Origin of the sequence: Pectobacterium cacticida (genome assembly GCF_036885195.1) — a bacterium.
Classification (GTDB): domain Bacteria; phylum Pseudomonadota; class Gammaproteobacteria; order Enterobacterales; family Enterobacteriaceae; genus Pectobacterium; species Pectobacterium cacticida.
In genome coordinates this window covers 2,883,575-2,998,917 of record NZ_CP133656.1, presented here as the reverse complement: position 1 = coordinate 2,998,917, position 115,343 = coordinate 2,883,575, and the positions used below count along the sequence as shown (strand labels likewise).

The following is a 115,343-nucleotide window of genomic DNA, read 5'->3' as shown; positions in this document are numbered from 1 at the left end:
AAGCACACCTATGTGATGTCTATCTATGCTAAGGATATGCTATATGCCTTGAACGCAGATGTTATGGAACTGGATATTGAAAAGAATCGCATTGTATTGGCGGTAGAATATCCAGGATCGAATATTGAAAGGTATCTTGCCGATGGCGGGTTAAATGTTGATCTGGAAGTGCTCAAGGGTACTGAGGACATTGAACGTGAAACTTACAGCCTTTGTCATATTCCTACTCAATTATTTAAGACGGACAGCATGTTTTACCGCCTTGAATGCCATTTACCAGAGTCCATTTTTGTTACTGAAAATAAAGGGGCGATCCGTATTCCTTTCATACAGGGTATGCAAGCCCGAGCCCGTATAGATATCTACATGCACACGTTGAGTGTACCGGGAAGAGTGCGCAACCTTTCAACCGGTGGGTGTATGGTCGAAATCGATCTGGTAGAGAGTATTGCCATTGAAATGGATCAGGACATCCCCGGAATCAAGCTTGAATTCCCTAATGGAGAAAGTTTTTATGCTGAAGGGAAGATTCGCCATATACGGCCTTTCGGGAATCATGGTTATGCGGCGGTAGGTATTCAATTTATCAATTTATCGTCATCCCAGACGGAGGCCCTGCTTCGTTTTACGAATGAGTCAGAAAGAGAGGCGGCATATCGAACCGGCGCGACAGGTACGATGGTGTACCCCTCGCCACTCTTCATACCGGGTACTAAGGAGAAAAACCTATTGCTGCGAGAAAGTCAGGAACGTGAAAAACGCACTCGCCAATCGCCCATGGAACGAGGCGTGATGGAAATTGCTCATCGGCTCCAGATTGGCCTGATGTACGTAAAAATACGTCACCAGCTGCCCGTTGAGATTTTTTATGATTGCGCCGATACCCTGATCTATATGGTTAAAAAGGAGAGGAAAGCGTTCCTCTACGCACTGTCGTTCTTGCGAGAAGAGGCGGACTGGGTCAGGCATGCCGTGCAAGTAGCGGGTAAATTGGCTGACATGTTGCTCATTGCCGATCCCCACAATCCTCAGTTGCGCGAAGCGGTGCTAGGCGCATTGCTTCATACAATGGGTAAGCCGCTCTTGGTCAATGCCAGCCTGCCATCACTGAAAGTCAATATGAATCCGGCACAGAAAGCGATACTCAGCGGTCATGTGGCGACGCTGTGCGCAAAATTCCGAGAGTTAGGCTGGTCGATGAGTCCGACTTGCCGCGATGTGATTGAGAATGCTAACGAGCGTTTGGACGGCAGTGGTTATCCGCAAGGTAAAAGCGCCGAGCAGCTATCTTCATTGGTCCGCTTGGTTTCTGTGATTAAGGCCATTAATAAGCTCAGGTATGCACGTAATGGTGTTTCTCCCCGTACGCCTTTGGCGGCGTATCGTAAGATTTATGAGGCGAATACCGCCTATGATAAAACGGTGTTGATTAAATACGTCCAAACTTATGGCCTTTATCCAATTGGCAGCCTGGCAAAATATTCAGGTGGTTTTCTGGGGTGGGTGATGGATATTGATAAAAAAGGCATTCCTGTTACCGTGCGCCTGGTTAAGAATCTTCGTTTCCCGGATACCAACATTAGCAGTGTCGTTTCTAAAGGCGATTTGCAGCAAGTTGGGCAACTTGAAGGTATCGTTAATCCTGACGACTTTGGCATACATGTCCTGAAAATTTAGCCGAAATCGATGTGTGGCAGGGCCGCGTAGCGGCCCACCTTCCAGATTGAGCATTCCAGATGCGGCATTCGTCCCCGAACATGCGCTATAACACTTTAAGCAATAAGGTTAATCAGAAAAACCATTTAGTCATTTTGGTTATTTAATATTTCCATCATTTCTTTAATTGTTAAGATGCAGGCCGTTACCCTTATCCTCTAATTATCTTTTTACTCTCTATTTTGGCATTAGCGTCGTTGGCTAACAGCACAGAGACAAGGAAACAGAACGCATAATGACTACTCCGGTTTCCCCCATTTCGCCGCTCCCGCTGAGTGCGGAGCAATTAACACGCTTACAGGCGGCAACGGGTGATTTTTCACCAACGCAGCTTGCCTGGCTATCCGGCTATTTCTGGGGGCTGGTTCAGCAGCCTGATAGCGTAGCGGGCGCCATCGCCGCCACGACGACAGCAGCGTCAGCGGTAACGGCGCCTGTCCCCACGATTACGTTACTCTCCGCCTCGCAGACCGGTAATGCGCGCCGGGTAGCAGAACAGTTACGCGACGATTTGCTGGCTGCGAAGCTGCCCGTCAATCTGGTCAATGCAGGGGATTACAAGTTCAAGCAAATCGCGCAGGAAAAACTACTGCTGGTTGTGACATCGACGCAGGGGGAAGGCGAGCCGCCGGAAGAGGCCGTGGCGCTGCATAAATTCCTGATGTCTAAAAAAGCCCCGCAGCTAAAAGACACCGCGTTTGCCGTATTTGGCCTGGGTGATACCTCTTATGAATTTTTCAGTAAGGCGGGTAAAGATTTCGATAACCGCCTCGCGGAGTTAGGCGCAGAGCGTTTGCTGGAGCGTGTGGATGCCGATGTGGATTATCAGGCGCTTGCTGAGCAGTGGCGACGCCAACTGGTTGATATCCTACAAGCACGAGTGCCAGTTCAGGGGAATGCGGCGGTACAGATTGCCGCTCAGGGCGCAAGGGATGAATTATCCAGTAGCCCATATAGCAAATCCTCGCCGTTGCATGCCACGTTAGCGGTAAACCAGAAAATTACCGGGCGCAACTCCGAAAAAGATGTACGCCATATCGAGATCGATCTAGGGGATTCCGGTTTACGTTACCAACCGGGAGATGCGCTGGGTGTGTGGTTTGAGAACGATCCCGCGCTCGTGCAGGAACTGTTAGAACTTCTGTGGCTGAAAGGCGATGAGTCCGTCAGTATTGGCGGCAAGACATTATCACTATCGCAGGCGCTGACAAGTCAGTTTGAGTTAACGCAGAACACGGCACTCATCGTCGAAAAGTATGCGACGCTATCGCGCAATGAATCGTTGTTGTCGCTGTTGGCCGATAAGCCTGCGCTCCAGCAATTTGCACAACGGACGCCGTTGGTGGATATGGTGCGTCAAGCGCCCGCTGAGCTAACGGCTGATCAACTATTGGGCCTGCTGCGCCCATTGACGCCGCGGCTTTATTCTATCGCTTCTTCACAAGCGGAAGTGGACAATGAAGTGCATATCACCGTTGGTGTAGTGCGCTATGAATATGAAGGCCGTGCACGGGCTGGTGGCGCATCCAGCTATCTGGCCGACAGGCTGAGTGAAGACGATCAGGTCCGTATCTTTATCGAACACAACGATAATTTTCGCCTGCCTGCGGATCCAAGCACCCCGATCATCATGATTGGGCCAGGCACCGGGGTTGCGCCGTTCCGCGCGTTTATGCAGCAGCGCGATGCCGAAGGCGCCGCAGGGAAAAACTGGCTGTTCTTTGGCAACCCCCATTTTACCGAAGATTTTCTGTATCAGGTCGAGTGGCAGCGCTATGTCAAAGAAGGGTTATTAACCCATATCGATCTGGCCTGGTCGCGCGATCAGGCACATAAAATCTATGTACAAGATAAATTGCGCGAAAAGGGCGCGGAAGTTTGGCGCTGGATTCAGGACGGCGCGCACCTTTATGTGTGTGGTGACGCAAACCGTATGGCGAAAGACGTCGAGCAGGCGTTACTGGATGTGATAGTTGAACATGGCGGCATGGATCGTGAGCAGGCCGATGAATATTTAAGCGATCTGCGCCTCGATCGCCGTTATCAGCGAGATGTGTACTAATGAGCGAAAAATACGTTTTCAGTGAAAAGCACCCCGGCCCCCTGGTTGTAGAAGGGAAACTCGCTGATGCTGAGCGCATGAAACGAGAGAGCAACTTTTTGCGCGGCACGATTGCCGAGGATTTGAACGATGGTCTGACCGGCGGCTTCAAAGGCGATAATTTTCTCTTAATCCGCTTTCACGGCATGTATCAGCAGGATGACCGCGATATTCGTGCCGAACGCGCCGAGCAAAAGCTGGAACCGCGTCATGCGATGATGCTGCGTTGTCGTTTACCCGGTGGCGTGATGACGCCGCAACAGTGGCTGGGAATCGATAAATTTGCCAGTGAAAGTACGATTTACGGCAGCATTCGTCTCACGAACCGTCAGACTTTTCAATTTCATGGCATCCTCAAGCCAAACGTGAAACCGGTGCATCAGTTGCTGAATCGCCTGGGTTTGGATGGGTTAGCGACGGCAAACGATGTAAACCGTAACGTACTTTGTACCTCCAACCCGGTAGAATCGGAGTTGCATCAACAGGCGTATGCATGGGCAAAAAAGATTTCTGAACATCTGCTACCACGCACGCGTGCTTATGCTGAGATCTGGTTGGATCAAGAAAAGGTCGCGACGACGGATGAAGAACCGATTCTAGGCCCGAGTTATCTGCCGCGTAAATTCAAAACCACAATCGTCATCCCACCGCAAAATGATGTCGATCTGCATGCCAACGATCTCAATTTTGTTGCGATTGCTGATAACGGTCGTCTGGTCGGTTTTAACGTGCTGGTAGGCGGGGGATTATCTATCGCGCATGGCGATAAGGCGACCTATCCGCGTACCGCCAGTGAACTGGGGTACATCGCCGTTGAACATACGCTGGCTATCGCGGAAGCGGTGGTGACCACGCAACGTGATTGGGGTAACCGCACTAACCGGAAAAACGCCAAAACCAAATATACGCTGGAACGCGTAGGTATCGATAACTTCAAGCGGGAAGTGGAAACGCGCGCGGGGGTGAAATTTGAAGCCGTGCGGCCGTATGAATTTACCCGTCGTGGCGATCGTATTGGTTGGGTAAAAGGTATTGATAATAAATGGCACCTGACGCTGTTTATCGAAAATGGTCGTATCCTCGATTATCCAGGGCGTCCGTTAAAAACCGGTTTGGCGGAAATTGCTAAAATACATAAAGGCGACTTCCGCTTAACGGCAAATCAGAATTTGATTGTCGCGGGCGTTCCTGCGCGAAGTAAAGCGAAGATTGAGGCGCTAGCGCGTGAACACGGCCTGATTGACGACAGCATTACCGAGCAGCGCAAAAATTCAATGGCCTGCGTGTCGTTCCCTACTTGTCCCTTGGCGATGGCGGAAGCGGAACGTTTCCTGCCTACGTTCGTGACGAAAGTGGAAGCCATCATGCAGCGGCACGGCGTGGGTGATGAATACATTGTGCTACGCGTTACGGGCTGCCCGAATGGTTGCGGACGCTCACTGCTGGCGGAAATCGGTCTGGTCGGTAAAGCAGTAGGGCGTTATAACCTGCATCTGGGAGGGAATCGAGAAGGAACCCGCATTCCCCGAATGTATCGCGAAAATATTACGGACACTGAGATTCTGGCGGAAATCGACAGGCTAATTGAGCTATGGGCGCGAGATCGTTTACCCAATGAAGGCTTCGGTGATTTTGCCATTCGTACCAACATCATTAAGCCAGTGTTGGATCCTGCCCACGATTTTTATGATTAACAGGAGAGCCTAATGGCTGAATTTACCCTTGAAGCGCTCAATGCATTATCGAAAACGGAGCAAGTGGCGATATTGGCTGACGCTAATGCTCAGCTTGAGGCATTGTCTGCGCAGGAAAGAGTGGGCTGGGCGCTGGAGAACCTGCCGGGTAATTTTGTCTTGTCATCCAGTTTTGGCATTCAGGCGGCGGTCTCCCTGCATCTGGTGACGCAACAGCGGCCCGATATTCCGGTTATCCTCACGGATACCGGCTATCTGTTCCCCGAAACGTATCAGTTTATTGATGCCTTAACGAAGCAGTTGCAACTGAACCTGAAAGTATACCGCGCCATCGAATCCCCGGCCTGGCAGGAGGCGCGCTACGGTAAGCTATGGGAGCAGGGCATCGAAGGTATTGAACGTTACAATCAGATAAATAAAGTAGAACCAATGAATCGGGCGCTAGGCGAACTACAGGCTGGAACCTGGTTTGCAGGCTTGCGCCGCGAACAATCCGGTAGCCGGGGTGAATTGCCGGTCTTGGCGATTCAACGTGGCGTTTTCAAATTCTTACCGATTATCGACTGGGATAACCGCGCGGTATATCAATATTTGAAGGAAAACGGCCTGAGTTACCATCCGCTGTGGGAGCAGGGCTATCTGTCAGTCGGCGATACGCACACCACTCGAAAATGGGAACCGGGCATGAGTGAAGAGGAAACCCGCTTCTTCGGCCTGAAACGCGAGTGCGGGCTGCACGAAGGGTAAAAGCGTCTGACGACATTGCCGTTTGCCTGCCATGTTGCTCTTAGCCCTATTTTTATGCAGATGAGGAGACGGTTTCGTGCGCTACAGTATTGTCATTCCATGCTAATTCGCAGCACACGCCCGACACGGGGCGGCTCAATCGCCGCTCGCCCCGTGACCCCTAGGCTTTCAGCGTAAATTATGTCGCTGACGCGCTGCCTTCGGCGATAGCGAGCTTTGTCGCCCGCTATCGCCGCGTCCCATCCCATCCCATCCTAAGCCCGCTACTCCTTAGCATAATTTTTACGCCGGAGAATAACAAAACCTGCCAAGCCTGTAGATTTGTATAAGCAACAACCGTTGTTAGAAGGAGAACCCACCCAATCTCAGTGGTAAACGTGGTGTTATTCCATTACGGAACTTGTCATTCCAATTCGGCATTTCATAAGTGTTCTGTCCTCACCGTATAGTCGCATTATCTAATTTTTTGCTTAGTTAAGGCGATTGTGAACTATCTCCCTATATTTGCCGATCTACGTCAACGCCCCGTCTTGGTTGTCGGTGGCGGCGAGGTGGCTACACGCAAAATTCACCTGCTGCAACGTGCGGGGGCGGAGGTGAAAATTGTCGCACAGGTGCTGGCTGCTCCGTTGGCTGAGCAGCATCAGGCCGGGCAACTTGAATGGCTGGCACAGTCTTTTACGCCGGAACTACTATCCGGCGTTTTTCTGGTGATTGCCGCCACGGATGACGCTGAGTTGAACGCAGCAGTATATGAGGCGGCAAATCAGCGTCATTTGCTGGTGAATGTGGTGGACGATCAGCCAAAGTGCTCGTTTATTTTCCCCTCGATTGTCGATCGCTCTCCGTTGGTGGTGGCGATTTCTTCTGGTGGTCAAGCCCCGGTGCTGGCGCGACTATTGCGTGAAAAACTGGAATCGTTGCTACCCACCAGTTTGGGGACGATGGCGGATATCGCTGGAAGCTGGCGCGACAGGATTAAAACCCGGCTGCATTCGATGTCGGCACGTCGGCGCTTTTGGGAACGGCTGTTTGTCGGGCGTTTTGCTTCACTGGTTTCGACAGGGCAGCTCGCGCAGGCCGAAGACGAGCTACAACAGCAATTAGTGAAGGAGCATGCCGAGCAGCACCTGCCCGCGTCAGCCCGCGGTGAAGTGGCGCTGGTTGGCGCAGGCCCCGGCGATGCCGGGTTGCTCACTCTGCGTGGATTGCAGGTGATGCAGCAGGCGGATGTGGTGCTGTATGACCATCTGGTGAGCGCTGATGTACTGGATCTGGTGCGCCGTGATGCCGAACGTATCTGCGTCGGTAAACGCGCCAGTGCACATTCCTTACCGCAGAGTGAGATTAATCAGTTACTGGTAAAACTTGCTCGGGAAGGTAAACGGGTGGTACGCCTGAAAGGCGGCGATCCCTTTATTTTTGGTCGCGGAGGGGAAGAGTTGCAGGCGGTGGCGCAGGCAGGCATCACGTTTCAGGTTGTGCCGGGCGTGACGGCCGCGGCAGGTGTAACGGCCTATGCCGGGATTCCGCTAACTCACCGTGATTACGCACAGAGCGTGCTTTTTATTACCGGCCATTGTCGCTCGGATGGCGATGCGTTGGACTGGTCAACGCTGGCGCGTGGACGTCAGACGCTGGCGATTTACATGGGAACCATACAGGCAGCGGAGATTTCACAACAGCTTATCGCGCATGGTCGTTCCGCACAGACGCCAGTCGCGGTAATTAGTCGTGGAACCCGCCACGATCAGCAGGTGCAAATCGGCACGCTGCAAACGTTAGCACATTTGGCACGGCAGGCACCGACACCGGCGCTGCTGGTGATTGGCGAGGTGGTGCATTTGCATCACCAGATTGCCTGGTTTGGTCAGACAACGCCGACGGCACCGCAAAAAAGCCGCTCAGCGGTAGTAAACTTGGCTTAAGGAAAGGGTATGGACGAGAAACGACTCACGCATTTACGGCAGCTTGAAGCCGAAAGCATTTACATTATCCGCGAAGTAGCCGCCGAATTCAGTAACCCGGTGATGATGTATTCCATCGGCAAAGACTCTTCGGTGATGTTGCATTTGGCACGCAAGGCATTCTTTCCAGGATCGCTGCCCTTCCCACTGTTACATGTCGACACCGGTTGGAAATTTCGCGAAATGTACGAATTCCGCGATCGCACGGCGAAGGCCTACGGATGCGAACTGCTGGTGCATCGTAACCCGCAGGGCGAAGCGCTGGGGATTAACCCCTTCGTGCACGGCAGCGCCAAACACACCGACATCATGAAAACGGAAGGGTTAAAGCAGGCGCTGGATAAATACGGTTTTGATGCTGCATTTGGTGGGGCGCGCCGCGATGAAGAGAAATCGCGTGCTAAAGAGCGAATTTACTCCTTCCGTGACCGTTTCCACCGTTGGGATCCGAAGAACCAGCGACCAGAATTGTGGCACAACTACAACGGTCAGATTAACAAAGGCGAGAGTATCCGCGTTTTCCCACTTTCCAACTGGACCGAGTTGGATATCTGGCAATATATCTATCTGGAAAATATCGAGATTGTCCCACTTTATCTGGCCGCGATGCGACCGGTGCTGGAACGCGACGGCATGTTGTTGATGGTGGATGACGATCGCATCGATCTACAACCCGGTGAGAAGATCGAGCAGCGCATGGTGCGCTTCCGCACGCTGGGTTGCTGGCCGCTGACGGGCGCCGTGGCATCGCATGCGCAAACATTACCGGAAATCATTGAAGAAATGCTGGTTTCTACGACCAGTGAGCGTCAGGGAAGGGTAATTGACCGCGATCAGGCCGGTTCAATGGAGCTGAAAAAGCGTCAAGGGTATTTCTGAGGAATCGTCTAATGAGCCAAATTTCGTTAAAAGACACCGTTGCAGAAAATGCGACGGAGCAAGATGCCGTGGTTATCAATAACGCGATAGCGCAGCAGATCGCGGCACAGGGCGGTGTGGAAGCCTATTTACACGCGCAACAGAATAAAACGCTGCTACGTTTCCTGACCTGCGGCAGCGTTGATGATGGGAAAAGTACACTGATTGGTCGGTTGCTGCATGATACGCGCCAGATTTATGAAGATCAGCTCAATACGCTGCATAACGATAGTAAACGATTAGGGACGCAGGGCGAAAAATTGGATCTGGCGCTACTGGTCGATGGACTTCAGGCCGAGCGCGAACAGGGCATCACGATTGATGTCGCCTATCGCTATTTTTCGACGGAAAAACGTAAATTCATCATCGCTGATACACCGGGGCACGAGCAGTACACGCGTAACATGGCGACGGGCGCATCAACCTGTGAGTTGGCGATCCTGCTGATCGATGCCCGTAAAGGCGTGCTGGATCAAACTCGCCGTCACAGCTTTATTGCCACCTTGCTGGGAATTCGCCATCTGGTGGTGGCGGTGAACAAAATGGATCTGGTGAATTATCAGCAAACGATATTTGAACAATTTAAGCAGGATTATCTGGATTTTGCTCAACAGTTGCCTGCCGATCTGAATATCACCTTTGTGCCAATTTCCGCGCTGGATGGTGACAATGTTGCGACCGCAAGCACGGCGATGAATTGGTATACCGGGCCGACGCTACTAGACGTACTGGAAACGGTTAATGTGGCGCAACACACGCTGGAACAGCCAATGCGCTTCCCGGTGCAATATGTCAACCGCCCGAATCTGGATTTCCGCGGCTATGCGGGCACGTTGGCTTCCGGCATTATCCGCGTCGGACAGCGGATTAAAGTGTTACCCTCAGGCGTAGAGTCCACTGTCAGCCGCATTGTGACTTTTGACGGCGATTTACCGCAGGCGCAGGCGGGCGAAGCGATTACGCTGGTACTGGCGGATGAGGTTGATATCAGCCGTGGCGACCTGTTGGTCGATAGCGGCGAATCGCTGAAAGCGGTGCAACATGCGCTGGTGGATGTCGTCTGGATGGCGGAACAGCCGCTGGTGCCAGGCCAGAGCTATGACATCAAGATCGGCGGTAAGAAAACGCGTGCTAGAGTCGAAAATATCCAGTATCAGGTTGAGATCAATACGTTAACACAGCGCGTTACGGAAAATTTGCCGCTGAATGGCATTGGATCGGTTGAGCTGGCTTTCGATGAGCCGCTGGTACTGGAAAGCTATCAGCGTAACGCGGTGACGGGGGGGATGATCTTTATCGATCGTCTAAGTAACGTCACGGTGGGAGCCGGGCTGGTACGAGAACCGATTGAGCCGGTATACCAGGAGGCTGGAGCTTATAGCGCCTTTGAACTGGAACTGAATGCGTTGGTACGTCGTCACTTCCCGCATTGGGGTGCGCGCGATCTGCTGGGAGGCAAATAACATGTCTTTACGCGATGAACCGACTGACGAAAATGTCGTCTGGCATGCGCATACTGTCACCCGTGAGTCACGTGAGAAGTTGCATGGTCATCAGGGCGTAGTTATTTGGTTTACCGGGCTGTCTGGGTCCGGTAAGTCCACGTTGGCGGGGGCGCTGGAACAGGCGCTACACCAGCGTGGCGTTAGCACCTACCTGCTAGACGGTGACAATGTCCGGCACGGTTTGTGTCGCGATTTGGGGTTCAGCGACGACGATCGGCGTGAGAATATCCGCCGCGTGGGGGAAGTGGCCAAACTGATGGTTGATGCCGGCCTGGTAGTATTGACTGCCTTTATCTCGCCGCACCGCGCCGAGCGTAAAATGGTGCAGGATTTGCTGGGCGAAGGGCAGTTTATCGAAGTCTTCGTCGATACGCCGTTAGCCACCTGTGAAGCGCGCGATCCTAAAGGGCTGTATAAAAAAGCGCGTGAAGGGAAGTTGCCTAACTTTACAGGAATTGACGCGATTTATGAGGCACCGGAGGCGCCGGATTGTCATCTGAATGGTGAACAATTAGTAACACATTTAACCGGGCAATTGTTAGATCTGCTTGGCGAGCGAGCTATTATCACACTCTGATATCCTCGCTTTTGTCACCGTACGATTGGGTGATGCAGGCAAGAGTGGGAAAGATTATGCAAAATGCCACGCAGTTAACGATGAATAAGACTCGGTCAGTGCAAGATGAAGACGATGGCGTTTCCTACCTGTTTATGGGGGCGGTGACGGGGTTCTCCTTTTATTGGCTGGCTTTTAGCCTCCCATTCTGGGTATACGGCTCCAATACCACCTTTTTCTTCATGCTTTACACCTGGCCGTTCTTTTTGGCGTTGATGCCGTTTTCGGTGCTTGTTGGCGTCGGGGTTAGCTTTTTGTTGAGAGGCTATCTTTTTTATACGCTTTTTATGACTGGTTTAGCCGTAATCTGTCTGTTCTGGCTGCTATTTTCCTGTCTTACGGGATGGTGATATCGCGCAAATTTTGCGCCTGTTCGCCCTATTTGCTGGCTTTTCCTCTTCATCATCGGTGAATCTTCCCTCTCTCCTGCCAGACACAGTGGAGTCAAAACAAAAGTTATGGGATGATTAGGCGGTTTTCAGGGGGCGGGATGGGAAAGCTTACGCTGTTATTATTGATATTGCTTGGCTGGCTTCAGTATTCACTGTGGCTTGGCAAGAATGGCATCCATGATTATTTGCGGGTGAGAGATGATGTTGTTGCCCAGCAGGGGAACAATGCCAAATTAAAAGCCCGTAATGAACAACTGTTTGCCGAAATTGACGATCTCAATGGCGGACAGGAAGCGATTGAAGAACGTGCACGCAACGAACTGGGGATGATTAAACCCGGCGAAAGCTTCTATCGTTTGGTGCCTGAATCGAGTCATCGTAACACCAATACACCGTCATCTACTCATATTTCACCCGACACCGCACCACGTTAACGTATGCAGACTACTCACCCCACCTCGCCGGAAATTGTTGCCGTGTTGCCAGCCGCAGGTAACGGTAGCCGGATGCAGAATGTACGCCCTAAGCAATATCTGACGATTGGCAATGACGCCATCGGACATAAGACGATTCTCGAACATACGATTGATGCGCTTTTTCGCCATTCGCGAGTACAGCGCATAGTTGTCGTTATTAGCCCGCATGATACCTTTTTTCATACCTTGAACGTTGCCAACGACCCGCGTATTTGCACGGTGACAGGGGGCGCTCAGCGAGCCGATTCCGTGTTAGCCGGGCTGGCCGTTGTTGCTGATAACGCATGGGCGCTGGTGCATGATGCGGCGCGACCGTGCCTGCATCAGGACGATCTGTCCCACTTGCTAGCGATCGCGGGGCAGAGCGAAGTTGGGGGCATTCTGGCCGCGCCCGTTCGTGATACCATGAAACGTAGCGTGGACGGCGTTATCGATCGCACGATAGAGCGTAACGATTTGTGGCATGCGCTGACGCCACAGCTTTTTCCGGCGGCGTTGTTGAAGCAGTGCCTGCGGCATGCGCTTCAGGATGGCGTTGTCGTTACCGATGAGGCCTCTGCGTTGGAATATTGCGGTTATCGCCCACATATTATTAGCGGACGTTCAGATAATATAAAAATTACACGTCCAGAGGATTTGGCATTAGCCGAGTTCTATTTAACACATTTGTAATCACCTCATTATATTCGCTAAATAGCTAAGGAGAATGCGCAATGCGTATTGGTCACGGTTTTGATGTCCATAAGTTTGGTGGCGAAGGCCCGCTCGTGATCGGTGGCGTGCGCATCCCTTATACTCAGGGGTTGTTGGCGCATTCTGATGGCGATGTGGTGCTACATGCGGTAACCGATGCATTATTAGGCGCCGCCGCGTTGGGTGATATCGGCAAATTATTCCCTGATACCGATCCGGCTTTCAAAGGCGCCGATAGCCGTGGTTTGTTAAGCGAGGCCTGGCGCCGTATCAATGAAAAGGGGTATCGATTAGGTAATCTGGATGTCACGATTATTGCGCAGGCACCGAAAATGGCACCGCATATTCCACAAATGCGTGTGAATCTAGCGGAAGATTTGCAATGCCATATGGACGACATCAATGTAAAAGCGACGACGACAGAGCAACTCGGGTTTACCGGGCGTGGAGAAGGTATTGCCTGCGAAGCCGTTGCCTTGTTGGTGAAAAAAGATGCGAGTGAGATTGTTGCATGGTAAGTGAAGGCTTCATATTCGCTATGTCATTGCGAATGGAAGACTGACAGTATGAAAATCAATCACATTATCGTGCGTCATTCGGTCATGTATCTATAGGTTAACCATGGAAAATAGCGAACAGCTCGTCTGGTTACACGGCGAACCACAGGCTAAAGGGACAGTGAAGTCTACGCCAGACGATTTTGAGGTGATAGAAGATTTGGGGTTCCAGCCAGATGGTGACGGCGAACAGGTCTTGGTGCGCGTGCGCAAATGCGGCTGTAACACGCAGTTTGTGGCTGAGATGTTGGCGAAATTTGTTCGCCTACCTCTACGATCCGTTAGCTATGCGGGCCTGAAAGATCGCCATGCTGTCACCGAGCAGTGGTTCTGCCTGCACATGCCGGGAAAAGCCACACCGGATTTCTCCTCGTTGGAACTGGAAGGTTGTGATGTGCTTGAGGTCACCCGCCATCGCCGTAAGCTGCGAATCGGTACGTTGCGGGGCAACTATTTTTCTCTGGTATTACGCCAGATCAGCGATCGAAGCGAGGTGGATGCGCGTTTGTCGTTGATTGCAGCGCGTGGCGTTCCTAATTATTTTGGTAGCCAGCGTTTTGGTCGCAACGGCAATAATCTTGAGCAGGCACGTCTGTGGGCTAATAACGAGATTCGGGTAAAAGAGCGCAATAAGCGGAGTTTTTATCTTTCCGCCAGCCGCAGTGCGATGTTTAACCAAGTTGCCAGCGCGCGTCTGGCGAGGCAATTGGCAACGACTATCCTGAATGGTGATGCATTGCAGCTAACAGGGCGCGGCAGTTGGTTTATTGCTCAACCGGATGAATGGGAAACCTTGCAGGCTCGTCTGGATGCTGGCGAACTTCAGATTACTGCGCCATTGCCTGGTGACGGTGAACTCGGTACGCAGGGTGAAGCCCGGTTATTTGAAGAACAGGCGCTATCCCAACAAGAGACACTATGGTCTTTGGTCAAACGCGAGCGGGTAGAACCCGCTCGGCGCGCGGTATTGCTGTATCCGCAACAGATGCAATGGCAATGGCAAGATAATATGACGGTGAATGTGAGATTTTGGTTACCGGCTGGAAGTTTCGCAACCAGCGTGGTGCGTGAAGTGTTGCAGTCACAGTTGGAGCTGGAGGTCAGCGCTTGATGGGCAATTGCGCTTTTCGGGTAATATCGAGGCTGGCAACCGTGCGATATAAAGGCTGTCGCTTTTTGTACAGGGAATTCCTATTGGTGACGAGGTTAACCTGAGCTGGGGTCGGGGGGAATGGTAAATAAGCGTATAGAAACGTTGCTGGCGCAGCTGCGCCAGCAGGGCATTCAGGACGAGCGCCTCCTGAAGGCAATAGAGTCCGTACCCAGAGAACGCTTTGTTGACGAGGCTTTCGAACATAAAGCATATGAAAACATTGCTCTGCCTATTGGTTCCGGTCAGACTATTTCGCAGCCTTATATGGTGGCAAAGATGACGGAATTGCTCTGCTTAACGCCGATATCTCGTGTGCTGGAAATAGGCACTGGGTCGGGTTACCAAACGGCAATTTTAGCGCATTTGGTGCAGCATGTTTGCTCGGTTGAGCGCATCAAGGGGCTGCAATGGCAAGCGAAGCGTCGCTTAAAACAGCTTGATCTACACAATATTTCTACCCGCCACGGTGACGGATGGCAGGGGTGGGCGTCACGTGGGCCGTTTGATGCCATTATTGTTACCGCAGCACCGCCGGAAATTCCTCGAGCGTTACTGGAACAGCTTGATGAAGGGGGCGTGATGGTGCTGCCTGTGGGAGAGTTATCGCAATATTTACAAGTTGTTAAACGTCATGCTGGTGAATTCATTATTCAAACGGTTGAGGCGGTCCGGTTTGTTCCTCTGGTCAGAGGAGAATTGGCCTGATACTGTGGCCGCCGAGTTGTAATTATTGTCATTCTTTAAAATTTCGACATTACGATAGTGTCATGCGAACTTATTGATATTGTTAGCTTCTAACCACAGTGGTCTCTCTCGTACTGCTCATGCACTTGCGATAGTTAAAATGCGATCTCGCTCGTTCCAATTAACGAATAAACCACCGGGTTTCTTTATGCTATGGCATGTTGAGCGGTCGCGCAGAGGTGAGATTGATATCTGGTTTGTGTTCCTAGTATTACTTTTTTTGAACGTGCTATACCCTAAACAATGTAAGTTGCTCGTCGTCGGCAATGGAAGACGTTTCTGGACATTGACATCAGTGACAGCCGGGCGGGGTTGAATGGCGTGTCTTGGCCTTCATAGGGGCTTGCGATGGGCCGCGTATTTTAAGATGTCAGCGGATATGTGGCTTGATGAATGACGGGTATCGTTACTTTTTTGAATGTTATTGTGATTAGGGGAGTAAGGCGCATGGGAAGCCGAATGATTAATTTGCGTCACATCGCTGCTTGTACGGTGATTGTCTTCGGTGTGGCTGGATGTACCAACAATAATTCCAAATCGGCGCCGATCAGCAGCGTTGACGGAAATACGGGCAATCGAGGGGGAATGCTATCTGCGTCACCATCACGTATTTCAACTACGGGCGATAGCGTGGCAACGACGCCGGATGGTCGAATCGTTTATAACCGTAGCTACGGTAATATTCCGAAAGGCAGCTATAACGGCGGCGATACTTATACCGTAAAACGGGGAGATACCCTGTTTTATATTGCCTGGATTACCGGCAATGATTACCGTGATCTGGCACAGCGTAATAACATTCCTGAGCCATATAGCCTGAATGTTGGGCAGTCATTGAATTTGGGCAATGGCTCAAGCAGCAGTGCCTCGCGCAGCGGCGGTATGTTGGCAACGACCGATGCTACCCGAGGTGGCGTCCCCACACCGCCATCTAGCGCTCAAATACAAACTACATCGGTTGATTCTCGGTCAACTAATGCGTATTCTGGTAACCAGGGTAAACAGAATGTAGGTGGAATGTTACCTACGACAGGGGCTGCAACTACTGCTCCTGTTTCCGCACCAGCGGCTGTTGCCAGCAGCAATACTGCTGCTGTCGGCAGTTGGCGTTGGCCTACCGATGGGAAAGTCATAGATAGTTTCTCCGCTTCCGAAGGGGGAAATAAAGGGATTGATATCGCCGGCTCACGTGGGCAGCCGATCATCGCAACCGCCAGTGGGCGTGTGGTGTATGCCGGCAACGCGCTACGTGGTTACGGAAATCTGATAATCATCAAGCATAATGATGACTACCTCAGTGCCTATGCTCATAACGATACGATGCTGGTCCGTGAACAACAGGATGTCACGGCTGGTCAAAAAATCGCTACGATGGGCAGTACGGGCACAAGCTCAGTTCGCTTGCACTTTGAAATTCGTTACAAGGGGAAATCCGTAAACCCGCTGCGTTTTTTACCGCAGCGATAAATCGGGCAGAGTATTTCGGTATTCTGCCATGGGATCACGGGTAGGAGCCACTTATGAGCCAAAGTACGCTGAAAGTTAACGAGTTACATGAAGATTCCGATTTCGACGAAAATGGGCTTGATGTTTTCGATGATAAAGCGCTGGCAGATGAGGATACCAATGATAATGACTTGGCGGAAGACGAGCTATTATCGCAAGGTGTTCCACAGCGCGTTATGGATGCGACGCAACTTTATTTAGGAGAAATTGGCTATTCGCCGCTTTTAACCGCAGAAGAAGAAGTTTATTTTGCCCGGCGCGCGTTACGTGGTGATATTCCATCGCGCCGTCGGATGATCGAAAGTAATCTTCGATTGGTAGTAAAAATTGCCCGCCGTTACAACAATCGTGGTCTGGCATTGCTAGATCTGATTGAAGAAGGAAATTTGGGGTTGATTCGTGCGGTTGAAAAATTCGATCCTGAAAAAGGGTTTCGTTTTTCAACCTATGCAACCTGGTGGATTCGACAGACGATTGAGCGAGCCATCATGAATCAAACCCGTACCATTCGTTTACCCATCCATATTGTTAAAGAACTCAACGTCTATTTGCGCACTGCCCGCGAATTGTCTCATAAACTGGATCATGAGCCGAGCGCGGAAGAAATCGCCGAACAACTCGATAGGCCTGTTGATGACGTTAACCGTATGTTGCGCCTGAATGAACGTATAACCTCCGTGGATACTCCGCTGGGTGGTGATTCGGAGAAAGCGTTGCTGGATATTTTGGCAGACGAAAAAGACAATGGGCCAGAAGACACCACTCAGAATAACGATATGAAACAGAATATCGTTAAATGGTTGTTTGAGCTTAATGCTAAACAGCGGGAGGTGCTGGCGCGTCGTTTTGGACTGCTAGGGTATGAAGCGGCTACGTTGGAGGATGTGGGGCGCGAAATTGGTTTAACGCGTGAACGTGTTCGTCAGATTCAGGTTGAAGGCTTACGCCGTCTGCGGGAAATCTTGCAGGTACAGGGGCTGAGCATTGAAGAGCTGTTCCGCGAATAACCCGCATCAACACTGATATTTTGATGAAAAAGTGGTGGGGTAGCCCACCATTTTTTATGGGGTTATTGCCCTTTCGTACGAAAGGGCGTCTGACGGAAATTAGCGTACAATATTTGCCAGTAGGAAATCGACGATTTCACCGGTTTTAATCATGCGTTTTTCACCAATCCTACGATGTTTATACTCAATTTCTTCACTGTCCAGATTACGATCGCCAATAACGATGGTATGAGGTACGCCAATTAATTCCATATCAGCGAACATTACGCCCGGGCGCTCTTTACGGTCATCTAGTAGAACGTCGATGCCCTTGGCACGCAGTTGCTGGTAAATATCCTCAGCGACTTCCTTCACGCGGAAAGATTTGTGCATATTCATGGGCAAAATAGCAACCTGAAAAGGTGCAATCGCGTCTGGCCAGATAATGCCGCGTTCGTCATGGTTTTGCTCAATTGCCGCCGCGACAACGCGCGTTACCCCAATACCGTAACAACCCATCGTTAGCGTCTGGTTGCGGCCATCCTCACCCTGTACGGTTGCTTTTAATGCTTCGGAATATTTACTACCCAATTGAAAAATATGGCCCACTTCAATACCGCGTTTGATTTGCAGTGTACCTTTGCCATCAGGACTGATGTCACCTTCAACGACATTACGGATATCGGCAACCTCGGGTAGGGGAACATCGCGCTCCCAGTTAATGCCAAAATAGTGTTTGCCATCAATGTTCGCGCCCGCGCTAAAATCGCTCATCGCGGCAACGGTACGATCGACGACGACAGGGATGGTGAGGTTGACTGGGCCGAGTGAGCCAGGGCCGGCACCGATAGTGGCGCGAATTTCTTCTTCAGTTGCGAAAGTGAGCGGGCTGGCTACCTGCGCAATTTTTTCTGCTTTGATTTCGTTTAATTCATGGTCGCCGCGAACCAATAGTGCAACCAGCTTGTAGCCGCTTTCTTCCGTTGCTTTGACCAAAAGCGTTTTTACCGTTTTTTCTATCGGCAGTGCAAACTGCTCAACTAATTCGGCAATGGTTTTCGCATTCGGTGTATCCACCAGGCGCAGTTCTTCCGTCGCTTCCGCGCGGCCTAATTGAGGCGCAACGGCTTCTGCCAACTCTATATTCGCGGCGTAGTCGGATTCCGTTGAAAAAACGATATCGTCTTCGCCACTGGCCGCCAGTACCTGGAACTCGTGAGATGCATTCCCTCCGATAGAGCCAGTGTCCGCTTGAACGGCCCTGAAATCCAGATCCATACGGCTGAAGATTTTGCTATAAGCAGCGTACATCGCGTCGTAGGTGATCTGTAAAGATTCCTGAGAAGTATGGAACGAGTAGGCGTCTTTCATCAGGAACTCGCGTGAGCGCATTACGCCAAAACGTGGGCGTACCTCATCACGGAATTTAGTTTGAATCTGGAAGAAATTCAGCGGCAATTGCTTATAAGAGCTAATCTCATTACGGATCAAGTCGGTAATGACCTCTTCGTGCGTTGGGCCAAGCACAAATGGGCGTTCACCACGATCGACAAAACGCAGTAATTCGGGGCCATATTGTTCCCAACGACCACTTTCTACCCATAAATCAGCGGGCTGAACGACCGGCATCGAAATTTCAATTGCGCCAGCGTTGTTCATTTCTTCGCGCACGATGGTTTCAACTTTTCGCAAAACACGTAAACCGGTCGGTAACCAGGTGTAAAGGCCCGAGGCCAGTTTACGAATCATTCCTGCCCGGAGCATCAACTGATGGCTGATGACTTCGGCATCGGCTGGTGTCTCCTTGAGAGTGGAGAGCATGTATTGGCTGGTACGCATGGGGTTTTAGTTCCGTTAGAACGAGAATTAGCATAGGGCTGCCACGCAGCCGAAAGCACATAAAAAGTGGCTTAGTTTACCAGTGTGCGCGGCGCGTCAAAAGAGAGTCAGGACAATTTTGGCAGATATTGCCATAGCCCATACCTTAAGGATTGTGAGTATGGTCGAGGCTCAACACTTCAGTTTTTTCTTCGCAGACGCGCCATCGGACATTGAATTCAAGTAGTGATACGGCATATTCCCGTAAGATATCTTCCCCTTTACGGTAGGCTGGGCGCGGATCCTGAGCCAAAACCTGTGAGATAAAGCGTTTTAAATGGGGATACTTCTTTTGATGTTCCGCGATTTGCTTTTCCGCAAATGAGGAAAAAAATACTGGCATAGTGGCATCGGGTGCCATTTGGGCAAATCCCGCTCGCGCCTGAGGATAACTTTCAGCAAAAGGTAGATAGGGCTTGATATCGACGACCGGCGTGCCATCAACGAGATCGAGGCTACCTAATTCGAGTGTAATGGTATCACCTATTGTGTGGATCCCTTTTAATTCGACCAATGACATCCCAATAGGATTGGGGCGGAAAGGAGAACGTGTAGCAAAAACGCCCGTGCGTGCGTTTCCTCCTAGACGCGGCGGCCGAACCGTCGGATGCCATCCGTTTTCCATTGTTTGGTGGAAAATGAACAATATCCAGATATGACTGAAATTCTCTAGCCCGCGCACACACTCGGCCTGAGTGTACGGTGGCAAGAGCTGAAGTGCTCCTCCACCGTCTTCAACCAGACCGGGTTGACGCGGAATAGCAAATTTTTCTTTATATGGTGAGCGGATCACTCCGATCTGATTAAAAATAAATTGACTCATTGTGCAGAGACTTTCAACGCAGTGCCTTGACAAACGATCTGACTATAGCAACCAGCTACGCCACTGACGGTTTGGCATTCATGTAGTAAAACCGCATTAGCTTTCAATGCGGTCGCACGGTTCTGCATTCTTCTGCGTGCACTTGCCGCGCTGGGGGGGGAATCCTGAGCACTGGACTGGCATGAGGAACCAGAAACTTCACCCATATCACGGAAAGGTTTACCAACTAATTGTTCTGCACTTTGATACAACACCGCAGGAGCTGGGCGAGCCGCTGGTTTTGGTTTCGGTGCAGGTTTTTTGGTTTGGGTTTCGATAACAGGTTGAGGAACAGGTGCCAAAGGTTTCTGAAATAAGGAACAACCTGTCAGCGACATCGCCAACAATATATAGGGAACAGCACGCATTAAGGATTCCTCTACTTTTTTTCAAAGAGCGAGTATTGAAGCAAGCAATTGCACAAATAACAAGACGGGCCGTAGCCCGTCTTAGCGATTAGTTAAGTGAAATACTATAGCGGTGGATCACCAACCTTTCACTGCTCCACCATTAAAGATTTTATTTGCGGCATCGCTCACTTCATCAGATTGATAAGCCTGAACAAATTTCTTCACATTTTCAGCATCTTTGTTGTCTTCGCGTGCAACAAGCAAGTTCACATACGGAGAGTCTTTCTCTTCAACAAACAGGCCATCTTTAGTTGGCGTCAGGTTAATCTGGCTGGCATAAGTGGTATTGATGATAGCCAACGCGATTTGAGCGTCATCTAAAGAACGAGGTAACTGTGGCGCCTCAAGTTCAACCAGTTTGATATTTTTCGGATTTTCGGTCACATCCAGTACGGTTGGTAACAGTCCAACATTGTCTTTCAGTTTAATTAAACCAACTTTCTGTAGCAGCAGTAGAGAACGACCCAAATTAGTTGGATCGTTTGGCAGCGCAATTTGTGCGCCATCTTGCAGCTCACTTAGCGATTTGATTTTCTTCGAATAACCGGCGATGGGGTAAACAAAGCTATTGCCGACAGATACCAATTTATAGCCACGATCTTTAATTTGTTGGTCCAGATAGGGCTTGTGCTGGAAAGCATTCAGATCGATATCGCCTTTGCTCAGTGCCTCATTAGGCAAAACGTAGTCATTGAACGTCACCAATTCAACGTCTAATCCGTATTTGTCTTTAGCGACTTTTTGCGCAACTTCCGCAACCTGCTGCTCCGCGCCAACAATAACACCGACTTTAATGTGATTAGGATCCTTTTCTTCCTGGCCGCATCCCGCCAACGCCAATACACCTAGGAGTGCGCCAATAGTCGCAATCGATTTGAATTTAATTGTCATATTCTTACCCCGTAATTAACGCGTAATTTGCCAAATGCTGCAGGCAAATGCGCATTGTGATGATTACTTATGTGTGACAGATTTTACAACTCTTTCGCCGCAGAATTGAATTAGATAAACCAAAACAACCAATAGTATTAATACCGTATTCATGACCATCGCGTTATAACCAATATAACCGTACTGATAACCAATTTGACCTAAGCCACCTGCACCTACGGCCCCCCCCATGGCAGAATAGCCCACCAGCGTAATCAACGTGATGGTTGCAGCATTAATAAGCCCGGGTAAGGCCTCAGGCAGCAATATCTTTCTGATTATTTGCATCGGCGTTGCCCCCATTGCTCGGGCTGCTTCAATGAGCCCCGTCGGAATTTCGAGCAGTGCGTTTTCTACCATTCGAGCGATAAATGGCGCGGCGCCAACGGTGAGCGGAACGATCGCTGCCTGCAAACCAATTGAGGTGCCGACAATGATACGGGTAAAGGGAATCATCCATACCAGTAAAATAATGAATGGAATCGAACGGAAAATATTGACCAGTGCAGAAACGGTACGATAGATTTTTGGATTAGCAATAATCTGCCCTGGACGCGTAATATATAATAAAACGCCTACGGGTAAACCGAGCACAAAACCAAAGAAACCAGAAACAAACGTCATTGCGACGGTTTCCCATACTCCCTTTGCCATTAGCCATATCATTGCTTCAGACATAACCCAAAACCTCAATAGTAACGTAACTTTCCTGTAAAAATTGGATTGCGGCTTTAACATCCGCCTCTTTGCCGTGCATTTCTGTCAGCATAATGCCGAATTTAACACCTCCGGCGTAATCCATCTGGGCGCTGATGATATTGTTATTAATGTTAAAGCGTCGAGCGACCTCTGATAACAAAGGGGCATCAACCGACTGACCGGTAAATTCCATCCGTAATAACGGCGTGGCATTTAGGCGAAAATCCGAGGATAAGCGGGTAAGGTAATCCTCTGGAATATCCAAATGTAGCGTAGACTGAATGAATTTCTGGGCCAGCGGCGTTTTAGGGTGTGAAAAAACCTCGCTAACCGTGTCCTGCTCAATGAGCCTTCCCCCGCTGATGACCGCCACCCGATCGCAAATTCGTTTCACCACATCCATTTCGTGCGTAATAAGAAGAATAGTAAGGCCGAGGCGACGGTTGATGTCCTTTAATAATTTGAGGATTGAACGCGTCGTTGCAGGGTCTAACGCGCTAGTCGCTTCGTCACACAGCAAAACTTTGGGATTGCTCGCTAGGGCTCGCGCAATAGCAACTCGCTGTTTTTGCCCGCCGGATAAGTTGGCTGGATATACGTCGTGTTTGTCTGCCAAACCTACCAAATCCAACAGTTCATTGACTCGTTTAACGATGTCAGCCTTTGGCATGTTATCTAATTCCAACGGCAGTGCAATATTGCCAAAAACAGTACGTGACGCTAGCAGGTTAAAGTGTTGAAAAATCATGCCTATTTGACGGCGTGCGCGGGTCAATTCTCTGTCAGAAAGTTGAGTGAGTTCTTGCCCATCTACCAGCACTTTTCCTTCTGTCGGCCGTTCTAATAAATTGACGCAGCGAATTAATGTGCTTTTACCTGCGCCTGAGGCGCCGATGACACCATAGATCTGCCCGGCAGGAACATGGAGGCTGACGTCATCAAGCGCGGTGACGGCTCGTCCATTTTGCTGGAAAACCTTAGTAATATTAGAAAGTTTGATCATATATATTTATCTTGGTGCCTATGACGGGATAAATCAGTGACTGAATGACACAAAATATGGAATGGATGTTAGGGCGTCTAGACGTCTAAGTCAACGGGATTGTTATTAGCATACCTTCTCTCCATAAGAGAAAACATGCGATACTAGCATGCAATTTACACCATTTAGGAGCAAAGTCAGTGGCTCAATGCGTTCCAGCAATTTTCCTCGATCGTGATGGTACGATTAATGTCGATCACGGTTATGTTCATGATATTGACCATTTCCAATTTATTGATGGTGTGATTGACGCTATGCGAGAATTAAAGGACATGGGATTCGTTTTAGTCATGGTAACTAATCAGTCCGGCATCGCTCGCGGTAAGTTTACAGAAGATCAGTTCCTGCAACTGACGGAGTGGATGGATTGGTCGTTAGCAGACCGTGGTGTAGATCTGGATGGTATCTACTTTTGTCCGCATCATCCTGAGGCCAGTGAAGATCGATATCGGCAGGTTTGTGACTGTCGCAAGCCTGAGCCAGGTATGTTGCTTTCTGCGCAGAGCGATCTCCACATCGATATGGCGGCATCTTATATGGTGGGTGACAAACTAGAGGATATGCAGGCTGCAAATGGTGCAGGGGTAGGAACCAAACTGTTAGTGCGCACGGGTAAGCCTGTTACCGAGCAAGGAGAAATGCTGGCTGATGGTGTTTTGGAAAGCCTCGCAGACCTCCCTAATTGGATAAAAACGCGCACTTAACCAGCATAATGAATGAAAGATATGCAAACGAAAAAAAGTTCATTATATTTGCTTGCGCTTCTGAATCAGTTCCCTATAATGCGCCACCACTGACACGGCAACAGCGACACGCGGTTGTGGTGGAAAGGGAAAAGATTCAACGAAGGCAGTCAGTCATGACTTGACTTCACAGCGGAAACGCATAACATATGCGCCCGCGCCGCAGTACGCTGCGGTACTGCTCTTTAACAATTCAATCAGACAATCTGTGTGGGCACTCACAAGACCGTATCTTAACGATATAAAAAGTCTTGAAGAGTGAACAACGGTAAATTCATTACGAATAAACAGTTTTAATTCTTTGAGCATCGCTGACGAGTTCAGCAAATCAAACAAATCTTAAATTGAAGAGTTTGATCATGGCTCAGATTGAACGCTGGCGGCAGGCCTAACACATGCAAGTCGAGCGGTAACACAGAGAGCTTGCTCTCGGGTGACGAGCGGCGGACGGGTGAGTAATGTCTGGGAAACTGCCTGATGGAGGGGGATAACTACTGGAAACGGTAGCTAATACCGCATAATGTCGCAAGACCAAAGAGGGGGACCTTCGGGCCTCTTGCCATCGGATGTGCCCAGATGGGATTAGCTAGTAGGTGAGGTAAAGGCTCACCTAGGCGACGATCCCTAGCTGGTCTGAGAGGATGACCAGCCACACTGGAACTGAGACACGGTCCAGACTCCTACGGGAGGCAGCAGTGGGGAATATTGCACAATGGGCGCAAGCCTGATGCAGCCATGCCGCGTGTGTGAAGAAGGCCTTCGGGTTGTAAAGCACTTTCAGCGGGGAGGAAGGCGTGAGAGCGAATACCTTTCATGATTGACGTTACCCGCAGAAGAAGCACCGGCTAACTCCGTGCCAGCAGCCGCGGTAATACGGAGGGTGCAAGCGTTAATCGGAATGACTGGGCGTAAAGCGCACGCAGGCGGTTTGTTAAGTTGGATGTGAAATCCCCGGGCTTAACCTGGGAACTGCATTCAAAACTGACAGGCTAGAGTCTTGTAGAGGGGGGTAGAATTCCAGGTGTAGCGGTGAAATGCGTAGAGATCTGGAGGAATACCGGTGGCGAAGGCGGCCCCCTGGACAAAGACTGACGCTCAGGTGCGAAAGCGTGGGGAGCAAACAGGATTAGATACCCTGGTAGTCCACGCTGTAAACGATGTCGACTTGGAGGTTGTGCCCTAGAGGCGTGGCTTCCGGAGCTAACGCGTTAAGTCGACCGCCTGGGGAGTACGGCCGCAAGGTTAAAACTCAAATGAATTGACGGGGGCCCGCACAAGCGGTGGAGCATGTGGTTTAATTCGATGCAACGCGAAGAACCTTACCTACTCTTGACATCCACAGAATTTGGTAGAGATACCTTAGTGCCTTCGGGAACTGTGAGACAGGTGCTGCATGGCTGTCGTCAGCTCGTGTTGTGAAATGTTGGGTTAAGTCCCGCAACGAGCGCAACCCTTATCCTTTGTTGCCAGCGATTAGGTCGGGAACTCAAAGGAGACTGCCGGTGATAAACCGGAGGAAGGTGGGGATGACGTCAAGTCATCATGGCCCTTACGAGTAGGGCTACACACGTGCTACAATGGCGTATACAAAGAGAAGCGAGCCTGCGAGGGTGAGCGGACCTCATAAAGTACGTCGTAGTCCGGATTGGAGTCTGCAACTCGACTCCATGAAGTCGGAATCGCTAGTAATCGTAGATCAGAATGCTACGGTGAATACGTTCCCGGGCCTTGTACACACCGCCCGTCACACCATGGGAGTGGGTTGCAAAAGAAGTAGGTAGCTTAACCTTCGGGGGGGCGCTTACCACTTTGTGATTCATGACTGGGGTGAAGTCGTAACAAGGTAACCGTAGGGGAACCTGCGGTTGGATCACCTCCTTACCAAGAAAGATGTGCGTTGAGTGAAGTGCTCACACAGATTGTCTGATGAAAAAAATGAGCAAGCGCACCTGTTGATGTAATGAGTGTTAACTCATGCTGATGCGAGCGTGCCGGATGTCTGATTCGGTACGGAGTTTTCGTGTCCCCATCGTCTAGAGGCCTAGGACACCGCCCTTTCACGGCGGTAACAGGGGTTCGAATCCCCTTGGGGACGCCAATCCGATAATGAGTGAAAGACATTATCCTGAATATCGTAAAGATGACTTTGATAAGTCGTGTTTACGATATTGCTCTTTAACAATCTGGAACAAGCTGAAAATTGAAACATGACAGCGGAATAATCGTGAATACCTTGGCTATTTATGGGTAAACACGGTGAATTTGTCTGTCAATGAGTCTCTCAAATAATCACAGCGCGATGATGACTTTGGTTTATCAAAGACACCTTCGGGTTGTGAGGTTAAGCGACTAAGCGTACACGGTGGATGCCTAGGCAGTCAGAGGCGATGAAGGGCGTGCTAATCTGCGAAAAGCGTCGGTAAGCTGATATGAAGCGTTATACCCGACGATACCCGAATGGGGAAACCCAGTGTGTTTAGACACACTATCATGACATGAATCCATAGTGTCATGAGGCGAACCGGGGGAACTGAAACATCTCAGTACCCCGAGGAAAAGAAATCAACCGAGATTCCCCCAGTAGCGGCGAGCGAACGGGGAAGAGCCCAGAACCTGAATCAGTGTGTGTATTAGTGGAAGCGTCTGGAAAGTCGCACAGTAAAGGGTGATAGTCCCGTACACAAAAATGCACAGGCTGTGAGTTCGATGAGTAGGGCGGGACACGTGATATCCTGTCTGAAGATGGGGGGACCATCCTCCAAGGCTAAATACTCCTGACTGACCGATAGTGAACCAGTACCGTGAGGGAAAGGCGAAAAGAACCCCGGCGAGGGGAGTGAAATAGAACCTGAAACCGTGTACGTACAAGCAGTGGAAGCCCACTAGTTGGGTGACTGCGTACCTTTTGTATAATGGGTCAGCGACTTATATTCTGTAGCAAGGTTAACCGAATAGGGGAGCCGGAGGGAAACCGAGTCTTAACTGGGCGTTAAGTTGCAGGGTATAGACCCGAAACCCGGTGATCTAGCCATGGGCAGGTTGAAGGTTGGGTAACACTAACTGGAGGACCGAACCGACTAATGTTGAAAAATTAGCGGATGACTTGTGGCTGGGGGTGAAAGGCCAATCAAACCGGGAGATAGCTGGTTCTCCCCGAAAGCTATTTAGGTAGCGCCTCGTGAATTCATCTTGGGGGGTAGAGCACTGTTTCGGCTAGGGGGTCATCCCGACTTACCAACCCGATGCAAACTACGAATACCGAAGAATGTTATCACGGGAGACACACGGCGGGTGCTAACGTTCGTCGTGAAGAGGGAAACAACCCAGACCGCCAGCTAAGGTCCCAAAGTCATGGTTAAGTGGGAAACGATGTGGGAAGGCCTAGACAGCCAGGATGTTGGCTTAGAAGCAGCCATCATTTAAAGAAAGCGTAATAGCTCACTGGTCGAGTCGGCCTGCGCGGAAGATGTAACGGGGCTAAACCATGCACCGAAGCTGCGGCAGCGACACTAAGGTGTTGTTGGGTAGGGGAGCGTTCTGTAAGCCTGCGAAGGTGGCCTGTGAGGGCTGCTGGAGGTATCAGAAGTGCGAATGCTGACATAAGTAACGATAATGCGGGTGAAAAACCCGCACGCCGGAAGACCAAGGGTTCCTGTCCAACGTTAATCGGGGCAGGGTGAGTCGACCCCTAAGGCGAGGCCGAAAGGCGTAGTCGATGGGAAACAGGTTAATATTCCTGTACTGGGTGTGACTGCGAAGGGGGGACGGAGAAAGCTAGGTTATCCGGGCGACGGTTGTCCCGGTTTAAGCGTGAAGGTGGATGACTTAGGAAAATCCGGGTCATTGTTAACACTGAGGCGTGATGACGAGTCACTACGGTGATGAAGTAACCGATGCTACGCTTCCAGGAAAAGCCTCTAAGCACCAGGTCACATCGAATCGTACCCCAAACCGACACAGGTGGTCAGGTAGAGAATACTCAGGCGCTTGAGAGAACTCGGGTGAAGGAACTAGGCAAAATGGTGCCGTAACTTCGGGAGAAGGCACGCTGGAGTTGGTGAAGTCCCTGGCGGATGGAGCTAAGACCAGTCGAAGATACCAGCTGGCTGCAACTGTTTATTAAAAACACAGCACTGTGCAAACACGAAAGTGGACGTATACGGTGTGACGCCTGCCCGGTGCCGGAAGGTTAATTGATGGGGTAAGCTGTAAGGCGAAGCTCTTGATCGAAGCCCCGGTAAACGGCGGCCGTAACTATAACGGTCCTAAGGTAGCGAAATTCCTTGTCGGGTAAGTTCCGACCTGCACGAATGGCGTAATGATGGCCAGGCTGTCTCCACCCGAGACTCAGTGAAATTGAACTCGCTGTGAAGATGCAGTGTACCCGCGGCAAGACGGAAAGACCCCGTGAACCTTTACTATAGCTTGACACTGAACCTTGAGCCTTGATGTGTAGGATAGGTGGGAGGCTTTGAAGCGTGGACGCCAGTCTGCGTGGAGCCAACCTTGAAATACCACCCTTTAATGTTTGATGTTCTAACGTGGGCCCCTGAGCGGGGTTGCGGACAGTGTCTGGTGGGTAGTTTGACTGGGGCGGTCTCCTCCCAAAGCGTAACGGAGGAGCACGAAGGTTAGCTAATCCTGGTCGGACATCAGGAGGTTAGTGCAAAGGCATAAGCTAGCTTGACTGCGAGAGTGACAGCTCGAGCAGGTGCGAAAGCAGGTCTTAGTGATCCGGTGGTTCTGAATGGAAGGGCCATCGCTCAACGGATAAAAGGTACTCCGGGGATAACAGGCTGATACCGCCCAAGAGTTCATATCGACGGCGGTGTTTGGCACCTCGATGTCGGCTCATCACATCCTGGGGCTGAAGTAGGTCCCAAGGGTATGGCTGTTCGCCATTTAAAGTGGTACGCGAGCTGGGTTTAGAACGTCGTGAGACAGTTCGGTCCCTATCTGCCGTGGGCGTAGGAAGATTGAGAGGGGTTGCTCCTAGTACGAGAGGACCGGAGTGAACGCACCGCTGGTGTACGGGTTGTGATGCCAATTGCATTGCCCGGTAGCTACGTGCGGAAGAGATAACCGCTGAAAGCATCTAAGCGGGAAACTTGCCTCGAGATGAGTCTTCCCTGGGCACAAGATGCCCCTGAAGGGCCGTTGAAGACGACGACGTAGATAGGCTGGGTGTGTAAGCGTAGCGATACGTTGAGCTGACCAGTACTAATGACCCGAGAGGCTTAACCTTACAACACCGAAGGTGTTTTGAGAGATGAAAGACGCATAGAGAACGATATTCAGCTTGTTCGAAGATTGAAGATTAAATGTTTACGCGATGGCGTGGACATAAAACAGCGCGGAGCGCTGGCCTGAGAAGGGAGGAGACAAAATCGTCGGGAACGATTTTGTACGTTGCAGAGCGACGACCCGAAGGGCGAGTCTCAGGAAGAGACGAGAAATTTGCCTGGCGGCGATAGCGCGGTGGTCCCACCTGACCCCATGCCGAACTCAGAAGTGAAACGCCGTAGCGCCGATGGTAGTGTGGGGTCTCCCCATGTGAGAGTAGGGAACTGCCAGGCATCAAATTAAGCAGTGAGCCGGAGCAATCTGGTGATTGTAGAGAAATTCGGTGGAGCGGTAGTTCAGTTGGTTAGAATACCTGCCTGTCACGCAGGGGGTCGCGGGTTCGAGCCCCGTCCGTTCCGCCACTTATTATGCAAAAAGCCCTAAGTTGACGCTTAGGGCTTTTTTCGCATGCAAATATTAAATTTTTAAATGAATTGATCTCTTTTTCTTTGCTCACCACTGCATTTTTCCCTTCCCGATCTTCAAGCGTACATTGCAAGTCTGCGATAAAATTCTTATAACAGAAGGTCGACCTTTTTTGATAGGGTATTAAGTGTATTAAAACTGATAGTGGATAAGGCGTGCGGAAAAAAACCTATGCAATGAGGTATGTTGCTGGCCAACCAGCTGAGCGTATCTTTCCTCCCGGGGAAATGAATTATCCGGGGCAATCGCTACCGACAGGCTCATTGTTGCTTGAGGGAGATGTTTTACGTGTAATGGTGTGGAACATTTTTAAGCAACAACGAATGAACTGGCTTTCTGTTTTACAGAATTTCGGCAAAGATACTCAGCTAGTCCTGTTGCAGGAGGCGCAAAGTACGCCAGATCTTATCCATTTTGCAACCAGTAACTACCTCTCTGCCGATCAGGTACCCGCCATTATTCTTCCACAACATCCATCTGGTGTGATGACGCTATCAGCCGCTCAGCCAGTGTATTGCTGTCCTTTGCGCGAGAGGGAGCCTTTGCTGCGTTTAGCCAAATCATCTTTGGTGACGGTCTATGCGCTTCAGAATGGGCAGAGATTGATGGTCATCAATATCCATGCAGTTAACTTTAGTTTTGGTGTTGAAGTGTATACGAAGCAGTTGTCTGCCATTGGGGAACAGCTTCTACATCATCAGGGGCCGGCGATTATGGCGGGAGATTTTAATGCATGGAGTCAGCAACGTATTAATGCACTTAATCATTTTGCGACAAAAATGGGGTTGAAAGAGGTATATTTCGTTGATGATCAGCGACGCAAGGCGTTTGGTCGGCCGCTAGATTTTGTTTTTTATCGTGAACTGACCGTAAATCAGTCCTCTGTATTGGTGACCCAAGCTTCAGATCATAACCCACTACTCGTCGAATTTAGCCTGATTTAATCGCCATAAAAAAACAGCCCTCTACATCTACAGGAGGGCTGTTTCTTATTACTGATTCCGATGTGACGTTAAGAATCTGGCTTTAAATTACTACTAACATAGAGCGTAATACGATCGCCTGGCTGCAAGTTCGCGTTCTTATTGATAACCGTATTCCAGCGCATAACATCGTCAATGTTTACGCCGTGGCGTTTAGCAATACTTGCCAGAGAATCGCCTTTCTGCACTCTATAGGTGATTGAACCCTTGTTACTTGGAACTTTGGCTACGAGTAATGTCTGACCCACTTTGAGTGCATTGGCGTTTCGTAGATTGTTCCAACGCTGTAACTCTTTAGTGCTGACATTGAGGCGTGCTGCAATTGCTGATAAAGAATCACCTGGTCGCACCCGATATTGCTGTTGCGTCGGCTTAGATTGTGCGAGTCGTGTTGGCTGGATTGCCACGATATCGCCATCAGCTAATGAGTCTTTCAACTGCTCAACATGAGCTTTAGGAACCATAATATAATGAGGCCCATTAGGAGCCGTTACATTACGCTTATAGCCCGAGTTGTAGATCTTTAGCTTATCCAATGACAAGCCAGCCATCTCTGCCGCTTGTGTCAGTTCTACTTGTTGCCCCAGATCAACTTTTGCTAACGCTCGGTTCTCATTGGGGCGTGGCAAACTTACGCCGTATTTCTTGCTGTTTTTGAGAATGTCGCTCAGAGCCAGCATCTTAGGAACATAAATTGACGTCTCACGTGGCAATGATAGCGCCCAAAAGTTAGTCGGTTTCCCTTTTGCCTTATTGGCTTTCATTGCCTGCATGACGCGACCTTCGCCACTATTATATGCTGCAACGGTTAATAACCAATCGCCATTAAACATAGTGTTGAGACGCTGCATCATATCCAGAGCCGCCGTCGTAGATGCAATTACGTCACGGCGCCCGTCGTACCACTGATTTTGTTTTAACCCATAATTACGCCCTGTCCCAGGGATGATCTGCCATAGCCCAGCGGCATTAGCAGATGATGTAGCTGTTGGATCAAAAGCGCTCTCCACTATGGGTAGCAGTACTAGTTCCATCGGCATCTTACGTTGCTCAATTTGCTCGACTATCCAGTACATGTACGGCTCTGCCCGTAATGTTACATCGTGGAGATAGCTCTTATTTTTCAAATAACGCATTTTTTGCTCGCGGATCCGGGCGTTATCCGGAACCTCCATCTTCAGCTCGTCGCTAATGAAGTCCCACAGGTTTGACTGCGCGAGGCTACTGTTATCCAGCCATCGCGCAGTGGTCTCTCGACCATCTGCGTACTTTCTTGCTTCACCTTGACTTGCGGAAGACAAACTCTGTACATGCGGCATCGATTGCGACGTATCGTGTGGAGATACATGACAACCTGCCAGCAAGACCGAGGCGATGATCATCGCTCTAGCCTTCATATGTTGGTCAATAGTTGCTTAAAAGACGAGCAAGGATACTTTGATTAAAGGAATTGCACAACCTAAACCTTTAGAAGTGGTCTTTCTTGCTGCGTAGTCGCTCAAAAGCTTGCCAGTCCTCTATATTCTCAGGTCCAATTGATAATTTTCTTTTTAAATCATATTCATGACAGCGAAGGAATAGATTGATTTTTCTCTCCAGTCCTAGTGTTGTAGGTAAGCTAGGCTGTGATTTTTCTCTTATCTGACTGATTTTATGGAGGTAAGCTGAGATAGATGGATCTTCAGGCCATATTGCATTAGAAAATTTTAAGTTTGATAGCGTATATTCATGAGCGCAGCATATGACGGTATCATCTGGCAATTTCGCTATTTTTTGAATAGAATCAAATAATTGTTTTGCAGTGCCTTCAAATGTTCTGCCGCATCCTGCTGAGAATAATGTATCGCCACAGAATAAAAATGGTGCATTGTAGTAAGCAACATGTCCCAATGTGTGACCTGGCACCGCGATTACAGAAAATTCCGAATTTAACAATGGAACGATATCTCCTTCCCCAATCAGTTCTGTCGCACCGCATTTAGCGGTTTCTTTTGGACCAAATATGGGTAAGTAAGGGTAATGCTTAAGTATTTTACCTATTCCCCCAACATGGTCGCTATGGTGGTGAGTGAGCAAAATGGCTTCAGGCGTCAATGAGTGTTGTTCGAGTGCATTAAGCACCGGAACGCCTTCCCCAGGGTCGACGATGACACAGCGATTATCTTTATTACAAAGCAGCCAAATGTAGTTGTCCTGGAGTGCGGGGATACTGATAAGATTCATTCATCACCTCTTTTATTCATAGCCTGAGGACGAGAACAGAAAATGAAATCGGCACGCATCCCTCAGACCAATATTGCACCTGATTCATGGAATGATATCACTGGTGGGCAGTTTTATCGCGAGTCGCTTGAGTTAATGCTGTTACCATGGTGGCCGAAAATCTTTGGTTTTCATCTCATCAAGGTTGGCGCGTTGAGTGCGGAAATTCGCGTGACAGAATGTACGATCGCGCATCAGGTAAATGTTGCGCCACGTGGGGAAAATCTACAGGTAATCGCCGATGCGCATCAACTACCGTTTTCTGAAAAGTCCATTGATGCTTGTCTTCTTGCGCAAACGCTATCTTATGCCTCTGATCCACACCGGGTTTTACGTGAAGTAGACCGTGTATTGATCGATGATGGCTGGTTAATTTTGAGTTCATTTAACCCGATCAGCTTGGTTGGGCTAGGCAAACTGCTTCCCTGGCTAAATAAAAAGCATCCTTATTGTAGCCGTATGTTTACACAAATGCGTATCATGGATTGGTTAGGGCTTCTAAACTACGAAGTTGTTCATCACACTCATTTTCATGTTACGCCATGGCGAAGAAATAAGGGGAAGCTAAATAAGCATATTCCGATGTTGGGATGCCTGACGTTGATTATCGCGCGTAAGCGCACCATCCCACTGACATTTACCCCGATGAGAGCGCGTTTGCGTAATGCCTCAGTACGCCGTCCAGTCGGTGCAACAAAGATATTTCGGCAGAGGTGATTTACTCTGCTTGTGTTTGATAACCGATATCATCGAGTGTGGGGGAATTCGCAGCGGCGCGAGCGAGTTCATCACAGCGTTCATTTTCCGGATGGCCAGCGTGCCCTTTCACCCATTCCCAGCGTACGGAATGGCGTTGAATCGCAGTATCTAGCCTTTTCCAGAGATCGACATTTTTAACGGTTTTTTTATCTGTGGTTTTCCAGCCACGCTTTTTCCAGTTATGGATCCAACTTGTGATTCCCTGGCGAACATATTGGCTATCTGTGCTAAGTATGACATCGCAGTCACTGGTAAGAGATTCAAGTGCTACGATAGCGGCCATGAGTTCCATCCTGTTATTGGTCGTAAGACGATAGCCTGCACTTAGTGTTTTTTCATGCTGCCTATAACGTAGCAGGACGCCGTAGCCGCCGGGGCCGGGGTTCCCGAGGCAGGATCCATCGGTGAAAATTTCTACCTGTTTGCGCATCTCTGGTAGACTCTCCCTTATGATAAAACGATAAGTCTGACATAAACGAAAACGATGAGCACTGAAATTACACGACAAATCGTCCTGGATACAGAAACCACCGGTATGAATAAACTGGGGGTTCACTACGAAGGGCATAAAATTATCGAAATCGGTGCGGTTGAAGTGATTAACCGCCGTCTGACAGGTCGTCATTTTCATGTTTATATCAAACCCGATCGTTTGGTCGATCCTGAAGCCTATAACGTGCACGGTATCAGCGATGAATTTCTCGCCGATAAGCCGACTTACGCGGAGATTGCGGATGATTTTCTCGACTTCATCCGTGGTGCCGAGCTTGTCATTCATAATGCGATGTTTGATATCGGCTTTATGGATTATGAATTTCGCTTGTTGAATCGGGATATCCCCAAGACCGAGACATTCTGTAAAATTACCGACAGCCTGCTGATGGCGAGAAGGCTCTTTCCCGGCAAACGAAACAGTTTGGATGCGCTCTGCGATCGTTATCAGATAGACAACAGTAAGCGTACGCTGCATGGCGCATTGCTCGATGCTGAGATACTGGCGGAAGTTTATCTGGCAATGACGGGCGGTCAAACGTCCCTGGCTTTTTCGATGGAAGGTGAACCACAACAGAAGAATGAGAATATCGAAACGATCCAGAGAGTTGCTCGTCCGCAATCGGCGTTAAAGGTGATTTACGCAAATCAGGAGGAGCTACTCGCACATGAACAACGTCTGGATTTGATTGCTAAAAAAGGCGGTAGTTGCCTATGGCGTGCTGATTAGTTTACATTTCGCGTATTATTTGACGACACGTCGAATCCGAGTAGGCATCGGGTAATAAAAAAACAGTCAGTCGAAATTGTAAGCAAACAGAAACGGTTAGTTATAAAAAGCATTGACCTAATAGTAACATCATCTTAGTATTCATCCGCCCGTTAGGGATGAGTGGAGCGGTAGTTCAGTTGGTTAGAATACCTGCCTGTCACGCAGGGGGTCGCGGGTTCGAGTCCCGTCCGTTCCGCCACTTATTATGAAGGCCCTGAATCAGAAATGGTTCAGGGTTTTTTCATTTCTGAGTTTATCGAAAAAAAGCGGTAGAAAATGCGGCCACCCGGAAAACAGTGGCCGTTTTTTTAGAAATCCCAATCTTCATCTTCAGTATTAACGGCTTTACCAATGACATAAGAGGAACCGGAGCCGGAAAAGAAATCGTGGTTCTCATCCGCGTTTGGCGATAGCGCCGAGAGAATAGCGGGATTCACATCCGTCATACTGGCAGGGAACAGCGCTTCATAGCCCAGATTCATCAGTGCTTTGTTCGCGTTATAGTGGAGGAATTTTTTCACATCTTCCGTCCAGCCAACGCCGTCATAGAGTTCCTGCGTGTATAACACCTCGTTGTCGTACAAATCCTGTAGCAGATCGTAGGCAAAATTTTTCACCTGCTGCTGACGAGCAGGATCGGCTTTCGCCAGTCCGCGCTGGAATTTGTAGCCAATGTAGTAACCGTGTACCGCCTCGTCGCGGATGATTAGCCGGATTAAATCCGCCGTGTTGGTCAGTTTGGCGCGGCTTGACCAGTACATCGGCAGGTAGAACCCAGAGTAGAACAGAAACGACTCCAGAAACACGCTGGCGACTTTCTTCATCAGCGGATCGTCACTGCGGTAGTGCGACAGAATAATGTCGGATTTCTTTTGTAGCGCCGGGTTCTCTTCGCTCCAGCGATAGGCATCATCCACTTCGCTGGTGAGACACAGCGTCGAGAAAATAGAGCTGTACGAGCGGGCATGAACGGCCTCCATGAAACTAATGTTCGATAGCACGGCTTCTTCATGCGGCGTCACGGCATCCGGCATGAGCGTTGGTGCGCCCAGCGTATTTTGGATGGTGTCCAGCAGCGTCAAACCGGTGAATACACGAATCGTCAACTGACGCTCGCGGGCATTCAACGTACTCCACGATGGAATATCGTTAGAGAGCGGCACCTTTTCGGGTAGCCAGAAATTTGAGGTTAGTCGGTTCCAGACTTCCAAATCTTTGTCGTCTTCAATTTTGTTCCAGTTAATCGCCTGGATGCGAGTGAGTGCGGTCATGCTTCGATTTCCTTCCGCGCTGGCTTAGAGCGCACAGGACACACAGCCCTGAACTTCGGTGCCTTCCAGCGCCATCTGCCGTATGCGAATGTAATAAATAGTCTTTATGCCTTTTGTCCAGGCGTAGATCTGCGCTTTATTGATGTCACGCGTGGTGGCGGTATCACGGAAAAACAGCGTCAGCGACAGCCCCTGATCGACGTGCTGCGTGGCGGCGGCATAGGTGTCGATTATCTTCTGCGGCCCAATTTCATAGGCATCCTGGTAATACTCCAGATTGTCATTGTTCATGTAAGGCGCGGGGTAGTAAACGCGACCAATCTTACCTTCTTTACGAATTTCAATACGTGACACAATTGGGTGGATGCTGGACGTCGAGTGGTTGATATACGAAATTGAACCGGTCGGTGGAACAGCCTGTAAATTCTGGTTATAGATGCCATGCGTCATAACGGATTCGCGCAGCGTTATCCAGTCCTGCTGAGTCGGTATGTGAATGCCGGCTTGTACAAACAGTTCACGGGCGCGCTCGGTTGTAGGTTCCCAGCGCTGTTCGATATATTTGTCGAAATATTCGCCCGTGGCGTATTTGGAGAGTTCAAAACCGGAGAAACGCTGGTTCCGCTCCATGGCTAACATATTCGATGCCCGAATCGCGTGGAAAGCGACGGTGTAAAAATAGAGATTGGTAAAATCGATGGCTTCTTCCGTACCGTAAAAAATACGCTCTTTCGCCAGATAACCGTGCAGGTTCATTTGTCCTAAACCAATCGCATGGGATTCGTCGTTGCCTTTTTCGATGGATGGCACGGAACGGATGTGGCTCATATCGGAGACCGCGGTCAGGGCGCGAATTGCTATTTCAACGGTTTTTCCGAAATCGGGCGAAGCCATCGCGTTGGCAATATTCATCGAACCGAGGTTACAGGAGATGTCTTTGCCAATGTGGCGATAGCTGAGATCGTCATCGTACAGGCTGGCGTCGTTGACCTGCAAAATCTCAGAGCACAGGTTACTCATATTGATGCGTCCGTGAATCGGATTCGCGCGATTCACCGTATCCTCAAACATCATGTAGGGATAACCGGACTCGAACTGGATCTCGGCAAGGATCTGGAAGAATTCACGCGCCTTGATTTGGGATTTGCGGATGCGCTTGTCGTTAACCATCTCGTGGTATTTCTCGGTAACGCTGATTTCCGACAGCGGCACGCCATAAACCTGTTCGACATCATAAGGCGAGAATAGATACATCACCTGATTATGCTTAGCCAGTTGGAACGTGATATCGGGAATGACCACCCCTAAAGACAGCGTTTTGATACGAATTTTCTCATCGGCATTTTCCCGCTTGGTATCGAGAAAACGTAGAATATCCGGATGATGCGCATGCAGGTAAACCGCGCCAGCACCCTGACGGGCACCGAGCTGGTTGGCGTAGGAGAACGCGTCTTCGAGCATTTTCATGATCGGAATAATGCCGGACGACTGGTTTTCGATACGCTTGATCGGCGCACCGGTTTCGCGGATGTTAGTGAGCATAAACGCCACGCCGCCGCCGCGTTTGGAGAGCTGAAGCGCGGAATTAATTGCTCGTCCAATCGACTCCATATTGTCTTCAATGCGCAGCAGGAAGCAGGAAACCAGTTCGCCGCGCTGCTTTTTACCGCAGTTGAGGAACGTAGGCGTGGCAGGCTGGAAGCGTCCGCTAATAATCTCGTCAACTAACGCGCTCGCCAATGCCGTGTCACCTTTAGCGAGGGTTAGCGCCACAAGGCAGACGCGATCTTCGTAGCGCTCCAGATAACGCTTGCCGTCAAAGGTTTTAAGCGTGTAGCCGGTATAGTATTTGAAAGCGCCCAGAAACGTTTGGAAACGGAATTTGTGAGCATAGGCCTGTTTGAAAAGGCGCTTGATGAAATCGAAGCTGTATTGATCCAGCACTTCCGCTTCGTAGTAGCCTTCTTCAACTAAATAACGCAGTTTTTCTTCCAGATTGTGGAAGAACACGGTGTTCTGGTTGACGTGTTGTAGGAAATAACGGCGTGCCGCGAGCTTATCCATTTCGAACTGGATGTTCCCCTCTGCATCAAAGAGGTTCAGCATCGCGTTTAGCGCATGATAATCGAGCGCATGGATCTCCGCGTCGGTCTTGATTGTCTGCGCACTTATGTGGTCTGTTGTTGCCAAAATTCAATGACTCCCCTACGCACGTTTGCAACGTCTTCCGCCGTGCCGAGCAATTCAAAGCGGTACAGGTAAGGCACCTGGCATTTCTGCGCAATGATGTCGCCGGCGATGCAATACGCTGCACCGAAATTAGTATTGCCTGCGGCAATCACACCGCGCAGATAAGCGCGATTGTGCGGATCGTTGAGAAAGATGATGACCTGGCGCGGCACGGCCCCTTTGGTGCTGCCTCCGCCATAGCTGGGGACAACCAGAATATAGGGGCGATCAACTTTCAATGCAGGCTGTTCTGTCGCTATCGGGATTCTCAGGGCTGGCAAGCCAACCCTGGAAATGAAGCGATGCGTGTTTTCCGACTGGCTGGAGAAATAGACCAGCGGGTTCATATTGCCCCCTTACTGCAATTGCAAGGCAGCGTTCAACGTACTGATCTTATCCGGGCGGAATCCGCTCCAATGGTCGTCGGCCGTCATCACGACGGGCACCTGCTGATAGCCCAACGCTCTTACCTGCTGTAACGCCTGTTCATCTTCAGTTAAGTCAACCAGTTGATAGTGAATGCCTTGCTTATCCAGCGCACGACATGTGGCGTTGCATTGAACACAATCTGGCTTAGTGAAAATAGTAATACGCATGATTCGTATTTACCCTTTGGCGTGAAAGAAGTATGTCGGAGCGGCTATCCTCAGGGTAGGCGTACCCGAGCCGATCCACTTGGTAGCGACGCATTACGCGAGCGCCACACAAAGAATACTAGATGTAGGTGTTTTAAATTTCAACCACACAAGATATATGATTTTTAGTTGACCTTAGACGAATTGATGCAAACCCAGATGCCGCAAGGCTGGCAGAAAATGCAAGTAAAAAATGCAGAAAGAAATAAATGTGATGCGCATCATTTTTGACGAAATAGTGTGCGACGAAATGAAGGGTAATGTGGGAATGACAAAAGCCAACATGACTAATCCAGCTTTCCTTTGGTAAAAGCTGGCTTCTTAGTAACGCTTTTTATGCCGAATAAGAGATAGTTTCGTGCGCAATGATACCGTCATTTTCATGCTACTTCATAGCATGCGCCCGACGCAGGGCGCTCAGTCGCCGCCGCCCTGCGAACCCAGGCTTCCGGCTAAATTATGCCGCTACGCGGTTCCAGCGGTGTCCATGCCCGCTTTTCGAGCCGCCAGCGACATGCTCCCGGCATGGCGCTGGCTTTCGCGACGTCCTGTCGCTCACTCGGCGGTCAAGCGCACCGCTGCATAATTTTTACGCCGGATAACGGCAAAATCCTCGATGCCCCTTATATTTGTGACTAAGAGACAGCCCTGTGAGGTGAGAGGTATCGATTAGATCACGGGCAGGTTTCTGCCGTAATAAATTTCCTGCATTTCGTGATACAGCAGATCGGTAATCCTTTTCCGTTCAGCCGCGCTGAGTTCTTCGGGGTTGACGTTGAACAAGTAATGCTTGAGGTCGAAATCTTTTAATAGCATCTTGGTATGGAAAATATTTTCCTGATACACATTGACGTCCATCATGTGATAGAGCGCTTTCATGTCCTCGGACATGAAGTTTTGAATTGAATTGATCTGATGGTCAATAAAATGTTTTATGCCATTGACATCACGTGTGAATCCTCGCACACGGTAGTCGATAGTCACAATATCGGATTCAAGCTGGTGGATAAGATAGTTCAGCGCCTTTAGCGGTGAAATCACGCCACAGGTAGACACTTCGATATCCGCGCGGAAAGTACAGAGCCCGCCCTCTGGATGGCTTTCTGGATAGGTATGAACACAAATATGGCTTTTATCCAGATGGGCAACGACGGAGTTGGGCAGTGGCCCTGGGTGCTCCGAGGTATCAACATCTCGTGGGTCAATGGGTTCTTCGCTGACCAGAATGGTCACGCTAGCGCCTTGTGGTTCATAGTCCTGACGCGCGATGTTAAGGATGTTGGCGCCGATAATTGAGCAGGTTTCAGTGAGGATTTCTGTTAAACGGTTAGCGTTATACTGTTCGTCGATATAAGCGATGTAACCTTCGCGATCGTCGGCCGTTTTGGTGTAACAGATATCATAGATACAAAAACTCAGGCTTTTCGTCAGGTTGTTAAAGCCGTGTAGTTTCAGCTTGTGCAATTTACGTCACCCCCTTGTGGTTATGCGATCACCTTAAGTGATGGATTATTGCGCATTCTGTAGCGCGCTTAACAGATACTGTGGCAGGGCAAAACTGCCAATATGAACATCAGGCGTGTAATAGCGACAGGTAATCCCTGACTGCGCAAAGCGTTGGCGCAGTGTAGTGGCGTCTATCTGGCGCAGTGCCGGGTTATTGCTGGCCCAGGCGAACGTCATAATACCGCCGTAGTACGTCGGGATCGCCGCCTGATAAAAGCTGACATCGTTGAAATAGTGGCTGAGCTTTTTATGGCTGCCGATGGCTTCATCCTGTTGCAGAAAACATACGCCATTTTGCGCGACGAAAATTCCGCCTTCATTCAGGCAGCGGGCGCAACCCTGATAAAAATCGGAGGTGAACAGGCTTTCGCCGGGGCCGATGGGGTCGGTGCAATCGGAAATGATGACGTCAAACTTGTCGCGGCACTGTCTGACGAAGTTAACGCCGTCATCAATCACCAGATTAAAACGCGGGTCGTCATAGCTACCGGCGCTGTGATCGGGCAGATACTGGCGGCAGAATTCCACCACGCCAGCATCGATCTCCACCATTGTGATATGTTCGACGCTACGATGGCGGCAGACTTCACGCAGCATACCGCCATCGCCGCCGCCGATAATCAGGACGCGTTTAGCGTTACCGTGTGACAGTAGCGGAACGTGGGTGAGCATTTCATGATAGATAAATTCATCGCGCTCGGTGGTTTGTACCACGCCGTCAAGCGCCATTACACGGCCTAATGCGCTATTTTCGAAGATGATAAGATCTTGATGTTCGGTCTGCTCGTGATACAGCACGCGATCGATCGAAAAATATTGGCCAAAGTTGGCATGTAGCGTTTCATACCAAATTTCTTTTTGGGACATGTTAGGGCTTCCTCCGCGATAACAGCCATGAAAATTGGCGCGCCATCATAGCCGACTCTTTTGCTGCTTGCACGGTCAAATTTCAGTCAGCGCGGAGGAAGAAGATAAAAAAAGGGAAATTACTGTGCGTAGGAGAGTAAACCGAGCGAATTACGCGCCAAAGACTGGCATTTTTTCGGTGTTGGGATAGCGATTTTACTGAGATCGCGATAGCTGTCTTCACCCAGCGCCGTCATATCGTAAGCGTTGTAATTGCTGAGATCCCAGCGATTTTGTTGAGCAAAAGCGATCAACGTCCGACGAATCTGTTCATTCGGTAGATCTTGATAGCCGCAGTGATTTTTCAGATAAACAAAGATCGCGGTCAGATCGGCCAGATCTTCCGCTTCAAATTCATTCAACGCCTTGCTGGCGGAGGAGAAGCTCATCAGGCTTAGCAGAAGCAGAGCCAGCGCGGGGGTTTTCATGGTTAAACCTGTTCCAGATATCGTCAGATGACGTTATCACAGATACCCCATAAGGTTCCAAATTTTCTTGTGGGAAACATCCGATGATGATAAGAAACCCGCAAAGGAAATAGGGGAAACTAATAAAAATAATTATTTGATATATATGGCATTTGTTTTTCTGATTACGAATGATAACGATCATCTCGCGTTAATCACAAGATTAACGCGCATTTATCGCGGTTTGATAAAGTGACGCCGCCGTCAGGCTCTGTTATTAATAACAGCGATCTCATCTAATATAGTTTCTAATCTATGATTTCCGGTGCATGGCGTGTCAGTAGCGGGTTGTTGGCGGGGCTATTACTGCTTCCTTTAGTCGCGGTCTTTTATCAGGCCTTTTTTGCCGATGGGCAGGGGTTTGCTCAACTATGGCAAACCGGGTTACCCACCTACCTGATACATTCTGCGACGATTATGTTGGCAACACTCTTCTTCAGCCTGCTGTTTGGTGCGCCTTCGGCCTGGTTTATCGCGCTGTACCGTTTTCCCGGTCATCGCGTGTTGCAGTGGGCGCTTTGCCTACCGTTCGCTATGCCTGCATTCCTGCTCGCTTATCTTTATATCGATGCCTTACGTGAAGGCGGGATACTAATCGATTTATCACGACAGGAATCTACTATTACCGCGCAGCCGGTTTTACTTCTTTACGCGAGCCTGATACTCGCGCTCGTGTGGTATCCCTACATTTACCTGTTGGTGCGCGATACGTTGTTGAAACTGCCCGCCAGCATGATTCATTCGGCGCATCTGCTGAACCAGACGCGCGCTCAGGTTCTCCGCCGTGTGTGCATGCCGATAGCGCTGCCGGCGCTGGCTTGCGGTGGCGCGCTGGTGGTGATTGAAGCTTTAGGCGATTATGGGGCGGCGGCTTATCTTGGCATTCCAACCATAACAACGCAGGTGCTGGATACCTGGCAGATGCAGGGCGACCTCGGGGCCTCGGCACGGCTTAGTGTGCTGATTTTACCTACAACTGTTCTCCTGGTCTTTCTGGTCAATCGCTGGCGCCGCCAGCAACGTATATATCACGCTCAACTAACGTCCTCCCCGGTGGCGCCACCCGTGTTAAGCGGGTGGCGCGGCAGGATGGTGTGTGGTTACTGCTGGAGCCTTGTTTGCCTGTCGTTCCTGTTCCCTATTCTGTATCTATTATTTGTGGCGATGCGCCATACCAAAACAGTATGGGATAGCACATTCCTCCAGGCGGCAATGAATAGTCTGATCGTGTCCTCCATCGCTACGGCTACCATTGCGCTGATGTCGCTGTCATTTATCTTTTACAGGCGTACGGCGGGCGCATTTGCCAATCAAACGTCGGTTCGGTTAATTAACCTGAGCGTTGCATTACCCGGTGTGGTGATAGCTGTTGGGATGTGTATTCTACTGTCGGCGATAACGAACGGGATTAACTTAATTGTTCACGCTATCGGGGAACCTGTTACGGCGGCCTCGCCAGCGGTGCCGCTGCTAATTCTCGTGTTGGCTTATTGCGCTAAGTTTGGGCGTCTGATGTTAGAGAGTCTTGAGCGCAGCATGGACGCCATTCCACGGTCGTTAGACGGCACAAGCCTTGTACTGGGCGCATCTCCCTTCAGCCGCTGGTCACGCGTGCATATTCCGCTGCTGCGTCGCAGCCTCTTTATCGGGGCGCTGCTGATCTTTACGGAAAGCATGAAAGAGCTGAATATTTCGCTATTGTTGCGTCCTTTTGGGATTGATACGTTGGCCACGGCAGTTTTTCGCTTAACGACGAGTGAGCAGATCGCGTCATTTGCTTTTTCTGCACTGGGGCTGGTAGCGGTGGGGCTTATTCCTGTTTTTTGGCTGAATCGTGCACTAAATATAAAAGGATAATCATATGGCCACGTCGAGAGATATTCTCAGCGTGCAGTCGGTAAGCTGTACGTTGCAGCAATCCCCTGTGTTGGAGAACATCTCATTTGCCGTACGCGCCGATGAGACAATCTGCCTGTTAGGCAGAAACGGCTGCGGTAACACCTTACTATTGCACGCGATCGCTGGTTTGATGCCGATTACCCAAGGCAAGATTTTGCTGGAAGGGGAACCCATCAGTTCACCGCAAGAATATGTTTTACCCGAATTGCGCCAGATTGGCCTGATTTTTCATGATTATGCCCTTTTTCCGCATTTGACGGTGGAAGGCAACATCGCGTTTGGACTCTATGGGCGTCCGGAAAATGAGGTGCAGTCAATCTGCGCGGAGATGCTGTTACTGTTGCAACTGGATGCTGTCGCCGCGCGTTATCCGCATGAACTCTCTAATGAGCGGCAACAGCGTTTGGCTATTGCCCGCGCGCTGGCTTGTGACCCGAAGCTATTATTGCTGGACGAACCTTTTTCAGGTTTAGACAGCCAGACCCGTTATCGCCTCATTACCGAATTACGACAAATTCTCAAACAGCGCCATGTCGCGGCGATTTTTGCCACACATCGTCGGGAAGAAGCCTTTGCCTGCGCCGACCATTTGATCCTGCTGGATGAAGGGAAAATTATGCAGCAGGGTTATCCCTATGAGCTATATCATCGCCCGAATAGCCGCTTTGTGGCTGATTTTATGGGAAATACCAATTATCTTCCCGTGAAGATCATGAGTGACCATCAGTGGCGGAGCCCATTGGGCGATCACCATGCGACCCATCCGCTCAATCAGCCGATAGATTTGCCGTGCGATTGGATGGTACGCCCGGCAGACGTGGCGCTGGCGCTCGACCCCGATGGGCCTGCATCGATCGAAGATCGACTGTTCATGGGGACATCAAACTTGTATCGGGTGAAGCTGGGAGAATTGATGCTGCTGGTGCAGACAAGCAACTGGTTTGAGCCGGGGCAGCAGGTACGTCTAAGTATTAAGACGGATCCCCCAGTCTTGTACCCGACATTGTTGCCGACAGCATCAAGCTCATGATCCGCCTCATTGCGTGGTTTCTGCTATACTGCGCGCGCTTGGGCGTGTCTCAAACCGAATCATTCACCCCTATTTTTTAACATCAGCATGGGCGCATCATCGATAATGAGTCTGTGATATTGTCGATGGTGCTGAATACCTTACTTCAAAGAGTTATCAGTATGATGAAACATACCGTGGACGTCATGATTTCTGAGCAGGAAGTGATGGCGCGGGTTACCGAACTGGGGCAACAGATCAGCGAACACTACCGTGAGAGCGGCAGCGATATGGTGTTGGTGGGGCTACTACGCGGATCGTTTATCTTTATGGCTGATTTATGCCGGGCGATCGATGTCCCCCATGAAGTGGATTTCATGACGGCATCCAGCTATGGCAGCGGTATGAGCAGTACGCGTGACGTAAAGATTTTGAAAGATCTGGATGAAGATATTCGTGGTAAAGATGTATTGATCGTCGAAGATATTATCGACTCGGGTAATACGCTGAGCAAAGTGCGGGAAATTTTGCAACTGCGTGGGCCGAAATCGTTGGCGATTTGTACGCTGCTGGATAAACCCGAGCGCCGTGAAGTCGCCGTGAATGTGGAGTGGGTTGGTTTCTCGATCCCTGATGAGTTTGTTGTGGGTTACGGCATTGATTATGCCCAACACTATCGCCATTTACCCTATGTCGGCAAGGTTATACCGCAGGAATAGCGAACCCGATCGGGCTGATGGCGTAAGCGACGCCCCGCAAGTGGGCGCCAGCTAGCGAATCAAGACAGCGTGGAAATCGCGCGGCGATAGCGTTGTTCCAGCGTTTCCCGGTTGGTTGCCGTTACTTCCAGGTCGCGTAAGCGGCCATCCTGAATACCATACACCCAACCGTGGATCATGACCTTCTGTCCCCGCTTCCAGGCAGATTGCATAATGGTGGAGTGACCCAGGTTATACACCTGCTCGACGACGTTGATTTCACAGAGCGTATCCAGCCGCTGTTCGGGGGGTAATTCTCCCAGCAGCGAGCTATGCTTGTACCACAAATCGCGAATATGCAGCAGCCAGTTGTTGATCAACCCCAGCTCTGGGTTTTCCACCGCCGCCTGAACGCCGCCGCAGCCGTAGTGACCACAGATGATAATATGTTCAACTTCAAGTACTTCGACAGCATATTGTACAACAGATAAGCAATTGAGATCGGTGTGGATAACCAGATTGGCGACATTGCGGTGAACAAAGAGTTCACCCGGCGCAAGGCTAGTGAGGCTTTCCGCAGGTACGCGACTATCCGAACATCCAATCCATAGAAAACGGGGCCGTTGTGCCTGCGCCAGTCGTTCAAAATAGCCAGGATCCTCTTCCACCATCGTTTTAGACCAAAGCTTGTTGTTGGCGATGAGCGTTTCGATTTCTTTCATGAAAGTAAATGACCTGTAACAAACAAGGAGCAGTGGAGAGTAATATAAGGCAACATACGTCGTTTGAAAAACGATAGTTTATACTCGTCGTAACTTCGAATCTGTAGAACTCACTGATAATAAGGCAATCCATTTCTTATGACATATGCACTGGAACTGGCGCAGTTAACCAAAACCTATCCGGGAGGCGTCGAGGCGTTACGAGGAATCAACCTAAACGTAGACGCGGGGGATTTCTACGCGCTGCTGGGGCCCAATGGGGCGGGAAAATCCACCACAATTGGGATTGTCAGCTCGCTGGTGAATAAAACCGCAGGCAACGTTCGTGTTTTTGGCTACGACCTTGAGTTAGATAAGGTGAATGCTAAACGCCAGTTAGGGCTGGTTCCGCAGGAATTTAACTTCAACCCGTTCGAAACGGTATTACAGATTGTGGTCAATCAGGCGGGCTATTATGGCGTGAAACGGCAGGATGCCTTGCAAAGAGCCGAAAAGTATCTGAAACAGTTGGATTTGTGGAGTAAACGCAACGAAAAGGCGATGATGTTGTCTGGCGGAATGAAGCGCCGCCTGATGATTGCCCGTGCGTTAATGCATGAGCCGAAACTGCTGATTCTGGACGAACCAACGGCGGGTGTGGATATTGAACTCCGCCGCTCCATGTGGGGTTTTCTAAAAGAACTGAACGCACAAGGCACCACGATTATCCTGACGACACACTATCTGGAAGAGGCGGAAATGCTGTGCCGTAATATCGGGATCATCCAGCGGGGAGAGCTGGTGGAAAATACCTCTATGAAGCAGCTGCTTGCTCAACTGAAGTCCGAGACATTTATTTTTGATTTAGCGCCGAAAAGCCCGCTACCGCAGCTCGAAGGTTACGCTTTCCGCCTGATAGATACGTCAACGTTGGAAGTGGATGTGATGCGCGAACAAGGCTTAAACGCATTATTTAGTCAGCTTAGCGCACAGGGGATAACGATATTAAGCATGCGCAATAAAGCGAACCGGCTGGAAGAGTTGTTTGTCACATTAGTGAACGGGAACGGGGTGAATCGTAAGGGAGAAAAAGCATGATACAGTTGTATTGGGTGGCGCTACAAAGTATCTGGGTTAAAGAAATCACCCGATTCGGCCGGATCTGGATCCAGACGCTGGTGCCGCCTGTGATCACCATGACGTTGTATTTTATTATTTTTGGTAATCTGATAGGGTCGCGTATTGGTGAAATGCACGGTTTTAGTTACATGCAATTTATTGTGCCTGGTCTAATCATGATGGCGGTGATTACTAACGCTTATGCCAATGTTGCCTCCTCTTTTTTCAGCGCCAAGTTTCAACACAATATTGAAGAATTGCTGGTTGCCCCAGTACCAACACACGTGATCATTATGGGTTATATCGGAGGCGGGATCGCGCGCGGTGTGTGCGTTGGCGTACTGGTCACGGCCATATCCTTATTTTTCGTTCCGTTACATGTTCACGCCTGGTGGATTATTGTCCTAACGCTACTATTGACGGCGATGCTATTTTCTCTGGCGGGGTTACTGAATGCGGTCTTCGCCAAGACCTTTGATGATATTAGCCTGATCCCGACGTTTGTGTTGACGCCGCTGACCTATCTGGGCGGGGTGTTTTACTCGCTGACGCTATTGCCGCCATTCTGGCAGGATGTCTCTAAACTGAATCCGGTGGTGTATATGATCAGCGGCTTTCGTTACGGCTTTCTTGGGGTTCAAGACGTCCCGCTGCTGTTTACGATGTCGGTGTTGATCGCCTTTATTGTGGTATTTTATCTGTTGGTGTGGTGGTTGATCGAACGCGGACGCGGGCTGCGGACGTAGCTGTCGGCGTTGTATTCATATAGGCGGTGGTAACACCGCCTTTTGCTTATTAGCGATTAGGCTACCTGAACCGGAATGGCTTTTGCCTTGCGTTGCAACTCGTTATCGCCAGAAAAATAGGCTACTTTGGGGTGATGTTCTCTGGCCTGTTCGTCGGGCATCTGTACGTAGGAACAGATAATCAGCTTGTCGCCGACACAGGCGCAGCGCGCAGCGGCGCCGTTCACCGAGATAATCCGTGAACCCCTTTCGCCAGCAATGGCATAAGTTGAGAAACGCTGACCGTTATCAACGTTGTAGATATCAATCGCTTCATATTCCAGAATGCCTGCTGCTTCCAGAAAATCCTGATCGATGGCGCAAGAGCCTTCATAATTCAAGTCAGCCTGAGTGACTTTGACCCGGTGCAGCTTGCCTTGCAGCATAGTGCGTATCATTCTTTATTACCTCGATTTATACAGTCAAATCAACCTGGTGGTTATCAATCAATCTAGCCTTGCCTAACCAGGCAGCCATCAAGATCACGGCACGCGTACTGGCGGCGCTCAATGGTTGCAGCGTATCTGCATCGCGGATAAACAGTTCATCAGGCGTAAAGCCTGCTTCGCGTAGCTTTTCTGCTGTCTGTTCCAGCAAGGTATCTATCTGGCGATCGCCTTCTTTTAATTGTGCCGACAGCGCCATCATCAGTTTATATAGCGTCGGTGCACGCTGACGCTCTTCGGCACTGAGATAGCCATTGCGTGAACTCAGAGCCAAACCGTCTTTCGCCCGCACGATAGGGACGCCAATAATATCAATGTCATACCCCATATCACGGACAAGCTGCCGAATCAGCGCTAGCTGTTGGTAATCCTTTTCACCGAAGCAAGCGACGTCCGGCTGTACCAAATTAAAGAGCTTGCTGACGATAGTAGCAACACCGCGAAAGTGACCGGGGCGGCTGGCGCCTTCCAACATAGAAGACAGGCCCGGCACATCGACAAAGGTTTGCGACGCCAGGCCATTTGGGTATATCACATCTGGGCTGGGAGCGAAAACCAGATCGGCGCCACGGCGATTCAATTTCTCGCAGTCTTCTTGCAACGTTCGCGGGTAACTGGCCAAATCATCGGGTCGCTCAAACTGCATGGGATTAACAAACACGCTGACAACAACGATATCAGCGCGCGCCCTTGCCTCATCAACTAGCGTCATATGCCCATCATGCAGATTCCCCATGGTGGGAACTAACGCAATACGTTTTCCTTCCTGTCGCCAACGACGAATTTCACGGCGCAACAGTAGAGGAGTTTCGATAATTAACACGCCCGTACTCCTTACAACAGATTGATTATGGAATGAATATCGATCGTTTAAGACCGAAATACCGGGGGCTACTGCGTTTCAGTCACCTACATGAGTTAATGAAACGAATGCGCGTCGGCCGGATAAATACCTTGTTCTACTTCTTGTACATATAACCGCACTGCGGTGCGAATATCACCACTCTGCGCCAAAAAGTTCTTGGCGAACGTGGGGGTATTGTCACCGGTAATACCTAAGGCATCGTGCATCACCAAAATCTGACCGTCGGTAACATTGCCAGCGCCAATACCGATCACCGGAATCGACAGCGCATCTGTGACGCGTTTAGCCAATGCGACGGGAACGCATTCCAGCACCAGCAACTGGGCGCCTGCGGCTTCAAGCGCGCGCGCATCGGCCAGCAATTGATTGGCATCATCTTCATTGCGCCCCTGGATTTTGTAACCACCGAAGATATTGACGGACTGCGGCGTCAGCCCTAAATGACCACACACGGGCACGGCGCGTTCCGTGAGCATGCTCACTGTCGGCGCAAGCCAGCTTCCGCCTTCCAGCTTCACCATATTGGCACCGGCGCGCATCAGTTCTGCGGCCTGACTGAAGGTTTGTTCTGGCGTGGCATAGGTCATAAAAGGCATGTCGGAGAGGACTAAGGCCTGCGGTGCGCCGCGACGGACGCACTGCGTATGATAAACAATATCGCATGTCGTCACGGGCAATGTAGAACCGTGACCCTGTACCGTCATACCCAAAGAATCACCGACCAGCATCACGCGGATGCCCTGTTCAAAAAACAGGCGAGAAAAACTGGCGTCGTAAGCGGTGATCGTGGCGAATTTCCGTTTCTCTTGTTTCCATTGGCGCAAATGGGAAATAGTCGTCGGTTTCATGACGGTCTTCCTATGTCAATAGGGTAAAACATTAAGAGAAACATTCTAATGTAAGCAGACGTGTAACGATACCTCCGTCGTATGGCAAGTAACAGAGGCGATAATGTTGGGTGAAGATTTTCCCAGACGGCCTCTTGTTATTCTACGACCGATTGTCCCATAGCGTTAATCCATTGCGATCGACTTGAGTTAACCGCTGGGCGAGTGTTTCTCCGTCGGGAAAGCGTAGATCAGGGGCGATCTCCGCGAGCGGATAGAGCATGAATTCGCGATTCTTCATATCATAATGCGGAACGGTCAGGCGTTCGGTTCGAATGATCAAATTGTCGAACAGCAGAATATCTAGATCCAAGGTGCGTGGTCCCCAGCGATGTTCTTTGCGTTCTCGACCTTGGTCTTGCTCAATTGCCTGAGTGTGGTCGAGCAGCGATTCTGCCGCTAAGGTGGTCTCTAGTTCAACGACCGCATTGAGATAATCCGGTTGATCTTGTGGGCCAAGCGGGCGGCTACGATAAAAAGAGGAACAGCAAACGACGCGGGTATGAGGGATGGAATCCAGAGCAGACAAGGCCGCGCGCACCTGTAACAACGGCTGGGCAAGATTACTGCCCAGCGCTACATAGACACGCGCCATCAGGCTTGATCCCGGCGCGCCACTGCTGGTTTGCGTGGTCGACGAGGGCGAGAACGACGGTGGGGTAGCGGGCCGTCATCCAGAGATCTCAGCATGGCTTGCTGACGTGGCGGTGGGGCAACCTGAAATTCTCCCCACCATTGGGCCAAACGCAGCAGTTCCTGATGATTTTCGATTTCGGCACGTAAGCATAGTAGATCATACGCGGCGCGGAATTTTGGATGTTCCATCAGTTTATAGGCGCGTTTACCATGACGACGAGACAGGCGGGTTTGTAGCTGCCAAATATCTCGCACTAAGGACGTAATACGCTTAGGTATCGCCAGAGAACGGCACTGTTCATCCAGAATGTCGTTCATCGCGAGTGAAAAAGCATCGAAATAGGCGAGGCCGCCTTCCTGAGCCAATTTCTGCGCGTGTTCAACCAGCGGATACCACAGCATGGCAGAGAACAAAAATGCCGGATTGACGCGCATGTTATTTTGCAAGCGTTGGTCGGTGTTTTTGAGAACCTGCTTGATCATACGCTCTAACGTAGAGTCGCCTTCAGGCGTGAAATGGCGACTTAGCAGTGGGAAAAGCGGTTGGAACAGCTGATATTCACACAGCAATTTGTAAGTCGCATAACCATAACCCGATTGGAGCAGCTTCAGCGCTTCTTCAAACATCCGAGCCGCAGGAATGTCGTGCAATAGCGGAGATAAACGAGGAATGGGTTCGGCGGTTTCTGGACTGATCGTCATGTTTAATTTGGCGGCGAAACGGACAGCGCGCAGCATTCGCACCGGATCTTCACGATAGCGCGTCTCAGGATCGCCAATCATACGAATGACGCCTTGACGCAGATCGTTCAGGCCACCGGTATAGTCGTGAACGCTGAAATCAGAGATGTTGTAATAGAGGCTATTGATCGAAAAATCGCGGCGTTGAGCGTCTTCTTCAACCGACCCGAAAACATTGTCGCGTAATAGCATACCGCTCTGCGCTTGCTGAGAGGAATTCTTAACTTCCTGTTGTTCCTGATGCTGATCGTGATGGCCGCGGAACGTGGCGACCTCAATGACCTCAGGCCCAAACATAATATGAGCAAGGCGGAAACGACGACCGACCAAACGGCAATTGCGGAATAACTTGCGCACCTGGTCCGGCGTAGCGTTGGTGGTGATATCGAAATCTTTTGGCTTTTTGCCTAACAGCAGATCGCGCACGCCGCCGCCAACCAGATAAGCCTCGTAGCCCGCTTTGTTCAGGCGATAAAGTACTTTCAGCGCATTATCGCTGATATCGCTGCGTGAAATAGTATGTTGATCACGCGGGATCACCGTCAGAGGGCGAGGCGGCTCCTGTGGTTCAACGCTTTCGTTCTCACGATTCAATACTTTACGGCAAAAATTAGCAACTCGGGAAAAGATAATACACCTCGATAGTCATGGATAATCAGTGGCACAGCTAACAACGACCGGAATCTCTTTTCAACATTGTCCCGGTAACGGCCCACGAGCGTGATAGCGTCAAAAACGTATCACTAAAAATAGCGGCTAATCATAGCTCACCAATTCCCCTTTGAGAATGCTGATGTGATCGCGGACGCGTTTATTGCCGCCTCTAACGGGACGCGTTCCAGAGACCAGTGCGCGATAGCCCAGGCAATAAGGGCTGAAAGCGACATATCTTGCCCATTTTCCGGCAGCGGCTGGTGCAAAAATTGTAGCGCGGCAAGTAGCACGGGACGCGGATCGCCGTGTGGCAGCGCCGGTGCATGATTCTGTTTGGAAAGTTTGTTTCCCTCTTCATTTAGAACCAGCGGCAGATGCACATAGGTTGGGATCGCATAGCCGAGTTGTTGGTAGAGCGAAAGTTGCCTGACGGTAGGTTCGATAAGATCGGCGCCGCGCACGATCTCCGTGACGCCCTGATCGTTATCGTCGATCACCACGGCCAGATTATAGGCGAACAGTCCGTCACGACGGCGAATAATAAAATCTTCCTGAGCGAGCGCCGCGTCAGCATATAGCTCGCCACGTAGCCTGTCGTGGAAGTGAAATACCGGCATTGTCTGACGCAAGCGTAGTGCGGCGTTTTTGTCAGGCAAATTGAGGGTGCGACAATGTCCGTCATAGCGCCCGCCTAATTGTTGAATGCGGCTACGCGTACAGGTGCAGTAATAGCTCATTCCCTGTTGCTGTAGCTGCTGAAGGATTTCGTGGTAACGCGCATGGCGCTGAGACTGGTACATGACATCGCCATCCCAGTATAGGCCATAGTGTTCTAACTGCTGGAGGATGCGAGACGCTGCGCCGGGAATTTCCCGTGGTGGGTCGATGTCTTCAATACGTACCAGCCAGCGCCCTTGCTGAGAACGCGCCTGTAGATAACTACCGAGTGCGGCAATGAGCGAGCCAAAATGCAGGTCGCCAGAAGGGGAGGGGGCAAAGCGTCCGACATAGCGGTCGGATTGAGTAAAACCAACGGTTTCGGACATAAGAAATGGGTGCTATCTCGTCAACCTATCATCCAGACAGAAGATAGGGAAAAGAACATCATTCAACCACAATCAATATTCCGGTTTCGGCTGCTGCCTGTGGCAGAAGCCGAAACCGGATAGGAAGGTTACCCCGCCATTTGTTTTTCGCGTATCTCCGCCAGTGTCTTACAGTCGATACACAGATCGGCAGTTGGACGAGCCTCCAAACGGCGGATGCCAATCTCGACGCCACAGGATTCGCAGAATCCGAAATCCTCATCCTCGATCTTTTGTAGCGTTTTCGCGATCTTTTTGATCAATTTGCGCTCACGGTCACGGTTACGTAGCTCCAGACTGAACTCTTCTTCCTGCGCGGCGCGATCCACGGGGTCGGGAAAATTAGCGGCCTCATCGCGCATGTGCGAGACAGTACGATCCACTTCATTCATGAGTTGGTTGCGCCATGCTTCAAGAATACGCTTGAAATGAGCTAGCTGAGCGTCATTCATATACTCTTCGCCCGGCTTCTCCTGGTACGGCTCTACTCCGGCAATTGCGAGAATGCTCAGAGAAGATGTCTTACGGTTTTGCCCTTCTTGCATGTTGCTTCTCCTACATAACACGACACGCATAATACCCGTTTATGTCGTGAAGTTGCGGTGTTACTAAGCAAAACTTCAACGATCTGGGTATATCGGCCCCAAATGGGGGAAAAAACAGGCCGCTATAAATAGCAGATGAAGATGGGGTTGGCAATGCTTCCTGACACCGACCTGATAAAGTGTGAGGAACAACCTTCCTACATTAAATAATAAACAATGTGTTACGCCTTTGGCGGTCTATCTGGCGTGTTATGCAATGCTTATGCCTCATCCCAACAACGGTAGTCTATGTGTTAATGAAATACCATCGGGGCACAATGTGGCGCCGTAACATATAATTTCAACCCCCGCTCGCTGTGCGGCGGTAAATAATTCCGCATAGCGTGAATCAATATGTCGGGCGGGTGAAACCTGATGGATTCCGGAATGGAGCACGGCGAAAAAGAGTACTGCACGCTTTCCATTGGAAACCATCTGATGGAGTTCACGCAGATGCTTCTGCCCTCTGAGTGTCACTGCATCAGGAAAGTAACCACATCCATGTTGCAACAATGTGACAGATTTCACCTCAATATAGCAGTCAATCCTATCCGGTGCCTGTAAAAGTAAGTCTATGCGGCTATTTTCTGAACCATATCTGACTTCCTTTTTTACCACCGAGTAGCCTGACAATTCCGCAATGCGATTGTCCATTAATGCTTCGGATAATAATGTGTTGGCACGCAAAGTATTGACGCAAATCCAGTGGTGTTGCGATGTTTCTGTCAGCTCCCAACTATGCGGATATTTACGCTTAGGGTTATCGGAAGTCGTATACCAAACGGTATCGCCGGGTGTCGCACAGCCCGTCATCGCCCCCGTATTAGCGCAATGGAGAGTGAGTTGCCTCCCCTCTGGGGTGACAATATCGGCTAAAAAACGTTTGTAACGTTTAATCAATCGAGCAGGTTGTAAACGTGGGGTATAGTCCATTTTTCTCCTGTTTATTACTAGGGGGGCATCCTGCGGATTGTGGATTCCATCTAAGGCGATATTTGTCCAGATGCTACAATGTGCGTCGCTAAAAGTTAACCTTATGGGGAGAGGGTTGTGATTTTACCGCCTGTCAGCGCCGTGCTGGACGATGTGATTACCGCGCTGCATACCGCGCCTCAGGTGCTGCTCAATGCCCCAACCGGGGCGGGGAAATCAACCTGGCTACCGTTACAATTACTGCAACAGGGTAAATTACCAGGGCGAATCATCATGCTGGAGCCGCGTCGCCTGGCCGCCAAAAGCGTCGCCTGGCGATTGGCACAACAGTTAGGGGAAGAACCGGGGCAAACGATCGGTTATCGCATGCGTGCGGAGAGCCGCGTAAGCGACGCCACAAGATTGGAAGTGGTGACTGAAGGCATGTTGACCCGTTTATTGCAACAGGATGCGGCGCTGCAAGGCGTGGCGCTGATTATCCTTGATGAATTCCATGAGCGTAGCGTGCAGGGGGATGTGGCCTTGGCGCTGCTACTGGATGTACAGCAGGGGCTGCGCGAGGATTTAAAACTGCTGATTATGTCTGCGACGCTCGATAATACGCGATTGGCGGCGCTGTTACCGCAGGCCCTCTGCGTCGTTTCCGAAGGCCGCAGTCATCCGGTTACGCGATATTACGTTCCTCTGAACCATCAGGAGCGTTTGGAAGAGGGGGTGGCGCGACAGGTACGACGATTGCTCAGTGTAGAAGAGGGTTCACTGTTGCTTTTTTTGCCCGGCGTGGCGGAGATCCATCGTGTGCAAGCGCTACTGGCGAATAGCATATCGAGCGAGACGGATCTCTGTCCCTTGTATGGCGCATTGACGCTGGCGGAGCAGCAAAAGGCGATCCTGCCTGCGAATCCAGGTCGTCGCAAAGTGGTGTTGGCCACCAATATTGCTGAAACCAGTCTGACCATTGAAGGGATCCGGCTAGTCGTCGACAGCGGTCTTGAACGTGTCGCAATCTTTGATGTGAAAAGCGGTATCACGCGACTCGTGACACAGCGAATCAGCCAGGCTTCCATGGTGCAGCGTGCCGGACGTGCCGGGCGTTTAAGCCCCGGTATTTGCTGGCATCTGTGCTCTCGCGAACAGGCAGAACGCGCCGCGGCGCAAAGCGAAGCGGAGATATTGCATAGTGATTTAACCAGCGTTTGGTTGGACTTATTACAGTGGGGATGCACCGATGTGACGCAGTTAACCTGGTTGGATATTCCCCCAGCGCCTGCGCTCCACGCCGCCCGTCGCCTGCTGCATCAGCTCGGCATTATCGATGAGAAGCAGCGGTTAAGCGCCGAAGGGCGGAAGATCGCGGCGCTAGGCTGCGACGCGCGTCTGGCGACGATGCTGTTTGCCGCCTCACAGCAAAGCCCTGACGTGTTAGCCACCGCGGGGTGTTTAGCGGCGATACTCGAAGAGCCGCCGCGAAACGGGTCGATCAATCTGGCCGATTGGCTGCATCGTCCTTTACCGCATTGGCTGCAACGGGCAAAACAGTTAACGCGTCGTTTGTCGGCAAGGTCGGGACGTACCCTTGACGTCGGACGGATTGATAGCCGTGTCGCTGATGAATTATTGGCACTGGCTTTCCCCGATCGTATCGCCCGGCGGCGTAGTCAGGATGGGCGTTACCTACTGGCTAACGGAAGTGGCGCGATGATGTCGGCTGATGACGCGCTGTCGGGTACGGAGTGGTTGCTGACTCCGGCGCTCTTACAGAATAATCAAAGCGCGGATGCGCGGATACTGCTGGCGTTGCCGCTAGATATTGAACGGCTGGAACGACGGCTGCCCAGATTAATAAATGAACATAATGTGGTGCGCTGGGACGAAGAAAAGGGTACGCTGCGCGCCAGTCAGCGCGACCAGATAGGTTGTTTGACGCTACGTTCACGCCCATTGAGCAAGCCTTCCGATGAGGCATTACAGCAAGCGCTGTTACTCTGGATTCGTGATCGCGGGCTACAGGCACTAAACTGGGATGCGTCAGCGTTACAGTTACGCGCCCGGCTACAATGCGCACGCCAGTGGATGCCTGAAGTTGACTGGCCGCCAGTAGATGACGACACGCTGGTGGCTACGCTGGAAACCTGGTTACAGCCGTCGCTGTCCGGCGTGCGGGATTTACGTGCGCTACGCCAAATTAATTTGAGTGAGGCGCTGCTGCGGTTGTTGGACTGGCCACAGCGCCAGCGGTTGGATAATGCGCTGCCCACACACTATACGGCGCCGGGCGGCAGTCGTTTGCCGATTGCTTATTATGACGATAAGCCACCAGTATTATCCGTGCGCATGCAGGAGATGTTCGGCGAGCAGCAAAGTCCGCGGTTGGCGGAAGGGCGTGTGGCGCTGGTATTAGAACTGTTGTCGCCAGCGCAGCGACCACTGCAAATTACGCGCGATTTGGCCGCATTTTGGCAAGGCGCTTACCGAGAAGTACAAAAAGAAATGAAAGGACGGTATCCCAAGCATCTCTGGCCGGACGATCCGGCGAACACGGTACCGACGAGACGCACTCGAAAGTATCAAAATCACTAATTTCAGACGTTTCCGCTTCCTCAGAAAAGGGGCTGGAAACAGAGTAGGCGGCTTAAGCGTAACGTTGATGGCCGCACACAACCGGATGGAGAAGTTATTGTAATGTCTCGGGACGACCGCGAACCAATCGGACGCATAGGGAAAGCGCCAAAACGTAAGCTGGAACGCAAATCCACTACACGACGTCGTAGGGATGACGACGATGACTATGAAGAGGACGACGAGGATGGTGATGACGCGATGACGCGAAAACCACAACGAAAACGGCGTTTGCTGGGGCTAATGATAAAGCTGTTTCTGATCTTCGCCGTAGCGATGGCGATCTATGGCGTATATCTCGACAGCCTGATCCGTAGCCGCATTGACGGTAAAGTCTGGCAACTCCCCGCCGCCGTTTATGGCCGTATGGTCAACCTTGAACCCGGAATGGCGTATAGCCAGAAGGAGATGATCAGCCTGCTGGAAGGCATGCAATACAGGCAGGTAAGCCGTATTACTCGTCCAGGGGAATTTAGCGTGCGTGGCAATAGCATCGATATGCTGCGCCGTCCGTTTGATTTCCCTGATGGGAAAGAGGGGCAAATCCAGGCGCGACTAACCTTTGTCAACGATCGCCTGTCGCAGATTAAGAATATGGACAACCAGCGGAATTTCGGTTTTTTTCGCCTCGATCCCAGGCTGATCACCATGATGCAATCGCCGAATGGCGAACAGCGTTTGTTCGTGCCGCGTAACGGTTTCCCCGATTTATTGGTGGATACGCTGGTGGCGACGGAAGACCGTCATTTCTATGAACATGATGGCATCAGCCTGCTCTCCATTGGGCGGGCGTTTTTAGCCAATATCACCGCGGGACGCGCCGTACAGGGCGGCAGTACGTTAACTCAGCAGTTAGTCAAGAATTTGTTTCTGACGAATGAACGTTCGCTGTGGCGTAAAGCCAATGAAGCCTATATGGCGCTGATCATGGATTATCGCTACAGCAAGGATCGCATTCTTGAGCTGTATTTGAACGAAGTGTATCTCGGTCAGAGCGGTAGCGATCAGATTCGCGGGTTCCCGCTCGCCAGCCTGTACTATTTCGGTCGTCCAGTAAATGAATTGAGTCTTGACCAGCAGGCGCTATTGGTAGGCATGGTCAAAGGCGCGTCACTGTATAACCCGTGGCGCAACCCAAAGATTACCTTAGAGCGACGTAATCTGGTTTTGCGTCTGTTGCAAAATCAGCAGGTAATTGATGAAGATCTGTATAACATGCTGAGTGCGCGCCCGTTGGGCGTGCAGCCGAAAGGCGGTGTTATCAGCCCGCAACCGGCCTTTATTCAACTGGTGCGTCAGGAATTACAACAGCGGTTAGGTGACAAGGTTAACGATCTCTCTGGCGTGAAGATCTTTACCACACTCGATCCGGTCTCGCAGGATGCGGCGGAAAAAGCGGTGGAAGTCGGAATACCGGCATTGCGTGCTGCGCGCAACGTTAGCGATTTGGAAGCGGCGATGGTTATCGTCGATCGTTTCAGTGGCGAAGTTCGCGCGATGGTTGGCGGTGCTCAAACCCAATATGCCGGGTTTAACCGTGCGCTACAGGCACGCCGACCTGTCGGATCGCTGGCAAAGCCGCCGACCTATCTGACCGCGCTCAGCCAGCCGGATAAGTATCGTCTGAATACGTTATTGGCGGATGAGCCGTTATCGATCAAGCAGCCTAACGGACAACTGTGGCAGCCAAAGAACTACGATCGTCAATTCCGTGGGCGTGTGATGCTGGTCGATGCGTTGGCGCACTCGCTTAACGTGCCGACCGTTAATCTGGGAATAGCCGTAGGATTAGACCAGGTATCGGCAACGTTGAAACGTTTAGGTATTCCGGAAAATGTGATCGAGCCAGTTCCAGCGATGCTACTGGGGGCGATCAGCTTGACGCCAATGGAAGTGGCGCAAGAATATCAGACGATCGCCAGCGGCGGTAATCGTGCGCCGCTTTCCTCGCTGCGCTCGGTGATTGCGGAAGATGGCACGGTACTGTATCAGAGTTTTCCACAGGCTGAGCGAGCGGTGCCAGCGCAAGCCGCTTATTTAACGCTGTATGGCATGCAGCAGGTTGTTGCACGCGGTACGTCACGGTCGCTGGCGGTGAAATTCCCGAATTATCACCTTGCGGCGAAAACCGGTACTACCAATGATCTTCGCGATAGCTGGTTTGCCGGAATCGACGGTAAAGAAGTGGCGATTGCCTGGGTAGGGCGTGATAACAACGGACCGGCGAAACTGACCGGAGCGAACGGTGCGCTGACGATCTATCGTCGCTATCTGGAAAATCAGACGCCATTACCGCTGATGCTGACGCCACCGGAAGGTATTACCACGATGACGGTGGATGCCAGCGGCAACGTTATTTGCGATGGTAGCAGCGGCGGGCGTGTATTGCCCGTTTGGACCGATAATCCACAGGCGCTCTGCCAGCCCAGCGCAGCGCCATCTTCTGTGCAACAGGAACAACCAAGTGATGATGTTCCTGGGTGGATCAAACAAATGTTTGGACAATAGTCTCTCCGCATTGCCCCGGTTAATCCGGGGTATTTTTTGTTCCTTTCTTACGCTGCCAATACTCCGTCAGATAGCGCTTTCTCTGTCGTATCATGCTGGCGGTGGCGGGTAAAAGTCTTGCGGTTGGCATTCCGTTACGCCTATTATGCTGCCTTTATCGTAATCATTATCGTTCTCTTTTAGCTCGATCGGTATGAATGCCGTTTGATAATGACAGGAATGGCGATCGCCGTTTACTCCTTTTCTATCCGTGACACTAACAAGCAAAAGCGCTATGCAAAATCAAACTGTACTGCCTGACACCCCCTTCAGACTGGATGACGTCAGCTTTGCCGTCGCCGGGCGCACGCTGTTACATCCGCTTTCCATCACCTTTCCTGTCGGAAAGGTGTGCGGACTGATCGGACACAATGGTTCAGGCAAATCGACGTTGTTGAAAATTCTGGGGCGTCATCAACCCGCTAGCGGCGGCACCGCCTATTTGGGAGAACGGGCTATCGCAAGCTGGGACAGCAAGACATTTGCCCGTCAGGTCGCGTATCTACCACAGCAGCTACCTGCTGCCGAAGGGATGACGGTGCGTGAGTTGGTTGCTGTAGGGCGTTACCCCTGGCATGGCGCATTAGGCCGTTTTGGTCTTGTCGATCGGGAAAAGGTCGAAGAAGCCATTACGCTGGTAGGACTAAAGCCTTTCGCTAATCGTCTGGTGGATAGCCTGTCAGGCGGCGAACGGCAGCGGGCCTGGCTAGCAATGACGGTGGCGCAGGATAGCCGCTGCCTATTACTCGATGAACCCACTTCCGCGCTGGATATTGCGCATCAGGTTGAGGTGCTGGAGCTGATCCAGCGCATGAGCCGCGAACGAGGCATTACCGTGATTGCGGTGCTGCATGATATCAATATGGCGGCCCGTTACTGCGATCGTCTGGTGGCATTGCGTGGGGGAAAAATGGTGGCACAGGGCGAGCCTGTCGCGCTGATGCAAGGGGACGTGCTGGAAGCCATCTACGGCATTCCGATGGGCACCCTACCTCATCCGGCAGGCGGCGCGCCGGTCAGCTTTGTTTATTAACAGGGTTCCCGCTAATGATGCCTGAACATTTTATCGCTTCTTCTCATCACGATATAGGCCGACGCCGCTTATTGACGGCGCTGCTGTTATCGCCGCTGATTTATTCAGCGGCAAGTCGATCTGCCACCACAGCCATCGATGTAAACCGCATTGTCGCGCTGGAATGGTTGCCAATTGAGTTGCTTCTGGCGCTGGGCATCGTACCTTTTGCGATCGCCGATAAGCGCAATTACGGCCTCTGGGTGAAAGAACCCACGTTGCCTGCGTCAGTGATCGATGTCGGGTTGCGTACCGAGCCGAATCTGGAGTTGCTGACGCAAATTCGTCCGTCGCTGATCCTTTATTCAGAAGGTTACGGGCCGTCGGCGGCGAAAATGTCACGGATTGCCCCACTGCTGGGTTTTAGTTTCAGCAATGCGGAGAGAAAGCCGCTGACGTCGGCGCAGGCCTCAGTGATGAAACTGGCCGATGCGCTAAATATGCAAGCAGCCGGAGAACGGCACCTGGTGGAGCTGGCGCAGTTTCTCCGGCAAGAAAAGATTGCATTACAACCGTATACCGAGCGACCTCTTTTACTTATCACGCTGGTCGATAGCCGACACGTACTGGTCATCGCCAAAAACAGCCTTTTTCAGGAAGTGATGGATCATATTGGGATAGATAACGCCTGGCAGGGTGAAACCAGCTTTTGGGGGAGCACTATGGTGGGTATTGAACGCCTGGCGGAAATTGAGGACGCCAACGTGCTTTGCTTCGAACATGGTGATAGCGCCATTAGCGCACAGCTTGAGAGTAATCCGCTCTGGCAGGCGATGCCCTTTGTGCGTCAACGGCGTTTACAGCGCGTGCCTGCCGTCTGGCTATATGGTGGAACGCTCTCGGCGATGCGTTTTTGCCGCATCCTGAGTCAGGCAATGGAGGTGAGAAATCATGTCTAATCCTCTGTCTGTCGATTCCCCTCATGCGCACCAGCGCGTGGGCCGTCCGTTCATGTTACCGGCGGCGGTAATCGGTTTTTTGCTGATCGTGATGCTAGGCATGAGCGGCTACAATTTGCAGCAGCAGTTACCGATGGCACAGTGGTTCACTAGCGCGGTGCAGCCTGCTCCGAATAACATGCCGCAGCTTTTGTTTCACCACAGTCTGTTACCGCGTATGGTGCTGGCGCTGCTGGTTGGCGCCGGCCTGGGGCTGTGCGGGGTATTGTTCCAGCAGGTCTTGCGTAACCCACTGGCCGAACCGTCAACGCTGGGGATTGCTACGGGCGCGCAGCTAGGAATCACACTGGTGACGCTGTGGGCGCTACCTGACAGCGCGGGCCTCCAACAGGCGGCGGCAATGATCGGCGCGCTGGTGGTTGGCGTGCTGGTGTTTGGCATCGCCTGGGGGAAGCGTTTATCGCCCGTTACCCTGATACTGGCAGGGTTGGTGCTGAGTTTCTACTGTAGCGCGGTGAACCAACTACTGATGCTCTTTTATCATGAACAACTTCAGAGCGTGTTTCTCTGGAGCAGTGGCGTGTTGAATCAGCAGGACTGGCGTAATGTGCAATTTGTTTTCCCGCGTCTCGTGGTCTGTTTTTGTCTGGCTTTTTTCCTGATTCGACCACTGACGTTATTGGGGCTGGATGATAGTATCGCACGCAATCTGGGGCTTGGGCTGTCGCTGGCGCGCTTGAGTGCGCTTGGGTTAGGGATTTTTCTGTGCGCGCAACTGGTCAATGCGGCGGGCATCATCGGATTTATCGGCCTGTTTGCGCCGCTGCTGGCGAAAATGCTGGGTGCGCGGCGTTTGCTGCATCGCCTCTTAGTCGCGCCGCTGCTGGGGGCGCTACTGCTTGGTATCGCCGATCAGGGCGTTATCTGGTTGAGCCGGGGGTGGGTTGAGATCCCGACGGGGGCGGCGACGGCGCTAATTGGCGCGCCGCTGTTGCTATGGCTGCTGCCGCGTCTACGCAATGGCGCGCAGCCTGTGATAATCGACAGTAGCAGCACGTCGACGCGTGAACGTCGTCTATGGGGAAAATGGTTGGTGCTTGGTTTCGTATTGTTGAGCATGGTCGTTATCACCGCGCTAATGCTGGGGAAAGATGCGCAGGGCTGGCAGTGGGGCGGGGGGGATGTCTTTGCGCAGTTGCTTTCATGGCGCTGGCCTCGGGTTTTGGCGGCGCTGACGGCCGGGATTATGCTGGCCGTGGCGGGAACGCTAATACAGAAATTAACGGGTAACCCGATGGGAAGCCCGGAAGTGTTGGGGATTAGCTCCGGTGCTGCGTTTGGCGTCATTATTTTGTTGTTCTTTATTCCGGGCAACGCGTTTATGTGGCTGCTTCCGGCCGGGAGCGCAGGGGCTGCGTTAACGCTATTGATCATGGTCATTATCGCCAGTCGTGGCGGTTTCTCTACGCAACGTATGCTACTGGCGGGGATCGCGCTGAGTATGGCGTTTTCCACGGTGGTCGCACTGCTGCTGGCGAGTGGCGATCCGCGCATGGGAACGGTACTGACCTGGTTATCGGGGTCGACTTATGCGGTGGAACCGGTCGGTGCGATACGCACGGCTGTCATCGCCATCCTGCTTTTGTCGATCGTTCCGCTGTGTCAGCGTTGGCTGCGGATCCTGCCGCTTGGCACGACGACGGCCAGAGCGCTTGGCGTGGCCGTCACGCCGGTTCGCTTGCTGGTTTTATTACTGGCATCGGTACTGACAGCGCTGTCCACACTGATGGTCGGGCCAATGAGTTTTGTCGGCCTGATGGCACCGCACATGGCGCGGATGCTGGGCTTTAACCGCGTGTTGCCGCAAATCGTCAGTTCGGCATTGATTGGTGGCGCGCTGATGGTTATTGCGGACTGGTGTGGCCGCATGATCCTCTTTCCGGCACAGGTTCCGGCGGGGCTCCTTGCGACGTTTATCGGTGCGCCCTATTTTGTTTACCTGTTGCGTAAGCAGGTGAAATAACTCGCGTGAATGAATAACGTTGCAGGCACCTCAGCGGGATAAATCCCCGCTGAGGTGCCTCACGCCGTGGTAGCCCCGGTATCTTCACCTTTAAACGCATCGGCATTTCGCCGATGCAATGTACTTACAGGCGAGAGAAGCTACGCCGCGCCGCTTCAACGGTACGTTCGATATCCTGTGGCGTATGTGCCAGCGACATAAAGCCCGCTTCAAAAGCAGACGGCGCGAGATAAACCCCTTCCTCCAGCATCAGGTGGAAGAACCGCTTAAAGCGCTCGACATCGCACTGCATCACATCCTGATAACAGGTGACGCTCTCGGCATCCGTAAAGAATAAACCAAACATACCGCCCGCCTGATTCACCACCAGCGGAATATTTTCGGCTGTCGCGGCAGCCAGCAGGCCCTCTGCCAACTGTTGGGTCAACGCGGTGAGTTTTTCATGTACACCGGGTTGCGCGACTTCCGTCAAACAGGCAAAGCCTGCCGCCATAGCAATCGGGTTGCCGGACAGTGTTCCCGCCTGGTAAACCGGGCCGGTTGGCGCGAGTGCTTGCATAACCTCGCGTTTTCCGCCGAAAGCGCCGACGGGCATGCCGCCGCCGATGATTTTCCCCAGACAGGTCAGATCCGGCACCACACCGTAGTACGACTGCGCCCCCGCCAACGCAACGCGGAAGCCGGTCATCACCTCATCGATGATGAACAGCGCGCCGAACTCATCGCACAGGGTGCGTAAGCCAGGCAGAAAATCGGGTAACGGCGGCACGCAGTTCATGTTGCCCGCGACGGGCTCAACGATAATCGCGGCGATCTCATTGGGGTAGCGTTCGAATACAGTGCGTACCGATGAAAGATCGTTATAAATACAGGTTAGCGTATGGCGAGCGAAATCGGCCGGAACGCCGGGAGAATTCGGCTGGCCAAGCGTGAGTGCACCCGAACCCGCCTTCACCAGCAGGCAATCGGCATGACCATGGTAACAGCCTTCAAATTTGATGATTTTGTCGCGGCCGGTATAACCTCGCGCCAGACGAATGGCACTCATGGTCGCTTCCGTACCGGAATTAACCATTCGGACCATATCCATGCTGGGAACCAGAGAGGTTACTAGCCGCGCCATCTCGACTTCCATTTCGGTCGGTGCGCCAAAACTCAGGCCGCGCTCTGCCGCCGCGATCACGGCGTTACGAATTGCAGGATGATTGTGGCCTAACACCATTGGACCCCACGATCCCACATAATCAATGTACGCTTTTCCGTCAACATCGTAGAGATAAGCGCCATCAGCCCGCTCAATGAACAGCGGAACACCGCCGACGCCGTTAAAAGCCCGGACGGGCGAGTTGACACCGCCGGGAATAAGTTGCTGTGCAGCCGCATACAGGCTTTCGGATTGGTTCATTACGCAGTCCTGACTGGTCTTGGTCGTAAAATGTGAAGGTATTCTAATTAACCGATCGTCGTTAGGAAATCACTGAGTGGCAGAGGATCGATTTTTATCTTCAGTCACCGGTCGAATAGGCAGTTTTATCCTTAAGGGGTAACATAGTCTCTCTTACTTTTTTTCTTTGGTTATGACTGTCATGAGCAGACTTTCCGCATCCGTTTCTTCTCCGGCTGAGCGTCGTGCTGCTATTGCCCAATTTGTTCGACGTGATAAAACGCCCGTGTTGATTCTTCTACTCGCCGCCATCGTAGGGACGATAACCGGGCTGGTCGGTGTTGCTTTTGAACGCACGGTGAATTGGGTGATACAGCAGCGTATCGCACTCCAGGAACTCTTACCGGACAGTGAATTGCGTTGGCTTTTTGCCGCCGCGATCTCGGCCGTGCTGGCGGTCTGGGGGTATTTTTTGGTGCGGCGTTTTGCCCCTGAGGCTGGTGGGTCGGGGATTCCCGAAATTGAAGGCGCATTAGAAGAACTCAGGCCAGTACGCTGGTGGCGGGTATTACCCGTTAAGTTTTTTGGTGGTATTGGCACACTCGGTTCGGGCATGGTGCTGGGGCGTGAAGGGCCGACGGTGCAATTGGGGGGAAATATCGGTGGCATGATTGCGGATATTTTGCCGAAGCGGCAGCAGGATGGCCGTCACTCATTGCTTGCCACCGGTGCGGCGGCCGGGCTTTCGGCGGCCTTTAATGCGCCATTGGCCGGAATACTCTTTATCATTGAGGAAATGCGACCGCAGTTTCGTTATAGCCTCATCTCGATCAAAGCGGTATTCATTGGCGTCATTATGTCGAGCATTGTCTTTCGCTTTTTCAACGGCGAACAGGCCGTGATCAATGTTGGGCAACTGCCATCCGCGCCGCTCAATACGCTGTGGCTATATTTGGTGCTTGGTCTTATTTTTGGCGTCGTCGGCGTGATGTTTAATGCTTTAGTCCTGCGGACACAGTCGCTGTTTCTCGCTTTCCATGGTAAGCGGATGTCGCGCTTCCTGTTGGTTGGCGCGCTGGCGGGGGGGCTTTGTGGCATGCTATCCGTCGTCTTTCAGGAGGCCACCGGTGGCGGATTTGCGCTTATCCCTCTTGCGGCGGCGGAACATTACAGTATTGGCATGCTGTTTGGCATCTTTCTGATCCGCGTTTTTATGACGCTGCTTTGTTTCGGCTCTGGCGCGCCTGGCGGCATTTTCGCGCCGATGCTGGCGTTAGGGACGCTGCTTGGGGCTGCGTGTGGTATGGCCGCCGGCCAGATTTTTCCTGATTATGACATTGGCGCGAGTACGTTCGCGGTGGCGGGGATGGGGGCGCTGTTCGCGGCATCGGTTCGCGCACCACTGACGGGTATCGTGCTGGTGTTGGAAATGACTGACAATTATCAATTAATTTTGCCTATGATCGTGACATGTCTTGGGGCGACACTACTGGCGCAATTCCTGGGAGGCAAGCCGCTTTACTCTTCTATTTTGGCTCGGACGCTGCAGCGTCAGGCGCAGGCCGAGCAGGAACAGCAGATTAAGGCGGCAATCTCTGTCAAATCTTGAACGTTTTCTCATCCTGCCGGATAATGAGGCGATGAATGTGGCGCTATCACCTGATAAGCCCTGAGTTGGGAGTAAAAATATGAGCGACGATACGGTAGCACTGCCTCTGCAATTTACCGATGCAGCGGCAAGTAAGGTGAAAAGCCTGATTGCTGATGAAGAAAATCCGGAGCTGAAACTGCGCGTGTATATCACGGGCGGCGGTTGTAGCGGTTTCCAGTATGGCTTTACCTTTGACGATAAAATTAACGACGGCGACATGACCATTGAGAAACAAGGTGTGGCGCTGGTTGTGGATCCGATGAGCCTGCAATATCTGGTGGGCGGTTCGGTGGATTATACCGAAGGGCTGGAAGGTTCCCGCTTCATTGTGACCAATCCCAATGCAAAAACCACCTGCGGTTGCGGTTCTTCTTTCAGTATTTGATTTGAGTGGCGATCTTCGCCGCCGAAACGCTAACACCGTGTCTTGTTGATGAGACACGGTGTTTTTTTATCGTGCTGATGACGCGGCGGACGTCAGTGTGGCTAACTGAGCACAAATCTGTCGGGCGGCCAACAGTAAACGCGGCCCGCTGCGGCTAAACCAGTCTTCATTGACGGTAATGACGGGAACCACTAATTGCGGTTGCCAAAACGCGCGTATAGGGTCGATTTTATCTGGCGCGCCGCTGACAATAATGGCTTGCGGTTGGCGTCTTAACACTTGCTCACGGCTGACCTGCGGCCAGGGCACCGGGCTGTCGGCAAAGATATTGACTGCACCGCACAACGAAACAATCTGACTTTGCAGCGTCGGCTTTGACGAGGTAAACAGCGGTTGAGCGCCGAATTGAATAAAGACTCGCAAGGGCGCGGCGCGTGCCGCCTGATGTTTCTTCCCCGCTGGCTGTTGTAGCGCGCGCATCTGTCGCTGAAAATCTATCGCCGCCTGTTTTGCTTGTTCTGGAAAGCGACTATATGTCGCTAATTGACGCAATAATGCGGGAATATCCTCTAACGTCTTGGCGTCCAGATAGATAATAGGAATCGAGAAGTTCGCGAGCTGTTCCAGTGGGCGCTGCGGATTACCCTCACGCCAGGCGAGAATCAGATCCGGCTTAAGGGCAAGGATCCGTTCAACATTAATGCCTTGCCAGGACGCCACCTGCTCGAGTTTTTTCGCTTCAGGCGGATAATCTGACCAGGCGCTAACCGCAATCAACTGCTGACCCATGCCTGCCGCATAGGCCATTTCCGTAGCGTGCGGCGCGAGACTGATGATACGCTGAGGAATGGCGTAAGCGGTAGTACAAAGCAGTAACCCGATCAGCCAGAGGTGTCGAAAGATCATGACTTAGCGACCGCTAAGTTTGGTCAGCATTGCTTCCACCATCCGCGTTGATTGCTGTGCCGCAACGCTTAAGAACTCATCAAAACTCAGGTGTGATGCTTTATCGGCAACATCAGAAATGGCACGCACAACCACAAACGGGACGGCGAACTGATGGCAGACATGAGCGATCGCCGTCGCTTCCATTTCCACTGCGATTGCTTTCGGGAAGGTCGCGCGGATGCGTGCTAATGGTTCCGCGCCATTGATGAAGGCATCGCCGCTGACAACTAGACCGCGTACGGCGTTTAATTGCAAATCGGCAATCGCTTCCTGTGCCAGCGCGATAAGTTTTTCATCGGCAGGGAATGCGGCAGGGCAACCTGCCATTTGGCCGGGTTCATAGCCAAAGGCGGTAACGTCGGCATCGTGGTAGCGTACTTCATCGGAAACGACGATATCACCCACGTTCAGCGTCGGGGCCAGTCCGCCAGCGGAACCTGTATTGATGACGACATCGGGTTGGCAGTGTTCCAGCAGCAGCGTGGTGCCCAGCGCAGCAGAGACTTTGCCGATACCGGATTTCAGCAAGGCGACGTCCATGCCATTGAGTCGACCGCTATAGATTTCGCACCCCGCACGCTGAAAGGTTTGACGGTTTTCAATCCGATCGCGTAGCAGCGTTACTTCTTGTTCCATCGCACCGATAATCCCGACTGTCATAAGGTTCTCCGCAAATTCTGTTATAGATAAAATGAAAGGTATATACCGCGGACATTAGTCTATCATGGCTGGCAGGATGAGAGGATGTACGCATTACCGCGCCGACGTGGGATGACAGGGATAACCGTATGACTGATATCGATTTCGCCAAAAAAATGAGCTTTCAACGACATTTCAGCCGCCCTAAAGTGGCTGAAGATGCCTATTCCATTGTGCGCCAGTTTGAGAGCGATCGCGGGCGCATTATCAACTCCGCCGCCATTCGCCGTTTGCAGCAAAAAACGCAGGTCTTTCCTTTGGAACGTAATGCAGCCGTCCGTTCCCGTCTGACACATTCGCTGGAAGTACAGCAGGTCGGGCGCTATATCGCCAAAGAAATTTTACACCGTTTGCACGGTGACGGACGACTGGCGGCGCTGGGGCTTGAAAACAGACAAACGCCGTTTGAAAGCATGGTCGAAATGGCATGCCTGATGCACGACATCGGCAATCCACCGTTTGGTCATTTTGGTGAATCGGCGATTAATCAATGGTTCAGAACATTGCTGGATAGCCATTATCTGGACAGCAACTCCCCTGCGCGTACCGATAGCTGTAAAGTCGCGGTATTACGGATGCAGCAAGATGGGCAAGATGCTTTGCGCGGCCAAATCCGACAGGATCTGAGCCATTTCGAGGGTAATGCTCAGGCGATCCGGCTGGTACATACATTACTGAAACTGAATCTGACCTACGGGCAAGTCGCCTGTATTTTGAAATATACCCGTCCCGCGTATTGGCACGGTGAGCTTCCGCCAGACTACAGCTATTTAATGAAGAAGCCGGGGTACTATCTGGCGGAAGAAGCGTTCGTTATTAAACTGCGTGAAGCGTTGGCAATGGATGAATTTCATCGTCACCCGTTAAGCTACATTATGGAAGCGGCCGATGACGTTTCGTACTGTATCGCGGATTTGGAAGACGCCGTTGAGAAAGATATTCTCACGATCGACACGCTGTATACGCATCTGCGAGAGAATTGGGGGGCGGGAGAGCAGAAAGACATCTTCGATAAGACGATTGAACGCGCCTACAGAGAACGCGAGCGTTTTAAATGGCGTAGCCATGACGATCAGTTCTTCATGAACCTGCGTGTCTATACCGTCGGGCAAATGGTGCCGCATGCGGCACAGCGTTTTATCGACAATCTGCCAGAAGTGTATGCCGGTTCGTTCAATCAGGCGCTGCTTGAGGATGACAGCCCGCAGAATCGCCTGTTAGGTATTTTCAAACATGTCGCGTTAAAACAGGTGTTTAATCATCATGAGGTTGAGCAACTGGAGTTACAGGGCGACCGTGTGATTCGCGGTTTATTGGATATTTATAGTCCGCTACTTCGGATGCCTTATGCGGATTTTAGCCAGTTAGTGCGCGACGATACCCACAGGCATTACCCGATTGAAACCCGGTTATATCATAAGCTGTCCAGCAAGCATTGCCTGGCTTATTGCGAGGCCGTTGCGGCGCTGGAGGCATTACCCGAAACCGAACGCGTTATCCGCGAATATTATTATCGGGCGCGATTGATTCAGGATTACATCAGCGGTATGACGGATTTGTATGCCTACGATGAATACCGCAAGTTGATGGCGGCGGAGTAGCGACGAACGTCGGCAATCGTACGAACGGCTTTTGTAAAGCCGTTCAATATTTCCTTACGCTTCACACTCTTCCCCTCGGGAACCATGTTGGTCCATATTTATCTCATACATCACGACCGCGGCGTGTATCCAGGATCGGGTACGCCGGTCGTGAGACTCGCGTGTTGATTACTATGAGATAAATTCCTATGAAAAGAAAATCACTGGTTCTAAGTGCGTTAGCGTTAAGTCTGGCAATGACGATGGGCGTGACGACGGCGAACGCCGCCCAATCAGCCGCGTCTTCCGCCTCTGCGGGTCAATTACCCAGCCTGGCGCCCATGCTGGAAAAAGTTATGCCTTCCGTGGTAAGCATCTACGTGGAAGGGCACACAACGAATACGGAAAGAGACACGATTCCACAGCAGCTTCAGCCGTTTTTTGGTGAAAACTCGCCTTTCTGTCAGGACGGATCGCCATTCCAGTCCTCACCGATGTGTCAGGAAGGCGATGATGACGATCGGACGCCTCAGCAGGAGAATTTCCGTGCGCTAGGCGCGGGCGTAGTGATCAATGCCGAGAAAGGCTACGTAGTGACTAACAACCATGTGGTGGAACATGCTGATAAAATACAGGTTCGCCTTAGTGATGGTCGCAAGTATGACGCCAAATTGATTGGCAAAGATCCGCGATCGGATATTGCGCTGGTGCAGTTGAAAAACTTCAAGAATCTCACCGCCATCAAGGTCGCGGATTCTGATCAATTGCGTGTCGGTGATTACACGGTCGCGATAGGTAACCCCTATGGTCTGGGGGAAACGGCGACATCGGGTATCGTTTCCGCGCTGGGGCGTAGTGGCTTAAATATTGAAAACTACGAAAACTTTATTCAGACCGACGCGGCGATTAACCGTGGGAATTCCGGTGGTGCGCTGGTGAACCTACAGGGGGAATTGATTGGCCTGAATACCGCAATCCTTGCGCCAGATGGCGGCAATATCGGGATTGGGTTTGCTATCCCCAGTAATATGGTGAAAAGCGTTGTGGCGCAAATTATCGAATTTGGCGAAGTGAAGCGCGGAGAACTTGGTATCACCGGGACAGAACTGAATTCCGATCTGGCGCAGGCGATGAAAGTTGATGCACAGCGCGGGGCGTTCGTGAGCCAGGTGAAACCGAAATCGGCGGCCGATAAAGCTGGCATTAAGGCCGGTGATGTCATTGTTACGCTGAATGGTAAAGCAATCAGCAGTTTCTCTGCGCTGCGTGCGCAGGTCGGCTCGTTGCCTGTTGGCAGCAAAGTGGCGTTGGGGCTGCTGCGCGATGGTAAGCCGCTGACCGTTGAGGTGACGCTGCAACAGAGCAATCAGGCGCAGGTGGCTTCTGGTAATCTCTACGCTGGTATTGAAGGTGCCGAATTAAGTAATACGCAAGTCGACGGGGAAAAAGGCGTTAAAGTCGATAATGTCAAACCCGGCACCGCAGCCGCGAGGATTGGCCTGAAGAAAGGGGATATTATTCTCGGCGTTAACCAGCAGACCGTACAGAATATTGGTGAGTTGCGTAAAATCTTGGACAGCAAACCATCAGTATTAGCGTTGAACGTGCTGCGCGGCGGCAGCTCGATCTACTTGCTGGCGCAGTGATCGCGTGGAGTGACGTGCAAGCGAATCATTGCCAGTTAAGATGGTAAATGACCTTGATTATCCCGCCGGGCATCTAGGTGCCCGGCATAGCCACACTTTTCTTTAAAAGCGCTTTTGTGAGTTCTCCCACAGATTTCATCTAATTCCCCGCTCTTTGTAAGTTTGCACAATGTGTAGCGCGTCGTGTGGCGGTATGCTGGTGCAATTGTCAATGTTCCCCTTTGAGGTAAAAATGGCGTCTTATCATCTCAATGCCAAGATGGCGCAGGACATCGTCGCGCGAACCATGCAGATTATTGATAGTAATATCAATGTGATGGACGCGCGCGGTAAAATTATTGGCAGTGGCGATCAGGAACGATTAGGGGAACTGCACGAAGGGGCGCTGCTGGCACTCTCGCAAGGGCGCGTTGTCGACATTGATGATGCCGTGGCTCGCCACCTGCACGGGGTACGTCCGGGCATCAATTTACCCCTGCGCATTGATGGTGAAATTGTCGGTGTTATCGGCTTGACCGGGAACCCGGGCCAACTGCGACAATACGGAGAGCTGGTCTGTATGACGGCGGAAATGATGCTGGAACAGGCGCGACTGCTGCATATGCTAGCCCAAGATAGCCGTTTGCGAGAAGAGTTGGTGTTAAACCTGATTCGTACCGATGAGCTCTCTCCCGCGCTCATGGAGTGGGCGCAGCGTTTAGGCATCGATCTGAATAAGCCCCGCGTCGCAGCGGTGATCGAAGTTGACAGTGGACAGCTTGGCGTAGACTCCGCCATGGCCGAGCTACAGCAGTTGCAGACGTTGCTAACGACGCCGGAGCGTGACAATCTGATCGCCATCGTATCTCTGACAGAAATGGTGGTGCTGAAACCGGCGCTGAACAGCCATGGTCGTTGGGACGCAGAGGAACACCGGCGTCGCGTGGACACCTTGATGTCGCGTATGGCGGAAAGCAGTCGGCTACGGGTGAGGTTAGCGCTGGGGAACTATTTTGTCGGTTCTGGCAGCATCGCGCGTTCTTACCGCACGGCGCGAACCACGATGAGCGTGGGTAAACAACGTATGCCTGCCCAGCGCTGTTATTACTACCAGGATTTGATGTTGCCCGTATTGCTGGACAGCCTGCGCGGCGGTTGGCAGGCAAACGAGCTGGTGCGCCCGCTGGCAAAACTTAAGGCGATGGACAGCAACGGGCTGTTGCGCCGGACGTTGGGTGCCTGGTTTCGCCATAACGTACAACCCGGAGTAACGGCAAAAGCGTTGTTTATTCATCGTAATACGCTGGAATATCGGCTCAATCGCATTTCAGAGTTAACGGGGCTAGATCTGGGGAATTTCGACGATCGCCTGCTGCTGTACATCGCTTTGCAACTGGATGAAGAAGACTAGGTCGGTGGATTAATCCCACCGTCTTGTTGTTCCCTTCATTTCTCCCCGATACCGTTTGGCGCCGAGCCGTTTGTTTCAGGTAATAAATACGTATCGGCATCAGAATTGCTTAGACTGAAAACGATAACATAATCATTAACAATATAACGCGATTGCATAAATTATCGCGAAACAATATTTTTGCGCCTTTCCCATATCCACTATTGTCACTCTCATGTTGTCAGCCTGATATACCCATCATACTTCAAGCTGCATGTGCGCTGGCTTTCCTCGCTTACCCCAGTCACTCACTGACGTTAGCTTCTGGGGCTTTGTTGTGTCGCCGCCTTCTTGCAGCTCGGATTATTTAGGGTATCGCCGTACAAAAGGCGTCAGTCGGCCACATTCATCGAAATACTTTCAAGCAAGCATTAAGGTTAGGGAGTGATAAGAATGTCAATACGTCGTCTGGGGTTATCTGTCGCTACGGCGGCACTATTATTTTCGGGTATGGCCTCGGCGGCTACCGAATTATTAAACGTGTCTTACGATCCGACGCGAGAGCTGTATCAGCAATACAATGCGGCGTTTATCAAACATTGGAAAGAGACGACCGGAGAAGATATCACCATCAAAAATTCGCATGGTGGATCGGGAAAACAGGCGCGCTCGGTCATTGATGGTCTGCAGGCCGATGTCGTTACGCTGGCGCTAGCTGGCGACATTGATGCATTAAACCTGAACCAACCCTTGATCGACCCCAAATGGCAGGCGCGTTTGCCTGATAACAGCACACCTTATACCTCTACCATTGTTTTTCTGGTACGCAAAGGGAATCCGAAAAATATCAAGGATTGGGATGATTTGGTGAAGCCTGGGGTTGAAGTGATCACGCCTAACCCGAAGACCTCTGGCGGCGCGCGCTGGAATTTCCTGGCTGCATGGGCTTACGCCAAGGCACAGTCGGGTGGTAATGATGAAACCGCACAGAAATTTGTCACCGAACTCTACCGCCACGCGCCGGTACTGGACACTGGCGCACGTGGGGCAACCATCAGCTTTGTACAACGTCAATTGGGTGATGTGCTGCTGGCTTGGGAAAATGAAGCGTATTTATCCCTGAAAGAGCAGGGCGGCGATCAGCTTGAGATCGTTACACCGTCGCTGTCGATTCTGGCTGAGCCACCTGTGGCCGTCGTTGATAAAGTTGTTGAGCGCAAAGGGACGCAGAAACAGGCCGAGGCTTATCTGCAATATCTCTACAGCGATGAAGCGCAGCGAATTATTGGCAAAAACTTTTATCGCCCTCGTAACGCCAAAATTGCAGAAGAGTTCAAAGATCAGTTTGCCCCAGTAAATCTGGTCACGATCGATAAGGATTTCGGCGGTTGGAAAACCGCACAAGCCAGGTTCTTTAACGATGGTGGCGTGTTTGACACCATATTTAAAGAGATTAACCAATAAGTTGGCAACGTCTGACGAATTATGGCCGCTATCGCTTTAGCGGCTTTTTCAGGTAAATCGGCAGGCTGCGTCGTTGCCGATCTCTTTCGTCAAGTAGAGTGTGTCAGCAAGTCGTTGTTGGCTGGATAGCGAGTATAAAAATTAAAGGCACGGTATGTCACAGCGTTCTTCTTCAGTGATCCCCGGTTTCGGGCTAACGTTAGGGTTTAGCCTAAGCTATTTAGGATTAATTGTTCTTATCCCATTGGCTGGGATGTTTTTATATGCCAGCCAACTCACGCTTGGTCAATTTTGGGATTTGATCACCAGTCGTCAGGTATTGTTTTCTCTGCGGCTTTCATTTGGCACAGCGCTGGCTGCGGCCTTTATTAACGGTATTCTCGGGACGTTACTGGCGTGGGTGCTGGTGCGTTATACCTTCCCCGGTCGTAAAATAATTGATGCCATGATCGATATGCCTTTCGCGCTGCCAACCGCCGTAGCGGGGATTGCATTGACGGCGCTATATGCGCCAAATGGTCTGATAGGCTCGCTGTTTCCTTTCAAAATCGCTTACACCGGCATCGGTATCACGTTGGCGCTTATTTTTGTCACTTTGCCCTTCGTCGTCAGAACACTGCAACCGGTGCTGGCGGATATTCCTAAAGAAGTGGAAGAAGCGGCTGCCTGCCTTGGCGCACGTCCGCTTCAAATTTTCCGCCATGTATTACTTCCGGCACTTTTACCTGCGTGGCTAACGGGTTTTGCTTTGGCTTTTGCCCGCGGCGTAGGGGAATACGGTTCAGTGGTGTTTATCGCCGGGAATATCCCCTTTAAAACCGAAATTCTCCCGCTACTGATTGTGTCTAAACTCGATCAGTATGACTACAAAGGCGCAACCGGAATTGGCGTATTTATGCTGCTGGTTTCTTTCATTATGCTGCTACTGATTAACGTATTGCAGCGCCGCATTCAACCAAAACTGTAAGGGCGGGTTGTTATGGAACAGGTTATTTCCGCTCAGGCTAGCGCGGCAAAAAGAAAAAAACAGCCGGCAGCCTATTACATTCTGGTTTCGCTGGCGTGGGTCATCTTTTTCCTGATTTTGGTATTACCGTTGATGATGGTGGTAACTCAGGGTTTGGATAAAGGGGTTGGCGCATTTTGGGCGGCGATTAGCGAACCCGATGCGATCGCGGCGCTTAAGCTAACGTTACTTGCAACCGTCATTTCCGTGCCGTTAAACGTTGTGTTTGGGTTGGCGACAGCATGGTGCGTGACGAAGTTCGAATTTCGCGGTAAGAGCTTTCTGTTGGCGTTGATCGACTTGCCGTTTTCCGTCTCCCCCGTGGTTGCGGGGCTGGTGTATGTGCTGCTGTTTGGCGCGCAAAGCCAGATTTATCCCTTCCTGCTCGAACACGATCTGCAAATCGTTTACGCCGTACCGGGCATCGTACTGGCAACGATTTTCGTCACGCTGCCTTATGTGGCGCGTGAGCTGATTCCGTTGATGGAAGAACAGGGTTCTCAGGAAGAAGAAGCGGCAAGGTTGCTAGGGGCGAACGGTTGGCAAATGTTCTGGCACATCACCTTGCCGAATGTGAAGTGGGCGCTGATTTACGGCGTCGTGTTGTGTACTGCGCGTGCGATGGGGGAATTCGGCGCGGTTTCCGTCATTTCCGGTCATATTCGCGGTCTGACGAATACGCTGCCGTTGCATATCGAAATTCTTTATAACGAGTACAACATCGTTGCAGCCTTCAGTGTGGCGATTCTGCTGCTCATGATGTCGCTGGTGGTGCTGCTACTGCGGCAGTGGAGTGAAAGTAGATTGACGAAGCAAATACAGAAACAACAGGAGTTGGCCAAAGATGAGCATTGAAATTCGCAACATTAATAAACAATTTGGCCAGTTTCGGGCACTAAACGACATTAATCTCTCGATCCAAAGCGGTGAACTGGTGGCGTTGCTCGGTCCATCGGGCTGTGGCAAGACGACGTTGCTGCGTATTATCGCCGGGCTGGAACACCCGGATAGCGGCAGTATCATTTTTCACGGAAAAGATGTGTCCGTTCATGATGTGCGTAAACGCAACGTCGGGTTTGTCTTTCAGCATTATGCCCTGTTTCGACACATGACCGTGTTCGATAATGTCGCGTTTGGTCTACGAATGAAGCCGAAAAATATCCGCCCATCGAAGCGAGATATCGAAAAGCGAGTGCATGAATTGTTGGAGTTGGTTCAACTGGACTGGCTGGGGGATCGTTATCCCGAACAGCTTTCTGGCGGGCAACGGCAGCGAATTGCATTGGCGCGCGCGTTGATCGTCGAGCCGAGCATTTTACTGCTGGATGAGCCCTTCGGTGCGCTGGATGCCAAGGTGCGTAAGGAGTTGCGCCGCTGGTTGTCCCAACTGCATGAAAATATCGATCTGACATCGGTATTCGTGACGCACGATCAGGAGGAGGCAATGGAAGTCGCCGATCGTATTGTCCTGATGAACAAGGGAGTGATTGAACAAATTGGTACGCCAGCAGAGGTGTATGATAACCCGGCCAGTGAGTTTGTTTACCACTTCCTTGGTGACAGTAACCGACTGAAAGTGGCGCAAACGGAAGAAACGATTCTATTTCGTCCCCATGAAGTCGCGTTGTCTGTTCAGGCTCAGGATGGTTATCAGGCGGTGACGGTGCGCGATATTCGTCCGCTCGGCGCCTTAACTCGCTTGTCGTTAAAATTGGGTGAACAAGCGGAATTGATTGAAGCGGAAGTCGCAAAAGACGATGTGAGTCTGCAAGGCTTACAGAAAGGGGATGTCATTCAATTTAAGCCCAAACGTTATAACCACGATTGGGAAATCTAACCGCTAACCTCAGAGATAAAAAACCCGCCAAGGCGCGGGTTTTTTTAGTGTTAATACTTATCGTTAAAAAAATATTAACGATAAGCAGGATTTGAGGCAACAGAGTAACGGCCACTGCCAACTAGCATGATAATAATGCCGGTAAAGAAATAGAAAGCTTCAATCTCCAGCGCCCAGGCACCTACCTCGGTCAGGGTAAAGAATTTCCCCATGCCAACCATCAGCGTCGCAACGACCAGCGTTAGTGAAGCAATCAAGCCAGCAATACGGGTGAATACGCCCAAAATAATCAGGATTGGCGCAACAACTTCACCGATATAAACACCATAGGCGATGAAGCCTGGCAGACCGGCGCCCTGTAGCATCTGGATGATCCAACCTACGCCGTGCTCAACCTTTGCCACGCCGTGAAACAGTAGCAGAATACCCACGGTTAAACGCAGTAAAAGTTTGCCTGCGTCGGGATGATCGGTTAAACGTGTGAACCATTGATTCAACTGAGAAATCATAATAGCTAACCTCATGAATGAGCAAAACGCCTGTTTACACTGCTTGTTGACGATACGCAGCAGTGTCGTCTATTTGTGTGGAGAATAGAAACCAATAAATTTGACATTTTTTGTCAAAAAATTACGGTAAGACTGTTAACGCTGATGAACATAACGTCATGATTGCTAACCGCCTTCAGTCGATAGGATATTCTGATATTTTATCGCTGTGAGACGTTTCCTGCCGCGAGGTTGGCGGTAACAACTACTTTAGCTGGAATGATATTGCGTTTTTTAATAAACGGTACGTACTGGGCGCGTTGTTCCGGCGCGCGAGGGTAGGATTTGCCCGGCATGTGCCGGGCAAAATGGCATTAGAACAGAACTGAATAGTTCAGACCAAAGGTGCGGCCGCGGCCTTTGTAGTTATACAAGGAAGCTGGGCCGTAACCTGGGCTGTAGTACATCGGTGCGCGCTGCCCCCATACGGTGGAGTAGTCGCGGTCGAAGAGGTTTTCAACGCTGAAGCTAAGTTTACCTACCGGGAGCTGGTAGCTGCCGAGCAAATCGACGGTGGTATAGCCGTCAATACTGTTTCCCTTCGCGTCGCTCACATTGAAGGAGGTGGTGCTCTGTACGCGCAGGCTCCACGGATCCGGCGCCCAACCAATATAGGCTGTTGCTTTCGATGGGCTTGCCACTTTTACGTCATGTTTTTCCCAACTACCGTTCACTTTCGTCTCGGTTTTCAGTACGTTAAAGTTCGTGCCGATACTCCAGTCGCTATCCGGTATGAAGTAGTCCACCGCGCCTTCCACGCCGTAAATGCGGCGTTTGTCATCTAATACGCTGATGGTCAGATCCTTATTCGCCTCCACGCTCTTATCCGAAATTGAGTAATAGGCCGCGATTTGAGTATGCAGGTTGTCGCCGATATAGCGCCAGCCCAGTTCGTAAGAATCGACCTTCACGCCTTCCAACTTGCTATCGTCAACGTTTACGCTGTTGGTTAGAGGGAGGTGGCCGTTCAGCGCTGCGCCATAAGTGCCGCGACCGTAGTATTTACCCGGATCGGGCAGTTCTACGCCCTGAGAGAAGTTGAACCATGCTTGTTGGCGGTCGGTGAGGTGCATCAGTAGACCGGCGTTGAACAGGAAGTTGTCGTAATCGACCGAGCCGCCAGGAATAGCGTCGGCGGATGTCGCTCTTCCGGCAGCAATCTGCTGTTGCTGTGTATAGCCGATGAAATCATCAATCTTGTTCTCCGTGTACTGATAACGCACGCCGCCGCTGAGCGTAAAAGTCTCGTTGATGTCATAGCTCGATTGCAGGAGTGCAGCCAGGTTGGTGATGTCATACGCGGGATAACGCCCGGTGGTGTAAATCCTCTGGTTGTTCAGGCCGCCAGAAGCGCTTGCCTGGGCTAAATCGAAGAACATTTGGTTGGAGGTAAAACGCTCATGGTCGGCATCCAGCCCGTAGGTGATTTGCCAGCCGTCCAGCGGTTTGCTGTTCAGGGTCAATTTCATGCCGTACTGGTCAGTGTCCTGCTGTGACGAGGAGAAAGCCGTCGCCTGTTTGTTCGCATTGACGGTCGGGAACGGGTAAAACAGCAGTGACTCATCGCGGTAGTAAACCTGGCCGACCAGTTCCTGACCAAAGAAATCATTGTTGGAATACTGCAGACTGATCAGATGACGCTCGGTGCCGGGAATACGGTCAGAATTCAGTCCCTTACTGACATATGGTGTGCTGCCCCTGCTAATGGCGGAGAAATCTTTCCCGAGATTCAACCCGTAATCGTCATCGCCCTGGCTTTTATAATACTGCGTGATCAACTGAAGCTGCTGGGTTTCATCAATGTTCAGCGTACCGGTGCCCATGATGTCCAGACGATCGGAATACTGCAGGCCGGTCTGGGTATTATCGAGCAGAGTGGCATCGCCGTTACCGTCAAACCAGCCGCCAAACTTCTGGTAGGCTACGGAAACACGCCCGGAAATATGGTCATTACCGCCGGAGATGGCGCTGGCGATGCGTTCATCATGGTCTTTACTGCTGTTAAAGCCGCTTTTGCTGCCGGCCTCAAACTCTATCTGGGTTTCTGGTTGACCTTTTTTGGTCACGATATTGATCAGACCACCGGTACTGCCGCCGCCGAAGAGTGCCGTCGCGCCGGAGATCACTTCTACATGGTCAATATTGAAAGGGTCGATAGAGTCCAGTTGTCGGCTGTCGGTGCGTGAAGAGTTGAGACGCACGCCGTCAACCAACACGACTAGCGGCCGACCACGCACGTTCATGCCGTAGTTGGTGCGGCTCTGGCTACTGACGTCAAGGCCAGGAATCAACTGAGCCAATGCATCTTTTAGCTCTTTGCCGCCTCGAATCTGTTGCTCTAATTCGGCGCTTTCAATAACCCAGGTGGTTTGCGCCATTTCTGCCACGGTACGGTTGCTGCGGTTGGCTGACACCACGAGCGTCTCACCATCAGATTGTTGAGCGACGGCTGGCGTCATCATAGCGAGAAGCAGTGGGTTAAGAGCCCAAAGTGCATACTTTTTATTTATCATCATTATTCCCTCATGCGTGAAATATTAGTCCAAAGAGGCGGTGTAACGGGTTAAAGAAGCAGCCTTTGGCTGCGGTTTTTCTTGGCTGCTGCTGCGCCACTGAATCAGGGCGGGCGGCGTGCTGAGATCGAATAAGTCACGTCCTAGCGCGCGATTAAGAATACGGGCGGAGCGCCAGGCCATCAGGCTGAGCTGTGGCTCGGCGATGCCATGGGTTTGCATACTGGCGTTGACGGCGAAGATACTGTTCTCTTGTGGGCCGTTCCATTCCAGGGTGAAGTCGTCACGTACTCTGAAGTTGCACTCATCGCGCATGGCGATTCGCGACATCAACGGTGAGAGTATCTGCGGTAGCGCGGAACGGTAACCGGTGGCGAAGATCACCACGTCGCTTTCCAGGCTGTCATAACCATTATCAAGATGATGTTCTAGCTGCAGTAGCCAGCCCCTACTGCGGCTTTCAAGGCCGGTGGCCGAGCGGCTTGGTAGCAGACGGGCATTACGTGGTTGCCTTAGCACTTCGAAGCGGTGATACAACTCGCGATAGATAGCGAGTAACGAGTCGGCCGTAATACCGTCAGAGGTCATTTTCTGCTCATTGAGCATCTTCAGGCGTGTGCTTTCATCCAGGCCGACGAAGTCTGACACGTATTCAGGTGTGAAGTATTCGTTGGCGAATGCCGCCTCATCTAACGCGTTAAAGTTATTGCGGCGGGTGACCCAATTGATCTCCGCAACGTCGCCCCATTCTCCGCGCAGCGCATTGAGGAACAGATCGGCGCCGCTTTGTCCGCCGCCAACCACGGTAACCCGTTTGCCGCCGAGATCCGGCTGGCGCAGGCTCATTTCACTGGCGTGGAAGCAGGTTTGCGTTGTCTCTTTTACGCAAGGCGGCAGGTACGGGCGCTTGCCAATGCCAAGGCAGATATTGCGGGCAAAATGTTCTCCCTGGCTGGTCTGCGTCACAAAGCGCTGGTGTTTTTCGTCGAAGTCAATGCTCTCAACAGTATGATTGAAATGCAGATTGTTCATGCCCTCGGCGGCCCAACGCAGGTAGTCGGAAAACTCATCGCGAGAAACGGTACGTAACTCGGTAGTCAGGAAACGGTAGAATTTTTTGCGTTTCACCAGATAGTTAACGAAGCTGAATGGGCTGGTAGGCGCTACGGCACTCACCAGATCTTTCAGGAACATGGTCTGCATATGGCAGTCCGGCACCAGCATGCCGGGGTGCCAGGAAAAATGCGAGTGGCCGTCAAAGAAACGGCTGCTTAATCCCTTAGCCTCATGAGACAGCGCCGCGATGCTCAGGTTGAAAGGGCCGATGCCCACGCCAATAAAATCTACAGTGTTTGTCATGAATTAGTCCTTTGTTACCAGCCACAGCGGGTTTTGCAGATCTTCACGGTAATTCGGCAACATACGGTTGCCGCTGTCCTGGTCAGGCCAGGTCAGTTTTACCGGATTCAACACTACGCGAATGATTTGCGGCTTGAAGAGTGAGAAGATCGCAAAGCGCGCTGACATTTGTGGATGTTCCTGCATGTAGTCACTCAACACTGCTGCCAGCAGTTGATAAAAACGTTGCTCCGGTACGCCAAGGCGAGCCATCAGCGGCGAAACAAAGCGCAGCACCGTCACGAAGTGGCCAGTCTGCAAATCGTGAATTAAGTAGTCGGCGCTCAGGCGAGCGGTGACATCACGCACCTCCTGAGGCAGGGAGTCCATCTCCGGGAACGCATCCTGCACCAGTCGCATATCACCCTGGAAGTCTTTCAACAGCACGCGCTGCGGTACGCCCTCTTTCATGGCGAGCGTGATATTTTGTCCGTGGGCGATAAGCGCGACGCCGTAGCGACAAAGCAGGTGATACAGCGGGACCACTACCACCCTGAACAGTTGTGTGAGCCAGGTTTCCGCGTCCAGCCCAGAGCGGTCGATATAGGCGCCTATCAGCGGCTGATTGTTTTCATCGCACTCCATCAGTGTCGCCATCAGAATCGGACTTTCGTCCGGCTTCAGCCAGCGACACGGATTCTCACGCCAGATAACGCCGAGCATCTCCTGGTAGCGGTAGGGGGCCTGGGCAAGCGCGGCATAGCCTTCATGGGACACATAGCCTGCCGCCGGTTCACCGAGGATCACCGCGCCGCTTTGCTTAAGCGTGGCGTCAGTCGCAAAAACCTGTTGCAGCCAGCGTGAGGCCAGCGGCCCGGCGGCGATGTATTTGCCCGGAATCCCCCGGTAGCAGGAGGTGTTGTAGATGGTCAGCGGCAGCTTAATATCCAGCCCGCCCTGGCGACTGGCGTTGGTCAGGGTGCGCAGCGACTGCTGCGCGAGCCACAAGTCGCCAAACTCGCCGAGCGAAACCATCCTGCCTTCGGCAAGATCGGCGATGAAGTCGAGGGCGATTTTTTGCTGCCACTGCCACGGATGTACCGGTAGCGGCAGCCAGTCGTTATCCAGCCCGTTTTCCTGCCAAACCTGATTGAAGCGGGCAAACTCCTGCGGGTCCATCGCGGCCGTCAACAACTGCTGAATATCCAGCCCACTGTCGCAGCGCCAGACCATATGCTCACGTTTTACCGCCAGCCAGTGCAGTCTGAAGGTGTTGGCGTACTCTGGCGCATATCGCTCCAGCGCCTCTTTGCCCCAGCCGCGGCGGCCTTTATTAAAAGCGAATTTAGGATGGCCGCTTAGCAGGCATTGCAGGCGGTCGGCATCAAGATCAATCAGGTCACGGGCGCTCAGCCCGCGACGAGCCTTCAGCAATTGCAGGTCGCCCAGCAGCGTGGCATACAAATCCTGCATATGCTCGGCAACGGTGGCATCGCTCATCGACAGCACCGGCTTTAGCTGGATAAGTAGCGTTTGTGCCAGAACGGGTTCGTCCGCGCAGCGCAACGTTTGAGCATCAATCCACAGCCAGCCCCAGATGCCGCGTTCAGCGCTGAAGCGCCATTTTGCACCCGGCAGATTAATGCAGTAGCGACCATCTCCCTGGGATTGCGCGTGGAAAACCTGCTCATACTCCAGCTCGGCCAGCATCTTCGCCACCAACTGGCGGTTAACAAAATCCCAATCCTTGTGATTCATTACAGACCGACCTCCGTAAAGAAGTGATGGCGATCCGCCATGACCATGCGCGAGCGTTTGTGTGGGAAGTCGAACTCTTTTATTGTCCGGTATCCCGCAGGTTCAAGGTGGCGGAACAGGCGCTGGTTATCGGCGCGTGGCTCAAGTACGGTGCGCTGCGTGCGAGGCTCATCCAGCAGCAGGTAATGCGTCAGCCCGCGTAGCCAGCTTTGCACGTAGTGGGCTCCGCGCCATTGCTGTTCACCAACCAGCAGATGCAGGCCGCGGTCGAAGGGTTGCCACAAATAGTGGCGACCAATGCGGTCTTCCGCCGCCCAGTAAATTTCGAAATAGCTAAACGGCCGATCGTCGAAGCAGCCGATCAGCGGGAATGCATGACTACTGGTAAGCTGGCGCTCAAGATAGGCGATTTGCACCTCCAGCGAGCCGCTTTGCTCCCAGAAATACGCTACGCGCGGGTCGTTCATCCAGCGGGTAAAACACTCAGCATCAAGAACGGGATCGGCAACGCGGAAACTCAGTGTCTTGCGAACGCGTGGATCGTAACGGCGATAAACTTCGCCCTGCGGACGGGGCGGGCGCTGTGGGAAATAAATCTCACGTTCTGTATCAAAAACCATTTCGCCGCAGGCTCGGTTTGCCGGATAACCCAACCATAGCGGTAACTGCCAGAAGGCGGCGCGATGGACGATGTCGCTTTTTGCCTGTCCGAAAAGCGTCAGCGCCTGTGGCTCCTCGCGCCATTCTACATAGGGCAGAACGACCGCTGAAAGTTGCGGCGCCGCGATAAATATCTGATCCAACGCGTCGCGCAGCCACCCTGTCGGCAATGGTCCCGGCCAGTGCAGCACCGCGCTATTATCCAGCCCCCAGCTAAGATCCAGTGGCTTGGCGAGTTTTTCACAACGCAGTCCATATCCGCTGTGAACGATGTTTGCCTGAGACATTCAGCCCTCCTGAGCCAGCAGCGGGTTAGCGAAATCGAAGTAGATCACCGAGGGATCGACGATAGTGTTCTCGTTATGGTCGTTCAGATAACAGAAAAAGTTACCTTTTACGTTCCAGTACGGACTTTCCAGCACATAGTTGAGACAGGTTTTATGTGTCACCTGGTCACGCACTTCAGCCAGCAAAGCACGTACGCGACCCATTAGATTTTCTTCACTATCCAGCCCGGCGGCGCCCAGCGCGGCGGTCACGGCAAAAGTAGAGTTAACCAGCAGGTAATAAGGGAAGTAGCGCAGCAACTGCTCACGAGTGAAGACGTTTTCCGCTTGCGCTTCGCCAATAGTGTCGAGCCAGCCTGCCGCGTGAGGCATAAACGCGCTGCCCTGACAGTCCCGGTAGATAAGACCGACCGGTAGATCCCCAAGCATCTGGACCAAAATATTTTGCTGATGCGCTAGCAGCACCAGGCCGTAATCCGCTTCAGCCGTAAATAGCGGCCTTAGTACCTGCTGACAGTAAGCATCGACCCAGGCGTGGGCGGCCTGTTGCGCAGTGATGCCTAGGCGAGTGCTCAGGCGTTTTACCGCCGCAACCAGCAGCGAATCACCGCCATCCGGTGCGGCCTGCGTCAGGGATACCAGTACGTTAGTCTGACTTTGCGGCTGATCCACCAGCAGGTTTTCACGCAGGGCAAACAGGCTTTCCTGCATGATGTTGCCGTGGAGATCGCGCAGCCCGGCCCAGCCGTCCTCTTGCATCACACGGAACGTCGGGAAACGAGCCTGTAGCGTCCGCCAGTTATCGGTTTGCGCCAGGCGAGCCAGGCGCATTCCACGCTTCACTTCTTTCACTGACAGGGTACGGACGGAGTTGGTCAGGCGCACGCTCAGGGAGAATTTGATCATGTCGCGGCTGGTGGCGCAGTAGAGCGAGCGGGAAGAGGTGGTCGGTAGCCACGGCGTACCGGCCTCGCCTAAATCTTTAATCAGCCCGTTAGCGACAAGCTCCTGGCACCACACCTGCTGCAACAGATACTCCCCCTGCCACGGATGCAGCGGGAATAGCCATTGATTGTCGCTTAATTGGTTGAGTAACTGCGGCGCATTCTCTGCGGCAAATCGCGTCAACCGCTGTTGCAGGTTGAGATGCAGGCTTTCACCGGCGATCTGCGTTTTGTCCACGACAAACCACCGCAGCGGGAAGTGGGGCGCGAAGTCCGGCAGGTAGCGTTCGGCCTCCTGCTGGTTGAACGGTTCATGAGACTTGGGCGCCGGGTGAAAGGCGTGCCCGACCAACAGAGCCTGCTCGGCCTCGCCAAAGTTCAACGCCTTTTCACGCAGGGCTGCCCAGTCATGGCGGGCATCAATTGCCTGCTGCGTATGGGCGTGGCTTTCCATCACGCGCTGGTGGAAGGTTTCGCAACTGGCTGCGGGCAGCAAGAGTTGACGTTGGAGCTTATCAACAATAAGCCGTGAGAGGGTGGCGAAATCGACGGGATGACTGCCGGACGCCGTAACCAGACGAGCCGGGAATTCAAAGCGGTGATGTTGGGTTGGGGAGAAATAAACTACGCTGAAATGCAACGCCTGCTGTTCGTCCAGCGGGATAATTAATTCGGTTGGTTGGTATTCAGTCAGCCGCCAGTTTTTGATTTCACGAACCAGGGAATTCAGGAAGCACTGTGCAGCCACATCCAAGGCTGGCGCTTTAGTTGGCAAAGTCATAATCAAACAGATCCCACTCGTAACGATAATGTGAATTTTGCCGATAATGTTTCTCATTATCAATATCAATTGTTAGAATTGGTAAAATTAATTTCACAAATAAGCACATTTAATACATGGAATTGCAACGTTGTGACATCTCTTGAGATCGCGGAAACGCCGCAAAAACCATTGTCTTGCTGGCCACTAGCGTTCAGTGCGGGGCTACTCGGTGTTGGGCAAAACGGCCTGCTGGTCGCGATTCCCGTACTGGTAATTCAGACAAAACTGAGCCTGGCAGTCTGGGCGGCTTTGTTGATGCTTGGCTCAATGCTGTTTCTACCGTCTTCCCCGTGGTGGGGAAAGCAAATTGCTCGTGTAGGTAGTAAGCCTGTGGTGCTGTGGGCACTGGGAGGATATGGCGCAAGCTTTACCCTGCTTGGGCTGGGAAGTGTGCTGATGGCGACCGGCGCCGTAACAACAGCAATGGGGCTGGGAATATTAATCATTGCGCGGATCGTCTACGGGCTTACCGTGTCGGCGATGGTGCCAGCCTGTCAGGTCTGGGCATTACAGAGAGCGGGGCAAGGGAATCGCATGATCGCTCTGGCGACCATTAGCTCTGGCTTGAGCTGCGGGAGGCTATTCGGGCCGCTGTGCGCGGCGGCGATGCTGGCAATTCACCCTTTGGCACCGATGGCGTTGCTGATGGTTGCGCCATTACTGGCGTTGGTGATGCTATTGCGGTTGCCAGGCACGCCACCGCAACCCTTAGCGGAACGCAAAAGCGCCAACCTGAGGCTGGATTGCCTGCCTTATCTGCTTTGCGCGCTCCTATTAGCCGCGGCGGTGAGCATGATGCAGCTTGGCCTTTCGCCCGCGCTTACTCGCCAGTTCGCCAGCGATACCGCCGCCATTAGCCACCAGGTGGCGTGGCTGTTAGGGCTGGCCGCAGTTGCCGCGCTTATCGCACAGTTTGGGGTGCTGCGCCCGCAGCGCCTAACGCCGATGGCGCTGCTATTGAGTGCCGGGGCACTGATGATGTGTGGTCTGGCGCTGATGCTCGCCGAACAGTTATGGTTGTTTTACCTCGGCTGTGCAGTGCTGTCGTTTGGAGCGGCTCTGGCAACACCCGCTTATCAGCTTTTACTGAATGATAGGCTGACAGACGGCGCGGGCGCGGGCTGGATCGCGACCAGCCACACGCTCGGCTATGGGCTCTGCACATCGCTGGTGCCGCTGGTGTCAAAAACCGGGGCCGCAGCGGCGCTGATTGCGGCGGCCTTTATCGTTGCGATGTTATTTACTGTAGTGTCTGGTTTTATCTGGCACAGTCGTTACCGTTCACGTCGTTCCGCAATTTAGCTAAAAGAAAAAGTGATTACCGGAACTGAGGCGCGAATATTCTAATGTCTCGGTGCGCATACAGAGGTGTAAGATCGGTATAGCATCCTGGACGCGGGAGCCACTTAATGCTCGATCACGTTTTCTGAAAATAGCATTCTATTTTTAATGGCAGAAATATGAATATTTCTGCAATATATGCTGATGTGTAATTATTAAAATACCTGTTCTATAATGAACTGTTTTTTAACTTAACTCCCAAGGGCTATGATTAGAATTAATAAATGAAATGAGAGATTTTAATGATATATCAACCATATCTCTTACTGCCTGATCGGTGTAAAAAGACGCATGGGGCGAAAATAATTGCATTAGGAAATGCCCTTAACACAGACAGTTGACGATTGGTAAGAATGTTGCAGCGATGATCTTTGTGAAAGATATCAAGCTCATTTTCAATTACGTCCAGTCCGATAGCACCGACTTTCCCTGATTCTATACCTCCAACGAGAGCATCAGTATCAATTAACTGACCGCGGCCACAATTTATTATAATTACCCCATCTTTCATTTCATTGATCGTCTCTTTATTAATAAGATGATGGCTTTTTTTATCAAGAGGAAGGTGTAAGGTAATAACATCACTCTTAGTTAATAATTCATCAAGTGAAACGTATTCAATGAATTCGGATAAAGAATCCTTGGGAAATAAATCATAAGCTATTATTTTACTTCCAAAACCAGATAGATTTTTTGCAACAATTTCTCCTATTTTCCCTGTGCCGATAATGCCAACGGTTAAATTCTTCATTTCCTTACCCTGAAGGCCCGTTAGCGTGTAATCCTGTATGTTGTTTCTCAATATAATTTGTTTTATTTTTCTGACGCTCATTAAAATTAACATGACAGTGTAATCAGCAACACTATTTGGCGAGTAACTGACGTTAGAAATGCGTATACCATATTTACGAGCAGCATCGATATCAATATTATTATATCCTGCACTCCTGACAGAGAGGTATTTAATGCCGATTTGACTCAGCGACAGCAATGCGTCGTGATTAACAATGTTATTACCAGCAACCGAAACAGCTAATGTACCCTCTGCGAGATACGCTGTTTCCGCAGAGAGTTTCTCAGGAATGCTTACGATTTCAAATTTTATTTCTTCCTGAAGTTCCTCTAATATCGTTTTTTCGTCATTTCGTGCATCAAAAAAAGCTATCTTAGCCATATTAATCCCCCCTCGTATTGTGAATAAACATGATATCGCTAGATTAAATACTGTTACCAATAGCACGCCACCGATTCTATGCGAGATGACGGAGGCTGTATTAAACGCATTCATTCATATCACAAGATAATTCTATTTATGGATTCCCTGCTTTTTCCGTGGCTATCGAAACCCTCACATACTCCGTGTATGCTCCGGTTTCTGCGCGTGGCCCATACCAAACTAACTATACCTATTACGCTTGCTGGGAGTGGCTCTACGTTTTTATTTCACACTGTTTTTATTTTTGATGAAGCGAGTCCACTAATTGTCATTATGATAGCAACTACTGATAGGAAAACAAAACCGGTCATCCAACTTCCAGTCGCAGTATGCAAATAGCCAAGTACAACTGCGCTTAATGAAGATATGCAATATCCTATGCCCTGAACAAAAGACGATATTTTTCTGTTATCTTCGAGATTGATTGCACGCGTTATAACCTGCATAAATATTACGGCAAAACCGCCGCCGCTGCCGATTCCACCGAAGATAACCCATATTAACCATAAATTTGGGTATACTAATAATCCCGCTGGAGTAAGAAACCAAGATATTCCCACAATCAGAAAGAGTGCCGCTGGTGTAAAACGCAGTGTTGAGCTAAGCCATGGAATACCAAAACATCCTAATAAGCCGAAAATCTGAAAGAGAGAAGCGGCTCCACCAGCTTCTGTCTTGGTCATAATCCCTGATTGCACGAGATAATCCGGCAACCATGCGATTATGCCATAAAAGAGAAAACTATGGGCAGCAAATGATAATGATAGTAGTAACGCCAGTGGACGCTGCCAGACCGGCTTTATTTTTGTATTTAACTCTGTCGGATTAGAATGAGATGGAGGGGTTTCTTTGGGTGTGGAAATAGCTCCTTTTTGTTATTATTGACTTTCGCCCACAAGACAATTCCTAATAATGCAAGAATGCTCCAACAGGACAATGCAATTTGCCAACCTAATATCGATGCCAATGGCGCAGTTAATGCTGAAGTTAACGTAGCACCAATACTCATTGCCATCACGTAGATGCCTGTCATTAAACCCGAATTATGTCTAAAATCTCGCGCAATCACCATTAAGCTGACGATATTTCCAAGGGATAATGCCCCTCCTAATAACAATGTTCCAACCCAAATTGTCGTAAAGTCACCGAAAGAGCGTAGTAATGTTCCTAAAATGACGCCTAATAATACAATAAAAATGGCTCGCTCAATACTTACTCTTTTTAAAATAATAGAGGCCAGCGGCACCAATAATCCAAAGCATAGTACCGGTATTGTCGTTAATGTCCCCGCCAAAACAGAATCTATATGGAGATCACTTCTAATATCATCTATCACTGCCGGCAAAGCCGTTAGCGGTGCACGTAGGTTGGCAGATAGAACAATAAACGCTGCAATTAATATTATATATTCGGAAGAAATTTTCCTTTTTCTGAAATATTTTCTCACTCTCTTTCCCCTTTGAATAATATTAAATGTATTGTCGTGACATGGATGCCAGATTTTCACCTTTGAAATTAATTTTTTGTAATAGTAAATTGATGTATTATAGGTGATTATCTTAGTTAAGAATACTAACGCCACTGTTTTCTGTTTTCAATGTCATTTTAATGAAAACTCTATTGCAGAAAATGCAATAATCTTTCTATTTTTTTATGTCATGTTTTGCGTAAATTTAAATGTTGAAGATAAATGGTTAATAGGATTTGGAGATAAAAGGATGGACAAATGAGTGGCTAAAATAGTAGGACGTATCTATATTAAAAGTATAATAGATCATGTTCTATTTTTTTAGGCAGTTCTTCACTAATAAAACGGTTCCAAGTCGATGTCGCTTCATTAATAAAACTGCCCGATGGGGTGATTTGATAAATATTAACATGATTTGATTCCCATGTTGGTAATATCCTAATTAACTTGCCATTTCTAAAAGCATCAACAACTGTGTAAAATGGTAAGAGAGCAATGCCAAGGTTATTTAATACACTTTTGTAAATCAACTCTGGGTTGGTGGATGTGAGTATATTTTGGGGGTGAATCTTAAGAGACTGACTACCGGAATATAGTTGCCAGTAAGAAAAAGATGTTGAATTATTTATACTCAATAATGGATGTCTTTTCAGACATTCAGGTGATGTAATTGGATTATGCATATTTATGTACTCATGCGTGGCACAAATAATTGAGAATGCCTCGCCTATCTTTTTCGCTTTTAATGATGAGTCTGGAAGAGATTTATCAATAAAAATACCTGAGTCGATGCCTTTCCTGACGATTTCAGGGAATTCATTAGATTCGCTGTAATCGATAATAATCTCAGGATGCTTTTTCTGAAATTCAATTATTAGTGAATAAAGATAATGCGATCCAAAGTTATTCATAGAACTCACCTTTACTCTTCCTTTTGGATTAGATGCAGAAAATGCTATGCTTTGTTCTGCTTGCAGTGTGAGATCTAATATGTTCTTGCATTGTTCTGAATACCATTTACCAATATCAGTAACTGACAGGTTTCTTGTGGATCGGTATAATAAACGTGTACTTAATCGTTCTTCGAGATCTTTTATTGCTCTGGAGACTTGGCTAGTTGTAAGATTACATTGTTGAGCGGCGGTAGTAAAACTACCACTGTTTACAACACAAAGAAATATCTTCATTGCGCGAAAGAGGCCGCTTTCTAATTTTAATTTTTTATTTTTATCCATTCCCATAGCTATTTTTTATAACGAAATGCTACTTTAATCTCGTAGTTATTTTATGGCAAGCGCCTAATGACTTTTCAAGAAAGTCCAGCTGAGCAATGTGTTATGGTGATGATGCGGGTTTTCGATCGGACTGATTTTATGATTATTATATATGATGTGTAATAGGTGGGGCGCAGAGGTTATTAACGACTCATTTATACTGTACTCATCAGTACACGGAAAGGAATATAAAAAAGCTGTACCACTGTTGGCAGTGATACGGCTTTTTTACTTCTCCGGACTCTATGCAGCGCCCCAAGAAGATAATTTGGTGGGTCGTGCAGGATTCGAACCTGCGACCAATTGATTAAAAGTCAACTGCTCTACCAACTGAGCTAACGACCCGCAGAAGTGGTGGGTGATGACGGGATCGAACCGCCGACCCCCTCCTTGTAAGGGAGGTGCTCTCCCAGCTGAGCTAATCACCCACTGCTTTACTACGTCTACTTCTACTTGCGTTAAGAAAAGTCGCTGGAATGAGAATGGTGGGTGATGACGGGATCGAACCGCCGACCCCCTCCTTGTAAGGGAGGTGCTCTCCCAGCTGAGCTAATCACCCAATCTCAAATTCTCTTAACGCTACACAACGGAACACCGATATCAATAACAAAATATGGTGGGTGATGACGGGATCGAACCGCCGACCCCCTCCTTGTAAGGGAGGTGCTCTCCCAGCTGAGCTAATCACCCCCGCTGTGTGGAGTCGCATTATAGGGATACTTGAAGGTGAGTCAACGCTTTTTAAAACTAAAATGGTTGTTCGTTGCAAAATTAGGCAAGCCGTTGTCATTGTCGCCGTTGGCCCCATATCGTGGCACTATTTAGCCTACTGCTTATCTTTCCTGCCAGAATAAAAGCTGCGGCCTATGTTACGCCGTTGAGGATTCGAAGCAGAGTGATAGAATGTTGCCCACTCTTGTTCTTTTGAGCTTATGTCGGTCTGTGCCGACAGCCGTTGCGTAATAAGGCTATGATGCTAAATGAAAATTAAAACCCGTTTTGCCCCAAGTCCTACTGGATATCTTCACGTTGGTGGCGCGCGAACTGCGCTTTATTCCTGGCTGTTCGCTCGCCATCAGGGCGGCGAATTCGTTTTACGTATTGAAGATACCGATCTTGAGCGCTCAACCCAGGACGCGATTGATGCCATCATGGATGGGATGAACTGGCTAGGTCTTAACTGGGATGAAGGTCCGTATTACCAAACTAAACGTTTTGATCGTTATAACACGGTTATCGACCAGATGTTAGAAAACGGAACGGCTTATAAATGTTATTGCTCGAAAGAGCGCCTAGAAGCGCTGCGTGAACAGCAGATGGCAAATGGCGAAAAACCACGCTACGACGGCCATTGCCGGGGTTCTCACGAACATCATGCTGATAGCGAGCCACATGTTGTTCGTTTCCTTAACCCTCAGGAAGGGTCTGTCATCTTTAACGATCGCATCCGTGGGCCGATCGAATTCAGCAACCAGGAACTTGACGATTTGATCATCCGCCGTACCGACGGCTCTCCGACCTATAACTTCTGTGTCGTTATTGATGATTGGGATATGGCCATTACGCATGTGATTCGTGGTGAAGATCATATAAATAACACGCCGCGCCAGATCAACATTCTTAAAGCGCTGGGCGCACCCGTGCCAGAATATGCGCATGTGTCGATGATTCTGGGTGATGATGGTAAGAAATTGTCTAAACGCCACGGTGCGGTTGGGGTAATGCAATACCGTGATGATGGTTATCTACCGGAGGCGTTGCTGAATTATCTGGTGCGTTTGGGGTGGTCTTCTGGCGATCGGGAAATTCTCTCTATTGATGAGATGACGTCTTTATTTTCACTGGAAGCCGTTAGTAAGTCGGCAAGTGCCTTCAATACCGAGAAGCTGCAATGGCTAAACCACTATTATATTAACCACTTACCAGCAGATTACGTGGCGACGCATTTGTCATGGCATATCGAGCAAGCAGGAATCGATACCCGCACCGGGCCGCAATTGAGCGAATTGGTCGGCCTGTTGGGGGAACGATGCAAGACATTGAAAGAAATAGCGAATTCTTGTCGTTATTTCTATGAGGATTTTGCTACGTTTGACGCTGATGCGGCCAAGAAACACCTGCGTCCTGTCGCACGCCAACCACTAGAACGCGTACGTGAGAAGCTGGCGGCAATCACTGATTGGACGGCGGAGAATATCCATCACGCCATTCAGAGTACGGCGGACGAATTAGGGCAAGGGATGGGCAAAGTCGGTATGCCGTTGCGTGTCGCGGTGACCGGGGCGGGGCAATCTCCTGGCGTTGATGTCACTGTACAGGCTATTGGTCAGCAACGTTCGTTAACGCGTATAGATAAAGCGCTGGAATTTATCGCTGAGCGAGAAGCTCAAAAGTAAAAGCGGTATACAAAAAACCGGCTTGGTGGTTAATGTCGTTCGTTTAAAGGCGGGATACCGGGGGGCGACCACGGTGTGAGGCATCTCTGCGGGAACCTCATCATCGTGTTTCCCCCTGAATCCATACCTAAGCGGCCTGCATTCGCCTGGTGGTCGGTTTTTTTGTGCTTGATTCCCTTTATTCTCGTCCTGCGATAGCGACGGCTTTACCAATGGCATCCGGGATCACGTCGCCATGGCCTTTGCCCGGGAACACAATAAATGCGGTGTTTGCGCCTTGTTCCTTGAGCTGTGTCGCGAGCGTTTTAGCCCTTTCTACCATCTTTCTTTGTCTGAGTCTTTCTGCCTGTTTTTCATCAATGGGGTTGTTCGACGGCGTTGTCGTCATCGCCGCCTCATTCGCGCCTACGGTAATGGTTATTGATAACGGTGGCGTCGGGAGTAGCGGCGTTCTATCAGGAATCACTACGCCATTTCCCCACCAAATAGATGGGCTGGCGGCAACGTAGTGTTGGAACGATGGGGTATGATTGAAAAGCGTGTACAGCGTAAATAAACCGCCGAAAGAGTGCCCGGCAAGTGTTTGTTTTTGTGTGTTGACGGCGTAGTGTGCTTCAATCCAAGGCTTTACCGTAGTTTGTAGGAATTGGTAAAACGTCTCGGCTTCGCCTCCGGCGGCAAAGTCCGGGTCGGAAATGGTGGTCGGCGGCGTGTAGTCGCGCGTGCGTGCGGGTACGTCGTAAGGTTTCTCGGTTGGATAACCGATAGCGACAATGAGCGGCGGCGGGCCGTTTTTGACATTATAGCTATTTATGGCAACAGGAAATTGGGCGTTACCGTCCAGCATATAGAGTATCGGATAGCCGCCGTCTGGCGCAGGTTGGCGTGGTTGGGCAATGAAAATACGATAAGCGTGTTGTGCATGACTTTTCATCTTAACGCGCCTAACTTCAAATTGGGACTTCGCTTGTTCGGTTATCGCGGGGACGGTGGGTTGCGCATGAACAGGCAAACTCCCAGACACGGATATCATCAAAGAAAATAAAATCATAGAACAATGGCGCATATGATGAGCTTAATACCTGGTCAGAAGCGGGATGTGACTTAATGATAATAAATCGTGTTATCGTTAGCAGCATTTATTGTGCTTGGGATACGATTACAACGATGTTGTGGTCTGATTTTTTCACCGTTGACGTCTTTTTCAGCGGTTAATCGGATAACCAGATTTAGCCGTTGACACTGCTAGACGGGTCTCATATTATGCGACGCGTTCAAGCATTACTTGCCTATGTGGTAATGCTGTAAGATAGGGGCTATAGCTCAGCTGGGAGAGCGCTTGCATGGCATGCAAGAGGTCAGCGGTTCGATCCCGCTTAGCTCCACCAAACACTCCCTTTGTTTGGTTAATTATCGTGAACATTCCGCGTTTCGTGGGGCTATAGCTCAGCTGGGAGAGCGCTTGCATGGCATGCAAGAGGTCAGCGGTTCGATCCCGCTTAGCTCCACCATATTTTCCCTTAGCACTTCCTTCTTCGCCATCCTATTCCATAAAATCGTGTGCCTGTTTCAGAATGGGGACTGTGACCTTTGGCGAACGGTTGTTGGTCGCCCTTGTATTTTAAAGACAACCAATCCGTGATTGTTTAAGCGTTTTCCTGAAGTTTGGGTGTCCAGTCTATGGGGGATAACCCCTGCTGTTCAAGAAACTGGTTAGCCTGCGAGAAATGTTTGCAGCCAAAGAAACCGCGGTGCGCAGAGAGTGGGGAGGGATGCGGCGATTTCAGGACATGATGGCGCCGTTGATCAATAATGCTGCCCTTCTTTTGGGCATGTGAACCCCAAAGCAGAAAGACCAAGCCTTCCCGCTGTTCATTCAAGGCTGCAATGACGCGATCGGTAAAGGTCTCCCAACCCAAATTAGCATGTGAATGCGCCCGCCCGGCTTCTACAGTTAATACCGTATTGAGCAGCAATACCCCTTGCTCCGCCCAACTTTGTAAAAAGCCATGACGCGGAATTTCAAACCCAGGAATATCGCTCGCCAGCTCTTTATAGATGTTGACCAGAGAAGGCGGCGCGGGCACACCTGGACGCACTGAAAATGACAGCCCGTGCGCCTGATTTGGGCCGTGGTAGGGATCTTGTCCCAGAATAACGACCTTAACCTGGTGTAGTTCGGTAAAGCGAAATGCGTTGAACACATCCTTTTGCGGCGGATAAATTATTTTACCTGCGGCTCGTTCTTTTTTAATAAATTCAAGGGTATTAATAAAATAAGGCTGTAGCTTTTCTTGTGCCAACACGTCGTGCCAAGTGAGAGAAGTCGCCATCATGCACTCTTTCTTACAGGTTAAATGGTGTTACGGTAGCTTACCGATCTATTGTGCCGAGGTAAAACCACAACCATGATTATCAGAATGAAAATGCTTTAAAAAATTGAAAATTTACAAAAAAATTTGCACTTCCGCATCGCGGCAAAATTGATGTAAAACAAGAAATTAACCTACCGAGACGAAATGAGTCGGATTTTAAATTGATTTAAGTCAAGATTGTCTGGTTATTAGGCTGGTATATAAGAAGACAGATATAGGCGGTTTTATACGATCGTTACGTTTTTTGGCATGTTTTGCCAATAGCGATTTTAAACAAATCAGTTTTAATTAAGACAATAACACGCCGTTATACGGAGGCAATTATGGTTACTGGTATTCAAATCACCAAGGCTAACGACAGCGCGCTGATCAACTCCTTCTGGTTGCTGGATGAAGAAAAATCACAAGCACGTTGTGTATGTGCTAAATCAGGTTACAGCGAAGATCAAGTCATTCCCGTAAGCGATCTGGGGCAGTTCGAATATCGTGAAATTCCGTTGGAAGTTAAGCCGGAAGTGCGCGTAGAAGGTGGTCAGCACCTGAACGTGAATGTATTGCGCCGCGAGACGCTGGAAGATGCTGTGAAGCATCCAGAGAAATATCCACAGTTAACGATCCGCGTATCCGGTTACGCTGTGCGTTTTAACTCTTTGACGCCAGAACAACAGCGCGACGTTATTACGCGTACTTTTACCGAAAGCCTGTAATGTAAGTTGTAAACGTATGCACTAATAAGAGGGAGCGAAAGCTCCCTTTTTTTACCTTGTCATTTTGTATGTTTACGATCAAATTTTATTGATTCGATGAGGTGTCTGCTTTCTGCGCGGGTTGGCGGCGCTTGCCAATGTTTTTACGATCGCGCTGGCGAACCTTAACTTTAACCTTTTCTTTTTCCTTCTGTTTTTTCTCTTTTCGCATCGCAAGCACTTTTTTCGACGGTTTACCTGTTGTGCTGGCTTTCGGTGCTTTGGTCGTTGGACGGAGCTCCTCAATGATGCGGGGTTTTAGCGGTTCATTCAGGTAACGGCTGATCTTCCCTAATAATAAATGGTCGTGCGCTTCAACGAAGGATATCGCACAGCCTTTACGGCCCGCGCGACCGGTGCGCCCAATACGGTGAAGGTAAGTATCCGCCGTGCGCGGTAAATCGAAATTAAAAACGTGACTCACATCATCGATATCAATGCCGCGTGCCGCAATATCTGTGGCTACCAGCACGTTAACGCGACCCTCGCTCAGACGTTTGATCGCTTCATTACGTTTGGCCTGTACCATTTCACCTTCGAGGTAGCAGGCGTGTATTCCCGCTTCATGCAACCAGGCTACCAGCTCGTGCACACGTTCACGTTTACGTACGAACACAATAGAACGTGTAACGTCCGGCTGTTTTAACTGGTGGCAGAGCAGCGCCGTTTTATGCGTGACATCGTCAGCGCGGTAATACCATTGCAGAATCTTTTTGCGTTCCCGTCGTGATGGATCGGCTTCAATTTCAACCGGTTCGTTCAGTAGGCGCTCGGCGAAATCTTTGATCGCATTTCCTTCTAGCGTTGCAGAAAACAGCAACGTTTGCTTGCGCCAGCGGGTCTCCCCTGCGATATGTTCAATATCCTGCGCGAAGCCCATGTCCAACATTCTGTCCGCTTCATCCAGAATTAGCGTCTCGACCGCGCGGCAATCGAAGTTTTCTTCTTTAATGTATTGCAGCAAACGGCCTGTCGTCGCAACAACGACATCCTGATTTTCGCTGAACACCTCAGCGTGGTTCATATAGGCGACACCGCCGGTGATGGTAGCAATATCCAGGTGCGTATGTGCGGCGAACGCTCGCGCCTGATCGGCGACCTGCATGGCAAGCTCTCTCGTTGGTGTCAGGATCAGAATACGGGGTGGACCCGATTTTTTACGAGGGAAATCGATAAGATGCTGCAAAACTGGCAGCAGGTAGGCAGCGGTTTTACCGGTGCCCGTTGGCGCTGAGCCGAGTACGTCACGGCCTTCCATCGCTGGAGGAATGGCTTCTGCCTGGATCGCGGTTGGACGTTCATAACCCATATCACGTAGGACGTCTAACAGGCTTTCATCAAGATCGAGCTCGGAAAAATTGGTTACAGTCATGGTCTACCTCTATTTGAGGCGCCGATTATAGACGGATCGCCCGGTTTCTTCATCTGTTTAAGTAGACTGCCTCACTTTCCCTACAGGGATATTTCGCCTATGCTGCTGTGGTTTGTCTGCGGAATCTTATTTTCATGAGCTATCAGTCTGATAATAAACTGACATTGCGTCGAGATGGATTTACCTTCAAACAATTCTTCGTGGCGCACGATCGTTGTGCGATGAAGGTTGGCACTGACGCTATTTTGCTCGGCTCCTGGACCCCGATATCTTCCGCTACGCGGATATTGGATATCGGCAGCGGTTCCGGTCTTCTCGCGTTGATGCTTGCGCAACGGACTGAATCGCATATTAAAATTGATGCCGTCGAACTGGACTACGCCGCCAGCCAGCAGGCAAAAGAAAATATCATCGCTTCGCCCTGGGCCGACAGAATAACGGTTTATGCTGAGGATATTGCGAGTTTCGCTGCGCTACGCACCGCTGATTACTCATTGATTGTGTGTAACCCGCCTTATTTCCCGCCGGGGGTCGCGTGCGAATCTACGGCGCGTGATCAAGCTCGCCACACCCTCACCTTGACGCATGAAACGCTATTACGTTGTGCTCATCAACTACTGATACCTGAAGGTCTTTTCTGCGTGGTGCTCCCCATACAGGTAGCGGATTATTTTATTCCACTGGCGCGTCAACAGCGTTGGTTCGTTCAGCAACAGCTTCGCGTAGCGGAATATAAAGAGAAACCCGCTCATCGCGTTTTATTGGCGCTGTCTCGGCAGGAAAGACAAAGTACACACTCCACACTTTTGGCAATCCGTGATGCGGAAAAGCGTTATTCGGCAGAATTTCAGCAGTTGACGAAAGATTTTTATCTCTTTATGTGAGTGGCAGACGCATGATCGCCGCGCCTGCCATGTTTCTACCATTTAAGGCACCAGAATGGTTGGTTTCGGCGTGGTTAATTTTTCTGGGTAGTCCAGCGTGTAATGCAGCCCGCGGCTTTCTTTTCTGTCTAGCGCGCAGCGGACGATAAGCTCGGCGACCTGCACCAGATTACGCAGCTCCAGCAAATTATTAGAGATACGGAAGTGGGCGTAGTATTCGTTGATTTCCTGTTGAAGCAGATGGATGCGGTGCTGCGCTCGTTCTAGTCGCTTAGTCGTTCGCACGATCCCAACGTAATCCCACATAAACAAACGCAATTCATGCCAATTATGTTGGATTACCACCTGTTCATCGGAGTTGTCGACCTGGCTCTCATCCCACTCTGGCAATTTTTTCACCGCGTTGATGTGCGGCAAGCGCTGCAAAATGTCCTCGGCGGCTGACCAACCATAAACCAGACACTCAAGTAATGAGTTAGATGCCATGCGATTTGCGCCATGCAAACCGGTATAGCTGACTTCACCAATTGCATAGAGACCGTCCAGATCGGTACGTCCGTGTCTATCGACCAACACGCCGCCGCAGGTATAGTGCGCGGCAGGGACGATAGGGATCGGTTCTTGTGTAAGATCGATACCGAGAGAACGCAGTTTCTCATCAATGGTAGGGAAATGCTGTTTGATGAATGCTTCGGGTTTATGGCTGATATCCAGATACATACAATCAGCGCCAAGGCGTTTCATTTCATGATCGATGGCTCTGGCGACAACATCACGTGGCGCTAATTCGCCTCTGGCATCAAAATCGGGCATAAAGCGTGAGCCATCGGGACGTTTAAGATAGGCGCCTTCACCACGCAGCGCTTCCGTTAGCAGAAAATTTCGCGCCTGTGGGTGAAACAGACAGGTCGGGTGAAACTGGTTGAATTCCAGGTTCGCTACCCGGCAACCTGCGCGCCAGGCCATAGCGATGCCATCGCCGGAGGAAATATCGGGGTTGGTGGTATATTGATAAACTTTAGAGGCACCGCCCGTCGCCAGAACCACGGTTTTGGCCTGGCACGCTTCTACACGCTCTTGCTCTCGGTTCCAGATATAAGCGCCGACAACGCGACGCGTTCCAGGTAGACCCAATTTATTAGACGTGATCAAATCGACGGCGTTACAGCGTTCCATAATGCGAATATTCGGGTGGGATAGCGCCTTTTGCACCAGCGTGTTTTCCACTTCTTTTCCGGTCGCATCAGCGGCATGCAGAATGCGTCGATGACTATGCCCGCCTTCACGTGTGAGGTGATAGCGTTCCTTGCCAGTACTACTGGTTTCGGTATCAAATAGCACGCCTTGTTCGATAAGCCATTGCACACAATGCTTGGCATTGCTGGCGATAAATTCAACGGCATCGCGATCGCACAGGCCGTCACCGGCGATGAGGGTATCTTCGATATGTGAGTCAATCGTATCGGTTTCGTCAAAAACGGCGGCGATGCCGCCCTGTGCATAAAACGTCGCACCTTCGTTAAGCGGACCTTTGCTTAACACGGTTACGTTGGCCTGAGAAGCCAGACGCAGAGCCAGTGAAAGCCCGGCAGCGCCGCTGCCAATGATTAAAACATCACAGATGTATTCAGTGGTCTTTTGCATGGTCAAGTCGTGGATGAGAAAGAAGAGGAATTCCGATGGTAGCATTCAATGATGGATTGCTGTATGGGTTTTTGCCCCTAAGCGTGGTGATAAATAAGTGATTGAAGAGGTTGGGGGATCGTGCGAATACCGAGGATTTATCGTATTATCCTCGGAAAATCGTTGAGGCTCAGATGAAGGCGTAGACTCTCAGAAAAACGATGCGATGGCGCATATCGCAGAGATGAGTTGCCGTGTTGAGCGAAAGAACAACGCTAATCCGGAACTTTATCAGACATTTTAGCTCTAACTGGGAGCTTGCTCTAAATATGACTTATATAGCTGGCCGTACTATTTTGCGTGTGGAGAACGATTTGAGTAGAGATTACCGCGGATGAGCGAGCAACTGGCAGATCGAATTCTGGTCGAGCGAGTCCAAAAAGGCGATCAAAAATCGTTTAACTTGTTGGTCGTTCGTTATCAGCATAAAGTGGCGAATCTGGTATCGAGATATGTTCCCCCCGGGGATGTAGCGGATGTGGTACAAGAATCGTTTATTAAAGCTTATCGTGCGTTAGAGTCATTCCGCGGCGATAGTGCATTTTATACATGGCTGTATCGTATCGCGGTGAATACGGCTAAGAATTATCTGGTCGCTCAGGGGCGCCGCCCGCCCTCCAGCGACATCGACGCCAATGATGCGGAAAACTATGAAAATGCCGGGGCGCTGAAAGAAATATCGAACCCCGAGAATTTAATGCTGTCAGAGGAATTACGAAACATTGTCTTCCGCACTATTGAGTCCTTGCCGGAAGATTTGCGTTTAGCGATTACGCTGCGTGAATTGGATGGTTTAAGTTACGAAGAGATCGCCGCGATCATGGATTGTCCCGTTGGTACAGTGCGTTCTCGTATCTTTAGGGCGCGGGAAGCTATTGATAATAAAGTACAACCGCTTATTCAGCGCTAGCAGTGTTTTCAGCTATCCGCATGACTAATGATGGATTTGACAAGGTAAGGGTGTCGGTATGCAGAGAGAGAAACTTTCCGCTTTAATGGATGGCGAGGCTGTAGATTCCGAACTATTAAACGTGCTGTCTCGGGATGACGCGTTGCAGCAAAGTTGGCAAAGTTATCATCTAATTCGTGATACATTGCGCGGGGATGTCAGTGAACAAGTGCTTCATCTGGATATCGCGTCGCGTGTTGCCGCTGCCATCGAAAAAGAACCTGTACGCCTGGTTCCTCAAGCGCAACCTGAATCCCAGCCTCGGCCCACTGAGTGGATGAAAATGCCGTTTTGGCACAGAATTCGTCCATGGGGTAGTCAGCTAACGCAAATTGGGGTCGCTGCTTGCGTCTCTTTAGCGGTGATTGTCGGCGTGCAAAATTACCAGCAGGGCGATGCCCCTGAAGAACATACGATGGAATCCGGTATATTCAGTACGTTACCCGCCATGGGGACGGCTTCTCCGGTAAGCTTGGGGGTGCCGTCAGAAAATGCTGCCCCTCACAATGGTCAACAGAGATTCGATATCCAACGTAGTCGCCTTAACGCGATTTTGCAGGACTATGAACTACAGCGGCGACTACATGTGGAACACACTTTGCCGCAAAGCGATCAGCAGGCGGCAATCCAGGTTCCCGGTACGCAATCATTAGGAACTCAGCCCCAATAATGAAGCGTGTCTGGTCTGTTGTCTGTTTGCTCATTAGTGGCCTATTTTATTCTACGTTTGTTCCGGCTCAGGATGTAGAGCCGGAAGTTTTGTTACGAGAGATGAGTAGCGCCGTGCGTTCTCTTAATTACGAAATTTCATTTATCAATATTACCCCGCAGGGATTTGAGTCGGTGCGCTATCGCCATGCGCAGGTTAACCATCGCTCTCTGGCGCAGTTACTCTTTATGGATGGCCCCCGGCGCGAAATTGTTCAACGTGGTAATGAGGTCAGCTATTTCGACCCAGGGTTTGAGCCGTTTACGCTTGCCAGCGATCATATCGTCGATTCTCTTCCTTCTTTGGCCTTTGCTGATTTCGAAAAACTGTCACCCTATTATGACTTTATCCCTGCTGATGGACGGGTGCGCATTGCCGATCGTTTGGCGTCCGGTATCCGGGTAATTTCGCGCGATGGTTCCCGTTACAGCTACACCGTATGGATCGATGCGGAATCAAGACTTCCCTTACGTATTGATTTACAAGATAGAAATGGCGACAAACGGTTAGAGCAATTTTTAGCGACCTCGTTGATTGTTGACGATGATATAGTCAACGTGATGCGCCCGCTAGAAGCGAGTAGACTCCCTCCCGTATTACCGAGTCCGGTCGTTGAAAAACAGGAATTTACCTGGGAACCAAAATGGTTGCCTGCAGGAATGAAGGTGGTTTCATCCAGCAAAAAAACGTTGCCAGGTTCAGCGACTCCGATTGAAACACGCCTGTATAGCGATGGTTTATTCAGCTTTTCCATTAATGTCAGTCCCTCTACCGATGTGAGTCAGGAGCAATCTTTGCTCACCGGGCGACGCGCTATTTATACTGCCGTGAGAGCTAATCGCGAGATTACCGTCGTTGGCGATATTCCCCCGGCTACCGCTAAACGCGTAGCGGATAGCCTTGTTTTCAAGGAGCAGCCATGATCAAAGAATGGGCAACAGTAGTGTCATGGCAGGATGGTGTCGCGGAGCTACGCTGCGAACCAAGCGCAGGTTGCGGCACCTGTAAATCTCGCTCATCGTGCGGCACCGGCTTGTTAAGCCAGCTTGGGCTTTCTGCTGAAAATACGCTGTATGTTTCTTATGATCGGCCCTTAGACGCAGGGCAAAAAGTGGAATTGGGTATTTCTGAAGGGCGGTTATTGTTTTCCGCTGTTCTGGTTTATATTGTTCCGCTTATCGGAATGTTGCTTGGCGCAGTGATGTGTCAAATGTTTTTCGCCACCGATTTGGCTGCCGTTGTGGGGGCGCTGCTCGGCGGCGGGTTGGCGTTTATTGGCGTGCAGCGTTGGGCGAAACAATTGAGTAAACACAAGCGCTACGAGCCCGTTATCCTGCAAATTGCCTTGCCTGGTACATTCTTGCAAAATTGACCCATTTATCTGTCGTGACATCGTGTGATATCGCAATTTTTTCCGCGAGTTTGTTATTTTTCGTTACGATGTCCACCACGTAATGACACTTTATTCTCTGCTTTCCCTTTGTTGTTCTGTTATTCCCAGTAAAACCGTCATAATCAAAGGGAATGCATTGGACATGACTAGGTTTTCAGGCCTCTCGCATGTAGAATGCTGCGACTCAGGTGGAATAACATCGCGAGTGTTTTCACCCATGCGCATCCCCATCGGCAAGAATTTCAGGAATATCAAGGTAGAAAAATTTTTATAATGAAGCATATACGAAATTTCTCCATTATTGCCCATATCGACCATGGTAAATCGACGTTGTCGGACCGAATCATCCAGATTTGCGGTGGCTTAACCGAACGTGAAATGGCGGCGCAAGTGCTGGATTCCATGGATCTGGAGCGTGAGCGAGGGATCACGATTAAAGCGCAGAGCGTGACGTTGGATTATCATGCGCAGGACGGTAAAACCTACCAGTTAAATTTCATTGATACGCCTGGGCACGTTGATTTCTCTTATGAAGTTTCCCGCTCGCTTGCTGCCTGTGAAGGGGCGTTGCTGGTTGTGGATGCCGGGCAGGGGGTTGAGGCTCAAACGCTGGCTAACTGCTATACCGCGCTGGATATGAATCTGGAAGTGGTGCCCGTTCTGAATAAAATTGATTTGCCTGCCGCCGATCCAGATCGTGTTGCTCAGGAAATTGAAGACATTGTAGGAATTGACGCTACCGATGCCGTGCGGTGTTCCGCGAAAACCGGGATCGGCGTGCCGGATGTTCTGGAACGGCTGGTGCGAGATATTCCACCACCGGAAGGTAATCCCGATGCGCCACTACAGGCGCTGATTATCGACTCCTGGTTTGATAATTACCTCGGCGTGGTGTCGTTGGTGCGCATAAAGAACGGTACTATGCGTAAAGGCGACAAAATAAAAGTGATGAGCACAGGGCAGGTGTATAACGCTGACCGCCTCGGGATTTTTACCCCAAAGCGGATAGACCGTGATGTGTTGCAATGTGGGGAAGTTGGCTGGCTGGTTTGCGCCATCAAAGATATTTTGGGCGCCCCGGTAGGGGATACGCTGACGCTGGCGCGTCAACCGGCTGAAAAGGCGTTGCCGGGCTTTAAAAAAGTCAAACCGCAGGTGTATGCCGGATTGTTCCCGATTAGCTCCGATGACTACGAGGCCTTTCGCGATGCGTTGGGTAAACTCAGTCTTAATGACGCTTCGCTATTTTATGAACCTGAAAGCTCTACCGCGCTGGGCTTTGGCTTCCGCTGTGGTTTCCTGGGGTTGTTGCACATGGAGATCATCCAGGAACGTCTTGAGCGTGAGTACGATCTGGAACTGATCACAACGGCGCCGACGGTGGTGTATGAAATAGAAACAACGGCGAAAGAGATCATTTATGTTGATAGCCCGTCTAAGTTGCCGCCTCTGAATAATATTCAGGAATTGCGCGAACCGATTGCCGAATGTCATATGCTGCTGCCGCAGGAATATTTGGGTAATGTGATTACCCTATGTATCGAGAAGCGCGGGGTGCAAACGAACATGGTGTATCACGGTAACCAGGTCGCGTTGACGTATGAGATCCCAATGGCTGAAGTGGTACTCGATTTCTTCGATCGACTGAAATCGACATCTCGCGGCTATGCCTCGTTAGATTACAGTTTCAAACGCTTTCAGGCATCGGACATGGTGCGAGTCGATGTGTTAATCAATAATGAGCGCGTCGATGCCTTGGCGCTGATCACACACCGTGACAATTCACAATATCGGGGTCGGGAGTTCGTTGAGAAAATGAAAGAACTGATCCCGCGTCAGCAATTTGATATCGCTATTCAGGCAGCGATCGGCAACCACATTATTGCGCGTTCTACGGTCAAGCAATTGCGTAAAAACGTGCTGGCGAAGTGTTATGGCGGTGACGTTAGCCGCAAAAAGAAACTGTTGCAGAAACAGAAAGAAGGTAAGAAACGGATGAAGCAGGTGGGTAACGTTGAGCTACCGCAAGAAGCGTTTCTGGCGATTTTACACGTCGGCAAAGACAGTAAATAAATTCTGAGGAGTTGGCATGGCCAATATGTTTGCCGTAATTCTGGCAGTGGTGACATTAGTCACGGGGATCGTCTGGTGTTTAGAACGCTTTGTCTGGGCACCGGCACGCCGCGAAAAATTTGCCGCAACACGCGGTAACGAGCTGGCTGACGGCGCCGTTTCTTCGAAAGCGCCTGAGCAACCTGGCTGGATTGAAACCGTGGCTTCCATATTCCCCGTCGTTGCGTTGGTATTGGTCGTGCGCTCATTTATTTATGAGCCGTTTCAAATTCCCTCCGGCTCGATGATGCCGACACTATTGATCGGTGATTTTATCCTGGTGGAAAAATTTGCCTATGGCATTAAAGAGCCCTTCACACAAAAAACGCTGATTGAAACCGGTCATCCGAAACGAGGCGATGTGGCGGTGTTTAAATACCCCTCCGACCCTAAGGTGGACTTCATCAAGCGCGTTGTTGGGCTACCGGGCGACCGAATCAGCTATAACCCGATGACCAAGCAGGTGACAATTTATCCATCCTGTCAGGGCCAACAGGATTGCGATACGGCACTGCCCGTTACCTATAGTGATGTTCAGCCTAGTGATTTTGTCCAGACCTTTAACCAGCCAGGATTAGGGTCGCACAGTGGTTTTTATCAGGTGCCTGCTAATGATAATAGTGTAGAGGGTGTTCGGCTGGATACGCGTAAAGAATCATTAGGTTCGGTCACACACAACATTCTCTTAGTTCCGGGGCAACAGGATCAGCTTGGCAGTTATTATTCACAGCCTCAGCAGCAGCTTGCGACATGGGTGGTTCCTGCCGGGAACTACTTTATGATGGGCGATAACCGTGACAACAGCCTGGATAGCCGCTATTGGGGCTTTGTACCAGAGAGAAACCTGGTCGGTAAAGCCACGGCAATCTGGATGAGTTTTGAGAAGCAGGAAGGTGAATGGCCAACCGGTGTCCGGTTGAGTCGCATTGGCGGTATTCATTAATTACGCAAGATCCCGCAGCATTATAGCGTGGTCCGTTGTAGAATATTTCAGAGTGGTTTTTTTGAAAGAATGAGCCCAAATAATCAGGGTTGCGGAACACAACGTGTGGTTTGCACAATGCTAACCAGCGGGCAACGCGACGTATGGCGGGTTGAAAGGCAGGCTCCCGTGTGGGAGCCAGTGCAAACGAAACAGTTTTGTCTGAATTGAGTAAGCAGGGCTGTCCCGTATGCTGCTGTTTTTGACGCATTGTTGATCTATTGGTAACACATGAACCCCATCTTAATAAATCGGTTACAAAAAAAACTGGGCTATACTTTTCAGCAGTATGAGCTTTTGTTACAGGCATTGACGCACCGTAGCGCTAGCAGCAAACACAATGAACGGCTTGAATTTCTGGGTGACTCTATCCTGAGCTTTGTTATCGCCAACGCGCTTTATCATCGCTTCCCTAAGGTGGATGAAGGCGATATGAGCCGGATGCGAGCGACTCTCGTTCGTGGGAATACGCTGGCGGAAATGGCGCGAGAGTTCGAGCTTGGCGAGTGTCTGCGTCTGGGCCCTGGAGAATTAAAAAGCGGTGGTTTCCGCCGTGAATCTATCTTGGCGGATACGGTTGAAGCGCTGATCGGTGGCATTTTTTTAGACAGCGATATCCAGACGATCGAGCGTTTGATTCTGAACTGGTATCAGACGCGTTTGGCGGAAATCAGCCCCGGTGATAAGCAAAAAGATCCAAAAACGCGGTTGCAGGAATTCCTGCAAGGGCGTCACCTGCCGTTACCGACTTATCTTGTGGTACAGGTGCGCGGAGAAGCGCACGATCAGGAATTTACTATTCACTGTCAGGTGAGCGGGTTTAGCGAGTCGGTCGTCGGGACAGGATCGAGCCGCCGGAAGGCTGAACAGGCCGCCGCCGAACAAGCGTTGAAAAAACTGGAGCTTGAATGAGCGAAGTACAAACACACTGCGGTTTTATCGCGATTGTCGGTCGACCAAATGTGGGTAAATCCACGTTGCTGAATCAATTGCTGGGGCAGAAGATTTCCATTACCTCACGTAAGCCCCAGACGACGCGGCACCGTATTATGGGCATTCACACGGAAGGGCCGTATCAGGCCATTTATGTGGATACGCCGGGGTTACATATTGAAGAAAAACGGGCGATTAACCGCTTGATGAACCGTGCGGCCAGCAGTTCAATCGGTGACGTTGAATTGATCATTTTCGTTGTCGAAGGAACGCACTGGAACGACGATGACGAAATGGTGCTTAACAAGCTGCGCGACCAGAAACTCCCGGTGCTGCTGGCGATCAATAAAGTTGATAATGTCACGGACAAAACCAAATTACTGCCGCATATCCAGTTCCTTAGCCAGCAGATGGACTTCCTTGACGTCGTTCCGATTTCCGCGGAGAAAGGCACGAATGTGGATACGATAGCGGGTATCGTGCGTAAACACTTACCGCAGGCAATACATCATTTCCCGGAAGACTACATTACCGATCGCTCACAGCGCTTTATGGCATCGGAAATTATTCGTGAAAAATTGATGCGTTTTCTCGGTGAAGAATTGCCCTATTCGGTGACGGTTGAAATTGAACGGTTTGTGACAAATGAACGCGGCGGCTATGATATCAATGGCTTGATTCTGGTCGAGCGTGAAGGTCAGAAGAAAATGGTTATCGGCAACAAAGGCGCCAAAATTAAAACGATTGGTATTGAGTCTCGTCAGGATATGGAAGAGATGTTCGAAGCCAAAGTGCACCTTGAGCTGTGGGTAAAAGTGAAATCCGGTTGGGCAGATGATGAACGCGCCCTGCGTAGCCTGGGTTATAGTGAAGACCTGTAAGGTTCATGCCGATGGAGGGCTGGCAACGCGCCTTTGTCTTACACGGACGACCTTATAGTGAAACGAGTCTCTTGCTGGATTTATTTAGCGAAAGCGATGGACGGGTTCGCGTACTGGCTAAAGGCGCGCGAGCTCGTCGCTCCAGTCTGAAAGGCTGTTTACAGCCTTTTACGCCATTGCTGGTACGTTGGAGCGGGCGGGGAGACGTGAAAACGTTACGTAGCGCCGAGCCGGTTTCCCTCGCGTTGCCGTTAACGGGCTCGATGCTCTACAGCGGTTTATACGTGAATGAACTGCTGTCTCGCGTGTTGGAGCATGAAACCAATTATTCCGCGCTTTTCTTCGATTATCTCCATTGTTTACAACAGCTTGCTGTGCAGGGGGCTTCTCCTGAACCCGCATTGCGGCGTTTTGAATTAGCGTTGCTGGGTTATTTAGGATACGGCGTTGATTTTTTGCATTGTGCCGGAAGTGGTGAACCGATTGCCGATACCATGACCTACCAATATCGGGAAGAAAGAGGGTTTATTGCCAGTCTGGTGGTCGATAATAAAAGCTTTACCGGTCATGAGTTACGCTCGCTGGCGTCGCGTGAATTTCCTGATAGCGGTACGCTGAAGGCGGCAAAGCGTTTTACACGCATCGCGTTAAAGCCATATCTCGGTGGGAAACCGTTGAAAAGCCGCGAACTGTTTCGCCAGTTCGTTCCTGCGGCTAATTTATTCAAACCTACGTCTTCTGATGAATAATCCCCGACTGTCTGTACCCTCGCGTAGCGACATCAGTGTAAACTGCCACGTAATATGCATAACCTTATCGAGGATTTATTATGGCTGAACTGCTGCTTGGCATTAACATCGATCATATTGCCACGCTGCGCAACGCGCGTGGAACGGCATATCCCGATCCTGTTCAAGCGGCGTTTATCGCTGAACAGGCCGGGGCAGATGGTATTACCGTACATTTACGTGAAGATCGCCGTCACATCACGGATCGTGATGTCAGGATCCTAAGAGAAACGCTACAAACTCGTATGAATCTGGAAATGGCTGTCACGGAAGAAATGCTGAATATCGCCTGTGCGGTGCAGCCGCACTTTTGTTGTCTGGTACCGGAAAAACGCCAGGAGGTGACAACCGAAGGGGGGCTGGATGTGGCAGGGCAGCAGGAAAAAATCAACAGCGCGGTGGCCCGGCTCCGTCAGGCTAACATCCTGGTTTCACTCTTCATTGATGCAGATAAACGGCAAATAGATGCCGCTGTTGCCAGTGGCGCCCCCTTTATAGAAATTCATACTGGGGCGTATGCCGATGCGCCTGATGATGAAACGCGTCAACAGGAGTTCGAGCGCATTCGCGATGCGGCGACTTATGCCGCGTCGCAAGGGCTCAAGGTTAATGCGGGCCATGGGTTGACATATCATAATGTTCAGCCGATCGCCGCGCTGCCGGAGATGCACGAATTAAATATCGGGCATGCGATTATGGGATATGCGGTGATGCATGGGCTAAAAGAGGCGGTTGCCGAAATGAAGCGTTTGATGCGGGAAGCACGTCGCTGATGGCGATTCTCGGTATAGGCACGGATATTGTCGAGATCGCCCGCATTGATGCGATCATTGAGCGTTCAGGCGAACGGCTAGCGCGCCGCATTCTGACGGATGATGAATGGGCGCATTATCGGCGTCATCCGCATCCCGCCCGTTTCCTCGCCAAGCGTTTTGCTGTGAAAGAGGCAGCCGCGAAAGCATTTGGTACGGGGATGCGTAACGGCCTTGGCTTCAACCAGCTTGAGGTCTTTAATGATGCGCTGGGGAAACCACATTTGCGCTTTATTGCAAAGGCAGCAGAGTTGGCTGAACAAATCGGTGTCAGACATGTCCATGTGACGCTGGCTGACGAAAGGCTTTACGCCTGTGCGACAGTGATTATCGAAAACTGAATGCCAGTACTTGCCTATTTAAATCTGGTCGGCGTGGTGTATCAGCACATATTTTTCCCACAATTGCTCATTACCTTCAACGTGGTTTGGATCTTTGACGATCGTGTTGTCGATCGGACAGACTTTCTGGCACGTTGGGGTGTCATAGTGACCAACACACTCGGTGCAGCGTGTAGTGTCAATTTCATAAATGTCGATACCCATAGAGATGGCCTGATTAGGACACTCGGGTTCACACATATCGCAGTTGATACATTTATGGGTGATGAGTAACGCCATGATGTTTTTCTACCTTACAAACCGGGCGCCGATTATACCTATTAGGACAAATTTAAACACGTATAACTCTTTATCGATGATGAAGATATCGCCAACTATTCTGATATACCGTATCTGGAACGGTGTGTGTAATGGTTAACACGTCGCCTTAGGGCATCTTTCCGTCATGCGTCGATAGCATAAATAGCAGAGTTAAAAGGTAAAATTATCATCTGTTCGTTAAATTGCTTTCACGAGTATGCTTTAGACTGCTTTGGTCGGTTACTACGGCGGTGTTTGGTTGTATAGAGAATTCATTGTGAAGTTTAACCACCCGTTTTGTAACATCACTGAGCATGGACATAGCCGGTGTTACGGATAAAGGTGGCATAGGGAGGCAACGGCGATGTATCCCCTTATAACGTCATTGCTCATAATGTCAGTGTAATGGCGGAACGCATCGTGCAACGGAAAAGTCATCTTAATCAGGCTGGTGCAGGGACACCCCAACAGGGACATGAGGAACCATCGGGCGTTGATAACTGGCGCCTTTGCCAACGAAAATATACCTTTCAGCCCATTTATAGAACCTCCGGCCGATTAATGGCTATTGAGTTATTGACCGCCGTTTCTTCCCCTACTGTCCCACCTACGCTTATCTCACCAGAAAAATATTTTGCCAATATTGATGTTGAAACCCGTTTGTCAATCATTGTCGAACAACTGCAACTACTGTCTAAGTGGCAGTGTCGATTTGTCCGCGACGATCTTCTTGCATCACTTAATATTGATGGTAAGACGCTATTGGCGCTACAAGATTGCCTTGAAGCCAAACGGTTGATTGCAACCATGCCGTGGGTCCGTTTTGAAATAGTCGAAAACCTGGGTGGGTTGTCCAAGGAAGTACTAACCGGGCTTCCAGAGGCGCAAATACTATGGTTAGATGACTTTGGCTGCGGTATGGCGAATTTTTCATCACTGATGCTGGTTCAGTATGATTGCATCAAAATCGCGCGCGAGCTGTTTATTCTTCTGCAACAAAGTGGTGAAGGACAGGCGGTGTTTCATTCGTTAATTGGCCTGTTATCCCGTTTTTGCAATTTTGTGGTGATTGAAGGGATAGAAACAGAGGAAGAGTGGGCCATTGTTCAGGCGTCAAAAGCTTATGCCGCCCAAGGATACTACCTCTCTCGGCCTCAACCATTTGAAAATTTTGATGCGCTGAAACTCGATTTATAAGCGATAACGTATTGTTTAAGCTGTTATAAGCATTGATTCACTGACGAATTACCTCTCCTGCTTTTATACTCATTCATTATAATCTCTAAAGTGTTGTATCACATAGGAACAGCGATATCACTATAGGATAGTCTTCTAAAATTATTTTTTCGATATTTCATACTTTGTTTTTATTGATTATTGTTTTTTTATGATGATAAAAATAAATTTTGTGGTTAATTATTTCAAAATAATGGTGAAAAATACAGCGCATCATGTGGCATCATCCAATGCGCGATATAATCGCGCGCTAAATTTATCGATGCTTTTTTTTTATTATTAATTGTTTGATTTTTAATGATAAAAAAATATAATGTTTGCCGCTAGCGATCAAAAATCATTTTTTGATAGGTTTCAATGATTAAAACAATGATACTTATTGGTATAATTGATTTGCTTACAAAAAATTGATGTTCAGAATATATCGCTATGTATCCTTAGGAATATTATCTAATTCTATTAGATAAGCTTATAACTAAAACCATTACTACTATTACATTAAGTTAGCCATTTGAATTGTTTGTTTTAATCTACGCACAGCTATATGCGAGGGCTTTATGCTGACGTTGTTATGTTGCTAAATACGCCATGTTTCATGGAGCATTTTTTCTTTTATCCTTTCTGCTCTCCGGAAATGCATCATCCCCAAAAATCGACGGGAAGAGGGTTGTGACCGGGATTTTTTGTCATCAGCGTTGTGATTTGCACGATCAGGACCATTTGGGCCTGAGGAGAGTGTTATTGTGTATGAAATAATAATAACTGCACTGTTGATATTGTTATTTTTTTCTGCTGTAAGAAATAGAAAAATCAAACAAAAATTTAAAAATGAACAGAAAAAACAAGATTTCCTAAAAATGATTTTCTATGCGATGGAATATAGTCCTGCCTCAATTATCATCGCTGATGAAAATTGTGAAATCATCTATGTTAATCGTCAGTTTATTGTCATGTCTGGCTATACGCGAGATGAAGTTATTGGTAAAAAAACCAATATATTTAACTCAGGTATGACCAACGCCAGCGTCTACGAAGATCTCTGGTCGACCATAAATAAAGGTGATATCTGGAGTGGCGAGTTCGTCAACCGCCGCAAGGATGGTCAACTGTATTGGGAAGAAGCCAATATTGTTAAGATATTTAACAAAACCAGTAATGCGACCCAATATATCGGGATAAAGTTGGATATTACGGAAAGAAAATCCAAAGAACATTACGATAATTCGTATAATCGCGCTTTAGAACTGTTGTCAAGTGGCGCACCGTTAAAAGACATCCTTGATGCCATTATTTTCAGCATTGAGGAAAAGAATCCAGGAGGGATCGTCTGTTCCGTCCTGCTCGTTGATAAAGATAATAAATGTTTGACGCTTGGTTCAGCGCCGAGCCTGCCGGGTTTTTATAAAAATGCAATACATAATGTGAAAATTGCCGATGGCGTTGCTTCTTATGGTACGGCGGCCTATACCGGAAAGCGCGTTATTACTAATGATATTTCCGTTCATCCGCATTGGGCATTACATAAAGGGTTAGCATTATATGCCGGGCTGCGCTCCTGCTGGTCTGAACCTATCATTGGACAGAATAAAGAAATTGTCGGCGTACTTAGTGTTTACCACCGTAAAGTACATTCGCCGACTGAAGCAGAAATTTTTTCAATTGAAAAATCGGCGCAGCTGATCGCAATTGCGATAGAGCGCTATCACGCGATTGATATGTTACGG

99 protein-coding genes, 9 tRNA genes, 3 rRNA genes and 1 pseudogene (2 of these 112 running past the window's edge) are annotated in these 115,343 nt (G+C 50.4%); 65 read left to right on the top strand and 47 right to left on the bottom strand.

All coding sequences use genetic code 11. The features are described 5' to 3' along the window. The 16 genes from RFN81_RS13770 to rpoS all read left to right on the top strand — a co-directional run. Positions 1-1,677, top strand: the 3' portion of a protein-coding gene (locus tag RFN81_RS13770) for a PilZ domain-containing protein (RefSeq protein ID WP_264496362.1). The gene continues 48 nt to the left of window position 1, outside the view; only the last 1,677 of its 1,725 coding nucleotides appear in the window; its start codon lies off the left edge, out of view; its stop codon occupies positions 1,675-1,677. 274 nt (positions 1,678-1,951) lie between these two features. Then, complete coding sequence (gene cysJ / locus RFN81_RS13765) at positions 1,952-3,778, top strand: NADPH-dependent assimilatory sulfite reductase flavoprotein subunit (protein WP_264496361.1); 1,827 nt, start codon at positions 1,952-1,954, stop codon at positions 3,776-3,778. Continuing rightward, positions 3,778-5,511: an assimilatory sulfite reductase (NADPH) hemoprotein subunit gene (cysI, locus tag RFN81_RS13760; RefSeq protein ID WP_264496360.1), complete on the top strand. Its 1,734-nt coding sequence runs from the start codon at positions 3,778-3,780 to the stop codon at positions 5,509-5,511. Before cysJ ends, cysI begins: the two co-directional genes overlap by 1 nt. A 12-nt stretch (positions 5,512-5,523) precedes the next feature. Beyond that, positions 5,524-6,258, top strand: a complete 735-nt coding sequence (locus RFN81_RS13755; protein WP_264496359.1) for a phosphoadenylyl-sulfate reductase — start codon at positions 5,524-5,526, stop codon at positions 6,256-6,258. A 485-nt stretch (positions 6,259-6,743) separates the two neighbouring features. Next, positions 6,744-8,186 carry a siroheme synthase CysG gene (gene cysG, locus RFN81_RS13750; protein WP_264496358.1) on the top strand — a complete coding sequence of 481 codons (1,443 nt, stop codon included), beginning with the start codon at positions 6,744-6,746 and terminating at the stop codon, positions 8,184-8,186. 9 nt (positions 8,187-8,195) lie between these two features. Then, positions 8,196-9,104 carry a sulfate adenylyltransferase subunit CysD gene (gene cysD, locus RFN81_RS13745; protein WP_264496357.1) on the top strand — a complete coding sequence of 303 codons (909 nt, stop codon included), beginning with the start codon at positions 8,196-8,198 and terminating at the stop codon, positions 9,102-9,104. 11 nt (positions 9,105-9,115) lie between these two features. Further along, positions 9,116-10,606 carry a sulfate adenylyltransferase subunit CysN gene (cysN, locus tag RFN81_RS13740; RefSeq protein WP_264496356.1) on the top strand — a complete coding sequence of 497 codons (1,491 nt, stop codon included), beginning with the start codon at positions 9,116-9,118 and terminating at the stop codon, positions 10,604-10,606. Next, positions 10,545-11,225 carry an adenylyl-sulfate kinase gene (gene cysC / locus RFN81_RS13735; RefSeq protein WP_264496355.1) on the top strand — a complete coding sequence of 227 codons (681 nt, stop codon included), beginning with the start codon at positions 10,545-10,547 and terminating at the stop codon, positions 11,223-11,225. Before cysN ends, cysC begins: the two co-directional genes overlap by 62 nt. 56 nt (positions 11,226-11,281) lie before the next feature. Beyond that, positions 11,282-11,614: a DUF3561 family protein gene (locus RFN81_RS13730; protein ID WP_264496354.1), complete on the top strand. Its 333-nt coding sequence runs from the start codon at positions 11,282-11,284 to the stop codon at positions 11,612-11,614. Positions 11,615-11,754: 140 nt separating this feature from the next. Continuing rightward, complete coding sequence (gene ftsB, locus RFN81_RS13725; protein ID WP_264496353.1) at positions 11,755-12,090, top strand: cell division protein FtsB; 336 nt, start codon at positions 11,755-11,757, stop codon at positions 12,088-12,090. A gap of 3 nt (positions 12,091-12,093) precedes the next feature. Continuing rightward, a complete protein-coding gene (gene ispD / locus RFN81_RS13720) occupies positions 12,094-12,804 on the top strand; it encodes a 2-C-methyl-D-erythritol 4-phosphate cytidylyltransferase (RefSeq protein WP_264496352.1) in 711 nt (236 codons plus the stop codon). A 41-nt stretch (positions 12,805-12,845) separates the two neighbouring features. Then, positions 12,846-13,343, top strand: a complete 498-nt coding sequence (gene ispF, locus RFN81_RS13715; protein WP_264496351.1) for a 2-C-methyl-D-erythritol 2,4-cyclodiphosphate synthase — start codon at positions 12,846-12,848, stop codon at positions 13,341-13,343. A 103-nt stretch (positions 13,344-13,446) separates the two neighbouring features. Further along, complete coding sequence (gene truD, locus RFN81_RS13710) at positions 13,447-14,493, top strand: tRNA pseudouridine(13) synthase TruD (protein WP_264496350.1); 1,047 nt, start codon at positions 13,447-13,449, stop codon at positions 14,491-14,493. 120 nt (positions 14,494-14,613) lie between these two features. Next, the gene (locus RFN81_RS13705; RefSeq protein ID WP_264496349.1) at positions 14,614-15,240 is read left to right on the top strand and encodes a protein-L-isoaspartate(D-aspartate) O-methyltransferase; all 627 of its coding nucleotides are present in this window, start codon (positions 14,614-14,616) and stop codon (positions 15,238-15,240) included. 498 nt (positions 15,241-15,738) lie between these two features. Then, positions 15,739-16,746 (top strand): murein hydrolase activator NlpD, encoded by a 1,008-nt coding sequence (gene nlpD / locus RFN81_RS13700; protein WP_264496348.1) that lies wholly within the window; start codon positions 15,739-15,741, stop codon positions 16,744-16,746. A 53-nt stretch (positions 16,747-16,799) separates the two neighbouring features. Next, positions 16,800-17,792 (top strand): RNA polymerase sigma factor RpoS, encoded by a 993-nt coding sequence (rpoS, locus tag RFN81_RS13695; RefSeq protein WP_264496347.1) that lies wholly within the window; start codon positions 16,800-16,802, stop codon positions 17,790-17,792. A 99-nt stretch (positions 17,793-17,891) separates the two neighbouring features. Here the strand turns inward: rpoS and proS are convergent, their stop codons facing one another. The 6 genes from proS to metN form a co-directional block, all read right to left on the bottom strand. Beyond that, a complete protein-coding gene (proS, locus tag RFN81_RS13690; protein WP_264496346.1) occupies positions 17,892-19,610 on the bottom strand; it encodes a proline--tRNA ligase in 1,719 nt (572 codons plus the stop codon). Between the two features lie 145 nt (positions 19,611-19,755). Further along, on the bottom strand, positions 19,756-20,472 hold the full coding sequence (tsaA, locus tag RFN81_RS13685) for a tRNA (N6-threonylcarbamoyladenosine(37)-N6)-methyltransferase TrmO (protein ID WP_264496345.1): 717 nt from the start codon (positions 20,470-20,472) through the stop codon (positions 19,756-19,758). Continuing rightward, the gene (rcsF, locus tag RFN81_RS13680) at positions 20,469-20,879 is read right to left on the bottom strand and encodes an Rcs stress response system protein RcsF (RefSeq protein WP_264496344.1); all 411 of its coding nucleotides are present in this window, start codon (positions 20,877-20,879) and stop codon (positions 20,469-20,471) included. Before rcsF ends, tsaA begins: the two co-directional genes overlap by 4 nt. 117 nt (positions 20,880-20,996) lie before the next feature. After that, positions 20,997-21,812 carry a MetQ/NlpA family lipoprotein gene (locus RFN81_RS13675; protein ID WP_264496343.1) on the bottom strand — a complete coding sequence of 272 codons (816 nt, stop codon included), beginning with the start codon at positions 21,810-21,812 and terminating at the stop codon, positions 20,997-20,999. A 63-nt stretch (positions 21,813-21,875) separates the two neighbouring features. Then, positions 21,876-22,529 (bottom strand): methionine ABC transporter permease MetI, encoded by a 654-nt coding sequence (locus RFN81_RS13670; protein WP_264496342.1) that lies wholly within the window; start codon positions 22,527-22,529, stop codon positions 21,876-21,878. Next, complete coding sequence (metN, locus tag RFN81_RS13665) at positions 22,522-23,553, bottom strand: methionine ABC transporter ATP-binding protein MetN (RefSeq protein WP_264496341.1); 1,032 nt, start codon at positions 23,551-23,553, stop codon at positions 22,522-22,524. Before metN ends, RFN81_RS13670 begins: the two co-directional genes overlap by 8 nt. A 179-nt stretch (positions 23,554-23,732) precedes the next feature. On the opposite strand from metN, the gene gmhB reads away from it, so the two are divergent. The 7 genes from gmhB (at position 23,733) to RFN81_RS13630 (ending at position 31,048) form a co-directional block, all read left to right on the top strand. After that, a complete protein-coding gene (gene gmhB, locus RFN81_RS13660; RefSeq protein WP_264496340.1) occupies positions 23,733-24,296 on the top strand; it encodes a D-glycero-beta-D-manno-heptose 1,7-bisphosphate 7-phosphatase in 564 nt (187 codons plus the stop codon). 380 nt (positions 24,297-24,676) lie between these two features. Beyond that, a 16S ribosomal RNA gene (locus tag RFN81_RS13655) occupies positions 24,677-26,216 on the top strand. Between the two features lie 141 nt (positions 26,217-26,357). Then, positions 26,358-26,433 (top strand) — tRNA-Glu (locus RFN81_RS13650). Positions 26,434-26,674: 241 nt separating this feature from the next. After that, a 23S ribosomal RNA gene (locus RFN81_RS13645) occupies positions 26,675-29,580 on the top strand. 215 nt (positions 29,581-29,795) lie between these two features. After that, positions 29,796-29,911, top strand: a 5S ribosomal RNA gene (rrf, locus tag RFN81_RS13640). The 16S, 23S and 5S rRNA genes sit together here with 2 tRNA genes alongside, the layout of an rRNA operon. A gap of 52 nt (positions 29,912-29,963) precedes the next feature. After that, positions 29,964-30,040 (top strand) — tRNA-Asp (locus tag RFN81_RS13635). A gap of 219 nt (positions 30,041-30,259) precedes the next feature. Next, on the top strand, positions 30,260-31,048 hold the full coding sequence (locus RFN81_RS13630; protein ID WP_264496339.1) for an endonuclease/exonuclease/phosphatase family protein: 789 nt from the start codon (positions 30,260-30,262) through the stop codon (positions 31,046-31,048). A gap of 68 nt (positions 31,049-31,116) precedes the next feature. Here the strand turns inward: RFN81_RS13630 and mltD are convergent, their stop codons facing one another. Further along, positions 31,117-32,484, bottom strand: a complete 1,368-nt coding sequence (gene mltD / locus RFN81_RS13625) for a murein transglycosylase D (protein WP_264496338.1) — start codon at positions 32,482-32,484, stop codon at positions 31,117-31,119. 70 nt (positions 32,485-32,554) lie between these two features. After that, positions 32,555-33,310, bottom strand: coding sequence for a hydroxyacylglutathione hydrolase (gene gloB / locus RFN81_RS13620; protein ID WP_264496337.1), 756 nt, complete (start codon positions 33,308-33,310; stop codon positions 32,555-32,557). 42 nt (positions 33,311-33,352) lie between these two features. Between gloB and RFN81_RS13615 the strand changes: the two genes are divergently transcribed. Beyond that, positions 33,353-34,066 carry a class I SAM-dependent methyltransferase gene (locus RFN81_RS13615; RefSeq protein ID WP_264496336.1) on the top strand — a complete coding sequence of 238 codons (714 nt, stop codon included), beginning with the start codon at positions 33,353-33,355 and terminating at the stop codon, positions 34,064-34,066. Between the two features lies 1 nt (position 34,067). On the opposite strand, the pseudogene rnhA reads toward RFN81_RS13615, so the two are convergent. After that, positions 34,068-34,639: pseudogene (gene rnhA, locus RFN81_RS13610) on the bottom strand (ribonuclease HI). Here rnhA and dnaQ point away from each other — a divergent pair. Beyond that, the gene (gene dnaQ, locus RFN81_RS13605) at positions 34,593-35,330 is read left to right on the top strand and encodes a DNA polymerase III subunit epsilon (RefSeq protein ID WP_264496335.1); all 738 of its coding nucleotides are present in this window, start codon (positions 34,593-34,595) and stop codon (positions 35,328-35,330) included. The pseudogene rnhA and the gene dnaQ overlap by 47 nt on opposite strands. A gap of 164 nt (positions 35,331-35,494) precedes the next feature. Further along, positions 35,495-35,571: transfer RNA gene (locus RFN81_RS13600), tRNA-Asp, on the top strand. A 109-nt stretch (positions 35,572-35,680) separates the two neighbouring features. Here RFN81_RS13600 and nrdF read toward each other — a convergent pair. Genes nrdF through nrdH form a run of 4 tightly spaced genes read right to left on the bottom strand, consistent with a single transcriptional unit; the run spans position 35,681 to position 39,468 of the window. Next, positions 35,681-36,643: a class 1b ribonucleoside-diphosphate reductase subunit beta gene (gene nrdF, locus RFN81_RS13595; protein ID WP_264496334.1), complete on the bottom strand. Its 963-nt coding sequence runs from the start codon at positions 36,641-36,643 to the stop codon at positions 35,681-35,683. A 24-nt stretch (positions 36,644-36,667) separates the two neighbouring features. Further along, positions 36,668-38,833 (bottom strand): class 1b ribonucleoside-diphosphate reductase subunit alpha, encoded by a 2,166-nt coding sequence (nrdE, locus tag RFN81_RS13590; RefSeq protein ID WP_378928580.1) that lies wholly within the window; start codon positions 38,831-38,833, stop codon positions 36,668-36,670. Then, positions 38,812-39,219: a class Ib ribonucleoside-diphosphate reductase assembly flavoprotein NrdI gene (nrdI, locus tag RFN81_RS13585; protein WP_264496333.1), complete on the bottom strand. Its 408-nt coding sequence runs from the start codon at positions 39,217-39,219 to the stop codon at positions 38,812-38,814. Before nrdI ends, nrdE begins: the two co-directional genes overlap by 22 nt. A 9-nt stretch (positions 39,220-39,228) precedes the next feature. After that, positions 39,229-39,468, bottom strand: a complete 240-nt coding sequence (gene nrdH, locus RFN81_RS13580) for a glutaredoxin-like protein NrdH (RefSeq protein ID WP_039352306.1) — start codon at positions 39,466-39,468, stop codon at positions 39,229-39,231. 498 nt (positions 39,469-39,966) lie between these two features. Here nrdH and RFN81_RS13575 point away from each other — a divergent pair, with 498 nt between their 5' ends. Next, positions 39,967-40,146: a hypothetical protein gene (locus RFN81_RS13575; protein WP_264496332.1), complete on the top strand. Its 180-nt coding sequence runs from the start codon at positions 39,967-39,969 to the stop codon at positions 40,144-40,146. A gap of 30 nt (positions 40,147-40,176) precedes the next feature. On the opposite strand, the gene speD is transcribed toward RFN81_RS13575, so the two are convergent. From speD to RFN81_RS13560, 3 genes are all read right to left on the bottom strand, one after another. Next, positions 40,177-40,971, bottom strand: coding sequence for an adenosylmethionine decarboxylase (gene speD, locus RFN81_RS13570; protein WP_264496331.1), 795 nt, complete (start codon positions 40,969-40,971; stop codon positions 40,177-40,179). Positions 40,972-41,016: 45 nt separating this feature from the next. Then, positions 41,017-41,880 (bottom strand): polyamine aminopropyltransferase, encoded by an 864-nt coding sequence (speE, locus tag RFN81_RS13565; protein ID WP_264496330.1) that lies wholly within the window; start codon positions 41,878-41,880, stop codon positions 41,017-41,019. A gap of 119 nt (positions 41,881-41,999) precedes the next feature. Beyond that, positions 42,000-42,347 carry a YacC family pilotin-like protein gene (locus RFN81_RS13560; RefSeq protein WP_264496329.1) on the bottom strand — a complete coding sequence of 116 codons (348 nt, stop codon included), beginning with the start codon at positions 42,345-42,347 and terminating at the stop codon, positions 42,000-42,002. Positions 42,348-42,641: 294 nt separating this feature from the next. Between RFN81_RS13560 and RFN81_RS13555 the strand changes: the two genes are divergently transcribed. The 3 genes from RFN81_RS13555 (at position 42,642) to hpt (ending at position 46,013) form a co-directional block, all read left to right on the top strand. Further along, complete coding sequence (locus tag RFN81_RS13555) at positions 42,642-44,243, top strand: ABC transporter permease (protein WP_264496328.1); 1,602 nt, start codon at positions 42,642-42,644, stop codon at positions 44,241-44,243. Between the two features lie 4 nt (positions 44,244-44,247). After that, positions 44,248-45,315 carry an ABC transporter ATP-binding protein gene (locus RFN81_RS13550; RefSeq protein ID WP_264496327.1) on the top strand — a complete coding sequence of 356 codons (1,068 nt, stop codon included), beginning with the start codon at positions 44,248-44,250 and terminating at the stop codon, positions 45,313-45,315. A 164-nt stretch (positions 45,316-45,479) separates the two neighbouring features. Then, a complete protein-coding gene (hpt, locus tag RFN81_RS13545) occupies positions 45,480-46,013 on the top strand; it encodes a hypoxanthine phosphoribosyltransferase (RefSeq protein ID WP_264498979.1) in 534 nt (177 codons plus the stop codon). Between the two features lie 59 nt (positions 46,014-46,072). Here hpt and can read toward each other — a convergent pair whose 3' ends face one another. Further along, on the bottom strand, positions 46,073-46,714 hold the full coding sequence (gene can, locus RFN81_RS13540) for a carbonate dehydratase (RefSeq protein ID WP_264496326.1): 642 nt from the start codon (positions 46,712-46,714) through the stop codon (positions 46,073-46,075). Between the two features lie 138 nt (positions 46,715-46,852). On the opposite strand from can, the gene RFN81_RS13535 reads away from it, so the two are divergent. After that, the gene (locus RFN81_RS13535; protein ID WP_264496325.1) at positions 46,853-47,791 is read left to right on the top strand and encodes an ABC transporter ATP-binding protein; all 939 of its coding nucleotides are present in this window, start codon (positions 46,853-46,855) and stop codon (positions 47,789-47,791) included. Continuing rightward, entirely contained in the window at positions 47,788-48,558 is a 771-nt protein-coding gene (locus tag RFN81_RS13530) for an ABC transporter permease (protein ID WP_264496324.1), read from the top strand. The genes RFN81_RS13535 and RFN81_RS13530 overlap by 4 nt, the downstream gene beginning before the upstream one ends. Before the next feature lie 56 nt (positions 48,559-48,614). Here the strand turns inward: RFN81_RS13530 and panD are convergent, their stop codons facing one another. The 8 genes from panD to sfsA form a co-directional block, all read right to left on the bottom strand. Continuing rightward, positions 48,615-48,995: an aspartate 1-decarboxylase gene (gene panD, locus RFN81_RS13525; RefSeq protein ID WP_264496323.1), complete on the bottom strand. Its 381-nt coding sequence runs from the start codon at positions 48,993-48,995 to the stop codon at positions 48,615-48,617. A 16-nt stretch (positions 48,996-49,011) separates the two neighbouring features. Then, positions 49,012-49,866: a pantoate--beta-alanine ligase gene (panC, locus tag RFN81_RS13520; RefSeq protein ID WP_264496322.1), complete on the bottom strand. Its 855-nt coding sequence runs from the start codon at positions 49,864-49,866 to the stop codon at positions 49,012-49,014. A gap of 95 nt (positions 49,867-49,961) precedes the next feature. Then, the gene (panB, locus tag RFN81_RS13515; RefSeq protein WP_264496321.1) at positions 49,962-50,756 is read right to left on the bottom strand and encodes a 3-methyl-2-oxobutanoate hydroxymethyltransferase; all 795 of its coding nucleotides are present in this window, start codon (positions 50,754-50,756) and stop codon (positions 49,962-49,964) included. 142 nt (positions 50,757-50,898) lie between these two features. Continuing rightward, the gene (folK, locus tag RFN81_RS13510; RefSeq protein ID WP_264496320.1) at positions 50,899-51,390 is read right to left on the bottom strand and encodes a 2-amino-4-hydroxy-6-hydroxymethyldihydropteridine diphosphokinase; all 492 of its coding nucleotides are present in this window, start codon (positions 51,388-51,390) and stop codon (positions 50,899-50,901) included. Next, positions 51,390-52,802, bottom strand: coding sequence for a polynucleotide adenylyltransferase PcnB (gene pcnB / locus RFN81_RS13505; protein WP_264498978.1), 1,413 nt, complete (start codon positions 52,800-52,802; stop codon positions 51,390-51,392). Before pcnB ends, folK begins: the two co-directional genes overlap by 1 nt. Positions 52,803-52,939: 137 nt before the next feature. Continuing rightward, complete coding sequence (gene gluQRS / locus RFN81_RS13500) at positions 52,940-53,872, bottom strand: tRNA glutamyl-Q(34) synthetase GluQRS (RefSeq protein ID WP_264496319.1); 933 nt, start codon at positions 53,870-53,872, stop codon at positions 52,940-52,942. A 128-nt stretch (positions 53,873-54,000) separates the two neighbouring features. After that, entirely contained in the window at positions 54,001-54,456 is a 456-nt protein-coding gene (gene dksA, locus RFN81_RS13495) for an RNA polymerase-binding protein DksA (RefSeq protein ID WP_264496318.1), read from the bottom strand. A gap of 267 nt (positions 54,457-54,723) precedes the next feature. Beyond that, positions 54,724-55,428 (bottom strand): DNA/RNA nuclease SfsA, encoded by a 705-nt coding sequence (sfsA, locus tag RFN81_RS13490; RefSeq protein WP_264496317.1) that lies wholly within the window; start codon positions 55,426-55,428, stop codon positions 54,724-54,726. A 117-nt stretch (positions 55,429-55,545) separates the two neighbouring features. Between sfsA and hrpB the strand changes: the two genes are divergently transcribed. The 5 genes from hrpB (at position 55,546) to fhuB (ending at position 64,588) form a co-directional block, all read left to right on the top strand. Next, positions 55,546-58,008 (top strand): ATP-dependent helicase HrpB, encoded by a 2,463-nt coding sequence (gene hrpB, locus RFN81_RS13485; RefSeq protein WP_264496316.1) that lies wholly within the window; start codon positions 55,546-55,548, stop codon positions 58,006-58,008. 102 nt (positions 58,009-58,110) lie between these two features. Further along, the gene (mrcB, locus tag RFN81_RS13480) at positions 58,111-60,555 is read left to right on the top strand and encodes a bifunctional glycosyl transferase/transpeptidase (RefSeq protein ID WP_264496315.1); all 2,445 of its coding nucleotides are present in this window, start codon (positions 58,111-58,113) and stop codon (positions 60,553-60,555) included. A 274-nt stretch (positions 60,556-60,829) separates the two neighbouring features. Continuing rightward, positions 60,830-61,627, top strand: coding sequence for a Fe3+-hydroxamate ABC transporter ATP-binding protein FhuC (gene fhuC / locus RFN81_RS13475; protein WP_264496314.1), 798 nt, complete (start codon positions 60,830-60,832; stop codon positions 61,625-61,627). Positions 61,628-61,641: 14 nt separating this feature from the next. Further along, positions 61,642-62,565, top strand: coding sequence for a Fe(3+)-hydroxamate ABC transporter substrate-binding protein FhuD (gene fhuD / locus RFN81_RS13470; protein ID WP_264496313.1), 924 nt, complete (start codon positions 61,642-61,644; stop codon positions 62,563-62,565). Then, positions 62,558-64,588, top strand: coding sequence for a Fe(3+)-hydroxamate ABC transporter permease FhuB (gene fhuB / locus RFN81_RS13465; protein WP_264496312.1), 2,031 nt, complete (start codon positions 62,558-62,560; stop codon positions 64,586-64,588). The genes fhuD and fhuB overlap by 8 nt, the downstream gene beginning before the upstream one ends. A gap of 124 nt (positions 64,589-64,712) precedes the next feature. Here the strand turns inward: fhuB and hemL are convergent, their stop codons facing one another. Next, positions 64,713-65,993, bottom strand: a complete 1,281-nt coding sequence (gene hemL / locus RFN81_RS13460) for a glutamate-1-semialdehyde 2,1-aminomutase (protein WP_264496311.1) — start codon at positions 65,991-65,993, stop codon at positions 64,713-64,715. A 172-nt stretch (positions 65,994-66,165) separates the two neighbouring features. Here hemL and clcA point away from each other — a divergent pair, with 172 nt between their 5' ends. Together clcA and erpA are read left to right on the top strand one after the other, a co-directional pair. Beyond that, a complete protein-coding gene (clcA, locus tag RFN81_RS13455; RefSeq protein WP_264496310.1) occupies positions 66,166-67,581 on the top strand; it encodes a H(+)/Cl(-) exchange transporter ClcA in 1,416 nt (471 codons plus the stop codon). A gap of 79 nt (positions 67,582-67,660) precedes the next feature. Beyond that, positions 67,661-68,008: an iron-sulfur cluster insertion protein ErpA gene (gene erpA, locus RFN81_RS13450; protein ID WP_264496309.1), complete on the top strand. Its 348-nt coding sequence runs from the start codon at positions 67,661-67,663 to the stop codon at positions 68,006-68,008. 66 nt (positions 68,009-68,074) lie between these two features. Here the strand turns inward: erpA and btuF are convergent, their stop codons facing one another. Together btuF and mtnN are read right to left on the bottom strand one after the other, a co-directional pair. Beyond that, positions 68,075-68,914, bottom strand: coding sequence for a vitamin B12 ABC transporter substrate-binding protein BtuF (gene btuF, locus RFN81_RS13445; protein WP_264496308.1), 840 nt, complete (start codon positions 68,912-68,914; stop codon positions 68,075-68,077). 3 nt (positions 68,915-68,917) lie between these two features. After that, positions 68,918-69,616, bottom strand: a complete 699-nt coding sequence (gene mtnN, locus RFN81_RS13440) for a 5'-methylthioadenosine/S-adenosylhomocysteine nucleosidase (protein ID WP_264496307.1) — start codon at positions 69,614-69,616, stop codon at positions 68,918-68,920. A gap of 128 nt (positions 69,617-69,744) precedes the next feature. Here mtnN and dgt point away from each other — a divergent pair, with 128 nt between their 5' ends. From dgt to RFN81_RS13405, 7 genes are all read left to right on the top strand, one after another. Next, a complete protein-coding gene (gene dgt / locus RFN81_RS13435; RefSeq protein ID WP_264496306.1) occupies positions 69,745-71,256 on the top strand; it encodes a dGTPase in 1,512 nt (503 codons plus the stop codon). Between the two features lie 188 nt (positions 71,257-71,444). Then, complete coding sequence (gene degP / locus RFN81_RS13430) at positions 71,445-72,881, top strand: serine endoprotease DegP (protein ID WP_264496305.1); 1,437 nt, start codon at positions 71,445-71,447, stop codon at positions 72,879-72,881. A gap of 232 nt (positions 72,882-73,113) precedes the next feature. After that, positions 73,114-74,271: a CdaR family transcriptional regulator gene (locus RFN81_RS13425; protein WP_264498977.1), complete on the top strand. Its 1,158-nt coding sequence runs from the start codon at positions 73,114-73,116 to the stop codon at positions 74,269-74,271. Positions 74,272-74,709: 438 nt separating this feature from the next. After that, positions 74,710-75,714, top strand: coding sequence for a sulfate ABC transporter substrate-binding protein (locus tag RFN81_RS13420; protein ID WP_378929221.1), 1,005 nt, complete (start codon positions 74,710-74,712; stop codon positions 75,712-75,714). Positions 75,715-75,868: 154 nt separating this feature from the next. Continuing rightward, a complete protein-coding gene (gene cysT, locus RFN81_RS13415; RefSeq protein ID WP_264496303.1) occupies positions 75,869-76,681 on the top strand; it encodes a sulfate ABC transporter permease subunit CysT in 813 nt (270 codons plus the stop codon). Positions 76,682-76,693: 12 nt separating this feature from the next. After that, the gene (gene cysW, locus RFN81_RS13410; RefSeq protein WP_264496302.1) at positions 76,694-77,575 is read left to right on the top strand and encodes a sulfate ABC transporter permease subunit CysW; all 882 of its coding nucleotides are present in this window, start codon (positions 76,694-76,696) and stop codon (positions 77,573-77,575) included. Further along, the gene (locus RFN81_RS13405; RefSeq protein WP_264496301.1) at positions 77,565-78,557 is read left to right on the top strand and encodes a sulfate/molybdate ABC transporter ATP-binding protein; all 993 of its coding nucleotides are present in this window, start codon (positions 77,565-77,567) and stop codon (positions 78,555-78,557) included. Before cysW ends, RFN81_RS13405 begins: the two co-directional genes overlap by 11 nt. A gap of 74 nt (positions 78,558-78,631) precedes the next feature. Here the strand turns inward: RFN81_RS13405 and RFN81_RS13400 are convergent, their stop codons facing one another. The 6 genes from RFN81_RS13400 to iucA all read right to left on the bottom strand — a co-directional run bounded on the left by RFN81_RS13400 (position 78,632) and on the right by iucA (position 87,386). Continuing rightward, positions 78,632-79,066: a DoxX family protein gene (locus RFN81_RS13400; protein ID WP_264496300.1), complete on the bottom strand. Its 435-nt coding sequence runs from the start codon at positions 79,064-79,066 to the stop codon at positions 78,632-78,634. Positions 79,067-79,419: 353 nt separating this feature from the next. Beyond that, positions 79,420-81,621, bottom strand: coding sequence for a ferric aerobactin receptor IutA (gene iutA, locus RFN81_RS13395; protein ID WP_264496299.1), 2,202 nt, complete (start codon positions 81,619-81,621; stop codon positions 79,420-79,422). Between the two features lie 21 nt (positions 81,622-81,642). After that, positions 81,643-82,977 (bottom strand): NADPH-dependent L-lysine N(6)-monooxygenase, encoded by a 1,335-nt coding sequence (gene iucD / locus RFN81_RS13390; protein WP_264496298.1) that lies wholly within the window; start codon positions 82,975-82,977, stop codon positions 81,643-81,645. A gap of 3 nt (positions 82,978-82,980) precedes the next feature. Continuing rightward, positions 82,981-84,714 carry an NIS family aerobactin synthetase IucC gene (gene iucC / locus RFN81_RS13385; protein ID WP_264496297.1) on the bottom strand — a complete coding sequence of 578 codons (1,734 nt, stop codon included), beginning with the start codon at positions 84,712-84,714 and terminating at the stop codon, positions 82,981-82,983. Then, on the bottom strand, positions 84,714-85,661 hold the full coding sequence (gene iucB / locus RFN81_RS13380) for a N(6)-hydroxylysine O-acetyltransferase (protein WP_264496296.1): 948 nt from the start codon (positions 85,659-85,661) through the stop codon (positions 84,714-84,716). The genes iucC and iucB overlap by 1 nt, the downstream gene beginning before the upstream one ends. Then, a complete protein-coding gene (gene iucA, locus RFN81_RS13375) occupies positions 85,662-87,386 on the bottom strand; it encodes an aerobactin synthase IucA (RefSeq protein WP_264496295.1) in 1,725 nt (574 codons plus the stop codon). Positions 87,387-87,518: 132 nt separating this feature from the next. On the opposite strand from iucA, the gene RFN81_RS13370 reads away from it, so the two are divergent. Further along, positions 87,519-88,730 (top strand): MFS transporter, encoded by a 1,212-nt coding sequence (locus RFN81_RS13370; RefSeq protein WP_264496294.1) that lies wholly within the window; start codon positions 87,519-87,521, stop codon positions 88,728-88,730. A gap of 289 nt (positions 88,731-89,019) precedes the next feature. Here the strand turns inward: RFN81_RS13370 and RFN81_RS13365 are convergent, their stop codons facing one another. From RFN81_RS13365 to RFN81_RS13330, 8 genes are all read right to left on the bottom strand, one after another. Further along, positions 89,020-89,943: an NAD(P)-dependent oxidoreductase gene (locus RFN81_RS13365; RefSeq protein ID WP_264496293.1), complete on the bottom strand. Its 924-nt coding sequence runs from the start codon at positions 89,941-89,943 to the stop codon at positions 89,020-89,022. 269 nt (positions 89,944-90,212) lie between these two features. After that, positions 90,213-90,668: a hypothetical protein gene (locus tag RFN81_RS13360; protein ID WP_264496292.1), complete on the bottom strand. Its 456-nt coding sequence runs from the start codon at positions 90,666-90,668 to the stop codon at positions 90,213-90,215. A gap of 128 nt (positions 90,669-90,796) precedes the next feature. Next, on the bottom strand, positions 90,797-91,432 hold the full coding sequence (locus RFN81_RS13355; RefSeq protein ID WP_264496291.1) for a CynX/NimT family MFS transporter: 636 nt from the start codon (positions 91,430-91,432) through the stop codon (positions 90,797-90,799). A gap of 311 nt (positions 91,433-91,743) precedes the next feature. After that, a complete protein-coding gene (locus tag RFN81_RS13350; RefSeq protein WP_264496290.1) occupies positions 91,744-92,694 on the bottom strand; it encodes a LysR family transcriptional regulator in 951 nt (316 codons plus the stop codon). Positions 92,695-92,996: 302 nt separating this feature from the next. Continuing rightward, positions 92,997-93,072 (bottom strand) — tRNA-Lys (locus RFN81_RS13345). 7 nt (positions 93,073-93,079) lie between these two features. Continuing rightward, positions 93,080-93,155 (bottom strand) — tRNA-Val (locus tag RFN81_RS13340). A 55-nt stretch (positions 93,156-93,210) separates the two neighbouring features. Next, positions 93,211-93,286, bottom strand: a tRNA-Val gene (locus RFN81_RS13335). A 55-nt stretch (positions 93,287-93,341) separates the two neighbouring features. Further along, positions 93,342-93,417: transfer RNA gene (locus RFN81_RS13330), tRNA-Val, on the bottom strand. 290 nt (positions 93,418-93,707) lie between these two features. Between RFN81_RS13330 and gltX the strand changes: the two genes are divergently transcribed. After that, entirely contained in the window at positions 93,708-95,123 is a 1,416-nt protein-coding gene (gltX, locus tag RFN81_RS13325) for a glutamate--tRNA ligase (RefSeq protein WP_264496289.1), read from the top strand. A gap of 178 nt (positions 95,124-95,301) precedes the next feature. On the opposite strand, the gene RFN81_RS13320 is transcribed toward gltX, so the two are convergent. Next, complete coding sequence (locus RFN81_RS13320) at positions 95,302-96,057, bottom strand: alpha/beta hydrolase (protein WP_264496288.1); 756 nt, start codon at positions 96,055-96,057, stop codon at positions 95,302-95,304. A 378-nt stretch (positions 96,058-96,435) separates the two neighbouring features. Between RFN81_RS13320 and RFN81_RS13315 the strand changes: the two genes are divergently transcribed. Together RFN81_RS13315 and RFN81_RS13310 are read left to right on the top strand one after the other, a co-directional pair. Beyond that, positions 96,436-96,511 (top strand) — tRNA-Ala (locus tag RFN81_RS13315). A gap of 47 nt (positions 96,512-96,558) precedes the next feature. After that, positions 96,559-96,634, top strand: a tRNA-Ala gene (locus RFN81_RS13310). Between the two features lie 135 nt (positions 96,635-96,769). On the opposite strand, the gene ung is transcribed toward RFN81_RS13310, so the two are convergent. Beyond that, positions 96,770-97,456: a uracil-DNA glycosylase gene (gene ung, locus RFN81_RS13305; RefSeq protein ID WP_264498976.1), complete on the bottom strand. Its 687-nt coding sequence runs from the start codon at positions 97,454-97,456 to the stop codon at positions 96,770-96,772. Positions 97,457-97,821: 365 nt separating this feature from the next. On the opposite strand from ung, the gene grcA reads away from it, so the two are divergent. After that, positions 97,822-98,205, top strand: coding sequence for an autonomous glycyl radical cofactor GrcA (gene grcA, locus RFN81_RS13300; RefSeq protein WP_264496287.1), 384 nt, complete (start codon positions 97,822-97,824; stop codon positions 98,203-98,205). Positions 98,206-98,290: 85 nt separating this feature from the next. On the opposite strand, the gene srmB is transcribed toward grcA, so the two are convergent. Continuing rightward, entirely contained in the window at positions 98,291-99,616 is a 1,326-nt protein-coding gene (gene srmB / locus RFN81_RS13295) for an ATP-dependent RNA helicase SrmB (RefSeq protein WP_264496286.1), read from the bottom strand. A 134-nt stretch (positions 99,617-99,750) separates the two neighbouring features. On the opposite strand from srmB, the gene trmN reads away from it, so the two are divergent. Continuing rightward, positions 99,751-100,500 carry a tRNA(1)(Val) (adenine(37)-N(6))-methyltransferase TrmN gene (trmN, locus tag RFN81_RS13290; RefSeq protein WP_264496285.1) on the top strand — a complete coding sequence of 250 codons (750 nt, stop codon included), beginning with the start codon at positions 99,751-99,753 and terminating at the stop codon, positions 100,498-100,500. A gap of 42 nt (positions 100,501-100,542) precedes the next feature. Here trmN and nadB read toward each other — a convergent pair whose 3' ends face one another. Continuing rightward, positions 100,543-102,144, bottom strand: a complete 1,602-nt coding sequence (nadB, locus tag RFN81_RS13285; RefSeq protein ID WP_264496284.1) for an L-aspartate oxidase — start codon at positions 102,142-102,144, stop codon at positions 100,543-100,545. Positions 102,145-102,517: 373 nt separating this feature from the next. On the opposite strand from nadB, the gene rpoE reads away from it, so the two are divergent. The 11 genes from rpoE to acpS all read left to right on the top strand — a co-directional run bounded on the left by rpoE (position 102,518) and on the right by acpS (position 112,083). After that, positions 102,518-103,093, top strand: coding sequence for an RNA polymerase sigma factor RpoE (gene rpoE, locus RFN81_RS13280; protein ID WP_264496283.1), 576 nt, complete (start codon positions 102,518-102,520; stop codon positions 103,091-103,093). Between the two features lie 58 nt (positions 103,094-103,151). Then, positions 103,152-103,802: an anti-sigma-E factor RseA gene (gene rseA, locus RFN81_RS13275; protein ID WP_264496282.1), complete on the top strand. Its 651-nt coding sequence runs from the start codon at positions 103,152-103,154 to the stop codon at positions 103,800-103,802. Beyond that, positions 103,802-104,764 carry a sigma-E factor regulatory protein RseB gene (rseB, locus tag RFN81_RS13270; protein ID WP_264496281.1) on the top strand — a complete coding sequence of 321 codons (963 nt, stop codon included), beginning with the start codon at positions 103,802-103,804 and terminating at the stop codon, positions 104,762-104,764. The genes rseA and rseB overlap by 1 nt, the downstream gene beginning before the upstream one ends. Continuing rightward, complete coding sequence (gene rseC, locus RFN81_RS13265; RefSeq protein WP_264496280.1) at positions 104,761-105,213, top strand: SoxR-reducing system protein RseC; 453 nt, start codon at positions 104,761-104,763, stop codon at positions 105,211-105,213. The genes rseB and rseC overlap by 4 nt, the downstream gene beginning before the upstream one ends. 294 nt (positions 105,214-105,507) lie before the next feature. Beyond that, a complete protein-coding gene (gene lepA / locus RFN81_RS13260; RefSeq protein WP_264496279.1) occupies positions 105,508-107,307 on the top strand; it encodes a translation elongation factor 4 in 1,800 nt (599 codons plus the stop codon). A 16-nt stretch (positions 107,308-107,323) separates the two neighbouring features. Beyond that, positions 107,324-108,289, top strand: a complete 966-nt coding sequence (gene lepB, locus RFN81_RS13255) for a signal peptidase I (RefSeq protein ID WP_264496278.1) — start codon at positions 107,324-107,326, stop codon at positions 108,287-108,289. A gap of 270 nt (positions 108,290-108,559) precedes the next feature. Then, the gene (rnc, locus tag RFN81_RS13250) at positions 108,560-109,240 is read left to right on the top strand and encodes a ribonuclease III (RefSeq protein ID WP_264496277.1); all 681 of its coding nucleotides are present in this window, start codon (positions 108,560-108,562) and stop codon (positions 109,238-109,240) included. Further along, on the top strand, positions 109,237-110,142 hold the full coding sequence (era, locus tag RFN81_RS13245; protein WP_264496276.1) for a GTPase Era: 906 nt from the start codon (positions 109,237-109,239) through the stop codon (positions 110,140-110,142). Before rnc ends, era begins: the two co-directional genes overlap by 4 nt. An 11-nt stretch (positions 110,143-110,153) precedes the next feature. Then, positions 110,154-110,891 (top strand): DNA repair protein RecO, encoded by a 738-nt coding sequence (gene recO, locus RFN81_RS13240; RefSeq protein ID WP_264496275.1) that lies wholly within the window; start codon positions 110,154-110,156, stop codon positions 110,889-110,891. 80 nt (positions 110,892-110,971) lie between these two features. Then, positions 110,972-111,703: a pyridoxine 5'-phosphate synthase gene (pdxJ, locus tag RFN81_RS13235; protein ID WP_264496274.1), complete on the top strand. Its 732-nt coding sequence runs from the start codon at positions 110,972-110,974 to the stop codon at positions 111,701-111,703. Further along, the gene (gene acpS, locus RFN81_RS13230) at positions 111,703-112,083 is read left to right on the top strand and encodes a holo-ACP synthase (RefSeq protein WP_264496273.1); all 381 of its coding nucleotides are present in this window, start codon (positions 111,703-111,705) and stop codon (positions 112,081-112,083) included. Before pdxJ ends, acpS begins: the two co-directional genes overlap by 1 nt. Positions 112,084-112,101: 18 nt before the next feature. Here acpS and RFN81_RS13225 read toward each other — a convergent pair whose 3' ends face one another. Next, positions 112,102-112,362, bottom strand: a complete 261-nt coding sequence (locus RFN81_RS13225) for a YfhL family 4Fe-4S dicluster ferredoxin (protein WP_264496272.1) — start codon at positions 112,360-112,362, stop codon at positions 112,102-112,104. A 426-nt stretch (positions 112,363-112,788) separates the two neighbouring features. On the opposite strand from RFN81_RS13225, the gene pdeH reads away from it, so the two are divergent. After that, positions 112,789-113,580, top strand: a complete 792-nt coding sequence (gene pdeH, locus RFN81_RS13220) for a cyclic-guanylate-specific phosphodiesterase (RefSeq protein WP_264496271.1) — start codon at positions 112,789-112,791, stop codon at positions 113,578-113,580. Positions 113,581-114,362: 782 nt separating this feature from the next. Further along, positions 114,363-115,343 carry the 5' portion of a sensor domain-containing protein gene (locus RFN81_RS13215; RefSeq protein WP_264496270.1) on the top strand. It continues 540 nt past the right edge of the window, so only the first 981 of its 1,521 coding nucleotides appear in the window; it begins with the start codon at positions 114,363-114,365; its stop codon lies off the right edge, out of view.

Coding starts and splice junctions, on each gene's coding strand:
- cysJ (WP_264496361.1), top strand. CDS start 1,952: ATGACTACTCCGGTTTCCCCCATTTCGCCGCTCCCGCTGAGTGCGGAG.
- cysI (WP_264496360.1), top strand. CDS start 3,778: ATGAGCGAAAAATACGTTTTCAGTGAAAAGCACCCCGGCCCCCTGGTT.
- RFN81_RS13755 (WP_264496359.1), top strand. CDS start 5,524: ATGGCTGAATTTACCCTTGAAGCGCTCAATGCATTATCGAAAACGGAG.
- cysD (WP_264496357.1), top strand. CDS start 8,196: ATGGACGAGAAACGACTCACGCATTTACGGCAGCTTGAAGCCGAAAGC.
- cysN (WP_264496356.1), top strand. CDS start 9,116: ATGAGCCAAATTTCGTTAAAAGACACCGTTGCAGAAAATGCGACGGAG.
- cysC (WP_264496355.1), top strand. CDS start 10,545: ATGCGTTGGTACGTCGTCACTTCCCGCATTGGGGTGCGCGCGATCTGC.
- RFN81_RS13730 (WP_264496354.1), top strand. CDS start 11,282: ATGCAAAATGCCACGCAGTTAACGATGAATAAGACTCGGTCAGTGCAA.
- ftsB (WP_264496353.1), top strand. CDS start 11,755: ATGGGAAAGCTTACGCTGTTATTATTGATATTGCTTGGCTGGCTTCAG.
- ispD (WP_264496352.1), top strand. CDS start 12,094: ATGCAGACTACTCACCCCACCTCGCCGGAAATTGTTGCCGTGTTGCCA.
- ispF (WP_264496351.1), top strand. CDS start 12,846: ATGCGTATTGGTCACGGTTTTGATGTCCATAAGTTTGGTGGCGAAGGC.
- truD (WP_264496350.1), top strand. CDS start 13,447: ATGGAAAATAGCGAACAGCTCGTCTGGTTACACGGCGAACCACAGGCT.
- RFN81_RS13705 (WP_264496349.1), top strand. CDS start 14,614: ATGGTAAATAAGCGTATAGAAACGTTGCTGGCGCAGCTGCGCCAGCAG.
- nlpD (WP_264496348.1), top strand. CDS start 15,739: ATGATTAATTTGCGTCACATCGCTGCTTGTACGGTGATTGTCTTCGGT.
- rpoS (WP_264496347.1), top strand. CDS start 16,800: ATGAGCCAAAGTACGCTGAAAGTTAACGAGTTACATGAAGATTCCGAT.
- proS (WP_264496346.1), bottom strand. CDS start 19,610: ATGCGTACCAGCCAATACATGCTCTCCACTCTCAAGGAGACACCAGCC.
- tsaA (WP_264496345.1), bottom strand. CDS start 20,472: ATGAGTCAATTTATTTTTAATCAGATCGGAGTGATCCGCTCACCATAT.
- rcsF (WP_264496344.1), bottom strand. CDS start 20,879: ATGCGTGCTGTTCCCTATATATTGTTGGCGATGTCGCTGACAGGTTGT.
- RFN81_RS13675 (WP_264496343.1), bottom strand. CDS start 21,812: ATGACAATTAAATTCAAATCGATTGCGACTATTGGCGCACTCCTAGGT.
- RFN81_RS13670 (WP_264496342.1), bottom strand. CDS start 22,529: ATGTCTGAAGCAATGATATGGCTAATGGCAAAGGGAGTATGGGAAACC.
- metN (WP_264496341.1), bottom strand. CDS start 23,553: ATGATCAAACTTTCTAATATTACTAAGGTTTTCCAGCAAAATGGACGA.
- mltD (WP_264496338.1), bottom strand. CDS start 32,484: ATGAAGGCTAGAGCGATGATCATCGCCTCGGTCTTGCTGGCAGGTTGT.
- gloB (WP_264496337.1), bottom strand. CDS start 33,310: ATGAATCTTATCAGTATCCCCGCACTCCAGGACAACTACATTTGGCTG.
- RFN81_RS13615 (WP_264496336.1), top strand. CDS start 33,353: ATGAAATCGGCACGCATCCCTCAGACCAATATTGCACCTGATTCATGG.
- dnaQ (WP_264496335.1), top strand. CDS start 34,593: ATGAGCACTGAAATTACACGACAAATCGTCCTGGATACAGAAACCACC.
- nrdF (WP_264496334.1), bottom strand. CDS start 36,643: ATGACCGCACTCACTCGCATCCAGGCGATTAACTGGAACAAAATTGAA.
- nrdI (WP_264496333.1), bottom strand. CDS start 39,219: ATGAACCCGCTGGTCTATTTCTCCAGCCAGTCGGAAAACACGCATCGC.
- nrdH (WP_039352306.1), bottom strand. CDS start 39,468: ATGCGTATTACTATTTTCACTAAGCCAGATTGTGTTCAATGCAACGCC.
- RFN81_RS13575 (WP_264496332.1), top strand. CDS start 39,967: ATGCCGCTACGCGGTTCCAGCGGTGTCCATGCCCGCTTTTCGAGCCGC.
- speE (WP_264496330.1), bottom strand. CDS start 41,880: ATGTCCCAAAAAGAAATTTGGTATGAAACGCTACATGCCAACTTTGGC.
- RFN81_RS13560 (WP_264496329.1), bottom strand. CDS start 42,347: ATGAAAACCCCCGCGCTGGCTCTGCTTCTGCTAAGCCTGATGAGCTTC.
- RFN81_RS13555 (WP_264496328.1), top strand. CDS start 42,642: ATGATTTCCGGTGCATGGCGTGTCAGTAGCGGGTTGTTGGCGGGGCTA.
- RFN81_RS13550 (WP_264496327.1), top strand. CDS start 44,248: ATGGCCACGTCGAGAGATATTCTCAGCGTGCAGTCGGTAAGCTGTACG.
- hpt (WP_264498979.1), top strand. CDS start 45,480: ATGAAACATACCGTGGACGTCATGATTTCTGAGCAGGAAGTGATGGCG.
- can (WP_264496326.1), bottom strand. CDS start 46,714: ATGAAAGAAATCGAAACGCTCATCGCCAACAACAAGCTTTGGTCTAAA.
- RFN81_RS13535 (WP_264496325.1), top strand. CDS start 46,853: ATGACATATGCACTGGAACTGGCGCAGTTAACCAAAACCTATCCGGGA.
- RFN81_RS13530 (WP_264496324.1), top strand. CDS start 47,788: ATGATACAGTTGTATTGGGTGGCGCTACAAAGTATCTGGGTTAAAGAA.
- panD (WP_264496323.1), bottom strand. CDS start 48,995: ATGATACGCACTATGCTGCAAGGCAAGCTGCACCGGGTCAAAGTCACT.
- panB (WP_264496321.1), bottom strand. CDS start 50,756: ATGAAACCGACGACTATTTCCCATTTGCGCCAATGGAAACAAGAGAAA.
- folK (WP_264496320.1), bottom strand. CDS start 51,390: ATGGCGCGTGTCTATGTAGCGCTGGGCAGTAATCTTGCCCAGCCGTTG.
- gluQRS (WP_264496319.1), bottom strand. CDS start 53,872: ATGTCCGAAACCGTTGGTTTTACTCAATCCGACCGCTATGTCGGACGC.
- dksA (WP_264496318.1), bottom strand. CDS start 54,456: ATGCAAGAAGGGCAAAACCGTAAGACATCTTCTCTGAGCATTCTCGCA.
- sfsA (WP_264496317.1), bottom strand. CDS start 55,428: ATGGACTATACCCCACGTTTACAACCTGCTCGATTGATTAAACGTTAC.
- mrcB (WP_264496315.1), top strand. CDS start 58,111: ATGTCTCGGGACGACCGCGAACCAATCGGACGCATAGGGAAAGCGCCA.
- fhuC (WP_264496314.1), top strand. CDS start 60,830: ATGCAAAATCAAACTGTACTGCCTGACACCCCCTTCAGACTGGATGAC.
- fhuD (WP_264496313.1), top strand. CDS start 61,642: ATGATGCCTGAACATTTTATCGCTTCTTCTCATCACGATATAGGCCGA.
- fhuB (WP_264496312.1), top strand. CDS start 62,558: ATGTCTAATCCTCTGTCTGTCGATTCCCCTCATGCGCACCAGCGCGTG.
- hemL (WP_264496311.1), bottom strand. CDS start 65,993: ATGAACCAATCCGAAAGCCTGTATGCGGCTGCACAGCAACTTATTCCC.
- clcA (WP_264496310.1), top strand. CDS start 66,166: ATGACTGTCATGAGCAGACTTTCCGCATCCGTTTCTTCTCCGGCTGAG.
- erpA (WP_264496309.1), top strand. CDS start 67,661: ATGAGCGACGATACGGTAGCACTGCCTCTGCAATTTACCGATGCAGCG.
- btuF (WP_264496308.1), bottom strand. CDS start 68,914: ATGATCTTTCGACACCTCTGGCTGATCGGGTTACTGCTTTGTACTACC.
- mtnN (WP_264496307.1), bottom strand. CDS start 69,616: ATGACAGTCGGGATTATCGGTGCGATGGAACAAGAAGTAACGCTGCTA.
- dgt (WP_264496306.1), top strand. CDS start 69,745: ATGACTGATATCGATTTCGCCAAAAAAATGAGCTTTCAACGACATTTC.
- degP (WP_264496305.1), top strand. CDS start 71,445: ATGAAAAGAAAATCACTGGTTCTAAGTGCGTTAGCGTTAAGTCTGGCA.
- RFN81_RS13425 (WP_264498977.1), top strand. CDS start 73,114: ATGGCGTCTTATCATCTCAATGCCAAGATGGCGCAGGACATCGTCGCG.
- cysT (WP_264496303.1), top strand. CDS start 75,869: ATGTCACAGCGTTCTTCTTCAGTGATCCCCGGTTTCGGGCTAACGTTA.
- cysW (WP_264496302.1), top strand. CDS start 76,694: ATGGAACAGGTTATTTCCGCTCAGGCTAGCGCGGCAAAAAGAAAAAAA.
- RFN81_RS13405 (WP_264496301.1), top strand. CDS start 77,565: ATGAGCATTGAAATTCGCAACATTAATAAACAATTTGGCCAGTTTCGG.
- RFN81_RS13400 (WP_264496300.1), bottom strand. CDS start 79,066: ATGATTTCTCAGTTGAATCAATGGTTCACACGTTTAACCGATCATCCC.
- iutA (WP_264496299.1), bottom strand. CDS start 81,621: ATGATGATAAATAAAAAGTATGCACTTTGGGCTCTTAACCCACTGCTT.
- iucD (WP_264496298.1), bottom strand. CDS start 82,977: ATGACAAACACTGTAGATTTTATTGGCGTGGGCATCGGCCCTTTCAAC.
- iucC (WP_264496297.1), bottom strand. CDS start 84,714: ATGAATCACAAGGATTGGGATTTTGTTAACCGCCAGTTGGTGGCGAAG.
- iucB (WP_264496296.1), bottom strand. CDS start 85,661: ATGTCTCAGGCAAACATCGTTCACAGCGGATATGGACTGCGTTGTGAA.
- iucA (WP_264496295.1), bottom strand. CDS start 87,386: ATGACTTTGCCAACTAAAGCGCCAGCCTTGGATGTGGCTGCACAGTGC.
- RFN81_RS13365 (WP_264496293.1), bottom strand. CDS start 89,943: ATGGCTAAGATAGCTTTTTTTGATGCACGAAATGACGAAAAAACGATA.
- RFN81_RS13360 (WP_264496292.1), bottom strand. CDS start 90,668: ATGACCAAGACAGAAGCTGGTGGAGCCGCTTCTCTCTTTCAGATTTTC.
- RFN81_RS13350 (WP_264496290.1), bottom strand. CDS start 92,694: ATGGGAATGGATAAAAATAAAAAATTAAAATTAGAAAGCGGCCTCTTT.
- gltX (WP_264496289.1), top strand. CDS start 93,708: ATGAAAATTAAAACCCGTTTTGCCCCAAGTCCTACTGGATATCTTCAC.
- RFN81_RS13320 (WP_264496288.1), bottom strand. CDS start 96,057: ATGAAAAGTCATGCACAACACGCTTATCGTATTTTCATTGCCCAACCA.
- ung (WP_264498976.1), bottom strand. CDS start 97,456: ATGGCGACTTCTCTCACTTGGCACGACGTGTTGGCACAAGAAAAGCTA.
- grcA (WP_264496287.1), top strand. CDS start 97,822: ATGGTTACTGGTATTCAAATCACCAAGGCTAACGACAGCGCGCTGATC.
- srmB (WP_264496286.1), bottom strand. CDS start 99,616: ATGACTGTAACCAATTTTTCCGAGCTCGATCTTGATGAAAGCCTGTTA.
- trmN (WP_264496285.1), top strand. CDS start 99,751: ATGAGCTATCAGTCTGATAATAAACTGACATTGCGTCGAGATGGATTT.
- nadB (WP_264496284.1), bottom strand. CDS start 102,144: ATGCAAAAGACCACTGAATACATCTGTGATGTTTTAATCATTGGCAGC.
- rpoE (WP_264496283.1), top strand. CDS start 102,518: ATGAGCGAGCAACTGGCAGATCGAATTCTGGTCGAGCGAGTCCAAAAA.
- rseA (WP_264496282.1), top strand. CDS start 103,152: ATGCAGAGAGAGAAACTTTCCGCTTTAATGGATGGCGAGGCTGTAGAT.
- rseB (WP_264496281.1), top strand. CDS start 103,802: ATGAAGCGTGTCTGGTCTGTTGTCTGTTTGCTCATTAGTGGCCTATTT.
- rseC (WP_264496280.1), top strand. CDS start 104,761: ATGATCAAAGAATGGGCAACAGTAGTGTCATGGCAGGATGGTGTCGCG.
- lepA (WP_264496279.1), top strand. CDS start 105,508: ATGAAGCATATACGAAATTTCTCCATTATTGCCCATATCGACCATGGT.
- lepB (WP_264496278.1), top strand. CDS start 107,324: ATGGCCAATATGTTTGCCGTAATTCTGGCAGTGGTGACATTAGTCACG.
- rnc (WP_264496277.1), top strand. CDS start 108,560: ATGAACCCCATCTTAATAAATCGGTTACAAAAAAAACTGGGCTATACT.
- era (WP_264496276.1), top strand. CDS start 109,237: ATGAGCGAAGTACAAACACACTGCGGTTTTATCGCGATTGTCGGTCGA.
- recO (WP_264496275.1), top strand. CDS start 110,154: ATGGAGGGCTGGCAACGCGCCTTTGTCTTACACGGACGACCTTATAGT.
- pdxJ (WP_264496274.1), top strand. CDS start 110,972: ATGGCTGAACTGCTGCTTGGCATTAACATCGATCATATTGCCACGCTG.
- acpS (WP_264496273.1), top strand. CDS start 111,703: ATGGCGATTCTCGGTATAGGCACGGATATTGTCGAGATCGCCCGCATT.
- RFN81_RS13225 (WP_264496272.1), bottom strand. CDS start 112,362: ATGGCGTTACTCATCACCCATAAATGTATCAACTGCGATATGTGTGAA.
- pdeH (WP_264496271.1), top strand. CDS start 112,789: ATGGCGGAACGCATCGTGCAACGGAAAAGTCATCTTAATCAGGCTGGT.